Raw genomic sequence first — 113,320 nt, 5'->3', positions numbered from 1 at the left:
GCGGGCGTCCAAGTGGCGAACTGCACATGCAGCGCGGCGAACCACGCCGTCATCGCACCCTGCACCAGATCGAGTAGCTGCAATCCCAGCATCGCCCAGGCGATCACGCGGATCCGCGTGGCGTTTGCGGCGGTGAACGGATCGCCGCGCCGCACCGTGTCGAGGATCGCCAGTAATTGGGTCAGGATGCGGTGCAGCACCAGCCCTGCGACAACGCCCCACACCATTACCATCCGCAGCGCGAGCATCGCGCCCTGAACGTTCAGCGTCGGCCCATATTTGCGCACCAGCCGCGCGACGATCCAGCCATCCACCGGAAACGACAACAGGATCGCCGCGACAAAACCGACGAGGCACACCAGATTGATCAAAAGGAACAGCCGCACCGCGAAGCGCGACGCCTTCAAAACTCGATCGTGCCCACCCATCGCGGTCTCCTTTACGATTATCGATATGGTATTTATCGATAATCGTAAAGTGGTCAGCGCGTCTCCGCGATCAGATAGGGCAAGGCCGCGACGCTATCGTACATGCGCGGCGGCGCATCGAGGCGGAATGGCTGCAGCTTGGCCTCGGCCCCGCGATCGATCCCGATGACATAGGAGCGCGCGGTCTGGCCGCTGCCACCGACCCAACCATAGGTGAGATTGACCGTCAGCACCGGCACGAACAGCACCTTGCCCGAAACGTCCAGCGGCTCGAGCGTCTGCTTGGGATGCATCGCCATGCCGCCCAGTTCGATCGTCGCGCCCGGCGGCAAATCGAACGGCGCGGTGATGGGCTGCGCGATCGACGCGGCAAACACCGCCGCAATCTGCGCATCCTGCTGCGTGCCCGCGCTCAGCAGGCGCACGTCGAGGCGGATGCCGGTCGCCGCGCTGCCCCCTGCGTTGTGCACGACGATCGTGTAGTCGACGGCGGCGCTCAGCACATTGGTGCCAGCCCGCTTGGGAACCAAAGTGACTTCGATCAGGGCCCGCGCGTCTGGCGCAGCTTCGGGCGGGATTGGTGCGGGCGGCGCTTGCGGCGGCGGCGCGACCGACTCTGTGACCGCAGGCGGCAGCACGCCGTCTCCGCCCGCCGGATGCAACAGGAAGATCTCGTGGTCGCGGTCACGACGCCCATCGCCGCGATCAGCCTCGCGGCGACGCCACCACCACCAACCGAGCGCTCCCAGCGCCAACACCAGCGCCACGCCGCCAAGCCCCAGTCCGATCGCGGGCATGGCCGATTCCGGCGGCGGCACGCTTGCCGCACTGCCAGGTGTCGGCAGCGCTGCGGGCAAGGCGGTTGGTGAGGAAGGGGACTCCACCGGTGCCGGTTCGGCGGTCACTGTGGGGAGCGTCGTTGACTGAGAAGTCGGAATTGCCGTCGTCGTCGCCAACGGTGTCCGGCTCGGAGTCGGGGTAGGCGCAGCGCGCGGTGCCACAGCCGGGCGAACGGCCGGGGTCGCGCGCGCGGTCGGCACCACTGGCGGCGGCTGCACGCGCTCGGCAGCGGGCCGGTCGGACGACGCGTCGCGGCGCGGCAGCGCGCTGATCGTCGGTTCGGGCGTCGGCACCACCGGCCGGGGGCGCGACGACGGCAGATTGAAGTCGTCCAGCCCCGGCAAGGGTTTGACGTCCGTGGTGTTCTGCGCCTGCGCTGCGGTGGCGATCGCTAGCAACATCGCCGTCACGGCAAGGAAAGGGATCGGTTTCACCCTGACGGGCATAACGACAAATCCCGCCCCGCCAAGCCGTCTCTCCTGCCATTGGGCCAGGCTGCACCAGGCGTGCGGGCGGCGCATCGCGAAATGCCTCTGCCTTGGCACCCCCGCCCGTCCCGCTTCTGTCGCGCCCTTCCCTCCATTTCGGAGAGATCGCGGGCTGCGGAACGAAGGATGGGTCCAGTGTGGCCCCAATACCCCTGCCCCGTGCTATTTTGCACAGTGGCACCGCGCTCGACGAGATCACTGTCCCATCTCCGGCACCCCTGCCGGAACCCGATGGAGGATGTCATGGCTACCACGCAGATCCACGTCACCAAATGCGACAATGAATTGATCCTGCTCGCATCCCAGCCGCAAGGCAGCAGCGAGCTGATCCATGTCAAGGCCGGCTACAATGCGCCGGTCGATGCGACGATCGTCCCGCAATATATTCTGAACGGCGGCCAATATACGCTGACCATGATCGGCATCAATTGGGGCAACCCGTCGGCGTTCGAGGTGCGCGTCACCACCGACGGCAAGGAAACGCTCTATCCCAACAAGCCGCTCCCGAGCGACGTCGGCGTTGTGTGGACGCAGTCGATCCCGATGACGGTATAATACTGCCGAAGTCCGCGCGGGCCGTGCGACCTCGCCCAGCGAGCGCGCACGGCCCCGCCCGCGCGCACGGCGTTTGACACCACGCCCCGCCCTGCCTATATGGCGCGTTCCACTGCAATTTTCGGGAAATGATGTGCCGTCGCGCAGCACATCGATCGTATTGGAGATTGTAGTATCTAGAGACGCTTACAAGCTGCTGTCATCCGATGAGGAGGACATGCGGCTTTTTGCGTCTTTGGAGCGTGCCCGCCCGGTGGATTCCGGGCCAGATTATACAGCTTGAGGGCAGACATCTCCATGGCGACCAAAGCAATCGACGGCAGCACCCCTACGCGGCGCGCCGAAAGCGGCACGGCCAAGCGCCGCATCCGCAAGGTTTTCGGCAACATCCACGAAGTCGTGCAGATGCCGAACCTGATCGAGGTTCAGCGCGAATCCTACGAACAGTTCCTGCGCTCCGATCCGTCGATCGGCTATGTCTCCGGTCTCGAAAAGACGCTGCGCTCGGTCTTCCCGATCCGCGATTTCGCCGGCACCGCCGAGCTCGACTTCGTGAATTACGAGCTTGAGCCGCCCAAGTTCGACACCGACGAATGCCGCCAGCGCGGCATCACCTATGCGGCACCGATGCGCGTCACGCTGCGCCTGATCGTGTTCGAGGTGGATGCCGACACCGATTCGCGCTCGGTCCTCGATATCAAGGAGCAGGACGTCTACATGGGCGACATGCCCCTGATGACGGGCAACGGCACCTTCATTATCAACGGCACCGAACGCGTCATCGTGTCGCAGATGCACCGCTCGCCGGGCGTCCTGTTCGACCATGACCGCGGCAAGACCCACGCCTCGGGCAAGTATCTCTTTGCAGCCCGCGTCATCCCGTATCGCGGTTCGTGGCTCGATTTCGAATTCGACGCCAAGGACATCGTCAACGTCCGCATCGATCGCAAGCGCAAGCTGCCCGTCACGGCGCTGCTCTATGCGCTCGGCATGACCGGCGAGGAGATCCTCAACCACTTCTACAACCGCGTGACCTTCGTCCGTGGCCAGGGTGGCTGGATCATCCCGTTCCAGGCCGAGAACTGGCGTGGCCAGAAGCCGATGTACGACATCATCGACGCCAAGACCGGCGAGATCGTGTTCGCCAACGGCCAGAAGATCAGCCCCCGCGCCGCCAACAAGGCAGCCAAGGATGGCCTCACCGACCTGCTGATCCCGACCGAGGAAATCTTCGGCCGCTATTCGGCTTATGATCTCATCAACGACAATACCGGCCAGATCTATATCGAGGCGGGCGACGAAGTGTCGGCCGAGAACCTCGAACTGCTCGACCAGGCCGGCATCGATCGCATCGAACTGCTCGACATCGATCACGTCGCCACCGGCGCGTGGATCCGCAACACGCTCAAGGTCGACAAGGCCGAAGAGCGCGAGCAGGCGCTGTCCGACATCTACCGCGTCATGCGTCCTGGCGAGCCGCCCACGCTCGAAACCGCAGAGTCGCTGTTCTCGGGCCTGTTCTTCGATCCCGACCGCTACGATCTGTCGGCCGTGGGTCGCGTCAAGCTCAACATGCGCCTCGACCTCGATGTCGAGGACACGGTCACCACGCTGCGCACCGAGGACATCCTCGCCGTCATCAAGACGCTGGTCGATCTGAAGGACGGCAAGGGCGACATCGACGATATCGACAACCTCGGTAACCGTCGTGTCCGCTCGGTCGGCGAGTTGCTCGAGAACCAGTACCGCGTCGGGCTGCTCCGCATGGAGCGCGCCGTGAAGGAGCGCATGTCGTCGGTCGACGTGTCGACGGTGATGCCGAACGACCTGATCAACGCCAAGCCTGCGGTTGCCGCGGTTCGCGAATTCTTCGGCTCGTCGCAGCTGTCGCAGTTCATGGATCAGACCAACCCGCTGTCGGAAGTCACCCACAAGCGCCGCGTTTCGGCGCTTGGACCGGGTGGTCTGACGCGTGAGCGCGCCGGCTTCGAAGTCCGCGACGTTCACCCGACCCATTATGGCCGTATCTGCCCGATCGAAACGCCGGAAGGCCCGAACATCGGTCTGATCAACTCGCTCGCCAGCTTCAGCCGCGTGAACAAGTATGGCTTCATCGAAACGCCGTACCGCAAGGTCATCGATCACAAGGTGACCGACGACGTCGTGTATCTCTCCGCGATGGAAGAGGCCAAGCACACGATCGCGCAGGCCAACGCCGAACTGAACGCCGATAAGGGCTTCGTCGAAGAACTCGTCTCGTCGCGTCAGGCGGGCGAATTCCTGATGGCGATCCCCAACAACATCACGTTGATGGACGTCAGCCCCAAGCAGCTCGTCTCGGTCGCAGCATCGCTCATTCCGTTCCTGGAAAACGATGACGCCAACCGCGCACTGATGGGCTCGAACATGCAGCGTCAGGCTGTGCCGCTGGTCCAAGCCGAGGCACCGTTCGTCGGCACCGGCATGGAAGAGACCGTTGCGCGCGATTCGGGCGCTGCGATCTCGGCCAAGCGCGCCGGCATCGTCGACCAGGTCGATGCGTCGCGTATCGTCATCCGCGCAACCGGTGATGTCGAAGCCGGCCAGTCGGGCGTCGACATCTACACGCTGATGAAGTTCCAGCGCTCGAACCAGAACACCTGCATCAACCAGCGTCCGCTGGTGAAGGTGGGCGACGTGATCACCGCTGGCGACGTCATCGCCGATGGTCCCTCGACCGAGTTCGGCGAGCTGGCGCTGGGCCGCAACGCGCTCGTCGCGTTCATGCCCTGGAACGGCTACAATTATGAGGACTCGATCCTCATTTCCGAGCGTATCGTGAAGGACGACGTCTTCACCTCGATCCATATCGAGGAATTCGAAGTCATGGCGCGCGACACCAAGCTCGGGCCGGAAGACATTACGCGCGATATCCCGAACGTCGGCGAGGAGGCGCTCCGCAACCTCGACGAAGCGGGCATCGTGTACATCGGTGCCGAAGTCGAGCCGGGCGACATTCTTGCCGGCAAGATCACCCCCAAGGGTGAATCGCCGATGACGCCGGAAGAAAAGCTGCTCCGCGCCATCTTCGGTGAAAAGGCGTCGGACGTGCGCGACACCTCGCTGCGCCTGCCGCCGGGCGTTGCCGGTACGGTCGTTGAAGTGCGCGTGTTCAACCGCCACGGCATCGACAAGGACGAGCGCGCGATGGCGATCGAGCGCGAGGAAATCGAGCGCCTGAAGAAGGACTCGGACGACGAGCGCACCATCCTCAACCGTGCGACCTGGTCGCGCCTGAAGGAAATGCTGATCGGCCAGACCGCGACCGCCGTTCCCAAGAACGGCCCCAAGAAGGGCGTGGTCATCGACGAGGACGTGCTCGACAGCGTCGATCGTCATGAGTGGTGGAAGTTCGCCGTTGCCGACGACAAGGTCCAGAGCGATCTGGAAGCGGTCAAGGCGCAGTATGACGATGCCGCCAAGCTGATCCTCGACAAGTTCCACGATCGTCGCGACAAGCTCGAGCGTGGTGACGAGTTGCCGCCAGGCGTGCTCAAGATGGTCAAGGTGTTCGTCGCGGTGAAGCGCAAGCTGCAGCCGGGCGACAAGATGGCCGGCCGTCACGGCAATAAGGGTGTCATCTCGCGCATCCTGCCGGCCGAGGACATGCCGTTCCTCGCCGACGGGACGCCGGTTGATCTCGTGCTTAACCCGCTGGGCGTGCCGTCGCGCATGAACGTCGGGCAGATCTTCGAAACGCATCTCGGCTGGGCCGCCCGCAATCTCGGGCAGCAAGTCCATCGTGCGCTGGAAGATTGGCGCGAAGCCAACCCCGAACCCGCACCGGGCGCGATGCCCGACGCGGTCAAGGCGCGGCTGCTCGAAGTGTATGGCGAGCATTATGCGGCCGACATCGAGGCCCGCGATGCCGACCAGATCATCGAGCTGGCGGAAAACCTGAAGACCGGCATCCCGATGGGAACGCCCGTGTTCGACGGTGCGCGCGAAGCGGACGTTTCGGCGATGCTGGAACTGGCCGGTCTCGACACCTCGGGTCAGTCGGAACTGTTCGACGGTCGTACCGGCGACAAGTTCGACCGCAAGGTCACCGTGGGCATCATCTACATGCTCAAGCTGCACCATCTGGTCGACGACAAGATCCACGCCCGGTCGATCGGGCCGTACTCGCTCGTCACGCAGCAGCCGCTGGGTGGTAAGGCGCAGTTCGGTGGTCAGCGCTTCGGTGAAATGGAGGTCTGGGCGCTTCAGGCATATGGTGCTGCGTACACCTTGCAGGAAATGCTCACGGTCAAGTCCGATGACGTCGTCGGGCGCACCAAGGTCTATGAGGCGATCGTCAAGGGTGACGACACGTTCGAGGCCGGTATTCCGGAGAGCTTCAACGTGCTCGTCAAGGAAATGCGCTCGCTGGGTCTGAACATCGAACTGACCACGACCGAGCATTTCGACAGCGACGGCGTCGCGATCGCGGCGGAGTAAAATCTTCTCCCTCTCCCCGCTCGCGGGGAGAGGGTCGGGGAGAGGGGCACCTCTCCTCAAACCATTTCCAAGCCGGGAGAGACTGCCCCTCTCCCCTGCCCTCTCCCCGCCAGCGGGGAGAGGGAGAGAAGGAAGCAAAATGAACGAACTCACAAACTTCGCGAACCCGGTCATCAAGGCCGAGACCTTCGACCAGATCCAGATCGGCATCGCCTCCCCGGACAAGATCCGCTCGTGGTCGTTCGGTGAGATCAAGAAGCCGGAAACCATCAACTATCGCACGTTCAAGCCCGAGCGTGACGGCCTGTTCTGCGCGCGCATCTTCGGTCCGATCAAGGATTACGAATGCCTGTGCGGCAAGTACAAGCGCATGAAGTATAAGGGCATCGTCTGCGAAAAGTGCGGCGTTGAAGTCACCGTCTCGAAGGTCCGCCGTGAGCGCATGGGCCATATCGAGCTGGCCGCCCCCGTCGCGCACATCTGGTTCCTCAAGTCGCTGCCGTCGCGCATCGGCCTGCTGCTCGACATGCAGCTCAAGCAGCTCGAGCGCGTGCTGTATTTCGAGGCGTATATCGTGATCGAGCCGGGCATCACCCCGCTCGAAAAGTACCAGCTGATGACTGAGGACGAACTCCTCGACGCGCAGGACGAATATGGCGAAGACGCCTTCTCGGCCGGCATCGGTGCAGAAGCCGTGCGCATCATGCTGCAGGACCTCGATCTCGAAGGTGAGCGCAAGGAACTGCTCGAAGAGCTGGCGGTCACCAAGTCCGAACTGAAGCCCAAGAAGATCATCAAGCGCTTGAAGGTCGTCGAGAGCTTCATCGAATCCGGCAACCGCCCGGAATGGATGATCCTCGAAGTCGTTCCGGTCATTCCGCCCGAACTGCGCCCGCTGGTGCCGCTCGACGGTGGCCGCTTCGCGACCTCGGATCTGAACGATCTGTATCGCCGCGTGATCAACCGTAACAACCGCCTCAAGCGCCTGATGGAGCTGCGTGCGCCGGACATCATCGTCCGCAACGAAAAGCGCATGCTGCAGGAAGCCGTCGACGCGCTGTTCGATAACGGCCGCCGCGGCCGCACGATCACGGGCGCCAACAAGCGTCCGCTCAAGTCGCTGTCCGACATGCTCAAGGGCAAGCAGGGCCGCTTCCGCCAGAACCTGCTCGGTAAGCGCGTCGACTATTCGGGCCGTTCGGTCATCGTGACCGGTCCGGAACTCAAGTTGCACCAGTGCGGCCTGCCGAAGAAGATGGCGCTCGAGCTGTTCAAGCCGTTCATCTACGCGCGCCTCGACGCCAAGGGTCTCTCCATGACCCTGAAGCAGGCGAAGAAGTGGGTCGAGAAGGAGCGCAAGGAAGTCTGGGACATCCTGGACGAGGTGATCCGCGAGCATCCCGTTATGCTCAACCGCGCCCCTACCCTTCACCGTCTCGGCATCCAGGCGTTCGAACCCGTGCTGATCGAGGGCAAGGCGATCCAGCTTCACCCGCTGGTCTGCTCGGCCTTCAACGCCGACTTTGACGGTGACCAGATGGCGGTCCACGTGCCGCTCTCGCTGGAAGCCCAGCTCGAAGCGCGCGTGCTGATGATGTCGACCAACAACATCCTGTCGCCAGCGAACGGCAAGCCGATCATCGTGCCGTCGCAGGACATGGTGCTGGGTCTGTATTATCTGTCGATGCTCAAGGAAGGCGAGCCCGGCGAAGGCATGATGATCTCCGACATGCAGGAGGTGCATCACGCACTCGAGGCTGGCGCGGTCACGCTCCACACCAAGATCATCAGCCGCGTTCCGCAGACCGATGAGCAGGGCAACCAGTATCTCAAGCGCTATGAGACCACCCCTGGTCGCATGCTGCTGGGTGAGTGCCTGCCGCAATCGTCCAAGGTGCCGTTCGACACCGTCAACCGCCTGCTGACCAAGAAGGACGTCGGCGACGTGATCGACGAGGTCTATCGTCACACCGGCCAGAAGGAGACCGTGCTGTTCGCCGACGCGATCATGTCGCTCGGTTTCCGCCACGCGTTCAAGGCCGGCATCTCGTTCGGCAAGGACGACATGATCATCCCGGACGCCAAGGTCGCTCTCGTCGACGAGACGCGCGGCCTGGTGAAGGACTTCGAGCAGCAATATCAGGACGGTCTGATCACGCAGCAGGAGAAGTACAACAAGGTGATCGACGCCTGGAGCCGTTGCGGTGACCAGGTGGCAAACGCCATGATGGAAGAGATCAAGGCGGTTAAGCGCTACGAGGACGGCCCCAATAAGGGTCGCGAGAAGCCGATCAACTCGATCTACATGATGGCCCACTCGGGTGCCCGCGGTTCGCAGGCACAGATCAAGCAGCTCGCCGGTATGCGCGGCCTTATGGCCAAGCCGTCGGGCGAGATCATCGAAACGCCGATCATCTCGAACTTCAAGGAAGGCCTGACCGTCCTTGAGTACTTCAACTCCACCCACGGCGCTCGTAAGGGCCTCGCGGATACGGCGTTGAAGACGGCGAACTCGGGCTACCTGACGCGTCGTCTGGTCGATGTTTCGCAGGACTGCGTGATCATGGAGCTCGATTGCGGCACGACCCGCGCGCTGGAAATGCGCGCGATCGTGCAGGGCGGCTCGACGATCGCGTCGCTCGGCGAGCGCATCCTCGGTCGCACGACCGCGGAAGACATCATCGACAGCAAGACCGGCGAGATCGTTATCCCGTCGGGCACGCTGCTCGACGAGCCGATGGTCGCGCAGATCGAGGCGATCGGCACGCAGAGCTGCAAGATCCGTTCGCCGCTGGTGTGCGAGACCAAGATCGGTGTCTGCGGCAAGTGCTACGGGCGCGATCTCGCCCGCGGTACGCCGGTCAACATCGGTGAAGCCGTCGGCGTCATCGCGGCGCAGTCGATCGGTGAGCCGGGCACGCAGCTGACCATGCGTACCTTCCACATCGGTGGTGCGGCACAGCTGAACGAGCAGTCCAACCTGGAGGCAGTGGCCGACGGCACGATGGAATATCGTGATCTTCGCACCATCACCGACCAGCGCGGCCGCCGCGTTGTGCTCAGCCGCTCGGGTGAAATCGCGATCGTCGACATGGACGGCCGCGAGCGTGCAGTGCACCGCATTCCTTATGGTGCGTATGTGCTGTTCGACGACAAGCACATCGTGTCGAAGGGCGATCGTCTGGCCGAGTGGGATCCGTTCACCATGCCGGTCATCACCGAGAACCCCGGCGTCGTGAAGTATCAGGATCTTATCGAGGGCAAGACGCTCACCGAGCAGGCCGACGAAGCCACCGGCATCTCGCAGCGGGTCGTGATCGAGTATCGCGCCAGCGGCAAGACCAAGGAGGATCTCCGTCCGCGCCTGACCCTCACCGGCGAAAGCGCCGAGGAGGCCGGTCGCTACATGCTCGTCCCGGGCGCAACGCTCTCGGTCGAGGATGGTGCGACGGTTCAGGGCGGTGACGTTCTGGCCCGTGTCAGCCGCGAAAGCGCCAAGACGCGTGACATCACCGGTGGTCTGCCGCGCGTTGCCGAGCTGTTCGAAGCGCGCAAGCCCAAGGAAAATGCGATCATCGCCAAGGTCTCTGGCCGCGTGGTGTTCGGCAAGGACTATAAGGCGAAGCGCAAGATCGGCATCCAGCCCGAGGACGGCGGTGATGTCGTGGAGTATCTGGTGCCCAAGTCGAAGGTCATCGACGTGCAGGAAGGCGATTACGTCAAGCGCGGCGACAACCTCATCGGCGGCAGCCCCGATCCGCACGACATTCTCGAAGTGCTCGGCATCGAGCCCTTGGCCGAATATCTCGTGTCGGAAATTCAGGAGGTCTATCGTCTCCAGGGCGTGAAGATCAACGACAAGCACATCGAAACGATCGTTCGTCAGATGCTGCAGAAGGTCGAGATCACCGACGGCGGCGACACCACGCTGCTGGCCGGCGAACAGGTCGATCGCGACGAGATGGACGAGATCAACTCGAAGATCGGCAAGAAGGATCGTCCGGCCCAGGGCAAGCCCGTCCTGCTCGGCATCACCAAGGCGTCGCTGCAGACCCGCAGCTTCATCTCGGCGGCGTCGTTCCAGGAAACCACGCGCGTGCTCACCGAAGCCTCGGTGCAGGGCAAGAAGGACACGCTCACTGGTCTCAAGGAGAACGTGATCGTGGGCCGTCTGATCCCGGCTGGCACCGGTGCGGGCATGAACCGCCTGCGCGTCACCGCTTCGTCGCGCGATGCGGCGCTGCGGGTGCAGCAGCGGCGCATGGCCGAGGTGTCGATCATCGCACCGAACTCGGCCAAGGAAGAGCATGACGCAGAGCTGGCGCGGTCGACGCGCGATGCGGCTGGCACAGGCGACGATGCGCTGGCGGCGGTGACGCCGTCGGGCCACGGCACCGACGCCGATGCTGGCGAGTATCTGAACCAGGAGTGATCCTCCAGGTTCAGGCTTTGCGCCTGATCTGACGAAATTGGCCGCCGTCCGGGCAACCGGGCGGCGGCTTTTTCGTGGGAAAGGCGCCCCGCCTAACCCGTCGCTTCGGAAACTGTCCCGACCGGGCGCGCCGCACGCAGAGCACGTTTCGCGAATCGCGCAAAATTGGTCTGGTTAAGGCCAATTATTGGTCACAGGTTCTCTTCAGGTTCTATCTACCGCCGGACCACAAAATTTGACGATGTCCGCGCGCCATGCGGTAACTAACCGAAACATAACGACTTGTTTCTGCGGTTCCGGCTTGGCCTCCTGTCATTGAAATGCAACTTTGGCATAGCTTTTGCCAAATGCATTGGTTATAAATTTCCATACCGTAGCGGTGCAAAAAGACACCAATGTGATACCACATGATGCGGTAAAGTGGGTGGCTCCGGGCAGGACCGGGGCTTCGGATCGGGGGTCAGCCTGGGCTGCCTGGCCGATGTATTGGGGAGGGTTCTGATTTATGCGACTTCATACCGTTTTGTTGACCTCGAGCATCCTTGCCGGTCTCGCCAGCGCACCGGCGATGGCACAAACCGCAACGCCGGATGCAGCGGCGGCCGCACAGGCCCCCGCGCCGCAGGCCGATACTGCGTCGAATGACGATATCGTCGTCACCGGTATCCGCGAGAGCCTGCGCAGCGCCATCTCGGTAAAGCGCAACGCCAATGCCGTCGTCGACGTGATCACATCCGAGGCGATCGGCAAGTTCCCGGATCGCAACGTCGCGGAATCGCTGTCGCACATCCCCGGCGTCAGCATCGATCGCCGCTTTGGCGAAGGCGAGAAGGTCGCCATTCTCGGCACCGATCCCGCGCTCAACCGCATGCTGCTCGACGGCCATGCGCTGGCCTCCGCCGATTGGGGCGGCAATGACAACGATCCGTCCAGCCGCACCTTCAACTATTCGCTGCTTGCCCCCGAACTGGTCGAGCGCCTCGAAGTGTACAAGTCGCCGGAGCCGCGCATCGAAGAGGGCAGCCTTGGCGGCACCGTCATCGTACGCACGCGCCGTCCGCTCGACACACCGGCAAATTCGATCTTCGCCTCGGGCGGCTACAGCTACAATGATCGCTCGGGCAAAGGCAATTTCCGCGGTTCGGGCCTGTACAGCTGGAAGAACAAGGACGACACCTTCGGCGTCCTGATCGCGGGCGGCTATGACAAGCAGACCATCACGCGCGCGGGCGTGGAATTCTTCGGCTATCAGAGCGGCGCGGACTTCTTCCAGAAGAACGCGGACGGCACCGTGAAGCGCGACGCGGCGGGCCAGGGCATCCTGCAGAACCCCAATGCGACGATCACCGGTGGTACCAAGGAAGACCTGATCAAGGCGGTCGCGCCGTTCGGCATCAACTACGCCTATTTCCAGCAGACGCGCGAGCGCAAGACCGTGTCGGGCACCGTGCAATATCGCCCGGCACCGAACCTGACGCTGACCCTAAACGGGCTGCACATTGACGGCAATTACAACAATTACAGCCAGTCGATGTACACCATCCCCGTCGCCTGGACCGGTAACGTGCTGCAATCGGCCAACGTCTCGAATGGCGTCGTCAATGCCGCCTCGTTCGGCGCGGCGACCAGCCAGAGCGCCGAGCTCGATACCAACGTCCGCCACACCAGCCTGAAGACCAATAACGTCAATTTCTTCGCCGATTGGGAAGGCAGCGGCGGCACCAAGGTCAACTTCGCGGGCGGATGGAGCCGCGCGGTCGGCGGCCGCAATCCTGAGTATCTGTTCAACACCCAAACCAAGCTGCCGTTCAGCTATGCCTTTGGCCCCAACAGCGCGACCGTCAACTTCGTCGGCGACCTGACCAACCCCGTCAATTACTTCACCAATCCGAACAACAACCCGGCGCAAATCGAAGGCAAGCCGGTTATCGTCAACGGCACGCAGCTGATCGGCGCGCAGATCGGCGGCCTCGATTACAGCGTCACCACCGACCGCGACGTGTTCGGCGGTTATGACGCTACGATCCCGGTCAGTTTCGGTCCGTTCACGCAGATCCTGCTCGGCAGCAAGATCACCGACCACGTCAACCGGCTCGATGCGCGCGGCGTCAACACCTATATGACGAGTTCGAAGACGCTGGCGCAACTCGGCGTGGCCACGACCACGACGCCCGACGGCACGTTCGACGGCAGCGGCGGCTCGGGCAATGCGACCAAATATATCAACCTGTCGCAACAGGCGGTGATCGACCTCCTCGCCAACGCGATCAACAGCCCGCTGGTCGCCAAGGTCGGTGCCTCCACCAAGGTGCAGGAAACCGTCGCAGCGTCCTACGTCCAGGCGAATTTCGACCAGGGCGGCGTGCGCGGCAATATCGGGGGTCGTCTGGTCTATACCCGCGACATCTCGACCTATGCGACGACGCTGAGCAACACCGTCGCGCCGGTGCCCGTCCCGACGCGCACCACCAGCGATTATCTGAAGTTCCTGCCAAGCCTCAATATCGCATATTCGGTCACCCCACAGGTGATCGTGCGCGGTGCCGTTGCTCGCGTGATTTCGCGGCCGCGTTATGAGGATCTGGCAGCAGCGACCTCGCTCAACGACATCACGCTCGACGGTGGCGGCGGCAACCCTAACCTGAAGCCGTATGAGTCGACCAATTACGAACTGACGGCGGAATGGTATCCGCGCGCTGGCACGTTGGTCTCGCTCGAACTGTTCCGTCGCGATATCTCGAACTACATCATCAACACCCGCACCGACACGGTGTTCTACAACTCGCTGCAGGGCAAGTTGACCAGCTACAGCGTCAACCAGCCGATCAACGGCGGCAAGGCCAAGGTCAACGGCGTGCTGGTGGCGGGCCAGGCGGAAATCTGGGGCGGTTTCGGCCTGCAGGCGAACTATTCGTATCAGGATAGCTCGACCTCGTCGGTCGACACCACCGGTGCCTCGCTCAACCTGCCCTATCTGTCGCATCACACCGTCAACGTGATCCCCTATTTCGAAAAGGGGCCGCTGCAGGCGCGGCTGAGCTACAACTATCGTTCGTCCTACTTCCGCACGATCGGCCGTCTGGGCTCGCGCGAAATGGTGGCACCGTATAGCCAGCTCGATTTCTCGCTGGGTGTGAAGGTCATTCCGGCAGTGACCTTGTCGTTCAACGCGCAGAACCTGCTCGATTCGACCTATCTGCAGTATAATGCGACGCCCGATCGTCCGACCGCTTTCTACAAGAACGGTCGCACTTTCGTCGGCTCGATCTCCTTCCGCATGTAACCCCCCTCCCCCTACATGCGGCAGCGCCGCCGCCCGGACCCCCGGGCGGCGGCTTTTTTTTGGGGTGGGGGCACGACCGGTATGCCCTCCGTACCAGGCCTTCGCTCACCCCATCCGCACCACGCGCGTACCCAGCCGTTCGGCCTCCTCCGGGTCGTGCGTCACCATCAGGATCGGCAGGCGCAGCACGTCGCGAATATGTTCGATCGCCTGCATCACCTCCTCGCGCCGGGGCCGGTCAAGCGACGACAGCGGCTCGTCAAGCAGCAGGAAGCGCGGATTGCTCAGCAGCACCCGCCCGATCGCGACCCGCCGTGCCTCACCGCCTGACAGCGTATGCGGCCAGCGGTCGAGCAGATCGGCTATCCCCAGGAAATTCAGGCGATCGCCGATCTCCGCACTGCGCCCGGCCCCGTACAGCAAATTGCCGCGCACGCGCAGATGCGGGAACAGCCGCGGCTCCTGGAAGACATAGCCTGCGCGGCGGTGCTCGGGCGGGACGTCCACACCGTCCCCGAACAGTGCGTCGCCACCAACGCGCACGTGCCCGCTATCGGGGCGCAGCAGCCCCGCCACCATGTTGAGCACGCTGGTCTTCCCCACACCCGACCGGCCGAACAGGATCGTCGCGCCCGATCCCGCGCTGGGCCCCGGTTCCAGCGTCAGCGCTATCTCGGTCGTGCCGATCTGCTTGGTCAGCGCGAGATCAAAGGACATGGCGCCCCGCCCCCATCCGCCGCGCCAGCACTTCCGACGCGACCAAAGCCGCCAGTGACAGCGCGACCGATATCCACGATAGCCGCCACGCCATCGCCTCACCGCCCGGCTGCTGCAGCGCGCTGTAGATCGCCAGCGGCAAAGTCCGCGTCTGCCCGGGCACGTTGGAGACAAAGGTGATCGTCGCGCCAAACTCGCCGATCGAGCGTGCAAAGCCCAGCACTGCGCCCGCAAGGATGCCGGGCACACTCAGCGGCAGCGTGATCGTCCAGAATACACGCGCCCTCCCGGCCCCCAGCGTGCGCGCGGCGCTCTCCAGGCGCTGATCGACCGCCTCGATCGACAGCCGCATCGCGCGCACCGTCAGCGGCAGCGCCATCACCGCCGCTGCAATCGCCGCCCCGGTCCAGCGGAACAGCACCGACACCCCGAACAGCGCCTCGAGCGGTGCACCGATCACCCCGCGCGGGGCAAAGGCCAGCAACAGCACCCAGCCCGTCACCACCGGCGGCACCACCAGCGGCAAATGCACCGCTGCATCAAGCAGCACCTTGCCCGGAAAGCGCACCCGCGCCAGTATCCAGGCCAGCGCAAAGGCCACCGGCAGCGTCGCCGCCATCGCCACCGCGCCGACCTGCAACGACAGCAGGACGATGCCCCATTCCTCTTGGGTGAGCATTACCGCGCGCTGAAACCGAAACGCGCGAAGATCGCCCGGCCGCTGCGCGACAGCAGAAAGCGGCGGAACCCCTCCGCCTCGCGGTTGGTCGAGCTTTTCAGGCGCGCCAGCGGATAGGTGATCGGCGGATAACTGCGCGGCGGGAACACGCCTGCGATCCGGACGGCGGACGAGGCACGCGCATCGGTCGCATAAACGATGCCGAGTGGTGCCGCCCCGCGCTCGACCAGCGCCAGCGCGGCGCGTACGCTGTCCCCGGAGACGACATGCGGTTGCACCTGCGCCCACACGCCAAGCGCGGTGAGCGCCGCCTTGCCGTAGCGCCCGGCCGGCACGCTGTCGGGGTCCGCCATCGCCAGCGGCCCCGCCGCCAGCAGCCGCACCAGTGCGGCCGAGGCCAACGGCACCTTCACCGGGTTGCCCACGGCCGCGACGATCACCAGCCTATTGCCGAGAAAAGGCGCGCGGGTGCCCTGCACCAGCAGCCCCTTGGCTGCGACATCATCCATCCATGCCTGGTCCGCCGAAACGAATAGGTCGGCAGGTGCGCCAGCCGTGATCTGGCGCGCGAGCGCCGAGGAGGCGGCGAAGGACAGCACGGGTTCGGCATGGCCCTGCGCCGCCCAGGCGTGCCCCGCTGCAGTCATTGCCTCCTGCAGGCTGGCTGCGGCCAGCACCAGCGGTCCTTGCGACTGAGGTCTCGCCACCGCGGGGGCAATCCCGGTCAGAAATAGCAACAGGAGCAGGAGGCGTTTCATGGCCCGTCCATACGATAGCTATATCGACGCGCATATAGCAAAACCCTCCCGCCCGCGCGCTACCCCGCCTGCACGCGCCCGGTGCGCACCAATTTGCCCCAGCCGACGCGCGGGCCGCGCAAGGCCTGCGCAATGGCCTTGATCACGACGTAATACATGATCTGGCGATAGCCGATGCGCTGCGGGATCAGCAGCCACAGCAACCGCCAATTCTCCCGCCGCTCCAGCGCGAACGCCACGGTCGCCGCGAGCAGATCGATCGCAGTGAACACCAGCCAGTAGATCAGCATCTTCTCGACATCGTGCTGGGTCTGCGCCCAGCCATGCGCCTGCACCGCCAAATACGTCGTCACGAAGCTGACGATCAGCGCGAGATCGATGATCGGGGAGATCGCAGCAAATACGATCTGGAACAGGATCGCTTGCGGCAAACCCACCCGGGCAAGCCCGCGCGGCTTGCCCGTCGCGATGATAATGCCGTGCTTCCACAAGCATTGCAGCGTGCCGAATGCCCAGCGGAAGCGTTGCTTGGCCAGCCCCTTCACCGTCTCGGGCGATTCGGTCCAGGCGATGGCATATTGGTCATAGGTCACCTTCCAGCCCGCCCGCTGGATCGCGATGGTGAGATCCTGATCCTCAGCCAGCGTGTCATCGGGATAGCCGCCGACCTGCTGGATCGCGGCAAGCCGCCATGCACCGACCGCGCCTGGCACCACCGTCATCGCATCAAGCCGCGCCAGCGCCCGACGCTCGAGATTCTGCGCAGTGATATATTCGACCGCCTGGAATTTGGTCAGCAGGTTCACGCGGTTGCCAACCTTGGCATTGCCCGCCACCGCGCCGATCTTTGGGTCGGCGAACCAGCGCGCGAGCCGGGCGATCGTGGTTGGCTCGAACTGGGTATCGGCGTCGAGCGCGATTACGATCTCGCCCGTTGCCAGCGCGAGGGCGTGGTTGAGCGCCCGCGCCTTCCCGCCATTTTCGAGCGTGAGCAGTTTCACGCGCGGGTCCTGTGCAAAGGCGGAAGCGACGACCTCGCTGGTCTCGTCGCTCGATCCATCATCGATCACGATGACTTCGACGCGCACATCGGTCGAGGCGAGCACACCGCGCACCGCGCGCTCGATCACCAATTCCTCGTTGAACGCAGGGATCATCACGGTAACGAAACGCGTCGGGTCGATCTCGGGGAAGATCGTCCGGCTCTCGCGTCGGGCCTGAATCAGCGCCAGCGCCGAGAGGATCACCGCGCGCGCGATACCGATCGTAATGGCAAGAAAGAAGATCCACCCTAGCCCGATGACGATCGCGCCGAGCGCGCTGAAGATGAACAGATCGGTCGCCGCGGCTGCTTGATCACTCGCGGACAGCTTCGGCATCACCACATCGCGCGGGATGCCGGCCAACGTCGACACGGGCACGAAGGTGTACCCCCTGGCGCGCAACTGATCGATGATCTGCGGCAACGCCTCGACCGTCTGAGAACGATCTCCACCGGCGTCGTGGAGCAGCACGATGTTGCGGCTGCACTGCGGCTCGGGATTGGTGGGGTCGCACTTGGCCGTGGGGTCGGTTACCTGCGCCACCGTCGAATCGATGATATTCTGGACGCCCGGGCGCTTCCAATCACCCGGATCGACGTGCAGCCCGACCGAGATATACCCCCGATCCTGCGCCTGCAGCGCCGGATCGATTTCGTCGGCGGTGGTTGGCTCGGCGTCGCCAAAATACGGTGCGCGGAACAGGCGGAGCGAATGCCCGGTAAACGCCTGGAACAGGCGCTGCGTGGTGTTGAGCTGAAAGGTCGTCTCGGCAAGCGAGGCGCCCGCCAGATTGGGATGCGTATAGGTGTGGCTGCCGATTTCATGGCCTTCGCGGACCATGCGTTCGAGCAACGGCCGCTGGGTTAGCGCGTTTTCGCCGACGATGAAGAAGGTTCCGGGTACCTTCTTTTCTTTCAGGATGTCGAGCACCTTGGGGGTCCAGGTCGGGTCGGGCCCGTCGTCGAAGGTCAGCGCGACAAGCCCCGGCTTATACCCGGTGCGCGCGACGATGTAGGGCGAGGGTAAGGTTTCGAACACGACATTCGTGATCGCGCCGTCCTTGTTGGTCTGGACGCGCCGCACGCCCTGCACGGGCACGCCTGCGATCTTCAGGATCTCACCGCTGCCATCAATGTCGACGTCGGTCCCGGCGGGGATTTTCTCGATGACGGACGCAGGCGGCAAGGTTCGGTGCGAGCGGCCGAAGATCGACCAGAGCCCGGGATCCTCCGATCCCAAGCGCCAGACCGCGACCCCGTCCAGCCCCGATCGCGCCAGAAAGCGCAACTGGTTGTAGGCCGAGGCCGCATCCAGCATCCACACCTCGTGACGACTGCCGTTTTCCTGATAGGCAAAGCCGGTATTGCCGCTGGCCCTGTCGAACACGGGCATTGCGCTCGATTCCCGCGCGGTTTCCCACGCTTCGTCGATCGCGAGCGGCTCCCCGGTATGATCGTGCCAGTTATAGGCATAGCTGCCGATCGCGACGACGACCTTGCTGCGCGGCAGGCCATGCGCCGCTCTTGCGACAGACTGTTCAAACCACGCTTGCGACGCAATTGGCCCCGCTGCGCCGCCGACTTCATGCTCGTCATAGGCCATCAGGAAGATACGATCGACCACGGGGGCGAATGCCTGCATATTCCAGCCATTCTGCCCATCGGCTTCGCCGATCGGCACAGCGATCGCGATCACCCAGCTGTGCTTGATAAAACGCGCCCGCGCCTCGGCCAGGAACGTGCGAAAGTCGGCCTGCCCCCTGGGCGTAAGCTCTTCGAAATCGAAAAACGCGCCGCCTGCATGGTTGGCCGCCAGCCAGGGTTCGAGCTTGTCCAGCAACGCCTTGCGTTGCGCCGGTGCCCGCAACAACGCCTCCATGCCGCGCGGATCCCAATTGCCGTTCACCGCATTCTGGATCATCGGCAAGATCAGGGGGCGATGCGGCGACCGGTTGATGATCTCCCGCCCCGCAACATCCCGAAACACAGTGACCTTATGATCCGCGCCAGTGACCGAAACCCAGCCCGGAATCAGCCAGTCAAGCTCAGCGATATTGCGACGGAGGGATGCCGCCGAGGACTCGTCCCAAGGCGCATGAAACGCGATCGCCAATGGCTGATCGACCCCAACCCCGCGCGGACGCGCGCCGAGCAGCCGGGCATAGTCGTTCAAATCATGCCGCGCGCGCTTCAGCAGCGGCTCATGCGGCGGCGGCAGCTTGGTCAACGCGGCGTGCTCGGCCTCGACCGGCAACAAGGGCGCGCGCGGCACAGCCCCGATAGAAACCCCGAGCGCGGCAATCGCCACCACGATCAACAGCACAAACGCCGTCACCGCCACCGCGAAACGCCGCCGACGGCGCCCCGAGGCATCGTAGAAAACGGGGGCACTGCTCATGGAATTCCTGTCCTCGGGTAAAATCGTCATGATCGCATCGGCCCCTTCGCATGGCCTAAACGCGACGCCAACATGACATTCATGTCATTCGTAACTCTATCGTTATCTTCGGTCCAAAGGCTAGAGTGCCGGCGCACCTTGCCGTCAGCGAACCCCACGCTAGGATATCCCCCATAGGAGAGCCCCAATGCGCCACATTGCGATCATCGGCTCAGGCCCAGCGGGTTATTATAGCGCGGAAGGCTGTCAAAAGACGTTCGGCGATGCTGCACGCGTCGATATCATCGATCGTTTGCCGGTACCCTATGGTTTGATCCGCAGCGGCGTTGCCCCCGACCATCAATCGATCAAAGGCGTGGCCCGACGCTATGAAACGGTCGCGTTGAGCGACACGGTGCGGTTTGTCGGCAACGTCACGGTGGGAAGCGACGTCTCCATTGGCGAATTGCTCGATCGTTACGATGCCGTCATCCTCGCCACCGGGGCACCGGCGGATAAGCCGCTCGGCGTACCGGGCGACGGCCTGCCCGGCGTCATCGGATCGGCCGCCTTTGTCGGCTGGTACAACGGCCATCCCGACTTTGCCGACCTCGATCCGCCGCTCACCCGCGGCGATGCGGTGGTCATCGGGGCCGGCAATGTCGCGCTCGACGTTGCTCGCATTCTCGCAAAAGCCGAGGACGAGTTTGCCGGATCGGACATCGCCGCCCACGCGCTTGGACGATTGCGCGAGACAGAATTGGCCACGATCACCGTGCTCTCGAGGCGCGGACCGCAGCAGATCGCGATGACCCCGAAGGAGCTCGGCGAGCTTGCCCATCTTTCGCGGGCGCTCCCTGTTGTGGATCCCTCCGACCTTCCCTCGCCCGAAAGCGACGCGGCGCTGGACCCGGGCCTGCGGAAATCGATCGCTCACCTGAGGGCTTTTGCCGAGCGGAAGGACGACAAGCCGGTCCACATCGTCTTCGATTTTTTTGCCCGTCCACTTCGTATCGAGGGCACCGGTGTCGCAGAAAGGGTTATCATCGCCCGCACCATGATCGATGATCTTGGGAACGTGCGCGACACCGGCGACACCTATGCGGTCCCCGCTGGCCTGGTCGTCAGCTGTATCGGCTATCGCACGCCGCCGATCGCCGGGGTGCCATATGACGAGAAGCTCGGGCGCTTCGCCAATGTCGAGGGACGGATCGCGCCGGGGCTTTACGCGGTCGGATGGGCCCGTCGCGGTCCAACTGGCACGATCGGCACCAACCGCCCCGACGGTTTCGCCATCGCAGAGCTCATCGCGGCGGACATTCCGGCCGACAGTGGCAAGCGCGGGCGCATCGATCTTGATGAATTGCTCGCACAGCGCGGTGTCGAGATCGTGACCTTCCGCGATTGGCAAAAGATCGAGGCGGCGGAGGTCGCGCGCGCGCGTCAGGGTGCCCCCCGTGAGAAATTCGCGACGATCGACGAGATGCTCGCCGTGCTCCTTTGAGCCGCGGCAGACGCGCGATCCGCCTGCGTGGCATTTTTTTGACTTGCTACCGCCGCGCCCTGCGGCTACGCGCTGCGCCCTGCAATGTGTCGGGGCGTGGCGCAGTCTGGTAGCGCACTGGTCTCGGGGTCCAGGGGTCGTAGGTTCGAATCCTATCGCCCCGACCATTGCTGGAACGAAGCGGGCACTTGCCGTTGAAGGCTGCCCCGGCGTCCCCCCATATTCCCCGATGTCATGATGATCCGCCGCCGGCTGAAAATTGCCGTCCAGGCAGGTACAATCGATCGTGGCGTGCCCCATAAACTCGATCAATGTTGCATTAGCGCAACACGCTGTAATTATCTTGAAATATTACAAAATGCGCCCGTTACGGGCCTTCCACGCCTTGAGCTTTTGATAACGGGTATTTAGCCTCCCTCCCAATACGGCGCGGCAGGGGCAGCGCCAAACGGGGGAGTCTATCATGGTCGAGCTTGGTAAACGTGCGCCTGCTGCGCGAGCAGTCCTTCTCGCGTCCGCCGCAACTTGGTCGCTTGTCGCCGCTGGCGCGACGCAGGCCGCTACGCTCAACGACACACCGGTGGGTGTCGGCCCTGCGAGCTACGTTCTTGAACCGCAGACCAATATCGCGGTGCCGCCCGTTTCGGATCCCAGCATTGTCATCGCGCCGCCCGGCACATCGGTGACCGACCGCGACCCGACCAACGTCACCGGCATCGGGCAGATGATCATCGATCAGAAGAACGGCTTTATCGGCCTGTGCACCGGCACGCTGATCAACCCGCGCACCGTCATTTTCGCGGCGCACTGCGTCAATGAGAGCCCGACGGGCACGGCTATGAACCCCTGGGGTTACGGCACCGGTACTGGCCAGTTGCCGATCGCGTTCGGCTTTCAGACGAACAACAATCTCGCGGGCAATTCGGCTTTCGGGCACTGGCTCAATGGCACCGCGGGCGGTGCCAAGTATCTGACCTCGATCACGGACTATCTCTATAACGTCAATCAGGTGCAATATAACGCGCACTCGCTTGATCTGGGGCTGGCAAACAACTTCCTGCAGGCAGACGTCGCCGTCGCTTCGCTCGATACGCCCGCAGCGAATGTGCCGACCTGGGCGCTGCTATTCTCTGCACTGCCCGCCCCCACCTCGATCAGCGACACGACCGGCACCGGCTATCACGTGGCCATCGCCGGCTATGGCAATACCGGGACCGCGACCAGCGGCGCTTCGGTCGGCGTCGACTATCGGCGGCGCTTGGCAGAGAATTATTTGGGCTTGCTCGGGTCGCTCGACGATATCGATATCGGCCTGTTCGGCATCGCGCCACGGGGTCGCCCCCAGAATCTCTATCAGATCGACTTCGACAGCAGCGGAGCACCGAACAGCCGCACCAACGGTTTCGACTTCAATATCTTCAAGGATAACGCCCTGCCTGGAGAAGGAATCACCGGCCCGGGCGATTCGGGTGGTCCGCTGATCCTCGACCGCACCTATGCCAAACAACTGGTGATCGCCGTGCTGTCGGGCGGGTCGCGCTATTCCAATGCGCAGCCCTCGGGCAGCTACGGCACCAGCGCCTTCTACCAGCCGCTTTATCTGTATTGGGACTATATCGCCGCAGCGAACCCATATCGCTATGTCAGCACGCTTGCGGGCGACGGCAATTGGACGGACCCAACGCATTGGGTGACCAACCTCGATCCCGCCTATAACGTCATCGTCAACGGCGCGCTGGTCAACGGCGTGCCCACCACGGCAGGTCAGGGCACCACCGGTACATCGGGCAAATTCGGCCAGATCTGCGATCAGGAACCCAATTTCGCCTATGACGTCTGCTATGACGTGAAAACCGGCGTCTATTACGACCACGGCGTCGCGGTCACCAACCCCGTTCCCGGCACCACCGCCAGCTCGACCGCCCTCCCCGCCGCGACGCTCGCCAATGGCTTGCCCGGGGCAACCAACTTCGTGCCGAACAATATCAATCCCGACTCGGTGAATCAGATCAACGCACGCTATTTCGACGTGACGTTGGCCGCGGCCGGCACCACCACGCTCGGATCGGCCGTGACGATCGACCGCCTAACGCTCAATGGCACTGCCGCCAAACTGACCGTCAACAGCGGCGCTTCGTTGACCAGCCTGATCAACATCAATCAATTGCAAGGTCTCGTCACCAATAACGGCACGGTCACCTCGGTTGGCGACTATCTGTTGCTGACCGGCGGTATCACCGGTGCGGGGCGCTTCAACGCGCCGTTCTTCACCAGCGTGAGCGGCATGATCATGCCCGGCACGGCCGGTACCATTGGCACCATCACCTTCGGCGGCAATTTGATCCTGTCCTCGGGAACGGTGCAGTTCATCGACCTTGGACCGGCAAATACCTCCGATAAACTCGCGGTCACAGGTGCTGCGAGCGTTGGCGGCATCGTTGGCTTCGCGCCCGTCGCGGGCCACACGATTCGCTATGGCGATGTCTATACGATCCTGACCGCGCAAGGCGGCGTGACCGGCACCTATGCGGCCCCGACCGCGCTCAGCGCGATCCTCACCCCGCGCTTCATCTATTCCGCCAATGCGGTGCAGGTGGCGATCGACGCTGGATTGTATGCAAACGTCGTTGGCAGTTCGCCGGTGCAGCGCGCTTATGCGCAATTGCTCGATCAGAACCGCAGCATCTACAACACCTATGCCGGCGTTTATGGCCCGCTCGATCTGCAGAACGCGGCCACGATCCAAGGTACGCTCGACAGCCTTGCCCCGCGCGAGCAGACGCTGAAGCGCGCGCTCGGCACGCTCGCGGTGGACAATATGCAGCGGTTCACCGCCACCCGCCTGGCCAATCTCGATCATGGCGACCTTGACGGGACGCTCGCGATCATCGGCAATCCGCTCGTCTTCGCGGCGAGCCGCGCGTCGGGAGATGTCGTCGCCAGTGGCGCTGCCCTCGCTGCAAACGATACAGCGCTGCGCCCGGGCAAGCTGCCCGAAACCGTCAACGGGTACATCGCGGCAGGCTATCTCAACGGCAACAGCCGCCCAATGCCCACCGCCGTTCCGCTCGGCGCGCGCGACACCTTTGACGGGTTCTACGTCGTCGGCGGCATCGAAGGCGAACTCGACAGCCGTACCGCCGTCGGCATGTCCTTCTCCTACACCAACGCGAGCGGCTCCACGACCGGCGGCCAATATGCCCGGGCGGACCTGTTCCAGACCAGCGCCTATGGCAAAATCGCGCTTGCAGGGCCGCTCACGTTCGATGTTCAGGCGAGCCTGGGCTTCCTCGATACGGCAACGCGCCGCAGCGTTTCCCTGGTCGGAACGCCCTTCACGCTGCGTGGGCACGAAAGCTCGCTGACCTATTCGACGCAGCTCGGGCTGGGATATGACATAAGCGTCGGGGGCGGCCTGAAGATCACGCCGCGCGCCGCACTGCGCGCAGGGCAGATCGACTGGGCGGGTACGAATGAGACCGGCGGGGGCACCGCGCTGCGGATCGCGCCGCTACCCTCGAACAGCGTTCAGGCATTGGGCGGTGTCAACCTGAGCGGCGGCAAGATCCTCAAGCCCTATCTGTCCGCTTATTATGTGCATGCGTTCCGCGACCAGCCGAGCGCCTTCGGTGCGAATTTCGTCGGCGGCGTTGGCCCCAACGCATCCTTCGCACTGGCTGCGCAAGACAAAGACTGGGGCGAGATCGGCGGCGGCCTGTCCTACGCGACCAAGGACGTCACGCTGTCCATCGGGGCGGATACGACCGCCGGTCGGACCGACATCTCCAACCAAAGCTACCGCGCGACGGTCAAGATCGCCTTCTGAGCGGGATATCGCGTTAAGCCAGCGGGCCGTTCGGGTGACCGGGCGGCCCTTTGCGCATCCATGCTCGACGCGTGGCATCTCCCACTGCTACCGCTCCGCGCCATGACCGCTCTCGAAATTGTCGCGTTCCTGCTCGGACTGGCCAATGTCACGCTGGTCGTTTTGCGCAGCATCTGGAACTATGTCTTCGGCCTCGCGATGGTCACTCTCTACGCGGTCATCTTTCTCCATACACGACTCTACAGCGATGCTTTGCTGCAGGTGTTTTTCTTCGTCGTGCAAATCTATGGCTGGTGGAACTGGTCCCGCGCCCGCGCGGCTGCGGGTGAAGTGACGGTCGGGCTTTTGACGAACCGCGCTCGATTGACCTGGACGATCGGGTGTCTGGCCGCAGCGGCGCTGTGGGGATATGCAATGCACCGCTTCACCGACGCCTCCTTCCCCTGGGCCGATGCGACGCTTGCTGCGATGAGCGTCGCCGCGCAGATTTTGCAATCGCGCCGTGTGGTCGAAAGCTGGTGGCTGTGGATCGCAGTCGATATCGGCTCGGTCGGCCTCTATGCCGCCAAGGGATTGTGGCTGACGATGCTGCTCTACGCGATCTTCCTGGCACTGGCGATCTGGGGTCTGTTCGACTGGCAGCGGGTCGCGCGACGGACCGCCACCGCATGACCGTGATTTGCCTGCACGGGCCCGAAAGCACGGGCAAATCGACGCTGATCGAACAGCTTGCCGCGCATTATGCGACGGTGTTCGTCCCCGAATATGGCCGCACCTTCGCCGAACAGCACGGCACCGATTTCACCATGGCCGATCTGGTCGAGATTGCCCAAACGCACGATGCGATGACACAGGCCGCGCGCGCTACCGGTGCTGACCCTTTATTCCTCGATACAGATCCGCTGATGACGGCGGTGTGGGCCGACATGCTGTTCGGCACCCGCGACCCGTGGTTCGACGCGTGGCACAACACCGCCGACCTGTACCTGCTGCTCGACATCGACTTACCGTGGATCGACGATGGTACGCGCCTGTTCGGCAGCACGGCGGAGCGGCAGCGCTTCTTCGACCTGTCACGTGCCGAGCTGGAGCGGCGCGGCCTGGCCTATGTGCTTGTGGGCGGGCGCGGCCCCGACCGTCTCGCGGCGGCGCTCGCTGCGCTCGCCTCGGTCGGGGTGCGCCCCGCCACTCCCAATCCCGCCTCGCTCAGCCCTTCTTCGCTTTGAGCGCCTTCACTGCCGCCAAGGTCCCGGTGATGTGCCCCTCGGGCTTCATCTCGGACAGCACGTAAGCGATCTTGCCGTTGGTGCCGATCACATAGGAGGTGCGGTTGGTCCAGCCGGCCTTTTGCGGCAGCGCGACGTCATAGCCCGAGATCGTTGCAGGCGTGGCGAGCCCGACCGGGAATTTATCGCGGCATTCGACCGATGAGAATTCCTTGATTCGCTCGGCATTACCCGCCGTCAGGCCGATCAGCGTGGCACCCTGCTTCTCGAAATCGGCCGCCGCCTCGGCAAAGGCATGTGCCTCAGCGGTGCAGCCCGAGGTGAAGGCGGCGGGGAAGAAATACAGCACCACCGGCCCCTTCTTGAGCGCGGTCGCCAGCGTAAAGCTATGCGTCTTGCCGCCAAGCGCGGCTTCGGTGGTGAAATTCGGTGCGGTATCGCCAACCTTCAGCGCGGCAGCGGCGGGCGTGGCTGCAGCAAAAGCGAGGCTGGCGGCGACAAGCGGGATGGCGAACTTCATGGCGGCGTCTCCTAAAACGGTCCGTCACCCTAGCCTGCCGCCCCCGCCGCCGCCAGCCCGTCCGTTAGCGCGACGGCGCGAGCTTGGTGTTGAGCACCCAGCCAACATTGTCATTTTCGTCGGCGACTTCCCACCACAGGCCATTCTTGTTGCCGGTCGGGTAGACGATCGCACCGGAGGGCAAGGTGCGCAGCACGCGGCCGGTGGCGCTGGCGGTCGAGCGCAAGGCAAGCGGGCCTTGCGCGGTGAAGGTCTTGGCCGGAGCGGCTTCAGCCGTGCCGGTGTCACCCGGCGTCACGTAGCCGAGATCGTTGACCAGCTTCGAATAGGCCTGGATGAACGCCAGCGTTACGATCCGGCCGATATCGGTATTGTCATAGCCGCCGCCGATCACCCCGCCGCCTGCGACGCCGCCGAATACGCCGCCACCGCCGCCGAAGCTGAGGCTGTTCTTGGCGGCATAGCCGTCCTCGGTCGCGAGCGTTTCAGTGGTGCGCACATTGGTGATCGACAGCACGACATTGGCTTCCATCTTGCGGCTGCGCACGCCGCCGACGATTCCGCCGATCGGTCCGCCGATCAGACCGCCGAGCCCGGCTGCGACACCACTGCCGCTAGCGTTGCTATTGGCACCCTGCACTTCGGCCTGGAGGACATAGTCGGCGGCCTTGATCTGGCCCTGGCCGACATTGGAACCGCGCTGCAGCCCGAGATCGCCGCCGATATCGCGCTCGCGCTGTGCTGCCTGCAAGCCGCTGCCGCGATCGACGATGTTGAAGCAGCCCGAACGCTGCACCAGCACCTTGAGCAGCTTCTGCGGCGGCGCGAGGTTGTATTGCGTCCAGCCGCGCGAATCGTCGCCGTCGACGATCGAGATCGTGCCATGCTTGCGCGCGCAACGCGGCACGTCGTTCATCGTCGCTTCTTGCAGCTTCTGGGTGCCCGAGGGCTTGGCCAGTCGCTGCGCGGCGACCTGCATCGGCATGCTCCCGACGATCGCTGCCATCGCCATTCCGGTCACGATTTTCGACATGCTCTGCCCCCGCTTAGAGTCGTTACGCTGGCTCGATATCCGATTTGCGATGGGCGGCATAGAGATCACCGCGACGATGACGGGCTTTGTGCCCGCGCGCTGGCGATGCTATGGGCCGCGTTTCCTTTCCGCAGCATTCAGCCGGGCGAATTCGTGACCCCTCTTCAGACCATCCGCAATTTCAGCATCATCGCCCATATCGATCATGGCAAGTCGACGCTTGCCGATCGCCTGATCCAAGCGACCGGCGGCCTCAGCGACCGCGAAATGTCCGAGCAAGTTCTTGATAATATGGACATTGAGAAAGAACGCGGGATCACCATCAAGGCCCAGACGGTGCGGCTCAGCTACACCGCCAAGGACGGGATCGACTATACCCTCAACCTGATGGACACGCCGGGCCATGTCGACTTCGCCTATGAAGTCAGCCGCAGCCTCGCCGCGTGCGAAGGCGCGCTGCTGGTGGTCGATGCTGCGCAAGGCGTGGAAGCGCAGACGCTCGCCAACGTCTATCAGTCGATCGAGCATGACCATGAGATCGTGCCCGTCATCAACAAGATCGACCTTCCCGCCGCCGACGTCGAAAAGGTCAAGGCCGAGATCGAGGAAGTGATCGGCCTCGACGCCAGCCAGGCGGTGCTGACCAGCGCCAAGGCCGGGATCGGCATCGCCGAAGTCCTCGAAGCGATCGTCACCCGCATCCCGCCGCCCAAGGGCGATGCCGATGCGCCGCTCAAAGCCATGCTGGTCGATAGCTGGTACGACCCCTATCTCGGCGTCGTCATCCTGGTGCGCGTGATGGCGGGCGTGCTGAAAAAAGGCCAGCAGATCAAGTTCATGCAGGCCGGTACGCTGCATCTGGTCGATCGCGTCGGCTGCTTCCGCCCCAAGATCGAGCAATTGACCGATCTCGGCCCCGGCGAAATCGGCTTCATTACGGCGCAGATCAAGGAAGTCGCGCAGACCCGCGTCGGCGACACCATCACCGACGCCAAGCGCCCCGCCGCCGAGGCACTGCCGGGCTTCAAGGAAGTCCAGCCGGTGGTGTTCTGCGGCCTGTTCCCGGTCGACGCCAACGACTTCGAGAAGCTGCGCGAAAGCATCAGCAAGCTGCGCCTCAACGACGCAAGCTTCTCCTTCGAGATGGAAACCAGCGCCGCATTGGGCTTCGGCTTCCGCTGCGGGTTCTTGGGGCTGCTCCACCTCGAAATCATCCAGGAGCGCCTGACGCGCGAGTACGATCTCGACCTCATCACCACCGCCCCGTCGGTGGTGTACGAGCTCGAGCTGACGCATGGCGGCGGCACGATCGAGCTGCACAACCCCGCCGACATGCCCGATCCCAACAAGATCGAAAGCATTTCCGAGCCGTGGATCCAGGCGGTGATCTATGTCCCCGACGAATATCTCGGCAGCGTGCTGAAGCTCTGCCAGGACCGTCGCGGCATCCAGAAGGACCTGACCTATGTCGGCGGCCGCGCACAGGCGACCTATGAGCTGCCGCTCAACGAAGTCGTGTTCGATTTCTATGATCGGCTGAAGTCGCTCTCCAAGGGCTATGCCAGCTTCGATTACACCCAGATCGGCAAGCGCGAGGGCGATCTCGTCAAGATGAGCATCCTCGTCAACGAAGAGCCGGTCGATGCGCTGTCGATGATCGTCCACCGCGGCACCGCCGAAGTGCGCGGGCGCGGCATGGTCGAGCGCTTGAAGGAACTGATCCCGCGCCATCTGTTCAAGATCCCGATCCAGGCGGCGATCGGCGGCAAGGTCATCGCGCGCGAAACGATCAGCGCGATGCGCAAGGACGTGACCGCGAAATGCTATGGCGGCGACGCCAGCCGCAAGCGCAAGCTGCTCGACAAGCAGAAGAAGGGCAAATTGAAGATGCGCGAGTACGGCAGCGTGAGCATTCCGCAGGAGGCGTTTATTGCGGCGCTGCGGATGGGGGATGAGGGGTAGCGCGCTGGGGGGGGACGCCGGTTAGAATTTGTTTGGTCGCTACGCGACCAAGTGTCGCCGTTCAGCGCATCTATCCGTGTCCTCTAAAAGCCGCCGTTCATGCGCGCTCGCCGTAGCGCGCCTATGAAGGTCCGGAGCTGGGACGAAGCCGTCTTTCGCGGCCCTCCCGCGAACGTCGCCTCCTTAACCAACACCGGAAATTTGTGCGGGGGAGAAGCAAGGGCGCTGTAAGCGAATGACCGGCGGATTTCAGGCCGTCCGGTTCAAATCACCTTAATTCGATAGCTTGAGCTGGTGTGACTAGCGCGGTCGCGAGTCATCAATGTGACGAGACATTTAGCCTTCAATTCTGCGTTTGCGGGTTTGAACCTTCGGCTTTAAGGAAGATGGCTTGGAAGGCAGGCTGCCATTGCAAGCGATACGGAGCGCAACAAGTTCACGTCTTCGAGAAACTGTTCCGCACTCGCGGAATTTCCAGGATTCAGGCTATGCGCAATGCCATTTCTTTTTTCCATGAAATCGTTGAGTGCAGTCAAAAATTTTGAATGCGCGCGCGCGCCATCATCTTCAGCTAAATGATGCTTTAGAAATTCCGTCTCCGAAATCTTACTGCAAATATTGTTTAGGTCGCATATTTTAAATATCGTATTGATTTGGTCGGGACGCATATTATTGTCGTTGTGAGCAATGTGCTTGTAAATATTCTGAGATCTGTCCCCTTCCAGAAATTTACATATCGCATCGAATTCAGACCTTGCATCCGTAGCGATGTGTAGGAGAGGCGTGGATGTGCCGCCCGTATCGATTTTGGCACGAGCCATGTCCTCTAATCCTCGCCTCCAAGCTGTAGCGATCAACTTACGAGGCAAATCCGCTACATTTTCCGTTCGCGAAACGATCTCACGTGCAAACTGCCGACCCATTTCTCGGATGAGCTCCTCAAATGTGGCTGCAAGCAAAAGGGTTGCAGAATTTATTGAAGCAACCCTGGATTTCGACGATCCACCTCCGTTTGCTACCAAGCCGATAAGGTCAGATATTGCGTCGAGATCAGATAAGAAATCATCCGAAATTACGTCAAATACGGTTTCCATATAGACCTCATACCGGAAGCAAGATTTTTTGCATAAGGTCTATTCTTTCTCGAACCGATTCTGCCGTATTGCCCCTTCCGACTAGTATTTCATATTTGTCTTCATCTGCGTTAGCGGAGGACATCCTTTTGAGGACATTGTCTCTGTCCGAGATAATATCATCCCAACGATCCAAGAGCCGATCGGCTGCCACCATTGCAGCATCGTAAACAGCGGCAGAAACACGATCTTTGCCATCTGTTGATGATTTAAGAACAAAAGGATTAGAATTAAACAAATTATATAAAAATGCAAATCTTGACTTATACTTCTCCTCCGCCTCCTTCGCCTCTTCAGGAGACATCTTGATTTCCATGGCTCGATCTAGCATCGCTTTCATAGATCCGCGAATGTTTCCTACATCTTTGAGAGCAAAGTAACGAAGAACAAGTTCGCAATCTTTCATGCTACTATAAAGACTATTTTTTTGCCTTTCAGGATTTACATAATAGTCCTCTGGATTGGCTTCAGTATATGCTGGTATCCCAAAAACTTCTGTGAAAAGAGCGTATCTGCTGAGGGATACGATCGTCTCATTGAACGGGCCAGGATTTTGAGCATTTCTCAGTTCTTGAGGATTTAGCTTCATGCCTCCAGTGTTTAATCGATCAAACACCAAACGGCGAATATCTGTGAGTGATAGCTTTCCCTGTGCTGGTCGCTCGGACTCGCTCTCCATGAGTAACACGATTGCCGAAAGATTTGCGCGTTCAAGCGTCCGCTTTACACGAGGCGATGCGCGAGGATAGCGAACGCCATTCAATGGCGTCAGAACCTTCAGGCCGCTGAGAGGGAATGCTCCAGAAAAAAAATCGTTGATCGTGTTTAATCGCTGTTGTCCATCCATAACTTCGTAACGAGCAGCTTCGCTTTCATAGAAGAAGACGGGAGGGACGGGAATGTTCAGCAGAAGCGATTCTATCAACCGCGATTTCTGGGTTGGATTCCAGCGAAGACGCCTCTGATACTCTGGGTGAAGATTGATCGCTTCGCGTCGCTCAATCATGTCCCGGATTTGCGGCAGCAAAAAGTTATTCGTCTGATATACAATTCGAAATGCATTCTGAGCGAGAAATTCGTCAGGGTCACGTTTGTCTTCGGGCAATAGAACATCGTCGATCTCATAAGGGTCGCCCAAATCAACTTCGACGTTCATAATCCTAAACTCCGCTGACCCGAATGCACTCCCAATTGCTCTTAGTATGGTTTCCACCAATTCGGAAGGCACGCGGAATTCCGGGCGAGCGGCCAGTTTCAGGAATTTTGAAACGTCGGCCTGAACGGCACAAAATGGCGCATTGCGGCACCGCAGCTTTATGGCATTGGAATGACCGATCTTAGGAGGCGCCGCCGTTTTTGTTTCTGCTACAGAACGCCGTATGTTTGTCGAAAACTGCCATAACCGTTTTGGCTCGCTGAACGTCCGCTAAGCCAGCAGTCCCCCGGAACCCGCTAGTCCGCTCCCGGCCCAACTCAATCCATAACTCCTGCCCCCGATCCCTCCGCCCCCCCCTCCCCCGCACACCAAACCCGCCAGCCCTCCTCGGTCGCGGCGGCTTCCCATTGCGCTTGGGCGGCGGCCATTTGGGTGCAGGCTTCCTTTCGGGCTGCCCCACGCGCGTCGAGCGTTGCGCCGCCGGCAATGGCGCTCGACAGGCCGCGCCGCGTCATCGGCGCGGGACGCAGCATGGCGTCCTGCGCCCACACCGCCTCGCGCGCCTGTTTGAGCAAGGCGCGCCGCGCCTCGAAGGAATCCTCGGTGCCCGCCGCCGGGTCGGGATCGTCGAGATGCAGGAACATGTCGTTCCAGAACGCGACGATCGCTTCGGGCCGATCGATCACGCAGAAGATGAACTCGATTTCGGTCAACTGGCGCAGGGCGAAATCGGCCGCGACGATGTCGCCGCGCAAGCGCGCCTGGCGCTCGGCCTTAACCTTATTGGTGTAGTGCCGCATGAAATCGTCGTGGCGCTCGGCACCGGCGCGCGCGCGGTCCGCATCGGACATGTATGCGGGATTGCGCGCCTTGCACACCGGGCAATTCTCGGCGGCCTCGCGCTCGATCGTCGCGCGGTTGCGCGTGCCAGGGGCGAGGCCGGGCCCGCCATAGCGATCGGTCAGATGGTGGCGCAGGATGAACATCGTCAGCCGGTCATTATACCAACGGCGTTCGCCGACCTGCTCGCCCTTGTGGAAGACCGGGACGGGCACGCCCTCGATCGCGCGTTCGATCGCGACATCGACCAGGCGCTGCACCCCGTGATCCAGCGCGGCGAGCCAGGCGGCGCGGAAGCCGTCTGCCCCCGGTTGTCGGCGGAGGTAATAGGCCCCCTCCGCGCTCATGTTGATGCGCCGGGCGGCGGCGGTGACTGACCCGGTTTCGGCGAGCGCGGCAATGAAGCCGCGCTGCCGCTCGGGCGTCCAGCCGTCATAGCGATATTTGCGGGGAACGGGCTCGAACGCGAGCACCGGGCGAGCGGTGGGGACGAGGTTCTGCATGTCCGCGTATTTAACCGATATGGTTATTGTAGGACAGCGTGCGGTCGTTGCGCGGGTGCGCGGTTCAGCCGACCGCCGCCCAGCGCACTTCGCCCTTGCTCCAGGCGAGAAAGGCGGCTTCGTTCATCGGTTGGGCGATGGCATAGCCCTGGATCACGTCGCAGCCGATGATACGCAGGATATCGGCCTGCGCCTGCGTCTCGACCCCCTCGCCGACCGCCTGGCAGCCAAGGCCGTGGATCAGCCCGATCACCGCCTGTGCGATGATGCGTGCATCGGCGTCCGCGGCGATATGTTCGATCAGGCTGCGGTCGAGCTTGATCCGGTCGAGCGGGAGCGCGCGCAGGCGCGGCAGGCTGGAATAGCCGGTGCCGAAATCGTCGATCGCGATGGTCGCACCGTCGGCGCGCAGCAGCGCGATCGCCTCGAGCACTTCGTCGCTGCAGTGCATCGCGAGTGTCTCGGTGATTTCGAGTTCGAGCAGCCGCGCGGGTGCATCGACGCGGTGCATCGCGGCACGCAGGCGGCGGAAGAAGCTGGCATGGTCGAGCTGACGCGGCGACACGTTGACGGCGAGGCGGTGTTCGATCCCCATCCGGCTCCAGCGCGCGATCGTCTCGGCGACGCTGTGCACGACCCAGTCGCCGATCTCGACGATCAGCCCGGTTTCCTCGGCGCGCGGCAGGAAAGTGCCGGGCAGGCGCAGGCCGTCCTGCGGGTGCCGCCAGCGCAACAGCGCTTCGGCGGCGACGATCTGCCCCGATCCGATGCGGAGTTGCGGCTGAAAGACGAGCGCGAATTCATCGCGGTCGATCGCGTCGCGCAGCGCGCTTTCGAGCCCCGCGCGCTCGGTGATCTGCGCGGCCAGCTCGGCCGAGAAGTGCTCGGCGCGGCCGCGGCCGCTGCTTTTTGCGTGATACATCGCGGCATCGGCGGCGCGCATCAGGTCGGTCAGCGTTTCGCCATGGTCGGGGCGCAGCGCAATGCCGATCGACGCGCCGATCGCGATATCGGTGCCCGCCAGATCGAACGGCTCGGCCAGCGCGAACAGGACCGCACGCCCGATCCGGGCCGCGTCCGCCGAATCGACCTGCGCGAAGAACATCGTGAACTCGTCGCCCGCCAGCCGACCGATCAGCGGGGCCGACCCGGCCTCGGGCAGCGCGACGCTGTCGGCGACCGCGCGCAGGCGGTTGGCAACCATCCCCAGCAGCATGTCGCCACAGGCATGGCCCATCGTATCGTTGACCGCCTTGAAGCGGTCCAGATCGATGAAGAACAGCGCGCCGCCCGCGCCCGTCGGCATCGTCGATAACAGCCGCTCGCACGTCCGGCGAAAGTTGGTGCGATTGGCAAGCCCGGTCACGGGATCGAACATCGCCAGCCGCTGGACGCTATCGAGATTGGCGTTCAACTGCGCGAACAAGCCATGCATCGCGGTAGCGAGCTGGGGCACGTTCGTCGCGATTTCGGGGGGGATCTGGTCGCTGAGATCGCCCTGCGCCGCCTGCGCCAGACGCGCGATGGCAGCGTCGATCGCCGACGCCGTCCCGGCAATGCTGCGCTCGGTCGACGCCCAGCACATTACCGCACACACGATCGCCGGGATCAGCGCACGCGAGATGTTGCTGATTTCGACGCCGCCCGACGATGTCGCGGCGAGCGCAAGGATAAAAGCGACCGCCCCGGAGCACATCGCGAACACGATTGCGCGGCTTTTGAGCGTAACGCCTTCCATCGCGATATCGTTGGCTCCTGGCAGCGTGGTGCGAAACGCACTGGCTTGTCCAAGACGATGACAGCCAAAGGTTAAGACTTTCGCGAACTCCGCGCGCGTTTCAGCACGATGTAGAGCGCACCGTTCCCACCGTGGCGCGGATGTGCCGCGCGGACCGCCGCAATCGCGTCGGCGTGGCGCGACCCGGCCAGCCAGTCGCCGGTCGCCGCGCGAATCGCCCCGCGCGCGTGCGGACGCTCACTGGTCGGGCGCGGCGGCTTTCCGGTGACCAGCAGGATCGTGCGGTCCCCGGCCCGGATCGCCGCGTCGAGCGCGCCGTCCAGTTCATTATAGGCGGATTGCAGCGTATGCCCGTGCAAATCGATTGTGCGATCGGGGGAAACGAGGCCTCGGGCGATTTGCTTGTCCCAGGTGCCGTCCAGCGTGTTGGCGCTGTTGGCGGCAGCGCGTGCGGGCTTGGGAACCGGCGGCGGTGGGATGCGGCCGACGACGCGCTTGGCAGGCGGTGCCGTGACCGGCGGGGCCACGGGCACCGGTGCCGCTGCCCGCGCGGTTTTGGAGCCCGTCGCTGGCACCGTCGGCGCGGCTTTGGCCAAAGGGCGTACCCCGGCCATCACCCGCGCCCACAACGCCGCTTCGTCAGAACTGAGGTGACGCGTTCCCATCGGGCCTCTCACCAGACACGCGCGCGCCAGCCAGTCGCTGAAGAGTGCCCGTCGGCAACAAGAGAAAGGCGGTGCCGCGCGCGGTCATGCCCCCGGCGATGGCCTCGGCATCGGGGCCTGCCCCCCAAAAGGTATCGACGCGATTGGCCCCCTTGATCGCGCCGCCGGTATCCTGGGCGATCCACAGGCGGCTGGCGTCGGCGCGATCCATCGAGAGCAAGACCGGGGCCCCCAGCGGGATGAAATGCGGATCGGCCGCGACACTCACCCCGCCGGTGACCGCAACGCCCAACGCGCCCATCGGCGAGCCGGATTGTTCGTGAAAGAACACATAGCTCTTGTTTTCGCGCATGATGTCGCGGCCCTGATCGGGATGGTCATGCAACCATTGCGACATGCCCTGCAGCGAGGTTTGCCCCGGCCCGAGCAAGCCGCGCTTTTTCATCAGCGTGCCGATGCCGGTGTAATCGCGGCCATTCTGATTGTCATAGCCGATCCGCATTACCGAACCGTCGGGCAAGCGCAGCCGCCCCGATCCCTGGATCTGCAGGAAGAACAACTCGACCGGATCGGCCGCCCAGGCAAGGATCGGCGCGCGCCCGGCGAGCGAGCCGGTCTCGATCGCGGTACGATCGTCATAGGGGATGAAGCTGCGCCCATCGACGCGGCCGCGGATCTTCTTGCCCTTCAACGTATCGCTGAACTGGCCGAGATCGACATCGACCAGGTCGGTCGGTCGCGCGTAAATCGGCACGTCATAGCCGCGCCGCCGTTCGCGCGCGGCGCGGATTTCGGGCTCGTAATAGCCCGTGGCAAAGGCTTTGCCGTCGCCGACCTGCGCCGTCTCGAAATATTCGGCGAAAAACGCCCGTGCCTCGCCCCGGCGGACGCCTGGCGCGGCCCCGCACGCCGCAGCCCAGTCACTGCTGCGGGTCAGGCCGGAAACATCGGTACGGCGCAACAGCGACGGACAGGAGGCCTGAAAAGCCACCAGAGCGCGCGCCGCAGCGGCTTCGTCGATGGGGAGCGTGTAGACAGGCGGACCTGCGATCACGCCCGCGCTGGCGGCGGTCGCCGTGCCGGCGGCCACCGGCGCAACGGGCTGCGGCGCGATCGGGGTGGCGGCGACGGGTTTGCGCACCGGTGCAGGACGGTTGGCGACCGGACGGGGGCGTTCGACGTGACCGCCGCACCCGGCGAGCAAGACGGCAAACGCAATCGGCAGCCCGGTAAATGCCCCCCGCATTGGCGTTATGCCTCGTCGGTGTCGGCGAGCTTCCAATTCGGGTCGCTGCTCTTGAGCGTGCGCACGAAGGTCCAAACATCATGCGTCTCAACCGCATCGGTCATCGAGCCCGCGATCACGTTACCCTCGGCATCGCGCGTCACCGCAGCGATGTCGGCATCGAAGCGGACCGTGATCCGCGCAACCTTGCCGTCGAGCGACGCGTCGGCAATGACCGCACGCTCGATCGACACGAGCCGGTTGTCCAGCACATGGCCCGCAGTGTCACGCGCCAGGATCGCGCTGGTGAAGGCATCGCGCACCGAATCCTCGGCAAGCCAGGCGAGTTGTTCCTCGTCGCCCTTCCAGAACGCCTCCAAAATCATGCGATAGGCACCCTGCGCGCCACCGAGAAAACGCGAGACGTCGAAGGTGGAGTCGGCAGCGATGATCGCGCGGATACCCGCTTCGGCCTTGGGCTCGACATTGCGGCTGATCGGTTCACGCGCTTCGCCGATCGCCTCGACCGGGCGCTGCACCACCGTCAGCGGAGCACGTTCCTCGGTCGGCTTGGGCAAGGGCTGTTCGTGACCCGTGCGTTTGCCCAGCACCCGATACAGGTTCAGCGCCAGAAACGCAGTCAGCATTACGAGAATGACGGTCAGGAACACGCGGCCTCCGGGGCTTTCAACAGATGCAGTACATAGGCCTAACGCGCCAAGGATTCAAATCATGCAATAAGACGAGCGTCTCCGGCGAGTTGAACTCGCTGCCCCCCCCTGCTAGGCGCGCGCTTTCGACCACGCCACGGAAGTGTGGCGCTTATACGATCAGGGTAAGGACGAGTTCCATGAGCGAGCAGGACGACGGCTTCATCACCACCACGGTTCCGACGACCGACCCCTATGGCAATGGCCTGGACACCGCGCCTGCGGCCGGCCTCATCTCGCAATATGTGAAGGACTTGTCGTTCGAGAATCCGAACGCACCGGCCATTTTCCAGAACCCGACCGCGCCCGCCATCGACGTGCAGTTCAACATCGCTTCGGCCCAGGTCGGCGACGATGTCTATGAAATCGTGCTGCGTATCGAAGTGAAGGCCGAAGCAGAGGGCACCGTAGCCTTCCTCGTCGACCTTTCCTATGCCGGGCTGTTCGGCCTGCGCAATTTCCCGGCAGAGCATCTCCAGCCGTTCCTGCTGGCCGAAGCGCCGCGCCTGATCTTCCCGTTCGCGCGCCGCGTGCTGGCCGACGCCATCCGTGACGGCGGCTTCCCGCCGCTGCTGCTCGAGCCGATCGATTTCGCCAGCGTCTTCCTGCAGCAGCAGGAAGCGGCCGAAGGCGGCATTGGCGAGACGCTCGGCACCGCCTAAGGGCCCTTTCAGCCCCCGATCTCCCAGTCCGGATGCGGGGGCTGTTTTTGTGAAGACAGCGCCATGAACCTCGTCAAATCACTCGGCTCGATCGGCGGCCTCACGCTGGCCAGCCGGGTGCTGGCGTTGGTGCGCGATTCGCTCGCCGCCCGTTACGTCGGGGCGGGGTTTGCATCGGACGCGTTCAATGGCGTCGCCTTCCGTCTGCCCAACATGTTCCGCGCTTTGTTCGCGGAGGGCGCGTTTTCCGCCGCCTTCATCCCGATGTTCAACAAGAAAGCCGCCGGGCCGGACGGCATTGCCGGCGGCTATCGCTTCGCCGAGCGCGCGCTGGCGGTGTTGCTGCCGATCCTGATCCTGTTCACCGGCGCGCTGATCCTGGCGGCCTGGCCGATCACCTGGCTGCTTTCGGGCGGTTTCGCCCGCCAGCATCCGACCCACGAGCAATTCGCCTTTGCGGTGATGCTGTCGCGGATCACGTTGCCCTATCTCGCGCTGATATCGCTGGCGTCGCTGCTGGGGGGCATCCTCAATTCGCTCGACAAATTCTGGGTCAATGCGGCCGCCCCGATCCTGCTCAATCTCGCCATGATCGCGGGGCTGTGGTTCTTCCACGGCACCGACGTCTATCAGACCGCGCGCGTGCAGGCGATTTCGGTGACGGTCGGCGGCGTGCTGCAACTGCTGTGGCTGCTATGGGCGTGCCACCGCGCCGGGGTCGATATGCGGCTGCGGCTGCCGCGCTTGGACGCCGATGTGCGCGAGATGCTGCGGCTGATCGTCCCCGCTGCGGCGGGCGCGGGCGCGTCGCAGATCAATCTGTTGATCTCGACCTCGCTCGCGGGCAGCCTGCTCGCCTCGGGCTCGATCACGTACATTTATTATGCGGACCGGCTGAACCAATTGCCGCTCGGGCTGATCGGCATCGGGCTTGGCACGATCCTGTTGCCGACAGTGTCGCGCCTGCTCTCGACCGGGCAGGATGCCGCCGCGATGGAGACGCAGAATCGCGGGATCGAGCTGGCGCTGTTCCTCACCCTCCCCGCCACCGTCGCCTTCATGGTCGCCGCCGAGCCGATCGTGCGCGGGCTGTTCCAATATGGGCATTTCACCGCGATCGACGCGCGCCGCTGCGGCTGGGCGCTCAGCGCCTTCTCGGTCGGCCTGCCCTCCTATGTGCTCGTGAAGGTGCTGACGCCCGGTTATTATGCGCGCGGCGATACCAGGACGCCGGTGCGCTATGCGATGCTCTCGATTGCGGTGAACATCGTCGGCAACCTCATTATGATCCCGCTGATCGGCCATGTCGGCCCGCCGCTCGCCACCGCGCTCGCCTCGACGGTCAATGTCGCCATGCTCTATCGCACGCTGGTCGAGCGCGGCCATTTCGCGGCGGACAGCGCTTTGCGCCGCAAGGTCCCGCGCCTGCTGCTCGCAGCATTACTGATGGGCGCGACGGTGTTTGCGTTCGAGCGGCTGCTCACCCCCTATCTCGGTGGCGCGCTGATCGTGCGTTATGCCGCGCTTGGCGTACTGGTCGGCGCAGGCAGCGCGGTCTATGGCGTGGCCTGTTTCGTCACCGGTGCTTATCGCATCGCGGACCTGAAGGCGCTGATGCGGCGGCGCGGCACCTCCACCCCCAAGCCCGCCCAGGAATAAGCATATGCGTGTCGTCTCCGGCATCCAGCCAACCGGCAACCTCCACCTCGGCAACTATCTCGGCGCGATCAAGCAATGGGTGGCGATGCAAGACGCGATGCCGGAAGGCGACGACTGCCTGTTCTTCCTGGCCGATCTCCACGCATTGTCGCAGCCGGTCATCCCGGCCGAGCTCAACGCCCACACCACCGAAATGGCCGCCACCTTGCTCGCCTGCGGCATCGACCCCAAGCGCGCGATCCTGTTCAACCAGGCGCGCGTGCCTGCGCACAGCGCGCTCCACTGGATCCTCGGCGGCACCGCGCGGATGGGCTGGCTCGGCCGCATGACGCAGTGGAAGGACAAGGCGGGCAAGAAGGGCGAGAGCCAGAGCGTCGGGCTGTTCACTTACCCCGTGCTGCAAGCCGCCGACGTTTTGCTCTACCAGGCGACGCACGTGCCGGTCGGCGAGGATCAGAAACAGCATCTCGAACTGGCGCGCGACATCGCGGTGAAGTTCAACACCGATTATGGCGACACCTTCACGCTGCCCGAGCCGTTCATCTCCAAGGCCGCCCCGCGCATCATGAGCTTGCGCGATGCCAGCGCCAAAATGTCCAAGTCCGATCCGTCCGACGCCAGCCGGATCAACCTGGTCGATGACGACGACACCATCGCGGGCAAGATTCGCAAGGCCAAGAGCGATGCCGATGGCTTGCCGGGCGAAGTCGCCGGCCTCACCGAACGGCCTGAGGCGCGCAACCTGGTGACGATCTATGCAGCGCTTGCGGGCGTGACGCTCGATGCGGTGCTGGCGCAGTTCGCAGGGCAAGGCTTCGGCGCGTTCAAGCCTGCCCTCGCCGATCTGGCGGTGGCGACGCTCTCGCCGATTCGCCAGCGGCTGACCGCGTTGCTCGACGATCGTGCGGCGGTGAGCGCGGTGCTCGCCGAGGGCGCGGCGCGCGCGAGTGTGCTGGCGGCACCGACGTTGGCGGCGGCGCAGGCGGCGGTTGGGTTGCAGGTGTAACCTTCGCCGCAGGCCGACCGTCGCCACAAAATCCCTCTCCCAGCGGGAGAGGGAGGGAGCGGCGAAGCCGCGGAAGGGTGAGGGTGAGCCGGGTGCAGCTCCCGCAAAGTCGCCCTCACCCTTACCACCGCTAAAGCGGCGGGCCCCTTCCCTCTCCCGTTGGGAGAGGGAGGTTAAGCGATCAGCCCTCCAGCTCGCGCAGCAAATAGCGCACGGCGGTATCGATTTCGCGATCGGTGTCGCGCAGTTCCTCGATGCGGCGCACCGCGTGGATCACCGTCGAATGGTCGCGCCCGCCGAACTTACGGCCGATCTCGGGCAGCGAGCGCGTCGTCAGGCGCTTGGCGAGGTACATGGCGATCTGGCGCGGCCGTGCCACCACCACCGCGCGCCGGGCCGAGACCAGATCGACCGGCTTCAGCTCGAAATGCGCCGACACCGCCTTCTGGATCTCATCGATCGTTACGCGGCGTTCCGCCCCGCGCAGCACGTCGCCCAGCGTCGCCACGGCGAAGTCGAGGTCGATCTCGACCCCGGTCAGCTGCGCATAAGCGACGACGCGGTTGAGCGCGCCTTCGAGATCGCGAATGTTGGCGGTGATGCGCGATGCCAGCAGATCGAGCACGTCGGCGGGCACCTTCGCCCCCGGCATGTCGACCAGCTTGCGCGCCAGCACCGCACGGCGCAGCGCCAGATCGGGTGCCTTGATGTCGGCCACCAGCCCGCACGACAGCCGCGAAGTGATCCGCGCCTCGACCCCGTCGAGCCCCTGCGGGCAGCGATCGGCCGAGATCACAAGCCGCTTGCCCGCGCCCATCACTTCGTTGATCGTGTGGAAGAACTCTTCCTGCGTCGAATCCTTGCCCGCGATGAATTGCAGATCGTCGACCAGCAGCAGATCGGCCGAGCGCAGCCGCGTCTTGAAGCTGTGCGTGTCGCGGTTGCGCAGCGCCTGGACGAAATCGAACATGAAGCGCTCGGCCGACATCAGCAGCACGCGAGCGCCGGGCACCGCCGCAAGATAGGCAGCACCAATTGCGTGCATCAAATGCGTCTTGCCCTGCCCGGTGCCGCTGTGGAGGAACAGCGGGCTGAAGCGCGGCACGCCGGGCTCGGCCAGCGCGCGCGCCGCGTTGAACGCGACCATGTTGGACGAATCGACGACGAAGCGGTCGAAGGTGAAGCGCGGGTCGAGCGGCGGGCGATCGGCGACCACCACGGGCGCTTCCACCGCAGCCGGCAGCGAATCGACCGTAAGCACGGCGGGGGCCGGTGCTGCGGTGGCAGAACCCGTCTCGATCGTGACGCGTCGCACCGTCGGCAGAACCGCGCGGAACTCCTGCAGCAAGCGATCGGCATAATGGTTGCGGACCCAATTGGTCATGAACGCCGACGGCAGCGCGAGGCGCACCGACTCAGCATCCACGCCGGGCAGCAGCGTCATCGGCTTGAGCCACTGATCGAACAACCGCGCGCCCGCCGATTCCCGCAAATGCGCCCGCACAGTGGCCCAGGCGCGGGCCACCGAACCGTCCGGCTGCACGCCATCCATGCTGGTGCCGTCTGCGCTCGCCCCCCTGTTCAACGTTACGACCACACCAAAAACCTTTGTTTGACAGCGCGGTGAAAGACCGCGCCGCCGGAACTGCACAGACAAAGCCCCCCACAGCCGGAATCACCGCCTGCATGACGTTGCCATTCGAATTGAGTCGCGAGACGCTCGGTCTGCGCGTTGGAGGGCCAGTTATGAAGATCGCAGCGAGTCGATCAAGGCCTGCCCCTGTCAGATTTTTGAAATAATCTGGATTGACTCGTATCTAGCCACGGATTCGCGTCAAATTTCTTATAAGTATCTGATTCACAACAGATATTGTCGTTACACTTTCGTGTCGTTTTTGCGAATCGCGGTGAATCCGTGGGTTCCGGTAAATTGGGGTTCGCGGGGTCCCGAAACGTTCCGTGCACAACGCGCGGCGATGGGATGGAAGCGATGCGGTTCCGCAGCCGACGACAAAAAGCCCGCCGGATTTGCATCCAGCGGGCGTTTTTACCGCAAAATCAGCGGGAATCAGGCCAGCGCGGAGAGGCGCTTGGTCAGACGCGAGAACTTCCGGCTGGCGGTGTTCTTGTGCAGCACGCCCTTGGCGACGCCGCGCATCAGCTCGGGCTGGACCAGCGCCATCGCGGCGGTCGCTGCGGCCTTGTCGCCTGCTTCCAGTGCATTCTCGACCTTCTTGACGAAAGTCCGGATGCGACCGGTGCGGTTGCCGTTTACCAGTGTCCGCGCGGCGTTACGACGGATACGCTTTTTCGCCTGTGGCGTGTTCGCCATGAAGCCCTCTGATTCTGCAAATAAGAAAGGGCGGGAGAAAGCTCCCGGCCCCGGAAGCCGTGCGCCTTAGCGAGAACGTGCGCGCTGGTCAATCACCGCTGGCACTTTGGGCACCAAAATGTCGAGCGCCCGCCCTCGGCATAGCGCGCTACGGTGCCCCCGCACGCGCAGGGCTCCCCCTCGCGGCCATAGACCAGGAATTGCTTGGAGAAATAGCCGAGTTCCCCATCGGGCCGCGCATAATCGCGCAGGGTCGATCCGCCTGCCTCGATCGCGGAGAGCAGCACCGACCGAATCGCCGCGACGAGTCGCTCGAGCTTGGCGCGCGACAGCTCGCCCCCGCCGCGCTTGGGCGAAATGCCCGCAAGGTGGAGCGCCTCGCAGACATAGATGTTGCCGAGCCCGGCGACGATTCGCTGATCGAGCAACAGCAGCTTGATCGACGCGATCCGCCCGGCAAGCGCCGCGTGCAGGTACGCGGCGGTCAGCTCGGGGCCGAGCGGCTCCGGCCCCAAGGCCTTGAAGGCGGGAAAGTCGGCGAGCGCGGTCGTCGCCAGCAGATCGACCGAGCCGAAGCGCCGCGCATCGTTGAGCGCCAACCGCTGCGTCGCGGTTTCGAGAATCAAATGATCGTGCGGCAGCACCTCGCTGGGGTCGACGCGCCAACGCCCCGACATGCCGAGATGGAACACCATGGTGTCGCCGCGATCGGTTTCGATCAGCCCGTATTTGGCGCGTCGGCTAAGCCCGGTGACCGTCGCCCCGGTCAGACGCTGGCCGAGATCGGCCGGAAAGGGGTGCCGCAAGTCCGGGCGGCGGAGCTGGACCAGCGCGATGCGCTGCCCCTCCAGCACGGGCCGCAGACCGCGCACGGTGGTTTCGACTTCGGGGAGCTCAGGCATTCCCCGCTTTCGCCCGAACGGTGCCAGGGGTCAACGACAGCCCGCGCTCTGGCTGATGACACGTCCTTCCTTCGCGCCTTCGCGGGCAATGCGCCTTCTTTCTCACGCGAAGACGCGAAGGCGCGAACAGGAATCGCCGCCACGTGACAATTTGACCCATCCGCCATGCAGTGGTTTGCGCCGCCGCTTCGCTCGGCTAGAGCGGGCGGCATGACCGACACCCAATCCGGCTCCGATACCGCCCCCGGCACCGTCTCCTTTGGCTATGAAGACATCCCCGCCACCGAAAAGACCGCGCGCGTCGGCGGCGTGTTTTCGAGCGTGGCGCGCAGCTACGACATCATGAACGACGCGATGTCGGGCGGGATGCACCGTTTGTGGAAGGATCGCTTCGTCCGCCGCGTGAAGCCGCGCGCGGGCGAGCAGATCCTCGATATGGCGGGCGGCACCGGCGACATCGCCTTCCGCCTGGCCGAATCGGGCGCGAGCGTGACCGTCGCCGACATCAACCCGCAAATGCTGGAAGTCGGCATGGAACGCGCCGCCAAGCGCGGCATTGATGGCCTGGTATGGACCGAGGCCAATGCCGAGACGCTGGTCTTCCCCGACCGCTTTTTCGACGCCTATACGATCGCCTTCGGTATCCGCAACGTGACCGACATCCCCAAGGCGCTCCGCGAGGCGCACCGCGTGCTGCGCCGCGGCGGGCGCTTCTATTGCCTGGAGTTCTCGACCACGCTGTGGCCCGGCTTCGCCGATGTCTATGACGTCTATTCCCACAAGGTGGTGCCGCAGCTCGGCAAGTTGCTGGCGCAGGATGCCGACAGCTATCGCTATTTGATCGAATCGATTCGCCGTTTCCCCGACATGCCGACTTTCGAAGGCATGATCCGCGACGCGGGCTTCGTGCAGACCGGGGTCGAGCCGATGCTGGGCGGGCTGGTCGCGATCCACCACGGGTGGAAGATTTGATGCAGTGCGCTGAAACCCCTCTCCCAACGGGAGAGGGAGGGGCCCGCTCGACGCAGTCGAGTGGGAGGGTGAGGGCGACCAACGCCTGCCCAATCACCCTCACCCTTCCGTCGCTTCGCTCCTCCCTCCCTCTCCCGTGGGGAGAGGGAACAATATGACCGCCCCCGCTATCCACCTGTGGCGCCTGCTCAAATGGGGCCGCATCCTCGCGCGCCACGGCGCGCTCTCGGGCATCGAGCGCGACCCCAATACGCCGACGCCGGTGCGTCGCCTCGCGCGGATCGCACGGATCGGTGCGCGCGTGCCCGCCGTGCCGCGCTATGCCGATGCGTTTCAGGCGATCGGCCCCGCTGCGATCAAGCTCGGCCAGACGCTGGCGACGCGGCCCGACATTGTCGGCGAGGCGGCGTCGAACGATCTGATGCGGCTGCAGGACGCGCTGCCGCCCGTGCCCTATGACACGATCCACGCCGCGATGACGCGCGCGTTCCAGCGCGATCCGGCGGAATTGTTCGCCTCGATCGATCCCGTCCCGGTCGGTGCAGCCTCGATCGCGCAAGTCCATCGCGGGGTCACCACCGACGGCCGCACCGTCGCGATCAAGGTGCTACGCCCCGGCGTCGAGGAAGATTTCACCCGCGCGATCGACACCTATGAATGGGCGGCGGCGCAAGTCGAGGCGATGGGCGGCGAACTGTCACGGCTGCGCCCACGGCTGGTGATCGAGACGTTCAAGCGCTGGACCGCGCGCGAGCTCGATTTGCGGCGCGAAGCCGCCTCCGCCTCCGAACTCGCCGATGCGATGACCGCCGAGCCCGATTTCCTGGTGCCCAAGATCGATTGGCAGCGCACCACCGGCCGTGTGCTGACGCTCGAATGGATCGACGGGATCAAGCTGTCCAACCGCGCGGCGCTGGTCGAAGCGGGCTATGACATGCAGGCGCTGGCCAACACCCTCGTCCACGCTTTCCTGCGCCAGGCGATCGCCGAAGGCTTCTTCCATGCCGACATGCACCAGGGCAATCTGTTCGCGCTGCCGGGCGGCAAGATCGCCGCGATCGACTTTGGCATCATGGGGCGGATCGACCGGCGCGCGCGCGTGTGGCTGGCCGAGATCCTCTACGGGCTGATCACCGGCAACTATAAGCGCGTGGCCGAAATCCATTTCGAGGCGGGCTATGTGCCGCCGCACCACAATGTCGCCGAGTTCGCGACGGCGCTGCGCGCGGTGGGCGAGCCGATGCGCGGCATGGCGGTGAAGGACATGTCGATCGGCATGATGCTCGACGGCCTGTTCAATATCACTCGCGATTTCGACATGCAGACGCAGCCGCATTTGTTGCTGCTGCAAAAGACGATGGTGATGGTCGAGGGCGTCGCGACCAGCCTCGACCCCGACATCAATTTGTGGGACGCCGCCGCCCCGTTCGTGCGCGAATGGATCCGCACAGAACTCGGCCCCGAAGCGGCGGTCGCCGACCGACTGGTCGAGGGCTTCCGGACCCTGTCGCGCTTGCCCGATCTGGTGCGCAACATCGAACGGCGTTTCCCCAATCCGCCCGGAGCCCCGCCCGAGCCGCCGCTCAAACACATCGAAGTGCTGCGCGTCGGCGGCGGCTGGCGGTATGCGCTCGTTGCGCTGGTGAGCGCGGGGGCAAGCCTGGGCCTTGGGTGGGTGCTCTGGGGGTGAAGGACGCCACGCCCCTGTGGCTCGCCAAGCCTTCCAGATTTGCCGGGGTATCGCTCCAGAGGGCCCGTATCGGCCTGGCGCTGCTCGCGCTGCTGTTACTCGCGACCTTGCTGGCTTTGGCGAGCCCCGGGGCACCGTCGATCGACCATGACCCGGCCAATCGCGGCGAAGATCAAGCCGATGTCGTGCGCTATGAGACGATTGTCCAAGGGATGCGCGGCGGTGGCGGTTATTATCCGGTGACTGCGCAAGCGCTCCGCGCGGGCGATGATCCGATGCGCCCCTTCCTCGCCTTCCGCCTGCCGACGCTCGCGGTGGTACAGGCCGCGCTGCCGCCCCCCGTCACCATGCTGCTGCTCTATGCGCTGGTCGCGGGAGTGGTGTTCGCCTGGTATCGACAATTGCGGTCGGCTTTTGCCCGTCCGGCAGCGGTGTGGGTCGCGATGGCGTTGCTGGCGGGGGGGCTGATCGCCTTCGTGCAAGCCGACCTCGCCTGTTTTCACGAGATTTGGGCGGGATTGCTGATCGCACTGTCGCTCGCCGTGCGGCGCGAGAGCAAGTGGATCGAGGCGGTCGCGATCGGGCTGATCGCAATGCTGATCCGGGAAAGCGCTGCGCTCTACGTCGGTATCATGGCAGTGTTCGCCTTTGCCGAGGGCCACCGCAAGGAAGCGATCGGCTGGACATCGACGCTGGGGGTGCTGGCGATCGTACTCGCGCTCCACGCTCACGCCGTGTCGCTGGTGGTACGGGAGACCGATCCGGCTCTGTCGGGCTGGCCCGGCCCGCTGGGTTTCGGCTTCTTCATCACGACGATGCGGCTTTGGACGGTGTTGAGCTTGGCTCCCTTGTGGTTCGCCGCGCCGGTCGTCGGGCTGGCACTGTTCGGCTGGGCTGCGTGGAAGAGCGAACTGGCGTTGCGCGCGCTGGCCGTGTTCGCCGGTTATGCCGCGCTGCTGGCTCTGTTCGGGCGCGCCGACACCTTCTATTGGGGGCTGATGGTCGCGCCCACGCTCCTGATCGGCCTTGCCTTTGCGCCCGATGGCGTGCGCGACCTGATCGCCCGCGCGCAGGATCCGCGCCGCAAGATTACCGTGACGCGGGTGGTGCGATGAAGATTCTGCTGATCGTCGGCGGTGGCATTGCCGCCTATAAGGCATGCGAGCTGATCCGGCTGTGCCGCAAAAGCGGCATCGCGGTGAAGTGCGTGCTGACCGATGGCGGCGCGCATTTCGTGACCCCGATGACGCTCGCCGCTTTGTCCGAAAACCAGGTCCATACCAGCCTGTGGGACCTGAAGGACGAAGTCGAGATGGGCCATATCCAGCTCAGCCGCGAGGCCGATTTGGTCGTGATCGCGCCCGCCACCGCCGATCTGATGGCGAAAATGGCGGCGGGCATCGCCGACGACCTGGCCACCACATTGCTGCTCGCGACCGACAAGCCTGTGCTTGCAGCACCCGCAATGAACGTGCGGATGTGGCAGCACCCGGCGACACGTCGCAACGTCGCCACGCTGCGCGGCGATGGCGTGACCGTGCTGGAGCCCGACGAAGGCGCGATGGCGTGCGGCGAATATGGCCCCGGTCGCCTGCCCGAGCCCTCCGCGATTTTCGCGGCGATTCGGGCGGCTTTGGCTGCGTGACCGTTCATCACCCTCACCCTTCCGTCGCTTCGCTCCTCCTTCCCTCTCCCACCGGGAGAGGGAAGGGGCCCGCCGCTGCAGGCGGTGGGAAGGGTGAGGGTCACACCCAATGCCGATGTCGGTAACCCTTCCCCACATCCTCGTCACGGCCGGCCCCACGCATGAGCCGATCGACCCGGTGCGCTATCTGGCGAATCGCTCGTCGGGCAAGCAGGGCTTTGCGATCGCCGCAGCGCTGGCTGCGCGCGGCGCGCGGGTGACGCTGGTCGCCGGGCCGGTTACGCTTCCCACGCCGCCGGGGGTGACGCGCATCGATGTCGAGACCGCGCTGGAGATGGCAGCGGCGGCCGAAGCGGCGCTGCCGGTCGATGCGGCCGTGATGGTGGCCGCCGTCGCCGACTGGCGCGTCGACCGCACCGCGCAGAAGATCAAGAAAGGCCCGGACGGGCCGCCGACGCTGCGCCTGGTCGAGAATCCCGACATCCTTGCCACGCTCGCCGCCAGCCCGCTGCGCCCGCGCCTGCTGATCGGCTTTGCGGCCGAGACCGAGCGGGTGACCGAGCACGCCACCGCCAAGCTGACGCGCAAACGCGCCGACTGGATCGTCGCCAACGACGTGTCGGGCGACGTGATGGGGGGTGCCGCCAATACCGTCCACATCGTTACTGCAGGCGGGATCGAAAGCTGGGAGCGGCTGCCGAAGGACGAGGTCGCGGCGCGGCTGGCCGATCGCATTTTGGCAACGCTTGCGCCGAACGGCTCGGCGACCTTCGACACGCCCGATACGCACTGCTATGATCCGGCGATGAGTGGCTCCATTACCATTGCGCTGAAACGCCTCCCCCATGGCGAAGGCCTACCACTGCCCGTTTATGCAACCGAGGGTGCGGCGGGCATGGACGTCGTCGCCGCCGAGGAAACCGTGCTCGTGCCCGGCGCGCGCGCGGCGATTGCAACCGGCTTCGCCATCGCGATTCCGCCGGGATATGAGGTGCAGGTTCGCCCGCGCTCGGGCCTGGCGCTGAAGCACGGCATCACTTGCCTCAACACGCCGGGTACGATCGACAGCGACTATCGCGGCGAAGTGAAAGTCATTCTCGCCAATCTCGGGCAGGAGCCGTTCGCAATCGCGCGTGGCGACCGGATCGCGCAGCTTGTCCCCGCCCCCGTGCAGCGCGCGGTGCTGAATGTGGTGGACGCGCTTGACGATACCGCGCGCGGCGTCGGCGGCTTCGGGTCGACCGGGCGATGATCGCCCTGCTGCTTCTGCTCCAGGCGGCGGAGCTGCCCGCCATGCCGACCGACTGGTCGGCGTTGGCACCGATCCCCTATCTCGCGCCGCCCAAGGTGACGCCCGAGCTGTCCGGGTTCGTGGCGACCGAAATCACCGCCGGGCGCTGCGCCGTGCCCAAGCCGGCCGATGGCCATTATGTCGTGCGTGTCGACGTCGCGACCCTGATCGGCCCGGATGGAACCGTGCGCCGCGCGGTGCCGCACGCCATCGCCTGCCCGACGGTCGAGCAATATGCGGCGGGCCTCGTCACCGGTTTTGCGCGGGGCAATCTGCCGATGCGGCCGGGCGCGACCGACGCCTGGTATCGCGCGACGATCGTGTTCGAGTGGAACGCCTAGTGCCGTCCTCGGAGAGGCCGGATCATCCCCATCCCGTTCGGGCTGAGCCTGTCGAAGCCCGGTTCCGCCCCGGAGGTATCCCGTGCTGAGCAAGGCCCTTCGACAGGCTCAGGGCGAACGGAAAACGGAGCGAAACACCAAAACTGTGCCTCTGGCAGGCTGCCTGTGACGCTGTCCGACGAAGAACTGAATCGCTATGCCCGCCATATCGTGCTGCGCGAGGTTGGTGGCTCAGGGCAAATGCGGCTGAAGGCCGCGCCGGTCGCGATTGTCGGCGCAGGCGGTATTGGCAGCCCGGCCATTCAATATCTGGCAGCAGCCGGGGTCGGGCGGCTGATCGTCATCGATGACGACACCGTCGATCTTTCCAACCTCCAACGCCAAACCCTGTTCGGCGATGCCGATGTCGGCGCGGGCAAGGTCGCGGCGGCGGCGCTCGCGGCTCACCGAATCAACCCGCATGTCGTCATCGACCAGCGCCCCGAGCGGCTGACCCCCGACAATGCCGCCCGCCTGCTGGGCGGAGCGGACGTGGTGATCGACGGTACCGACAGTTTCACGACGCGTCTCGCCGTTGCCGACGCCGCGCACGCGCTGCGGATCCCGCTCGTCTCCTCGGCGGTCGGGCAGTTCGAAGGCCAGCTCGGCGTTTTTCGCGGCTGGGAGGCGGACAAGCCGTGCTATCGCTGCTTCGTCGGCAATGTGGCCGATCAGGCGGGCGACAGTTGCGCCGAACAGGGCGTGCTCGGCGCGATGACCGGGGTGATGGGCAGCCTCGCCGCGCTGGAGGCGATGCGCAGCGTGGTCGGCTTCGGCGAGGATAGCGCGGGCAAGCTGCTGCTGATCGACGCGCTCGCCTTCCGCTTCCGCACGATCGTGCTGCCCAAGGATCCCGGATGCGGGGGATGCAGTTAGCGGGGTTTTAAGGGAGCGCACGCTATGCGCCTGCCATGACCTCTCCGCGCATCCTCGTCATCTTCGGCACCCGGCCCGAAGCGATCAAACTCTTTCCCGTGGTTGCTGCGCTCAAGACGCAGGGCGGCCTCGACGTGCGCACCTGCGTGACCGCACAACATCGCGGGCTGCTCGACCAGGTGCTCAGCATCGCCGGTCTGCGCCCCGATATCGATCTCGACCTGATGGAACCGGGCCAGACGCTCGACCGCCTGACCGCGCGGCTGCTGACCGGGCTTGGCGACGTGATGGATGCCGAAAAGCCCGACCGGGTGATCGTACAAGGCGACACCGCCACCGCGATGGTCGGCGCGCTAGCGGCCTATTATCGCAAGGTGCCGGTCAGCCATGTCGAGGCGGGCTTGCGCTCGGGCGACATCTACCAGCCTTGGCCGGAGGAAGTGAACCGCCGCATCGTCGCGCCGATCGCCGATCAGCATTTCGCGCCGACCGAGACCGCCGCCGACGCGCTGCGCCGCGAAAATATCGCCCCCGCGACGATCCACGTTACCGGCAACACCGTGATCGACGCGCTGTATGCGACGCGCGCCAAGCTGGTCGCGGACCCGACGCTCGCGAGCGGGCTCGACGCGATTGCCGAGCGTTTCGCGGGCAAGCGCATCATCCTGGTCACCACGCACCGGCGCGAGAATTTCGGCGGGGGCATGGACAATATCGCGCACGCGCTCGCCCGCATCGCCGCGCGCGATGACGTGGCAATCCTGTTTCCGATGCACCCCAACCCCAATGTGGTGGAGGCGATGAACCGCGTGCTCGGCGACCGGCCCAACATCGCGCGGATCGATCCGCTCGATTACCCGCATTTCATCCGCGCGCTGGAGCTGTGCGACATCGCGCTGACCGATTCGGGCGGCGTGCAGGAAGAAGCGCCCGCACTCGCGAAGCCCGTGCTGGTGATGCGCGAGACGACCGAACGCCCCGAAGGCGTGGCGGCGGGCACGGCCAAGCTGATTGGGACCGATCCCGAACGGATCGTTTCCGAAATATCAACCCTCCTCGACGACAAGGGCGCGTACCAGTCCATGGCACGCGCCCACAATCCGTTCGGCGACGGCCATGCGTCCGGCAGGATCGCAAAGGTAATCGCCGATGGTTTCGGATGCTGAACTGAAGGTTGTCGTCGTCGGGCTGGGTTATATCGGCCTGCCAACCGCCGCCGTAATCGCGCGCACGGGTGCCAAGGTGCTGGGTATCGACGTGTCCGAACATGTCGTCGAGACGGTCAATTCGGGCAAGATCCATATCGAGGAAGTCGATCTCGACGGCCTCGTCTCGGGCGTGGTCGCGCGCGGCACCTTGCGCGCGGCGACGCAGATCGAACCCGCCGACGTGTTCGTTATCGCGGTGCCGACGCCCTTTGCCGACGATCACGCGCCCAATATCGGCTATGTCCTGCGCGCCGCCACCACCATTGCTGCGGTGTTGAAGGCGGGCGATGTCATCATCCTCGAATCGACCTCGCCCGTGGGCACGACCGAGAAGGTGCGCGACCTGCTCGCGCAGTTGCGCCCCGACCTGAAGGTGCCCGGCAAGACCGGCGAGAGCGCCGACATCGCCATCGCCTATTGCCCCGAGCGCGTTCTCCCTGGGCGCATCCTCGTCGAGCTGATCGACAATGACCGCGTGATTGGCGGCATCACGCCGCGATGTGCGCGCAAAGCGCTGCAATTCTATCGCCGCTTCGTGCGCGGCGCGTGCGTCACCACCACCGCGCGCGCGGCGGAGATGACCAAGCTGACCGAAAACGCGTTCCGCGACGTCAACATCGCCTTCGCCAACGAACTGAGCCGCGTCGCCGATACGATGGAAGTCGATGTGTGGGAGGTGATTCGCCTCGCCAACCGCCATCCGCGCGTCAACATCCTGTCGCCCGGCCCCGGCGTCGGCGGGCATTGCATCGCGGTCGACCCGTGGTTCCTGGTCCATGCCGATCGCGACAACACCCCGCTGATCCGCACCGCGCGCGAAGTAAACGACGCCAAGATCGACTATGTCGTGGAACGCGCCGAGGCGATGGTGGCGGCGCATCCCGGCGTGCGGGTCGCCTGCCTGGGCCTCGCCTTCAAGGCCAATATCGACGATTTCCGCGAAAGCCCCGCGCTGAAAGTCGCGACGGCACTCGCGCAGCGCTTCGGCGATCGGCTCGATGTGGTCGAACCTTATACCCGCGCCCTGCCCGCTGCTTTCGACGGCACTGGCGCGACGCTGACCGACATCGACACCGCGATCGAGACGTGCGGCATCATGATCGTGCTGGTCGACCATGACGTGTTCAAATCGGTGCCGGTCGATGAACGCGCCGACAAGATCGTCTATGACACGCGCGGTATCTGGCCCGATCAGCCCCGCGCGCCCGTCCGCACGGAAGCGTTGCGCCTCGCCAGCTAAGGCCTGATAGGGAACGCCATGTCGACCGACCCCATCCTCGTCACCGGTGTCGCCGGGTTCATTGGCATGCACGTCGCGCGCGCGCTGCTGGCGCGCGGCGAGCACGTCATCGGCATCGATAATTTCAACGATTATTATCCCGTCAGCCTGAAGGAAGCGCGCGTCGCGGCGATCGCGGCGGAGGCCGAGGGGCGCTTCACGCTACACCGCGTCGATTTCGCCGATCATGCCGCGCTCGATGCAGCGCTCGGGTCCGCACGATTCACCCGCATTGTCCATCTCGGCGCGCAGGCCGGGGTGCGCTATTCGATCGACAATCCGCGCGTCTATATCCATTCGAACATCGCCGGGCACCTCAACCTGCTCGAACTCGGGCGGCAGCGCGGCGTGGCGCATCTCGTTTATGCGTCGTCCTCGTCCATCTATGGCGGCGATGCGAGCGTACCCTTCAAGGTCGACGACCGCGCCGACCGCCCCTTGTCGCTCTACGCCGCGACCAAGCGCGCCGACGAGTTGATGAGCGAAACCTACGCGCATCTCTATCGCCTGCCGCAAACGGGGTTACGCTTCTTCACCGTCTATGGGCCGTGGGGGCGGCCCGACATGGCGATGTGGCTGTTCACCAGCGCGATCCTCGAAGGTCGCCCGATCCAGGTGTTCAATCACGGCGATATGCGGCGCGATTTCACCTATATCGACGATATCGTTGCCGGGATCGTCGCCTGCCTCGACCATCCGCCTGCCGATGACGGCAGCATCAAGGCCGGCGGCAGCCCGGCCCCGCACCGGCTCTACAATATCGGCAACCACCGCTCGGAACGGCTCGACCGGCTGATCGACCTGATCGAGGCGGCGTGCGGCAAGCCCGCCATCCGCATCAACGCGCCGATGCAGCCGGGCGACATGCCCGATACCTTCGCCGACATCAGCGCGATCCAGCACGACCTCGGCTTCGCACCGACCACCTCGATCGATGTCGGCGTGCCCCGTTTCGTGGATTGGTATCGCGGCTATATCGAGCGCTGCTGAGCGCCCGATCAGCCCCGACCGCTCGAGCCTTATTTCAGCAGGTCGACCGCAAAAGCACGGACGGCTTCGCCAATATCCGCGCGCCCGACGGCCACCGCCAGATTGGCGGTTACGTACCCAGCCTTATCGCCGCAATCATAGCGTTTGCCGTCGAAGGTGAGCCCATGGAAGGGTTGATTGCCAATCATCCGCGCCATTGCATCGGTCAGCTGGATTTCGCCACCCGCGCCCTTGCCCTGGGTTTCGAGCACCCGCATCACCTCGGGCTGGAGGATGTAGCGGCCGATCACCGACAGGTTGGAGGGTGCGGTGCCCTTGGCGGGCTTTTCGACCAGCCCTTTGACTTCGGTCAGGGCACCGTCGCGCACGCCTGGCGTGATCACGCCATACATATGCGTCTGATCCTCCGGCACTTCCTGCGCGCAGATAATGTTGCCGCCGACCTGCATATAGGCGTCGACCATTTGCTTCAGGCAACCGGGCTTGCCCACCATGAAATCGTCGGCGAGCAAAACCGCAAAGGGTTCATCCCCCACGATATCGCGCGCGCACCAGACCGCGTGGCCGAGACCCATTGGTTCCTGCTGGCGAACATAGGCGACCGCGCCCGGCGTCAACCGCGTCTGCGACAGCAGTTCCATGGATTTACCCCGCGCCGCCATGGTCGCTTCGAGCTCATAGGCGATGTCGAAATGGTCCTCGATCGCCGATTTTCCGCGCCCGGTGACGAAGATCATCTGCTCGATACCGGCTTCCAGAGCCTCGTCGACCGCATATTGGATCAACGGGCGATCGACGACCGGCAGCATCTCCTTGGGCATCGCCTTCGTCGCAGGCAAGAAGCGAGTACCAAGGCCGCCGACAGGAAAAACGGCTTTGCGCAACAGGCGAACGGTCATTTTTTCTCCGAGAGGAAACATGTTAGCGAAACATGAGTTCGTTACGCTTAAATAGCGAGCGGGTCGATCAGTCCATCCGTCGAATGCGACGGACTGCCAACCAATCTCACTGGCCCGACGGAGCGGCCTTAGGATCGGCAGGCTGTTGCTGGCGCAACTGGTCAAAAGCGGCCTGCGAAATAAAATCGATCAAATCGATGTCGAACACCAGCACCGACTTTGGCGGGATCGGCCCGGAACCGGCCTCGCCATAGCCCAGACTTGGCTTGATCCACACCCGATACTGCGCGCCGCGCGGCATCGCCTTCAACGCTTCGGCGAAACCCGGCACGAGCCCCGCGACGGGCAAGGGCGTGGGTTGGGCGCTTTTGTCGAAGGTCGTGCCATTCGTCAATTTGCCGACATAGTTGACCAGCGCGACGTCTCCGTCGCCCGGCTTTTCCGTCCCGGTTCCGGGTTTCACCACCCGATATTGCAAGCCTGACGGAGTCTGGATGACCCCGCGCACGCGCGCGTTCGCAGCGAGGAAAGCATCGGCCGTAACCGGGACTGCGGCGACTGGCTGGGCGCGACGCGGGAGCGGCTTTTTGACCCGCGCTTGCGCAATCCCACTGGTCAGGAGCAGCGCCGCCAGCCCGGCGGCAAATGCGATCGCGCGCATATCAGCGGCCCGTCGGCGGTCCACCGGCACCCGGGGGCATCATGCCCTGCTGCTGCTGCATCATCTGCTGCTGCATTTGCTTGTACTTCAGGATCGGCATCGAATCGAGCAACTCGACATCGAACACCAGCGCAGCGTTGGGCGGGATCGGGCCGCCCGGCGGCACATGCTCGCCATAGCCAAGGCTCGGCTTGAGCCACAGGCGATATTTGCCGCCCTTGTTCATCAGCTTCAGCGCTTCGCTGAACCCGGGCACGACCCCACCAACCTCGAGCGGGGTCGGCTGCTGCGACTTGTCGAAGACGGTGCCATCCAGCAGGCGTCCCTCATAGGTGATGAGGACTTCGTCCGCGTCGGTCGGGTTTGGCCCGGTGCCCGGCGTCAGCACCTGATATTGCAGGCCCGACGGTGTCGTCACCACGCCCTTCGTCCGCGCGTTGTGCGCGAGGAAGGCCGTAGCGGGATTGACCTGAGTCTGGAACGCCAGTGCAACCGCCGCGACCAGCGCGACGGCGATGCCAAGCCACAGATACACCAAAATGCTCCGCTTCACGGGCTTTAGCGGGACAGCGGTGATCGACATGGTGGCTCCCGGGCAGGGGGTCGAGAAAGATAGGCAGGCGAAATCAGGTCGTGGCGGGCATCAGCGCCCGCCCGATCACGATCTTACCGTGCGCCGTCGCGTTCCATACGCTTGCGCTCGAGCTTGCGCGCGCGGCGTACGGCAGCGGCGCGCTCACGGGCGCGCTTCTCGCTCGGCTTCTCGTAGTGACGGCGCAGCTTCATCTCGCGATAGACGCCCTCACGCTGCAGCTTCTTCTTGAGCGCGCGCAGCGCCTGGTCGACATTGTTGTCGCGTACGATGATTTGCATAAACCCGAACAGCTCCGAATCGATAGAAAAGCGCCGCCGCGAACATGAGGTCCGCGTCGCAAGGCGTGCGCCCTACACGGCGATGCCCGAAGTTTCAAGGCATACCGCACCTTTTACGTGACTTTGGGCCGGAGCGGTCTGTAAGCGGGCGCAATGAGCAGCACGCCCCTCACCTTCTACAACAGCCTCACGCGCTCGCTGGAGCCGTTCGTCCCGATCGATCCGCGCCTGGTGCGAATCTACACCTGCGGGCCGACGGTGTATAACTATCAGCATATCGGCAACATGCGCGCCTTCCTGTTTGCCGATACGCTGGGGCGCGTGCTGCGCTGGAAGGGTTTCCAGACCAAGCATGTCATCAACATCACCGATGTCGGGCATTTGACCTCCGACGCCGATGCCGGTGACGACAAGATGGAAAAGGCCGCCGCCGCGCAGGCCAAGTCGATCTGGGAAATCGCCGCGCATTATACTGCGGCGTTCAAGGAAGATGTCGCGCGGCTCAATATCGATCCGCCCGCCGAATGGACCGTCGCCACCGACCACATCCCGCAAATGATCGAGTTCGCCAGGCGAATCGAGCAGGACTGCTATCTCATCGACGGCGGGCTCTATTTCGACACCACGCGCGTGCCCGATTATGGCAGCCTGGCGCGCGCGGTGTCCGATGCGGGGGAAAGCCGGATCGATCCGGTCTCGGGCAAGCGCCATCCGCAGGATTTTGCGATCTGGCGGCGGTCGCCCCCCGGCGAGCAGCGCCAGATGGAATGGGATTCGCCGTGGGGCAAGGGCGCGCCCGGCTGGCATCTGGAATGCTCGGTGATGAGCCTGCAGCATCTTGGCCACCCGTTCGACATCCACACCGGCGGGATCGACCACCGCGAGATCCATCATCCCAATGAGATCGCGCAGAACCAGGCGTTCTGCGCGTGCGACGACACCGGCGCGCGAGTGTGGATGCACAACAACTTCCTGGTGGACCGCGGCGGCAAGATGTCCAAGTCTACGGGTCAGTTCCTGCGCTTGCAGACGCTGGTCGATGCGGGCTTCCATCCGCTCGCCTACCGCATGATGTGCCTGCAGGCGCACTATCGCAGCGAGTTGGAATTTACGTGGGAGAACCTTGCCGCCGCCTTCACGCGGCTGAAGCGACTGGTGATCGCACGCGATGCCTTGCGCGCGCGCGATGACGGCACGCTGAAGGGCGATTCCGAACCCTATCTGGCGCGGCTGGAGGAAGCGGTCGGCGATGATCTGGGTACCCCGCGCGCGCTGCCGGTGCTGGACGAGTTGCTGGCGGACAAGCGCCTGTCGCCCGCGACACGGTTGCAGGCGCTCGACGATTTCGACGCGGTGCTCGGCCTTAACCTCGCCACGCTGACCCGCACCGAATTGCGCGTGCGCCCGATGACCGCGATCGTGACCGAGGCGGACATCGATGCCCAACTCGCCGCTCGAAAAGAAGCGCGTGCGGCAAAGAACTTCGCCCGATCAGATGAGATTCGCGATACACTGGCGGCGGTCGGTGTCGAGGTGATGGATGGTGATGCGCTCGCGTGGGACTGGAAATTGGCGCTCTGAACACCCCCCCTTTTCTTCCGTCCAGCCCGCGTTAAACTTTCCCCTGCATCAACCGGGGGGGATAGATCATGCAGGGGCGCGTATTGGGTTTCGACACCCATTTGGGCGAGGGGATGATTTCGTCGGAGGATGGCCAGCGCTATCCCTTCCGGGCCGAGGAGTGGCGTCAACGCGTACCGCCGCACCCCGGGCAACGCGTCGATTTCGAAGCGGCGCAGGATCATGCCAAGGCCATCTACGTCATCGGCGGCGGCAGCACGATGGTGGCCGACAAGAACCGCATCGTCGCCGCGCTGCTCGCCTTTTTCCTTGGCAGCCTCGGCATTCACAAATTCTATCTGGGCAAGACCACCGCGGGCGTCATCATGCTGCTGTGCGGCACGATCGGCTGGTTCCTGATTTTGCCCGGCGTCATTAACGCGCTGGTCGCCTTTGTCGAATTCATCATTTACCTCATCACCCCGGATGAAGCGTTCCAGCACAAATATGTCGAGGGCGACGCATCCTGGTTCTGAGTGCACCTGAGAGGAAAATTTCATGAAGGCCGTTCTCCCCGCCCTAGCGCGCGCGTTGCTGGAGCCGCGTCTACCAGCGGGGCTGGACGTTACCTGGGTGACGACGCGCGAGGAAGCGACGAGCGCGATGGCCGACGCCGATATCGGCTGGGTCGACCTCTATCCGCACGGGCTGACCCCGGAAGCGGTGGCGGCGGGGACATCACTCAAATGGCTGTTCACCGCGATCGCCGGGGTCGAGTCGCTCGATTTGCCGACACTCGCCGCGCGCGGGACGGTGGTGACCAATGGCGCGGGCATCAATGCCATCGCGGTTGCCGAATATGCCGTGCTCGGCATCCTTGCCGCCGCCAAGCGCTTCGACAGGGTAGTGCGCAGCGCCGACCGCCACGAATGGCCCGATTATGCGCCGGGCCGCCTCGAACTGTTCGACACAGCCGCGCTGATCGTCGGCTATGGCGCGATCGGGCGCTTGATCGGCGAACGGCTGGCCGCCTTCGGGGTCGCGGTGACGGGGGTAACCCGCTCGGGCCAGGGCGACACGCTGACGCCCGATGCGTGGAAAGCGCGGCTCGGCGATTTCGACTGGGTGGTGCTCGCCGCCCCCTCGACCGACGCGACCAAGACGCTGATCGGCGCGGACGAGCTCGCCGCGATGAAGCCCGACGCCTGGCTCATCAACATGGCGCGCGGCGACATGGTCGATCAGGACGCATTGCTCGAAGCGCTTACCAAAAAGACGATCGCCGGGGCCTTCCTCGATACCGTCACGCCCGAGCCGCTGCCCGCCGACCATCCCTTATGGTCCGCGCCCAACACGCTCCACAGCATGCACCTGTCGGGCCGCAGCCAGACCAAAATGTTCCAGCGCGCCGCCGCCTTGTTCCTGCGCAACCTCGATGCATTTCTGGCGGGCAAGCCGATGGAGAATGTGGTGGATTTGGGGGCGGGGTATTAGGGCGAGGGCTATCCTTCGCGGCAGGCAGAAATCGCCCACAAGTAAACATTGATTGACCTGTGTGGAACGAAGCGACAGCCTGCCTATCGGACTTGCGGCCGGAGGAGTTAGGTGTTGAGGTTGACAGTTTCTGCGATTGTGGCGGGCTTCACATGTGCATCACCAGCGATGTGTCAAAGCACAGCCCATCCTCCTACGCCGCGCGATATGGGCTCGTGGATCAAAGGAGACCATTATCCGACGGCCGCTTTTGTTGCGCGCGCCGAGGGGCGGACAGCTATCGTCCTAACTGTGCAGCCAAACGGCCGACCTTCGGATTGCAAAATAGCTGAATCAAGCGGAAACGCCGACCTCGATAAGGCGACCTGTAACTTGTTCAGGAAAGGTCGGTTTAATCCTGCTATCGATGATACAGGGACAAAGGTTGTCGGCGAATGGAAGAGCTCAATGCGTTGGAAACTTCCAGGCTAAACGTTCGCGACCTGCTATGTCCTGACAAAGCGGCCTGCCCGTTGCCGCCCAATAGCCGACGTCCGATGACCCCGCTATGATGCCGACGTGCTGCTCCCGCTGATCTTTCTGGCAATGCTCGGTTATGTCGCTTGGATCACGGTCCAAGGGTTTCGCACCGGCACGATGGAGGCAATCTCCAAAGGTCTGTCGCTCAGCGCTGAGCGACAGACGCAGCCAATTGGGTTTTGGTCCGCAGCTATTTGGAACCTTGCTTTGGTCGGCCTTTGTTTATGGGGCGCTATCGGCTCTGCCATGCATCCGTAACGGCAGCTAACCACCAGCCCCAATCGTCCCACTTCACCTCAAAACCCAGTTTACCCCATCGGGGAAAATTCCCACTTGCTGCACTTACCCCAATTGGGTAATGCGCCGCCCATGACGACGATGGCCGGCCTCAAGATCAAGCAATTCCGCGAGGAGCGCGCGCTCAGCCGGGCGGCGTTCGGCGCTTGGTATGGCGCGCCCGGCTCCACCGTCCAGGGCTGGGAAGAAGATGGCAAGCGCGCCAGCGGCCCGGTCGTCAATCAGATCGCGGCCAATGGCATCGCCACCCATGCCGATTGGTACATTTCGATTCGCACGGAGAATGACATGAGCAGTTGGGCCCCCGATAGCTGGACGCGCGCCGACGCGCGCCAGATGCCCACCTATCCCGATGCGGCGGCGCTCGATGCGGCAACCGACACGCTCGCCAGCTTCCCGCCCTTGGTGTTCGCGGGCGAAGCGCGCAACCTCACCGCCGATCTCGCGCGCGTCGCCGAGGGCAAGGCGTTCCTGCTGCAAGGCGGCGATTGCGCCGAGAGCTTTGCCGAACACAGCGCCAACACCATCCGCGACACCTTCCGCGTCATCCTGCAAATGGCGGTGGTGCTGACCTTCGCGTCCAAGCTGCCGACGGTGAAGCTCGGCCGCATGGCCGGGCAATTCGCCAAGCCGCGCTCGTCCGATGTCGAAGTGCAGAATGGCGTGGAATTGCCCGCTTATCGTGGCGACATCGTCAACGATATCGACTTCACGCCAGAAGGCCGCCTGCCCGACCCGCAACGCATGGTCCGCGCCTATAGCCAGTCGGCGGCGACGCTCAATCTGCTGCGCGCCTTTGCTGGTGGCGGCTATGCCAATCTCGCGCAAGTGCATCGCTGGACGCTCGATTATATGGGCCGCAGCCCCTGGGCCAAGAAATATGCCGAGACCGCCGATCGCATCGGCGAAGCGCTCGACTTCATGGCGGCGTGCGGCATCAGCCCGGAGACGGTGCCGCAACTGGCGCAAACGCGCTTCTACACCAGCCATGAGGCGCTGCTGCTGCGCTACGAACAGGCGCTGACGCGGCAGGATTCGCTGACGGGCGACTGGTATGACACTAGCGCGCATTTCCTGTGGATCGGCGATCGCACGCGCTTCGAAGGCAGCGCGCATGTCGAATATCTGCGCGGCATCGGCAATCCGATCGGCATGAAGTGCGGCCCGAGCCTGGAGCCCGACGCGCTGCTGCGCTTGCTCGACACGCTCAACCCCAACCGTGTGCCCGGCCGCATGACTCTGATCACGCGCTATGGCCATGACAAGATCGAGGCGGGCTTGCCCAAATTGGTGCGCGCGGTGCTGCGCGAAGGGCATCCGGTGGTGTGGAGCTGTGATCCGATGCACGGCAATACGGTGAAGGCAGCGACGGGCTATAAGACGCGCCCGTTCGACCGCATCCTGGCCGAAGTGCGCGGCTTCTTTGCGGTTCACCGCGCGGAAGGCTCAATCGCGGGCGGTATTCATGCCGAGATGACCGGGCAGAATGTCACCGAATGCACCGGCGGCGCGGTCGATGTGACCGAGCAATCGCTCGCCGATCGCTATCACACGCATTGCGATCCGCGGCTCAATGCGGGGCAGTCGATCGAGCTCGCTTTCCTGCTTGCGGAAATGCTGAATGTGGAAATGGCGGAACGGCGGCGCGCGGCGGCCTGAGCCGCCCCGCGCCGCGCGGATCCGTTAGAGCGCGCTGCGGCCCTGCAGCAGGCGGACGACCACCACGATCAAGGCGATCACCAACAACAAATGGATCAACCCGCCGCCAATATGAACGGCAAAACCCAGCGCCCACAGCACCAGCAAAACGACGACGATGGTCCACAGCATCGGAAATCCTCCCATTACGCCATCCCGCAGATGCGGGCGGTATCGGCTAAGGAAACGCCCACGCGCCGGGCAGGTTCCGAGCGCGCCGCACTTCGCTTGACGCAGCGAGACGGGATCGGTAAGGCCCCACCTCCGCCTTACGGCCCCTTCGTCTAGCGGTTAGGACGTCGCCCTCTCACGGCGAAAGCACGAGTTCGATTCTCGTAGGGGTCACCAGCGCAGCTCAGCTCCTCCGAAGACCGCCGCACATGATACCGACACGTCGGTCATCCCGGCGTGCGCGCCAGTTGCACCACCTCGAAAGCGTAATCGATCCACCCCCGCTGGGTGGCGGCGTCGCGGGCAGCGGTGTGCTTCTTGCGGGCTTCCGCCAGCGATTTGGCGTGCCCCCAAAATACCTCGGTCTTGCCATTGCCAAGCTGGGCAACGATCCGCCAATAATGGGTGAACGCCAGCGACGTCGGACCGATCGTCTTCACATAGCCGTCGGACAGCGTAGCCGTCAGATAGTATTTCTTGGCCATGGCCGGTGCCTCGGGAACGCGATCACGCCGCCACTTGGGCGGGGTTTATCGACAGGCCCATGACATGCGATCGACGTCCCCTCAAGCCAAGGCCGAGGGCGCGTCAGGAAAGGATGCAGAATGCGGAAGATTGAGTGCGAGGGCATCTGCCGATACAGGGTGAGGCACACCGCACGTGCTCGATCCGCGATCGGGCGTGCGGCATGAGCGGGCGCTTTTTCGACGCCTGGACGGTCGGCGACCGGATCGAGCACGCGCTTCACCGCACGGTGACCGAGACCGACAATCTGCTGATCACCACGCTCACCCACAATCCGCAGCCGCTGCATCTCGATGCGGACTATGCCGGCGCGACCGAATTCGGCCGCATCGTCGTCAACGGCATCTTCACCTTCGGGCTGATGGTCGGCCTGTCGGTTGGCGATACCACGCTCGGCACGCTGGTCGCCAATCTCGGCTATGACAAGGTGGTGATGCCCAAACCCGTGTTCGTCGGCGACACGCTGCGCGCCGAGACCGAAGTGGTCGAACTGCGCGCGAGCAAATCACGCCCCGATGCCGGGCTGGTGGTGTTCAAGCACCGCATGTTCAACCAGCGGAGCGAATTGGTGTGCGAATGCCTGCGGACGGCGTTGTTGCAGCGGACGCCCGGTTAAACGGTAAAGCTCTCGCCGCAGCCGCACGCGCCCTTGGCATTGGGGTTGTTGAACACGAAGCCTGCGGTGAAATCATCCTCGACCCAGTTCATCGTCGATCCGATCAGATAGAGGATCGATCCGCCATCGACGAACAAGGTGCCGCCGGGGGTATCGATACGTTCGTCGAACGGCTTGGCCTCGGTCACATAATCGACCGAATAGGCCAGGCCCGAACAGCCGCGCTTGGGCGTCGACAGCTTGACGCCGATCGCGCTCTCCGGCGCCTTAGCCATCAGCGCGGCGATGCGATCCTCGGCGGACGGCGTCAGGATCAGGGCGGCGGGGCGTACCCGGGTGGTGGTGGTCATCGGCTTCGTCCTTCTTCTCCCCTCCCGCCTGCGGGAGGGGAATTTTACAGCATTCCCAATTCGAGCTTGGCGTCGTCGGACATCTTGGCCGGATCCCAGGCCGGGTCCCACACCAGATTGACCTCCGACGAGCCGATGCCGGGCACCGCGCCGACGCGCATTTCGACTTCCATCGGCATCGATTCAGCAACGGGACAATGCGGCGTGGTCAGCGTCATGGTGACGACGGCATGGCCCGCCTCGGTCACATCGACGCCGTAGATGAGGCCGAGATCGTAGATGTTGACCGGGATTTCCGGGTCATAGATTTCCTTGAGGGCGGCGACCACCGCCTCGTACAGCGCGCCGCCAGGCTCGCCCGCCGCATCGCCCGCTGGCTTTTGCGCGAGAAAGCCTTCGAGATAGTCGCGCTTGCGCTCGAGCGTCTGGCCCGGCGTTTCCTCCGCCGCCTCGACCCGCGCGCGCGGCGGCTGCTCGACCGCGCTCACTTCCTCGATTTCGATCCGGTCGCTCATCCGAAAATCCTCGTTACCCGTTCAATCCCGCGCACCAGCGCGGCAACATCGTCTGCAGTGTTGTAAACGCCAAAGCTGGCGCGCGCCGTCGCATCGACGCCGAGCGTCTCCATCAGCGGTTGCGCGCAGTGATGCCCGGCGCGCACCGCGACGCCCGCTTCGTCCAAGATGGTGCCGATGTCGTGCGGATGCACCCCCTGGATGCTGAAACTGACGATTCCGGCGGAATCCTCGGGCCCGAACAGCGCCACCGAATTGATCTGCGACAGCGCCTCGCGCGTCAGCGTGACCAACGCGGTTTCATGCGCGTGGATACGGTCGAGCCCGATGCTCTCGACATAGTCGATCGCGGCATGGAGCCCGAGCACGCCGACGATATGCGGCGTGCCCGCCTCGAACCGGCCCGGCGGGGGGGCATAGGTCGTCTTGGCGAAGCTGACCTTGTCGATCATCGACCCGCCACCCTGATAAGGCGGCATCGCTTCGAGCAGATCGGGCCGCGCCCACAGCACGCCGATGCCGGTCGGGCCGTAGAGCTTGTGGCCGGAGAAGACATAGAAATCGCAATCGAGCGCGGCGACGTCGACCGCCATGCGCGGCACCGCCTGGCAACCGTCGAGCAGGAGTTTCGCCCCGACCGAATGCGCGATATCGGCGGCATGACGGGCATCGAGCACCGAGCCGAGCACGTTGGAGACATGCGCCAGCGCGACCAGCTTGTGGGCGGGCGTGATCATCGCCGCCATCGCGTCGAGGTCGATCTTGTGGTCGGGCGTCAGCGGGATGACGTCGATCGCCACGCCCAGCCGCTCGGCCACCATTTGCCACGGCACGATGTTGGAATGGTGCTCAAGCTGGCTCAGCAGGATGCGGTCGCCCGCCTGCAACTGGGTGCCCGCCCAGCATTGCGCCACGAGGTTGATCCCCTCGGTCGCGCCGCGCACGAACACGATTTCGTTTTCGGAAGCCGCGTTGAGGAAGCCGGCAACGCGCCGCCGTGCCGCCTCGAAGGCGAGCGTCATGTCGGCCGAGCGCTGGTACACGCCGCGATGCACCGTGGCATAGCTCGTGTCATAGCCGCGCGTGATCGCGTCGATCACCGCCTGCGGCTTCTGCGCGGTGGCGGCGGTGTCGAGATAGGCCCAGCCTGCGGGGATGGCGGGGAAGTCGGCGCGGTGGTCGAGGGCGGCCAAAATCCCTCTCCCATCGGGAGAGGGAGGGAGGAGCGAAGCGACGGAAGGGTGAGGGTCAAGCGCGGTTTTCATAAGCCACCCTCACCCTTCCCATCGCTGCGCGATGGGCCCCTTCCCTCTCCCAACGGGAGAGGGAGATTGAGCATCCGCTCCAACGCGGCTTGCGCCGCCGCCTCGACGCGGTCGCGTTCGGCGGCGTCCTCGATCCCCTCGAATACCGATCCGATGAACGCACGCAGCAGCATCGCCTTGGCCTCTGCCGGGGCGATGCCGCGCGAGGCGAGATAGAACAACGCATTGGCATCGAGTTCGCCGACCGTCGCGCCATGCGCGCACTTCACGTCATCGGCGAAGATTTCGAGCTCGGGCTTGGCATTGGCGGTGGCGGTGCGCGTCAGCAGCATCGCCTTGACCGACTGCGATGCATCGGTCTTTTGCGCATGACGCGCGACCGCGACCTTGCCGAGATACGACCCCGTCGCCCGCCCGCCGAGCACCGAGCGCACGACCTGGTTGGAAGTGGCATTGGGCTCGATATGGTTGAGCGTGGTGACGAGTTCGAGCGTCTGTTCGCCCCCGCCGAGCATCGCGCCGCCGAGTTCGAAATGCGAACCCTGATGGCACGTCACGTCGATCGTCACGCGACCGAGCTTGCCGCCGGTGTTGAGCACATGGAAGGTTGCGGACGCCCCTTCGCGCAGGATCACACGGTAATCGCGGATCGCCACGGTATCGGTCGCGGCGTCCTGCACGATGACGCGCGCGATCGACTCGCCAGCGGGAACGTCGATCACGTCGGCGGCGGGGACCGGCCAGACCGAGGCGACGGCTTCGAGATCGCTATACCGCCAGGATTCATCGCGACGCGTGGGGAGAGCGAGCGTCATGGCCGCGCCCCTGCCGCCAAGGTCCGCCGCACGCCTTCAAGCAAGGCGGGTTTACGGCGATCGATACAGGCCGCCGCCGCGACCTGATCGATCGCACCGGTCTTGACGCATTTCGCCGCAGTCCGGCACAATTGCTCATCGAGCCGAGCATTCCCGGTCGACTGGCTGAGGCCGCAGGTAAAGCGCCCCTGCGGATCGCGCCCCACCCGTACCGACAGCGCGGCAAGCCGACGACCGATCACAACGATGTCAGGCTCCTCGGCGGGCAGCGGCGTACCCTGCACCGCGAGCGCCAGGGCGAGCGCGATCACGCCACCACCCCGGCATAGCCTTCGCGCTCCAGCTCCGCCGCGAGTTCCGGCCCGCCCGAACGGATGATCCGGCCGGCCGAGAGGACATGCACGAAATCGGGCGCGACATAGCTCAGCAGGCGCTCGTAGTGCGTGATGAGGATCACCGCTTTCTCGGGCTTGCGCATGATGCGGTTGATACCCTCGCCGACGATGCGCAGCGCGTCGATGTCGAGCCCGCTGTCGGTCTCGTCGAGGATTGCGAGCTTGGGGTCGATCAGCCCCATCTGCACCATCTCATTGCGCTTCTTCTCGCCGCCCGAAAAACCGACATTGACCGGGCGCTTGAGCATGTCCTGGTCCATGCTCAGCGCATCGGCCTGCGCGCGCGCGAACTTGAGGAACTCGGCACCCGAGAGCGGCTTTTCGTCGCGGCCCTTGCGCTGGGCGTTCAATGCCTCGCGCAGGAACTGCACGTTGGACACGCCGGGGATTTCGACCGGATATTGGAAGCCGAGGAACAGGCCAGCGGCGGCGCGTTCGTGCGGGGCGAGCGCGAGCAAATCCTTGCCGTCGAATTCGACCGAGCCCGCCGTCACCTCATAACCGGGCCGCCCGCCGAGCACATAGCCCAGCGTCGACTTGCCAGCACCATTCGGCCCCATGATCGCATGGACCTCGCCCGCATTGACGGTGAGCGAGAGGCCCTTGAGGATTTCCTTGCCGTCGATTTCGGCGTGGAGGTTAGTGATTTTAAGCATCGTTAGTCTTCAGTTTCCATGATTGGCTGCTTGTTGAGCCGACGTCGCGCGACGTGAACGACAACAGCGCTAAAGTAGATGATCGCGTAGGTTCCGCCGGCCATTACCATTGCGGCAAAAACTAGTGTCGCCAGATAGTTGGTGGCTTCGACTCCAAAGAACCGGATCACGCCCTCGGCGAGTAACAGAAATAGGAACGCCATAATGATGCCGCTCCCAATGAAGTAGGCACGAAGCCGCCACCGCGCGCGTTTGAGGCGAGCGGCCTCCATCACCCCACCGCCCCCTCAAGCGAGATCCCCAACAACTTCTGCGCCTCGACCGCGTCTAGCCCCTCCCCTTCAGGGGAGGGGTTGGGGTGGGGCCTCTCCCAGCGATCCGACGCCTGTGCCAGCGCGATCACGACCGCATCGAAGACCCCTTCGAGTTTCGCCATCACATCGTGGTTCGATACCCGCAGCACGCGGAAGCCCAACCCCGCCAGCACATCGTCGCGCAGCCGGTCCTTGGCTTCATCATGCGTATCGCCATCGACTTCGACGATCAGCGCCTTTTGCGGGCAGACGAAGTCGGCAATGTAGCGGCCGATGACGGCTTGACGACGGAATTTGTGGCCGTTCGTCTGGCCGTTGGACAGCGCGCGCCAGAGACGTTTCTCGGGTTCGGTCGGGTTACGGCGCATTTCTCCGGCGCGCTTTTGCAACGCCGCTAGGTACTCGGCGGAGAGGCCCCACCCCCGGCCCCTCCCCTGAAGGGGAGGGGAGTCGGTGCGCCGATCATAGTCTTGCGGCGACAAACTCATCCGACCGACCCCTCAAGGCTGATCCCCAGCAATTTCTGCGCTTCGACCGCAAACTCCATCGGCAGTTGCTGCAGCACTTCCTTGGCAAAGCCGTTGACGATCAGCGCCACCGCCGCTTCCTGGTCGAGCCCGCGCTGCATCGCGTAGAACAGCTGGTCGTCGGAAATCTTCGAGGTGGTCGCCTCATGTTCGATCTGCGCCGAGGGGTTGCGCACCTCGATATAGGGCACGGTATGCGCGCCGCACTGATCGCCCAAAAGCAGCGAATCGCACTGGGTGAAGTTGCGCACGCCCTCCGCGCCCGGCGCGACGCGCACCAGCCCGCGATAGGTGTTGTCCGAGCGGCCCGCCGAAATGCCCTTCGACACGATTGTCGAGCGGCTGCCCTTGCCGTTGTGGATCATCTTTGTGCCGGTATCGGCCTGCTGGCGGTTGTTGGTCACCGCGACCGAATAGAATTCGCCGACCGAATTCTCGCCATTGAGCACGCAGGACGGATATTTCCAGGTGATCGCGCTGCCGGTCTCGACCTGGGTCCACGACACCTTGGAATTGCGGCCCTGGCAGAGCGCACGCTTGGTGACGAAATTGTAGATCCCGCCCTTGCCGTTCTCGTCGCCGGGATACCAATTCTGCACGGTCGAATATTTGATTTCGGCATCGTCCAAGGCGACCAGTTCGACCACGGCGGCGTGGAGCTGGTTCTCGTCGCGCATCGGCGCGGTGCAGCCTTCGAGATAGGAGACATAGGCCCCCTTGTCGGCGACGATCAGCGTGCGTTCGAACTGCCCGGTATTCTCGGCATTGATGCGGAAATAGGTAGACAGCTCCATCGGGCAGCGCACGCCCTCGGGGATGTAGACGAAGGTCCCGTCGCTGAAGACCGCGCAATTGAGCGCCGCAAAATAATTGTCATGCTGAGGCACGACCTTGCCGAGCCATTTGCGGACGAGATCGGGATATTCCTTGATCGCCTCGCTGATCGAGCGGAAGATGACGCCCGCGCTTTCCAGCTCCTTGCGGAAGGTGGTGGCGACGGAGACGCTGTCGAACACAGCGTCCACCGCGACGCGGCGCTTGGGCTGGCCGTCAGCGCCCAGCTCCTCGACCCCGGCGAGCATCTTCTGCTCCTCGATCGGGATGCCGAGCTTTTCATAGACGCGCAGGATTTCGGGATCGACTTCGTCGAGCGAGCCGAGCTTGGGCTTGGCCTTTGGCTCGGCGTAATAATAGGCATCCTGATAATCGATCGGGTCGATCTGCAGCTTGGCCCAATCGGGCGTGTCGAGCGTCAGCCACAGGCGATACGCCTGCAGCCGCCATTCGAGCATCCATTCGGGCTCGCCCTTCTTGGCCGAGATGAAGCGAACGGTATCCTCGCTCAGGCCCTTGGGCGCGAAGTCCTGCTCGATGTCCGAATGGAAGCCCCATTCGTACGACTTGTTCGCGGCTTCATAGGCTTCGGCGTTCTTGGTGGCCATCATGCAGTCCTTGCCGCGCAGCGGCTGTCAAACGTGGCCGCAAAGCGGCTCTTAAAACTCTTCGTGTCTTCGCGTCTTCGCGTGAAAGACCTTTGCTCACGCGGAGGCGCGAAGACACGAAGGAGATAGGGAGATTGCGCTGCGCGCGGCTGGGCGATCATGCCGGCATCCTCGACAGGCTTGCCAGCGAGACGCCATCGAGCGCGCCGCGGACGGCACCGTTGACGGCGTTCCAGTGCGGCTTGACGCGGCAATCGCCTTCGAGCGCGCAATCATGGCGGCCTTCCTCGACACAGGCGGTCAGCGCGATCGGACCTTCGACGGCCTCGATGATCTCAGCGAGCGAAATCGCCGCCGCCGGGCGCGACAGACGAAAACCGCCGCCGGTGCCGCGCGTGCTCTCGATCAGGCCACCCGCCGACAAGCGGCTGACCAATTTCTGCACCGTCGGCAGCGGCAGGCCAGTCTCGTCGGCCAGCGTCGTCGCATTCAGCTTGGCCGCACTGCCGCAATGTCGCGCGGCGGCGGACATCATTACGACGGCATAGTCGGCAAGGCTGGAAAGACGCATCGGGTCCAATCGGATTAATTCTGTCCGATTGCAAATGGGCGCAGTAGCGGCGCGGGTCAACCCCTGGTTGCACGGCCGCCCAAGGCGGCGCGCGCATGGCGCTATGTTTCGCTGATCAACGGACTGACCACCCCGCCCAGCGCGCTCCGGTGCAAAATGGTCAATTGGGAGAGCAGACCGGGATCGGCCCGGATCTGGCGTGGGGTGAGGCCGGTAAAATGCTTCACCTCGCGAATCATGTGCGACTGGTCATAGAAGCCGCGGTCGATCGCATCGGCGACCCCTTCTTCGCCCCCACGCATCGCCACCGCCGCGCGCAGCGCGCGATATTTGCGGGCGAGCACCTTTGGCGGCGCGCCGTACAGGATGTTGCACTTCCGCTCGATCTGGCGACGCGACAAGCCTGTCGCCGCAATCAGACATTCCATTTCCGGCGACGAACTGCCCGCCAGCCACGCATCAACGTGGCGGATGAAATTGGCATAGCGCGGATCCACATTATGCAACAGGCCCCGCACCAGTGCCTCGCAAATCCCCACCCGTGGGCCGACACCGGGCGATTCGCGCAAAGCGTCGGCAACCCCCTGCAACCGCGCCGCACCAAACAGCGGCGCTGCATCGATCACACGGTTGAGCATCGTCGATGCGTCGGCCCCGATCATTGCCGACCATCCCGCAGCCGTCAGCCCCATCCCGAACACCGCCACCGGCCCAGCCACGCGCACGCTGCGCGGGCCGCTGGTCGGCCCAAGGACATGCGCGTCCGGTGCTTCCTGCGCGCTCCCGTCCGGAAAGGCATAGACAGCTTGGCCAGGCGACAGATGGAATCGCAATTGCGCATAATCGGCGCGCTCGACATCTTCCAGCATCGGCACGTCCGCTGAAAAATCGTAAAACAGCGTGATATACTCGGCTAGGTCGGCCGACGGCACGGCATAGTCCAGTTCAATCGATCCCACGCTGCGACGCCCCTGCCCTGTTGCGAGCAAGTGTAATCCTTCTGTCAAACAAAGAAAAGCGGCCCGGATGGTATACCATCCGGGCCGGAGGAAAGATGCTCCGGTCCGGAGCTTCTTGGGTCGCACTGCGTTAATGGCGTTTTTCGAAGGTCGTGTATTGGACAAATTCGTCGCTTTTCATGCTAAATGCATAATTAAGGCACCTTTGCCGGCTTTGACGCCAGCGCTCCCGGATGCCATCAGGCGCACGATGCTGTTCCCACTGATCCGCCCCGCTTTGTTCGCGCTCGAACCCGAACGCGCGCACACCCTTACCCTCAAGCTGCTGGCGCTCGGGGCCAGGGGGGCGGCTCCGGCCTTTGGTGGACGGTCACCCGCCAGCCTGCGCACCTCCGTCGCCGGTCTGGACTTTGCCAATCCGGTGGGCCTGGCGGCCGGGGTGGACAAGGATGGTCGCGCGATCGACGGGTTTTTCGGGCTTGGCTTTGGCAGCGTCGAAATCGGTACGCTCACCCCGCTGCCCCAGGCGGGCAACCCGCAGCCGCGCTTGTTCCGACTGGTCGAGGACCGCGCGGTGATCAACCGCATGGGGTTCAACAATGGTGGTATTGCCGCAGCGCTGCCGCGCGCCACGGCGGCAAGGCGGCGCGGGATCCTCGGTATCAATGTCGGGGCGAACAAGGACGCGCCCGACCGGATCGCCGATTATGCACATGGCGTGGCCGCTGCGGCGCAGGTGGCCGATTATGTCACGGTCAATATCAGCTCCCCCAACACGCCGGGCCTGCGCGATCTCCAGCATGGCTCCGAACTGACCGAGTTGCTCGCGGCGGCGGACGAAGCGCGGCGCGCGCCGATCGCGCGGCCGCGCCTGTTCCTGAAGGTAGCCCCCGATCTCGACGCGGCCGCGATCGATGCGATCGCGCGTGCCGCCGCTGCGCATCATGTCGATGCGCTGATCGTCAGCAACACCACCATTTCGCGCCCGCCGCTGCTCTCCACGCACGCGGGCGAGACTGGCGGGCTGTCGGGTGCACCGCTTGCGGCACTTGCACGCCAGCGGCTGGCCGATTTCCGGGCGGCGACAGGCGGTGCGATTCCCTTGATTTCCGCAGGCGGCATCGACAGCGCCGACGAAGCCTATGCCCGCATCCGCGCTGGGGCGAGCCTGGTCCAGCTCTATACCGCCTTGGTCTATCAGGGCCCCGGCCTCGCCCGCCGCATCGTCCGCGGCCTCGCCAACACCCTGAAGCGCGACGGGTTCGCGACCGTCGCCGAGGCGGTTGGCACCAGCGAACGACACCGCGCAGCGTAAATCCTTGCCGACGTCTTTGAGAGGACGGCGAGGCTGCCGCTGCGCAGGCGGCGGCTTGCCTGTGCGGTGAAGCGCGTTAGGGTCGCCCCATGAACAGATCGCTCGCCGCCCTCGCCCTGCTGTTGCTCGCACCCGCCACCGCAGAAGCGCGCCGCCCCGCCCCCAAGCCCCCCACCAGTCTCGGCATGGTCAGCGCTGCCGATCCCCGCGCGGCAGCGGCCGGCGCGGAGATCCTGCGCAAGGGCGGCAGCGCAACCGATGCCGCCATCGCGACGATGCTGGCGCTGAACGTGGTCGAGCCGCAAAATAGCGGCATCGGCGGCGGCAGCTTCATGGTGCATCACGATGCCGCGACCGACCGCACCACCGGGCTCGACGGGCGCGAGGCCGCACCTGCTGCCGCCGACCCAAAGTGGTTTTACGGGGCCGATGGGAAGCCGCTGCCCATCTTTACCGCCATCCCCGGCGGCCGCAGCGTGGGCGTGCCCGGCAATTTGCGGATGATGGCGCTGGCGCATCAGCGGTATGGCAAACTGCCCTGGGCGACCTTGTTCGGCCCCGCTATCCGCTTGGCGCGCGATGGCTTTGCGATCACCCCGCGCCTCCACAACGGGCTCAACAATTTCGGCCGTCACCTCGATCCGTGGGCGCGCGCGCATTTCCTGGGCGATGACGGCAAGGCGCTCCCCGTCGGCACCATTCTGAAAAACCCGGAACAGGCCGCGCTGTTCAGCGCCATTGCCGCAAAAGGCCCAGACGCCTTTTATACCGGAGCGGTGGCGCAGAAGATCGTCGCGGCGGTCAACGGTGCCGCGCAGAATCCGTCCAAGATGACGCTGGCCGATCTTGCCAGCTACCGCGCCAAGGAGCGCGCGCCGATTTGCGGCACATACCGTGTCTACAAAGTCTGCGGCATGGGACCGCCCTCGGCTGGCGGGATCGCGGTGCTGATGATCCTCAAGCAGCTCGAGCGCTTCGACATGGCGGCGCTGGGCAAGGACAGCCCGGTCGCGTGGCACCTCTTCGCCGAATCCGAACGGCTCGCTTATGCCGATCGCGATCTGTATCTCGGCGATCCCGATTATGTGCGCGTGCCGGTCAAAGGCTTGCTCGATCCCGGCTATATCGCCGCACGTTCGGCGTTGATCTCGCCCGAGCGCAGCATGGCGAGCGTCGCCCCCGGCACGCCGCCGGGCGCACCGCCGCGCACGCCCGCCCCCAATGCCGATATCCCCGGCACCAGCGATCTGGTCGCGGTCGATCGGCGCGGCAATGTCGCGGAGGTGACCACCACGATCGAGAGCTATTTTGGCTCTGGCCTGTCGGTCGGGGGCGTGATGCTCAACAATGAGCTGACCGACTTCGATTTCGTCCCCGCCAAGGACGGCTATCTCGTCGCCAACCGCGTCGAAGGCGGCAAGCGCCCGCGCAGCTCGATGTCGCCGACCATCGTCTATGGCCCCGATGGCAAGGTACGGATCGCGATCGGCGCGGCGGGCGGCTCCACCATCATCGCCCAAGTCGCCAAGGCGCTGGTCGCGGTGCTCGACTGGAAGATGCCGGCGCAGGATGCGATCGGCCTTGGCTTGCTCTATGCCCCCAAACTTGACGCGGTGGCCGAGAAGGGCACGCAACTCGATGCGATGGTGCCCGCGCTTCAGGCGCTGGGCGAGCATGTCCAGATCGCCCCGCTCGGCCTCAAGGCCAATGCGATCGAGCGCGTGAACGGTCAGTGGGTCGGTGCCGCCGATCCGCGCAGCGAAGGTGTGGCCGTGCGCGAAGACGGCCAGACCACCCAGATCGTCCGCGCCGGTGCCGCGCCGCGACCGCCCGAATAACCCCCCTACGCGCAGCCGAATGCGGCGCGCTTACTCCCCGGGAGAGAACAATGCGTACCCTCGAACACTTCCCCAATCTCGTCGCGATGTTCCTCGCGCGCGCTGCCGAAAAGGGGGATGCCCCCTTTCTGTGGCATAAAACCGGCGGACAATGGGTCTCGCGGAGTTGGGCTGAGACTGCGCGTCAGGTGGCGAGCCTTGCGGCCGGCTTGAAAGCAATCGGGCTGGCACCCGGCGACCGGGTGATGCTGGTGTCGGAAAACCGCCCGGAATGGTGCATCGCCGATCTCGCGATCATGGCGGCGGGGTGCATCACCGTGCCGACCTACACGACCAATACCGAGCGCGACCACGCCCACATCATCGAGAATTCGGGTGCGAAAGCGGTCATCGTCTCGACCGCGAAACTGGCCAGGACGCTGCTCCCCGCCGCGATCCGCGCGAGCGCCGCGAAGATCGTGATCTGCATCGAGGATCTGCGGGCGAGCCAGGCCGGAGCACTCGAATTCCATCCGTGGAACCGCTTGCTCGCCGATCACGACACCGACCCGGCCAGCATCGCCGCGACCGCGACGCGCGACGACACCGCCTGCATCATCTACACCAGCGGCACCGGCGGCTCGCCACGCGGGGTGATGCAGCATCACGGCGCGATCCTGCACAATGTCCACGGCTGCTGCACGATCATCGAGGAGGATTTCGGCTGGGAGGACGAGGTATTTCTGTCGTTCCTGCCGCTATCCCACGCCTATGAGCATACCGGCGGGCAATATTTCCCGATCGGGCTCGGCGCGCAAATCTACTATAGCGAGGGCCTCGACAAGCTCGCCGCCAATATCGAGGAAGTCCGCCCGACCTTGATGGTGGTGGTGCCGCGCCTGTTCGAGGTGTTGCGCACGCGCATTTCCAAGGCGGTAGAAAAGCAGGGCAAGCTCTCCAGTTTCCTGCTCGGCCGCGCGCAAGCGCTCGGCACGAAGAAGGCGGCGGGCAAAGCGGGCTTGCTCGACAAACCGATGGACCTGTTCCTGGGCGCAACGCTCCGTCCCAAGATCCAGCAACGCTTCGGCGGGCGGATCAAGGCTTTGGTGTCGGGCGGGGCACCGCTCACGCCCGAGGTCGGCACCTTCTTCGAGGCGATCGGTATCACCATGCTGCAAGGCTATGGCCAGACCGAATCCGCCCCGGTCATCTCGTGCAACCGCCCCAAGGTCGGGCTCAAGATGGATACGGTCGGCCCGCCCTTGGTCGAGACCGAAGTGCGCATCGCCGAGGATGGCGAGATCCTGGTGCGCGGCGAACTGGTCATGAAGGGCTATTGGCGCAACGAGGCCGAAACCGCGCGAGTCCTCAAGGACGGCTGGCTGCACACCGGCGATATCGGGCTGATCGACACCAAGGGCCGCATCCAGATCACCGATCGCAAGAAGGACATTATCGTCAACGACAAAGGCGAGAATGTCGCGCCGCAAAAGGTTGAAGGAATGCTGACGCTGCAACCCGAAATCGCGCAAGCGATGATCTTCGGTGACCGGCGGCCCTATATGGTCGCAGTGATCGTGCCCGATGCCGAATGGACGCAGGAATGGTGCGCGCGCGAGGGCGATGTCTGTGACTTCAAGCGCCTCGCCGAGAACAGCCAATATCGCACCGCGCTCGGCCTCGCTGTGGAACGCGTGAATGCCGATCTTTCGGTGACCGAACGCATCCGCCGCTTCGTCCTCGCCGACGAGCCCTTCGCGATCGAGAACGAACAGCTCACGCCCTCGCTCAAGATCCGACGGCACGTGCTGAAGGCGGTGTACGGTGCCCGACTGGAGGCACTGTACAAGGCGTAGGTCACTTCGCCTTCGGCACCACCTGCATCGTCCAGTCGCGATCCGGGCGAAGGTACTTGGCCGCCGTCGCCTGCAGGTCCGCCGCCGTCATCGTGGAAATGTCCGAATAGAGGTGCGTCAGCGCCGCGATGCGCGCGGGCTCATAGGTCGCGCCGTCGAGCTGGTTCATCCAGAACTGGTTGCCGGTCGATTGCCGCATGATCGATTGCTGCATCGGCCCGATCGTGCGCTTCAGCTCGTCCTCATCGACAGGCTTGGCCACCAGTTCGGCGGCAATCTCGCGCGAGAGCTTGAAAAACAGCGGGATGTTGTCGGGCGCGACCTGGCCGATCGCCATGATGCGCCCCCCGCTCGGCGTGCCTGTCGGCCACGAACTGGAGACGTTCGGGCTGTAGCTTGCGCCGGCTTGCGAGCGCAGGCGATCGAACAGGCGATCGCTGAAAATCGCCGCCAGCACGTCGAGACGGCGCGATTCGGTCGCGCCCGCGACGCCGCCACCGGTCGGCCAGGCGATCACCGCCGCTGCCTGATTGTCCGGTCCGTCATGCGTGCGCACCACGGGCGACAGATTGTGCGCGGGGAAACGCACCGGCGGCACCACCAGCCCTGCAGGCACGGCGCGCGGCGGCAAGGCTCCCAGCGTCTTTTGCACCGCCGCGATCGCGGCATCGGCCTTGATGTCGCCGAACACCATCACCTCGATTGGCCCGGTCTTGAGCAGTGGCTCCCACAGCGCGCGGAACGATTGCGGCGTGGTGGCGGTGATCGCCCCCAGGCTGGGGTTGCCCCAGCGCGGATCGCCATCGTGCAGCAAGCGTTCGAGATCGCGCGACAACACCCCTTCGGGCGACGCGTTTGAGCTCGGATATCCCGAAATCGCCACCGCCCGCGCGCGCAGCACCGGTGCCGGATCCCAGGCTGGGGCGGACAGCGCCGCTGCCATCAAGCGTAATTGATCGCCCAGATCGGTCGGCGAGGTCATCGCGTTATAGGTGAAGGCGTCCTCATCGATGCCGAAGTCGAGCCCGATCCGCCGACCCGAGGTCAGTTCGTCGAGATCGCCCTGGTTCAACTTGCCGATACCGCCTGCGGTCAGCGCAAGGCCGGCCGCCCATGCCGCCGTCTCGCGGTCGGTCGGCAAGGCATTGTACCCGCCACCGAAGCGCACGCGAACATAGACGCGGCTGTCCTCCGACGTTGTCGGATAGATCAGCACGCGCACGCCGTTCGACAGCGTATATTCCTGCATGTCGAATTCTTTGATCGGCGTGTGCGAGACGATCGTCGCGGGGGCACCGAGTTTGGGCAAGGCATCGAACGTCACTTTGCCCTGCTTGACGCGCTTGCCCGCAAGGCCTTTGACATCGACCTTGAGCGCGCCAGCGAGTTTCGTCTCGACGCCAGGTTCGGCGACCGGAGTCGAGATCAAGGCGCGGGTCGCGCTGCCCTGAAACAGCCGCCGGGTCGAGGCGAGGATTTTGTCCGGCGCGAAGAAGCCCTTTTTCTCGGCGTCTTCGAAAACCTTCTGGATCGTCGATGGCGCGGTCGTGGTCTCGCGAATGTCGAGTGCCTGCACCATGTCGTCGGCTTCCTTGCTGCCCGCCTCCGCGCGATAGGTGTCGACCAGCGTCTTGAAGGCGATGCGCTCCTCGGCGAGTTCGCGTTCGATCTCGGCCCTGGTCGGCGGCGAAGCCTGTGCGTCGGCGATGACCGCGCGCACGTCCTTCAAGGCCGGCTCCCACGCCGAGCCAACCGGCAGGATCGTGACAAAGGTGCCGTTGGCCGAACGCGACGGATCATCGAGCCGGACGGCGGCCGCGATAAAGCTGCCGCCCGAGCGCGCCCGCGTTTCCAGCCGACGGTTGATCACGGCGAGCGCGGTCGAGTCGGCCAGGCGCTTCTGGTTGAACAGGACAGTATCGTCGTTGTAGCGCCAGGGCCGGAGGATCGCCATTTCGATCCGCGTCGGGATACCGGGCTCGACCACCGCCTTGGTGGTGATCTGCTTGGGATCGGGCACGCCGAAATCGGGGTCGGCGGGATTTGGGCCGGAGCCCTTCCAATCGGCGAAATTCTTGGCGACCATCAGTTCGAGCTTGGCCGGGTCGAAATCCCCCGCAATCACCACAAGGGCACGCTCGGGGCGATACCAGCGATCGTGGAACGCTTTCACGGTCTCTGCGGTCGCCGCTTCGAGTTCGGCGACATGCCCGATCGGCGAACGATCGGCGAGCGGCTGCCCGGCGAAGAAGGTCGCGTTCAGCGCATCGATCACGCGCACCTGCGGCCCGGGTGCCTCGCGCTGCTCGGCGAGCACGGCCGGGCGCTCGGCATTGAGCGCTTGCGGCGTAATGTTGGGTTTGGACACCATGCCCGCCAGAATGTGCAGGCTCTCGTCGATCCCGGCATCGGTCGCGCTCGGCAGATCGAGCTTGTAGACGGTCTGGGTCGGGGTCGTCTGAGCATTGGTGTCCGAACCGAAGGTCGTCCCCATCCGCTGCCAGATCCGCTTGGCCTCGCCATCGGGCACATATTCCGAACCGCGGAACGAAAGATGCTCGATCAGATGGGCAAAGCCGCGTTCGCCCTCATTTTCATACAGCGACCCTGCATCGATCCGCACCCGCACCGAAATCTGGCCGGGCGGCACGCCATTCTTGCGCACCGCATAGCGCAGGCCGTTCTTCAGCACGCCGAAATGCCATGCCGGATCGGGCGTGATGTCGCTGCCTTTGTAAAGCCATGCCGCCCGGCTGGCGATGGCCGCGCCGGGGCGTCCATCGGTGGCGTCGGCGCTCGACGACGGCGTGGCCTGCTGCGCCTCGGCGCGACTTTCGGGGGCACGTACCGAATGCTGGGGGGCGGCGCCAATGGTCAGAAAGGCGAGAAGGGCGAGGCGCGAGGCGCGCGAATACACGATCATGCCGGGCACGATAGCGCGGTGAACCCACCTCCGCCAGCGACACCCGTTCGACACCTGGCCGAGGATTGCTTTTCGGCGACGATGCGTTTCCTATTCGAGTCCTATTCGCAACACATCCGCTCTTGCGCGCACGCCCCCCGCGCGCCACATGCCAGCCATGCTGATCGAGACCGAAACAACGCCCAACCCGGCGACGCTCAAATTCCTTCCCAACCGGACGGTAATGGAAGCGGGCACGCGCGATTTCGTCACGCCCGAGGAAGCCGAAGCTTCGCCGCTGGCAGAAGCCCTGTTTGGCTTGGGCGATGTGACGGGCGTGTTCTTCGGGCGCGACTTCGTTTCCGTCACCGCCGCCCCCGGCACCGACTGGAGCAACCTAAAGCCCGACGTGCTCGGTCTGTTGCTCGACCATTTCAGCGCCGACATGCCACTGTTCCGCCCCGGCACTGCGGGCGCGATCAGCGTCCCGGCTGAAGACTCCTTCACCGACGACCCCGAAGATGCCGACATCGTCGCGCAGATCAAGGACCTGATCGAAACGCGGATCCGCCCTGCGGTCGCCAACGATGGCGGCGACATCGTCTATCGTGGCTTCGACAAGGGCAAAGTCTATCTGGCGATGCAGGGCGCATGCGCCGGATGCCCATCCTCGAGTGCGACGCTGAAGAATGGCATCGAGCAACTGTTGCGATATTACGTCCCCGAAGTCACCGAAGTGCGAGCTGTATGATGACCGTTTTGAACGACGCGACCCTGGACCAGATCTTCCGCACCGCGCGGACCTATAACGGCTATACCGATGCGCCGGTCAGCGAGAGCGACCTGCACGCCATCTGGGAGCTGATGAAATGGGGCCCGACGTCGGCGAACCAGCTTCCCGGTCGCTTTATCTGGTGCACCAGCGATGCCGCCAAGGCCAAGCTGGCGGAATGCTGCTCGGCGCAGAACGCGCCAAAGGTGCTCAAGGCCCCGGTGACGGTGATCATCGGCATGGATCGCGATTTCCACAATTATCTGCCCGAGCTGTTCCCGCACGTCGACGCCAAAGCGTGGTTCGAGGGCAATGCCGAGCTCCGCGCCGCCTCTGCCTTCCGCAATTCGACGCTGCAGGGCGCGTACTTCATTATCGCGGCGCGTGCGCTGGGGTTCGATACCGGGCCGATGTCGGGCTTCGATGCGGGCAAGGTCGATGCCGCCTTCTTCGCCGATACGCCCTCGGTCACCACCAACTTCATCTCGACGCTTGGCCATGGTGACCCCGCGACGATCTTCGATCGCCTGCCGCGCCCGGCGTTCGAGAAGTTCAACAGCATCGCCTGATCGCGGTTTGCGCACCCTCGTCATCGAAACCGCGACGGCGGCTTGCTCGGTCGCGTTGATCGAAGGCACCCGAATCGTCGCCCACGCCCATGAAATCGTAGGGCGCGGTCATGCCGAGCGGCTGGTGCCGATGATCGCGGCGTTGCCCGAGGGCGGCCGCGCAGCCCACATTCTGGTCGATTGCGGTCCCGGCAGCTTTACCGGCATCCGCGTCGGCATCGCCGCTGCACGCGGCCTCGCGCTCGGCTGGGGAGCCAGTCTCAGCGGCTATTCTTCGCTGCCGCTACTGGCGGCCGCCTCCTTTTCGCGCGGCATGACGGGCGAAATTGCCGTCGTGCTGGAAGGCGGCCACGGCGAAGTGTTCATGCAGGGGTTCAGCGCCCCACTTGCCGAGACCGGTCCGTTCGCCTCGCTGCGTCCCGAAGTGGCACTGGCCACTTTGAACGGTCGACCGGCCGTCGGTAACGGCGTGCGCTTCCTCACCGCGTTGGACCCGACAGTGGCAGCCGAAGCCTGGCTGCCCGACGCCATGGATGCAGTGCTGCTGACGCCTGGCCTGGCCGGGTTGGAGCCGAAACCCATTTATGGGCGCGCGCCAGACGCAAAACCGCAGGCCACTGCGGAAGCTGCCGCATGAGCACGATGCTCGGGATCGATTTGCGCAGCGGTGCCGTTGCCGATCTCGCGATCGTCGATCGAATCATGCAGGCAGCGTTTGATGCCCGTTTCGGAGAAGCGTGGACTCACAATCAAGTCCTGGGTCTGCTGGCCATGCCCGGTGTGTGGCTGACGATTGCCGAAGTCGGCGGAGAGCCGGCCGGTTTTGCGCTCTGCCGCCGAGTCCTGGAAGAAGCGGAGTTGCTGCTGCTTGCGACCGCGCCGCATTTGCGGCGGCGCGGCGTTGCCGCTGCTTTGCTCCGCGCGGTCGCGTCGGACGCGTCGGCGCAAGGTGCGCGGACGCTCCACCTGGAAGTGCGCGACGGCAACGAAGCGATCAAGCTCTATAGCAACGAAGGCTTTGCAAAAGTCGGCGAACGTCGAGATTACTATCGGGGACCTAACGGTCGCCTGTTCGATGCTCTGACATTTCAGCGGGACCTAGCCTAACAATTTTACCTAACAATACTGTCATGCGGCACAATACCTACTTGCGCGAACCGTTCTCAAGCGCGATAGGCGTGTCCCTGACGATGCGTAACAATCGTCCAGTTCGGTTGAAAGGATTATTAATGGACACCATGAACGAGCTTCAGGAGACTTTGATCACGCTGACCGCAGATATTGTTGCGGCCCATGTCAGCAACAATAGCGTCGCGGTTTCGGATCTTCCGGTGCTGATCGCTCACGTTCACGGTGCATTAAGCAACCTCGGCGGCCCCGCACCCATCGAAGTCGTGAAGCAGGAACCCGCCGTGTCGGTCCGCTCCTCGATCAAGCCCGACTTCATCGTGTGCCTGGAAGACGGCAAGAAGTTGAAGATGCTGAAGCGTCACCTGATGACACACTATCAGATGACCCCGGAGCAATACCGCGCGAAGTGGAATCTTCCTGCGGATTATCCGATGGTTGCACCGAATTACGCGGAACAGCGCCGCACGCTGGCCAAGAAGATTGGCCTCGGCACCAAGCGCCGCAAGGTCGTTCGCTGACCCCTTGGCCCCTCCCCGGCGTGGGAGGGGCTGACCCCTGTCCTATTGCGAATCACTATCCCCTTTCGCAACAATCGCGAAGCGCCTAAACGCGTCTCATGGCGCGTCACATCGATCTCGAAGCTCTCTGTGCAGAAAAAGGCCTGCGCATCACCGATCAGCGGCGCGTAATCGCGCGCGTGCTGTCCGACGCCGATGACCATCCCGACGTCGAGAAGGTGTATGAACGCGCGTCCGCCATCGATCCCGGCATTTCGATTGCGACGGTGTACCGCACCGTCCGCCTGTTCGAAGAAGCGGGTATTCTCGACCGCCATGATTTCGGCGATGGCCGCTCGCGTTACGAGCCCGCCCCCGAGGCGCATCACGATCATTTGATCGACGTCGAAACCGGCAAGGTCATCGAATTCGTCGATCCCGAACTCGAACAGCTGCAAAAGGCGATTGCGGAACGATTGGGCTTCCGCCTGGTCGATCACCGCATGGAACTCTACGGCGTAGCGCTCGACCGCAAGGCCTGAGGCGATGCCGATTCGCCCGGAAGCCCGCGCGGCGGCGGCGGCGGGCAACCCGCCCCCGCTTGGCTGGCTCGGCTGGTGGCGGCTGTGCATCCGCTCCGTTCTGTTGGCGCTTGCCCTGCTGATCGCGATTCCGCCGCATTATCTGTGGCGAATCCTGCATATTTCCTCGCCGTGGCCGCGCTTCTTTCTGGCCGCCGCCGCCCGGATTTGCGGTGCGCGGGTGAAGGTGAAGGGCGCGGCGCTGAAGCGCGACGTCTTTTACATCTCCAACCATGTCAGCTGGATCGACATCCTCGCGATCGCCGGGGCGAGCGGCACTGCCTTCGTCGCCAAGGCCGAGATTCGCGATGCCCCGATCGTCGGCTGGCTCGCCACGCTGAACCGCACCGTGTTCGTCGAGCGCGAGGATCGCCTGGGCGTTGCCGAACAGATCAACCGCCTGCGCGATGCGCTGGCTGAAACCTGGTCGGTCACCGTGTTCCCCGAAGGCACCACCACCGACGGACGCTCCCTCTTCCCGTTCAAGACACCGATGCTGAAGGTGCTGGAGCCGCCCCCGCCCGGCATTCTCGTGCAGCCGGTGTTGCTCGATTATGGCGCGGCGAGCGAGGAAATCTCCTGGATCGGCGTTGAAACGGGTAAGGACAATGCGGTTCGGCTGCTCGCCCGGCGCGGCACGTTTCGCATGACCGTCACGTTTCTGGAACCCTTCCATCCGCGCGACTTTCCGGGGCGCAAGGCGATTGCCGCCGAAAGCCGCCGTCGCATCGAAGAGGCGCTGGTCCGCACGATCGGCCACCCGCTGCGGCCGTTTACCGGACACGCGCAACCGTAATTTGTCACGCTCGCGCGGCGCGCCTATAGCCCGCGCATCATGAAACCCGCCCCCAAAACCTATGCCGTAAAGTCGTTCGGCTGCCAGATGAACGTCTATGACGGCGATCGCATGGCCGAATTGATGGCCGCGCAGGGCCTGACCCAGGCCGATCCGACCGAGGCCGATCTGGTCGTGCTCAACACCTGCCACATTCGCGAACGCGCGACCGAGAAAGTCTATTCGGACATCGGACGGCTGCGCAAGGAAGCGCTCCGGGACATCGGCCGCGCGCCAATGATCGCCGTCGCTGGTTGCGTGGCCCAGGCCGAAGGTGCCGAGATCGTGCGCCGCGCCAAGGTCGATGTGGTGGTGGGGCCGCAAGCCTATCACAATCTGCCCGAGCTGGTGGCGCGGGCGGCGCGCGGCGAATCCGCGCTCGATACCGATATGCCGGTCGACATGAAGTTCGGCCATTTGCCCGCGCGCCGCCGCGTGCCGCCGAGCGCGTTCCTGACGGTGCAGGAAGGCTGCGACAAATTCTGCACCTATTGCGTGGTGCCCTATACGCGCGGCGCGGAGGTTTCACGCGGCTGGGACCAGATCGTCGACGAAGCCAAAGCCCTGGTCGATGCGGGCGCGCGCGAGATCACGCTGCTCGGGCAGAACGTTAACGCCTGGAGCGACGATACGCGCGGCCTGCACGACTTGATCGCGGCGCTGGCCGAAATTCCGGCGCTGGCGCGGATCCGCTATACCACGAGCCACCCCAATGACATGACGCAGGGGCTGATCGACGCGCATCGCACCGTCGAAAAGCTGATGCCGTTCCTGCACTTGCCGGTGCAATCGGGCAGCGACCGCGTGCTGCAGGCGATGAACCGCAGCCACAGCCGCGATTCCTATCTGCGCATCCTTGAGCGCGTCCGCGCGCGCCGCGCCGACATTGCGCTGTCGGGCGATTTCATCGTCGGCTTTCCCGGCGAGACCGATGCCGATTTCGAGGATACGCTGAGCTTGGTCGACGCGGTCGGCTATGCCCAGGCGTACAGCTTCAAATACAGCCCGCGCCCCGGCACCCCGGCGGCAACGATGGCCGAACAGATCCCTGAAACGGTGATGGACGAACGGCTCCAGCGGCTACAGGCCGCGCTCAACCGCGATCAGGCGTCGTTCAATGCCGCCACCGTCGGCCGCACGTGCCAGCTGTTGCTCGAGCGGCCCGGCAAGTTGCCGGGCCAGTTGATCGGCAAGAGCCCGTGGCTGCAATCGGTCCATTTGGTCAGCGATGCCGCGATCGGCGATCTGGTCGAGGTCACGCTGGCAGAAGCTGGGGCCAATTCCATGCTGGGGACGCGCACCGCCTAAATTCTCCCCTCCCTGAAAGGGAGGGGTCGGGGGTGGGTCGGCGCGTTGTCGCACCCGGACGCCCGCCTCAAACCAACCCACCCCCAGCCCCTCCCTTTCAGGGAGGGGAGCCGCACACACCCCTCGACACCGCCTAACAAAAAGCCCAAATAGGGGCCATGTCGAAGCCCGCGCCAACCGATCTCGTTCCGCCGCAATGGAAGCGCAATCCGGTGGCGCTGTGGGTCTATATCGCGGCGGGCGTCGGCATGATCCTGCTGTCGGGCGGGCGCATCGTGCTCGAGCGTATCGGGCTGCGACGCTGATATCTGGCCGCCCCCGATCAAGCACGCGATCCGCGGCCGCGCATTGTCTTCCTAAAGTGTTGCCCACCCAACCGAGCAAAGGAACCGCATGAGCCGCAAGCCTGTACCCGCGCAATCCGGTGATCGTAGTCGCGCTGAACTGGTGTTCGACCGACCGCAATTGATGGCCCAATTGTTTGGCGAGTTTGACCAGAATCTGCTCGCGCTGGAGAACAAGCTCGGCGTCTATATCACCGCGCGGGGCAACAAGGTGGGGCTGGAGGGCAGCGCCGAAGCGGTGGCGCAGGCGCGTGATGTGCTGCACGGGCTCTATAACCGCATCGTGCGTGGCGAAGTGGTCGATCCCGGCCTGATCGACGCGGTCATCGCCATGTCGAGCGAGCCGACGCTCGCCGGGATCATCCAGGCCGATGCCGGTGGCGGCGCGGTGCCGCAGATCATGATCCGCACGCGCAAGAAGACGATCGTGCCGCGCACCATCGCGCAGGCGCATTACATGCGGCAATTGCTGGGCAACGACATCATCTTCGCGCTTGGGCCAGCCGGCACCGGCAAGACCTATATCGCGGTCGCGCAAGCCGTCGCGCAGCTCATCACCGGCAGCGTGCAGCGGCTGATCCTGTCGCGTCCGGCGGTGGAGGCGGGCGAAAAGCTCGGCTTCCTGCCTGGCGACATGAAGGAGAAGGTCGATCCCTATCTGCGCCCGCTTTACGACGCGCTCAACGACTGCCTCCCTGCCGAGCAAGTCGAACGGCGCATCGCCAGCGGCGAAATCGAGATCGCGCCGATTGCCTTCATGCGCGGGCGCACGCTGGCCGACGCCTTCATCATCCTCGACGAAGCGCAGAACACCACGCCTGCGCAGATGAAGATGTTCCTCACCCGCTTCGGCGAGAACAGCCGCATGGTGATCTGCGGCGACCCCAAGCAGACCGATCTTCCCGGCGGCATGAACGCGTCGGGGCTGAACGACGCGGTCGGGCGGCTGGAGGGCGTCGAAGGCCTGTCGATCTGCCGCTTCGGCAGCGGCGACGTGGTGCGCCACCCGATCGTGGGGCGCATCGTCGAGGCGTATGAGGGCGTCGATGCTTGAGGTTGCCCTGTCGCGCGAAGACGTCTGGCCGGAACAGGACTGGGAGGCGCTGGCCGCCCGTGCCGCGACGGCGGCGATCGAGCGCACACCGCATGGGCCGTTGCTCTCCGTCACCGCCACGGTCGAAATCTCGATCCGGCTGACCGACGACGCCGAGGTGCAGACGCTCAACGCCCAATATCGCCAGAAGGACAAGCCGACCAACGTGCTGTCCTTCCCGATGGTGCAGGCCGATCTGCTCGACACGATCGACCAGAATAGCGACGCCCATGATATTTGGGGGGGCGAGGTGCTGCTCGGCGACATCGTGCTCGCTTATGAGACGTGCGTGCGCGAGGCCGCCGAAAAAGGCGTGAGCGTCGATGATCATGCGTCGCATTTGATCGTGCATGGCACGCTGCATTTGCTAGGGTACGATCATCTCGACGATCGGGAGGGCGATGCGATGGAGGCGATCGAAATCGACGCGCTCACCGCCCTTGGGATCGCCAACCCTTATTGTCTCGAAGAGGACTAAACGACCGCCATGCCCGACGGCCAAAGTACGACCGGCACCGCCAGCCATCTCGGCGGTGCCCCGCATAACGAAACCAGCATCTGGCGGAGTTTCCGCAGCTGGATTTCGGGTCATTCGGGCGACGAGTCGCTCCGCGCCACGCTCGAAGAAGCGATCGACGCGCATGAGGACGACCCGGCACCCGACGCCAAGGGCGACCTCTCCCCGCTCGAACGCACGATGGTGCGCAACCTGCTCCATTTCGGCGAGCGCGATGCGGGCGATGTCGGCGTGCCGCGCGCCGACATCGTCGCGGTCGAGGAGCAGACCAGCTTCGCCGATCTTGTGCGGCTGTTCGCCGAGGCCGGGCATAGCCGCCTGCCGGTCTATCGCGAAAAGCTCGATACGATCATCGGCATGGTGCATATCAAGGACGTGTTCGCGATCCTCGCCACCGGGGCCGAGCATCCGGCGAGCATCGCCGCGCTGATCCGCGAGCCGCTCTATGTGCCGATGTCGCGTGGTGCGCTCGATCTGCTGGCCGATATGCGCCAGAAGCGCGTGCATCTTGCGATCGTGCTCGACGAGTATTTCGGGACCGAGGGGCTGGTTACGATCGAGGATCTGATCGAGGAGATCGTCGGCGACATTGAGGACGAGCATGACGATGCGCCGCATTCGCTGCTCGTGCCGCTGGATGGGGGCGCATGGGAGGCCGATGCCCGCGCCGAGTTGGAGGATGTCGGCGAGACGATCGACCCGCGCCTGGCCGAGGTGGATGGCGACATCGACACGATCGGCGGTCTCGCCGCGGTGCTCGCCGGGCACATGCCGCATGTCGGCGAATGCCTGGTGCATGACAGCGGCTGGACGCTGGAAATCACCGCCGCCGACACGCGCCGCGTGCTGGGCGTACGGCTGCACCCGCCCAAGGCCGAGCCTGAGCACGCGTAGCCAAGCCCCCCTGCCCCGCCCCGGGCCCCAAGCCGGAAAGTTAGGGGAAAGTTAGGCGAACGCACGCGCGTTTCCACTTCGGGCGACGACCGGGTGGCCAACCGCTTGTTGCAGCGACGCGCCGCACATCCGGCGAAAGGAGCGGGTATTTGCCATCCCGGCGAAGATACCATGGCGGGCGCGATGTAGGACAGCCGCGCTTCCCGGCAGACAGCCGTGATGCGCTATGCGCTGCCTGCCCAGGACAGGATCGATTTGGTCAGTGCCTCCGCCACGGGCTCGCCACGCCCCGGACCGACGATCACGAATTCCATCTCGGGCAAGATGGGCAGCGCGGCATCGGCGGTAATCCTGGCCAAGCCCGCTGGCAGCAAGCGCAGCGAATGCGGCATCATGCCGAGGCCGGCGCGCGCGGCGGCGGTCAAGCCGCTGAGGCTGGCGCTGGTGAAGGCGACGCGCCACGGTCGCCGCGCCTGATCGAGCGTCGCGATCGCCATGGCGCGGGTGACGCTGGGGGGCGGATAGAGCAAGAGTGCTAGCGCACCCTCCGCATCCGGCTGATAGCCGGGGCGCGATACCCATTCCACCGCTTCGCGCCACGCCGTCACGCCGCGCGGATCGCCCGAGCGACGTTTGACGAAGATGATATCGAGCGTGCCGGCGTCGAACGCATCGTAGAGATTCTGGCTGAGCCCTGCGGTCACCACCAAATCCACCTCCGGGTGGCGCCGCGCGAAACTGGCCAGCACATCAGGCAGCGCCGACAGCACGAAATCCTCGGACGCGCCAAAGCGCAGGCGCCCGCGCAACGGGGTGCCGGATACCTGCCGCTCCAGCGCGCCATAGGCATCGAGAATGCGTCGGGCAGGATCGATCAAGGTCTCGCCATCGACCGTCAGCGCCACCCTGTGGGTATCCCGCGCGAACAGGCTGCGCCCCAGGGTCGCCTCCAACCGTTTGATTTGCTGGCTGACGGTCGACTGTCGCGTGCCGAGCACGCGCGCCGCCGCAGTGAAGCTGCCCGTCTCGGTGACGGTCACGAAGGCGACCAGCAAATCGGGATGCACCGGCTCCATGGTCATCATGATAGATGATAACTGTTATTGCTGCCATCACAATTGTGCGTAAGCAGTTAGCCGCCTAAGTCGGCGGGGCCTCCTTCAGGATGTTTCTGCCATGCCGACTGTCCGCTCGCTGATCGCGCGTTCCCCGATCGACCCGTATTTGCTGCTGTTGATCGGCACGGTCGGGCTCGCCATCCTTCTGCCCGCGCGCGGCTCCGCCCAGCCGCTGGCCGAAAGCGCGGTGACGATCGCGGTCGGACTGCTGTTCTTCCTCTATGGCGCGCGCCTGTCGCCCGCAGCGGTCTGGGCGGGGATTTCGCATTGGCGACTGCAATCGCTGGTGTTCGCCAGCACCTTCGTGATCTTTCCGATCATCGGGCTGGGGGCCTCCTGGGCGGTGCGGGGCTTGCTGCCGCCCGACATTGGCGTGGGCCTGCTCTATCTGTGCCTGTTGCCCTCGACCGTGCAATCCTCGATCGCCTTTACCGCGATCGCGCGCGGCAATGTGCCCGCCGCATTGTGCAGTGCCTCGCTCTCCAATCTGCTTGGCGTGGTGCTGACCCCAGTGCTGGTGGCGGTGCTGCTGTCCACGGCCGGGGGCGGCTTTTCGATCACGGCGATCGAGGGCATCGCCTTGCAGATCCTGCTGCCGTTCGTCGCCGGGCAAGCGGTGCGGCCGTGGATCGGGGCGTGGCTGTTGCGCCACCGCACACTGACCGCAGTGGTCGATCGCGGATCTATCCTGCTGGTGGTCTATGCCGCGTTCAGCGCCGGCGTCGTCGCGGGCGTGTGGACCAGCCTGTCGGTGTCCGACCTGGTGATCGTGCTGGCGGTCGACCTGATAATCCTGGCGATCATCATCGCCGTGACCACCCTGCTCAGCCGCCGTCTGGGATTTTCAACCGAGGACGAGATCGCAATCGTATTTTGCGGATCGAAGAAGAGCATGGCGGGCGGCATTCCGATGGCGACGATCCTGTTCGCCGGGCATGCGGTCAGCTTGATCGTGTTGCCGCTGATGCTGTTCCACCAGGCGCAATTGTTCGTCTGCGCGACGCTGGCGCGTCGTTATGCCAAGCGGCCGATCGAAGACGCGCCGCCGGCCGCCGCGCAGCCGAGCCCGGTTCGCATCTTGACCAGTGCATGATGCCACCGCGCCCGCGTTTATATTAGCCGCCCGATCACTCTACGCGGATTAATCCATTTCTCCGATCAAGCGCGCCATGCCATCCTCTGCGAAAGCCAACCAGAAGCCGCATTGGAGACTGCCATGAATGCCGAAACGAAATGCCCGATGGGTGGGGGCAAGGTGGATGGCAATGCCGTCCTGTTCGAAATGACCAACCGCCTGTGGTGGCCGAACCAGCTTGACCTGACCGTGCTCCACCAGAACCCGCCAGCCGGCGACCCGATGGACCCCGATTTCGATTATGCCGAGGCGTTCAAGGCCCTCGATCTGGCGGCGGTGAAGGCCGACATCTTCGCACTGATGACCGAATCGCAGGACTGGTGGCCGGCCGATTTCGGCCATTATGGGCCGCTGTTCATCCGCATGGCGTGGCATAGCGCGGGCACGTACCGCATTGGCGACGGGCGCGGTGGCGCGGGCAGCGGGCAGCAGCGCTTCGCCCCGCTCAACAGCTGGCCGGACAATGCCAATCTCGACAAGGCGCGCATCCTGTTGTGGCCGATCAAGCAGAAATACGGGCGGGCTTTGTCCTGGGCCGATTTGCTGATCCTGACCGGCAATTGCGCCTTGGAATCCATGGGTTTCAAGACCGCCGGTTTCGCCGGTGGCCGCGTCGATGTGTGGGAACCCGCCACCGACGTGAACTGGGGGGCCGAGCGCGAGTGGCTGCAGACCAGCGACAAGCCCGGCGGCCGCTATTCGGGCGAACGCGAACTCGCCGATCCGCTGGCGGCGGTGCAGATGGGGCTGATCTACGTCAATCCCGAAGGCCCCGACGGCAACCCCGACCCCGTGCTCGCGGCGCACGACATTCGCGAGACCTTCGCGCGGATGGCGATGAATGACGAGGAAACCGTCGCGTTGATCGCGGGCGGCCACACCTTCGGCAAGACGCACGGTGCCGCCGTGCCCGACCAATATGTCGGCCCCGAGCCCGAAGGTGCCGGGATCGAGCAGCAGGGCCTGGGCTGGGCCAACAGCTATGGCACCGGCAATGGCGCGGACACCATCACCAGCGGCCTGGAAGTGACCTGGACGCAGCAGCCGACCAAATGGACCAACCTGTTTTTCGACAACCTGTTCGGCCATGAGTGGGAACTGACCAAAAGCCCGGCAGGCGCGCATCAATGGGTCGCCAAGGATGCGGCGGAAGACGTGCCCGACGCGCATATCGCGGGCAAGAAGCATCGCCCGACGATGCTGACGACCGACCTCTCACTGCGTTTCGACCCCATTTACGGGCCAATTTCGAAGCGCTTCCACGAAAACCCCGACCAGTTCGCGACCGCTTTTGCCGAGGCGTGGTACAAGCTGACCCACCGCGACATGGGGCCGCACGTGCGCATGCTGGGGGCGGAAGTCCCCGCCGAACCGCGTATCTGGCAGGACCCGGTGCCCGCGCCCACGCATCCGCTGATCGACGAAGCCGATGCGGCGGCATTGAAGGCACAGATCCTGGACTCGGGCCTGTCGATCTCGCGGCTGGTGAAGACGGCGTGGGCCTCGGCCTCGACCTTCCGCGGCACCGACAAGCGCGGCGGGGCGAATGGCGCACGTATCCGGCTCGCTCCGCAAAAGGATTGGGCGGTCAACGAGCCGGTCGAGCTGGCCGAGACGCTGGCCAGGCTGGAGGCGATCCAGGCGGGGTTCAATGCGGGCGGCAAGACCGTCTCGCTGGCCGATTTGATCGTGCTGGGCGGCAATGCTGCAGTGGAGGCGGCGGCGAAAAAGGCCGGACATGACGTGACCGTACCCTTCACGCCGGGCCGCACCGATGCGTCGCAGGAACAGACCGACGCGCATTCCTTCGCGCCGCTGGAGCCCAAGGTCGATGGCTTCCGCAACTATGTCGGCGGGCCTTCGCAATATTCGGCGGAGGAATTGCTGGTCAACCGCGCGCAATTGCTGACGCTGTCCGCGCCGGAAATGACGGTGCTGGTCGGTGGCCTGCGCGTGCTGGGAGCGAACTTCGGTGGATCCAGCCACGGCGTGTTCACCGATCGACCGGAGACGCTGACCAACGACTTCTTCGTCAATTTGCTCAAGACCAGCACGGCGATGAAGTGGACCGCAAGCGAGGACGGTGTGTTCGTCGCGCGCGACCGCAAAACCGGAGCCGAGCAATGGGCGGGCACGCGGGTGGACCTGATCTTCGGCTCCAACTCGCAACTGCGCGCGCTGGCCGAGGCCTATGCCACCGACGATGCTGGGGCGGCGTTCGTCCGCGCCTTCGTGGCGGCGTGGACCAAGGTGATGAACCTCGACCGGTTCGACGTGGCGTGATCCGGTCGATCCGCTGAACCGAGAAAGGCCGTCGACCACACGTCGGCGGCCCTTTCCCGTTCAAGCGGGCAGAATCGCCTTCCCCTCCCCCGCTCCACCCCCTAGTTTGGGGCCATGCGCAAACACATCCTCATCATCCTCGCGATCGTCATCGTCCTCGCGGGAGCCGTCATCTGGTGGGCGGTGCAGCCCGACGTGGCGACGCTGCCGATCGCCAAGGTCGAGGGCGAACGCCCGACCATCTCCGCCCCGCGCGACCAGACCATCCCGACCGTTGCCGTTGCCGATGCGGTCGGGTGGAAGGACGGTGCCACGCCGGTGGCAGCGCCGGGGCTTAAGGTGGTGCCCTTCGCCAATGGGCTCGACCATCCGCGCTGGCTTTATCGGCTGCCCAATGGCGACATTCTGGTTGCGGAAACCAACTCGCCGCCGCGCAAGGTCGCTGGCATCGCCGACGTAGTGATGGGGTATTTGTTGAAAAAGGGCGGTGCCGGTGTCGCCTCACCCAACCGCATCCGCTTGCTGCGCGATACCGATGGCGATGGCGTGGCCGAGCTGCAGACGGTGCTGATCGGCGGGCTCAACTCCCCCACCGGCATGGCGCTGATGGGCGGCTATCTCTACATTGCCGATACCGATGCGCTGCTGCGCGTGCCGTTCACGCCGGGCGAGACCAAGATCACCGCCAAGCCCGAACAGGTCATTCCGCTGAGCGGCGGCGGCAACCATTGGGCGCGCACCTTGCTGGCCGATCCGGCGGGCAAATATCTCTATGTCGGGGTCGGTTCCTCGACCAACATCGCCGAAAATGGGCTCGACGCCGAAAAATACCGCGCCAACATCCTGCAGGTCGATCCGGTCGCCAAGAGCTTCCGCGTGTTCGGGGCTGGCTTGCGCAACCCGCAGGGGATGGCGTTCGAGCCCAAATCGGGGGCACTGTGGGTCGCGGTCAACGAACGCGACATGCTGGGCTCGGACATCGTGCCCGATTACATCACCCGCGTTGGCCTGGGCGACAATTTCGGCTGGCCCTGGTATTATTGGGGCGGCTATCCCGATGCGCGGGTGAAGCCCGAAAACCCGGCGCTGCAGGAATATTCCAAACGCCCCGATTTCGCGATGGGCCCGCACGTAGCGGCGCTGGGCCTGACCTTCGCGAATGACGCGAAGCTGGGCCCGAACTTCGCCAATGGCGCGTTCGTCGGCGAGCATGGATCGTGGAACCGCGTGCCGGTGTCGGGGTATAAGGTCGCCTATGTGCCGTTCGGCGATCTCGGCTTCCCCAAAAAGGGTGCCAAGCCGGTCGACGTGCTGACGGGCTTCCTCAACGCCAAGGGCCAGGCGCAGGGGCGTCCGGTTGGGGTTATCACCGATGCGACGGGCGCACTGTTGGTGGCGGATGATGTGGGCAACACGATCTGGCGGGTCAGCGCGAAGTAACCCCTCACCCCGGTCACCCCGGCCTCGTGCCGGGGCCCACCGAGCGCCAAGACGATCCCCCGCAGGAGATGCGTCGCGGTGGATGCCGGGACGAGCCCGAAGTGACGGATCATTCCAACAGCTTGGGCGCTTCCTTGGCGAGTTTCGCGCGGATCTTGTCGGCGAAGAGCGCGAGGAAGGGCGGCAAGTCGATTTCGGCGCGGACCTTGTCAGCGGCCACGGTCAGGCGGCTGGCGACGCGCTGCCCGAGCGCCGCGACGGTGAAGTGGAGCGTGTCGCCCTCCCAGCGGTGATCGACCGCCGCGCCGCCGGGAAACATCGCGGCCAATTTGCCGATGCCGCCATCCACGCGCGCGCGCGCCGCCTCAAGCCCGAGGTGGTGGGGAAATTCGACGATGATCGGTTCGCTCATGTCCGGTCCTTTACGTCGCGAACAGCATCGCGTCATCGACAAACGCCTTGAACTCGAGCGCGTTGCCGCTGGGATCATAAAAGAACATCGTCGCTTGCTCGCCCGGCTGCCCGACGAAGCGGATATGCGGCGCAATGCCGAAGCGTGTCCCCGCTGCCGTCAGCCGATCGGCGAGCGCCTGCCAGTCGGCCATGGTCAGCACCACGCCGAAATGCGGCACCGGTACGTCATGGCCATCGACCGGGTTGGAGACGGTGACGGGTTTCGCGGCGGGATCGAGATGCGCGACGATCTGGTGGCCATGGAGATCGAAATCGATCCAGGCGTCGGAGCTGCGCCCCTCGGCGCAGCCGAGAATGCCGCCGTAAAAGGCGCGCGCGGCGGCGAGATCGTGGACGGGGAAAGCGAGGTGGAAGGGGCGAGTCATGGAGGGACCGTACCAAATCCTCCCCGGCACGGGGAGGGGGACCCTGAGCATGTAGCGAAGGGTAGAGGGGGGCCTCCGCACGCGCTGTGCCCGTGGCACGCCCCCTCCACCACTCGGCTGAAGGAGCCGAGCGGTCCCCCTCCCCGTTTCCAGGGAGGATTGGTTGCGTCGCTCTCGCGATCACGCGATAGCGCAGGCATGACCGAACGCCCCGCGCTTTTCTCCTTCCTGCTCGGCGGGATCGCCGCAGTCGGCTTCGCGCCGCTGGATCTATGGCCGGTAACGCTTGGCTGCCTGGCGCTGTGGATGGGGATCGTCCACGCGGCTCGCGGCATCCGCGCGGCGCTGTGGCGCGGGTGGCTGTTCGGCTTTGGGCATTTCCTGATCGGCAATAACTGGATCGCCAAAGCCTTTACCTATCAGGACGCGATGCCGCACGCGCTCGGCTGGATCGCGCCGGGGCTGATGGCGCTGTATCTCGGCATCTTTCCGATGGCGGCGGCGGGGGTGGCGTGGCGCTTTCGCGGGGCTCGCCCGGATGCGCCCTATGTGCTGAGCTTCGCCGCTGCCTGGATCGCCACCGAATATCTGCGGGGGACGCTTTTTACCGGCTATCCGTGGAATCCGCTGTCGGAGATGTGGTTGCCGACCCCGATCGCGGCGAGCGCGCGTTATCTCGGCACCTACGCCCTGTCGGGGGTCGCTGTCCTCGCGGCGGGTGCCGTTTTGCTCGCCGTCACGCGGCAGTGGCGGACGAGCACCGCCATGCTCGCGCTGCCGATACTCCTCGGCATGGCCGCGCTGGAGCAACCCGCCCCGACCCGCATGACCGCCACCGCCCCGCGCGTGCGCGTCGTCCAGCCCGATCTCGACCAGGAACAGCGCCCGCGCGACGATTATGCCGAGGCCAATTTGCGCCAGCTCGCGCGGCTGAGCGGTAAGCCCGGTCCCGCCCCGCGCTTGATCGTGTGGCCCGAGGGCGCGCTGCGCTTCCTGCCCGAGGATGGCTATCCCCGCCAATATTATTGGGAAGCAACGCCGTATGAGACGCGCCACCGTATCGCGGCGCTGCTCGGCCCGAAGGACGTGGTGCTGACGGGTGGCAACGCGCTGATGTTCGACTCGGCGGGGACGCTGTCCAGCGCGACCAACGCGATCTTCGCGCTCGACGCGCACGCGCGCATCCTCGGGCGGTACGACAAGGGGCATCTGGTGCCGTTCGGCGAATACTTGCCCGCGCGCCCGCTGCTTTCGGCGATCGGACTGGCGCGCCTCGTGCCGGGCGATTTCGATTTTTCGGCGGGCAGGGGCGTTGGCGGGCTTGATCTGCCCGCCTTCGGGCGGGTGGGGTTCCAGATCTGCTACGAGATCATTTTTTCGGGCGCGGTGGTCGAGCCCGGCCACCGCCCGGCCTTTTTGTTCCAGCCGTCCAACGACAGCTGGTTCGGCTATTGGGGCCAGGCCGAGCATCTGGCGCAAGCGCGGATGCGCGCAATCGAGGAGGGGCTGCCCGTCATCCGCGCCACGCCGACCGGCGTTTCGGCGATCATCGATGCGCAGGGCCGCGTGCTCGCGTCGATCCCCGCAGACAAACCGGGCGCGATCGAACGGCCGATCCCGCCTGCGGCTCCCCCCACCCTGTTCGCGCGGTTGGGCAACCTGATAGCACTAATTGTTGGTGCCGCATTCCTCCTGTCGGCAATTGCATTGCGACGTTTCGCACGATAGGGCGTCATATAAGGAAAGCTTTATATCAGGCATGGCAACGGCCAAAGCTCTCCTCAACCATTGAGGATCTCAACACATGCGTTCCAGTTTTCTCTTCACCTCCGAGTCGGTCTCGGAAGGCCATCCTGACAAGGTCGCCGACCAGATCAGCGACACCGTCGTCGATCTGTTCCTGAGCAAGGACCCCTATGCGCGCATCGCGTGCGAGACGCTGACCACCACCAATCTCGTCGTGCTGGCCGGCGAAATCCGCTGCAAGGGCGTGTACGAGAATGGCGAATGGGCCGAGGGCGCGCTCGCCGAGATCGAAGCTGCCGTGCGCAACACAGTCAAGGAAATCGGCTACGAACAGTCGGGCTTCCACTGGGAAACCTTCGCCTTCCACAACAATCTGCACGGCCAGTCGGCGGAAATCGCGATGGGCGTGGACGAAGGTGCCAACAAGGACGAAGGCGCTGGCGACCAGGGCATCATGTTCGGCTACGCCACCGACGAGACGCCGGGCCTGATGCCCGCGACTCTCTATTACAGCCACAAGATCCTCGAGCGCATGGCGGCCGACCGCCATTCGGGCGCGGCCCCGTTCCTGGAGCCCGACGCCAAGAGCCAGGTCACGCTGGAATATGAGAATGAAGTGCCGGTGCGCGCGACCGCTCTGGTCGTCTCGACCCAGCACAAGGCCGGCTATTGCCTGCAGGGCGACAATGCCAACCCGGCGCTGTACGATGAACTGCATGCGTACGTTTCGCGCGTGCTGACCGAGACGCTGCCCGAGGGCTTCGTCACCGACGCGACCAAGATCTACATCAACCCGACCGGCGCGTTTGAAATCGGCGGGCCGGACGGCGATGCGGGCGTCACCGGCCGCAAGATCATCGTCGACACCTACGGCGGCGCAGCGCCGCATGGCGGCGGCGCATTCTCGGGCAAGGATCCGACCAAGGTCGATCGCTCGGCAGCATACGTCTCGCGCTACATGGCGAAGAACGTCGTGGCCGCTGGCCTTGCGCGCCGCTGCACGATCCAGTTGAGCTATGCGATCGGCATTGCCGAGCCGCTGTCGCTCTATGTTGACCTGCATGGCACCGGTGCCGAGGGCATTACCGAAGCCAAGATCGAGGAAGTGCTGCCGCAGCTCGTCCGCCTGACACCGAAGGGCATTCGCGAGCATCTGAAGCTCAACGCCCCGATCTACAAGCGCACCGCGGCGTACGGCCATTTCGGTCGCGAGCCCGACGCCGATGGCTTCACCTGGGAAAAGACCGATCTGGTCGACGCCCTGAAGGCCGCTGTCGCGTAACAGCTTGCGGTAAATCGCTGAGACTTTAGGCTCCCCCGGTATCGCTTGGCGATTCCGGGGGAGTTTTTCATGCGCCTTTTACTGGCTGCAATCGCGCTGTGCGTCGCTTCGCCCACAATCGCCCAACAGCCCCCGCAATTGACGCTCGGCGCGACCGAGCCCTATCGTCACAAACCCTCCGGCCTGTCGGTTCCAACCACGCTCGATGGCTTGCAGCGCACGTCTGCGGTCGCTTACGTCCCCGATCTCGACGAGGCGCTGAGCTTCGACAATCCCAGCAATAGCGATACGCTGACGGTCTATGTGTTCCGCAATGTCAGCGGATCGGTGCCGCTGTGGTTCGACCGGATCGACTGGGTCGCAAGCCACCGCGACATCTATGGCGGGCTGGTGCCGCTGCACACCCCGACCGCGTTCACGCCGCCCGGCCAGGGCACTGCCAGCGGCTTGATCGACAGTTACAGCGTCAGCAAGGGCCCGTATCGCAGCACGGCAATCGCCTTCATGCCATTGGGGGCCGACTGGTACGTGTCGGTGCGCTATTCGTCGAAGACCTTGGACGGCGCGACATTGGAAACGCATATCCGCGCGGTCGTCGCGGCGCTCGGCTGGCCGCAGAAGATCGCGCCACAGCCCGCCGCCGTGCCGGTCGCAGATTGTACGTCCGCGCTCGCGCTGTCGGGCGACGCGAAACCGATCAACCGTAGCAAGGCGATGGGCAGTGCGCTGCTGTTCGGTGCCTTGCTGTCGAGCGCATCGACCGACGAGAAGCAGAAGATGGCGAAGGATGAACCTCCGCCACCGCCCGTGACCTGGTGCCGCGACCTCGCCGCCTCGATCGGCATGGGCAGCAGCGGGGTGTATCGCCCGGTTGGCACCACCGATCGCTATCTCATCGCCTATCAGGATGCCGGTCGCGGCCTGATGGTCGAGCCCGACACGCTCTCGGCGCTGCTCGACACCAAAGCGAAGGCATCCTGGTCGGTGACCGAATATGAAGTTGCCGCGGCGGGCAGCTACATCCCGCGCGATCGCTTGCCGCCCCCCGACCAAGCCCTCAAAATCGTCGGCAAGGAACATTTCGCAAGCAAGGCCACGACCTGGGGCGAAAAGCGCGACATTCAGATCGATAGCGGGGTGATGAAATAGCCCCGGTTAAGCCCCTACGGTCGGTTTGACGAAAAAACCGACGGATCAAACCGCGCGGGCGGCGCTCGGCGCGCCTGTTGCTCGCTATCCGGCATGGCCGCCACCGCTTGTGTCGAGGCTGCCTGCACATTGAAACGCAGATCGTCCGCGAGGTACGCTGTCACCACCGTATCGGCGGGCATCCTGCCGCTGGTGCCGTGAATGAACAGCATCGGCCAGGAAATGAACAGCGCACCGCCAATCGCCAGCACGCCCTGCCCGTTTCCCTGTCGCGCGGTGCGCCCCGACAGGCGGATCGGCCCGTTCGGCGTCTGCACATAATCGAGCCGAATATCGAGCTGGCCACGCTTGCCGAAATGGCCGTTGCGTTCGGCGCGCATCACTTCGCCCACCGCGATCGACCCGACCGGCACCACCACCTGACCGCGATAAACGAGCGGTTCCGCCACTTCGAGATAGAAGCGATCGCCAGCGTGGTTGTCCTTGGTGTTGAGTTCGGTGCGCGTGGTCAATTGCAGCGGCGTTCCCATCGGGAAATAGGCCGTGGCGGACGTTACCGCAGCCGGAGCCGCCCACTGTACCGTATATTGCGCCTCGGCAACCGCGGGTGCGCATGACGCGAACACGATTCCCGCCCAATGGGAAAATTTCATCGATAAGCCCCCGTTGCCAATACCGACGGGCTTATACTTACTTATTCTACCAATACTTAGCGTTCACGATGAAGATTGCCTTAATATCGTCGGCCTGTGCTCGGCCGACGTCTTTGGGCACCGCGATCGCCGAAAATATCCGCCGATCGTCGCCTATGGCAAACTTACCCCGAAAATAACCACCGCACGAGCCGACCGTTACGGCGTCGTAGCGTCTATCAATAGACAAGGGTCACCAGAGGAAACGTCTCTTGTCCGGTCAACACGCACGTCCAAATGCAGAGCAGGAGCATGACTTTCACCTCGTCATGGCGTTCCAGCCGATCATGGATGTCGTGGCGAACCGTACCTGTGCCTATGAGGCGCTGGTGCGCGGTCCCAACGGCGAAGGCGCCCCGGAAATGCTGGCGCGGGTGACGCCCGAGACCCGCTATGCCTTCGACCAGCAATGCCGCGTGGCTGCGATCCGCCAGGCCGTGGCAGCCGGGATCATGTCCACCGGCGCATTGTTATCGATCAACTTCCTGCCCGAGGCGATCGAGGATCCGGTCGCCGACAGCGAGCGCACATTGCGGACAGCGCGCGAGACGGGATTCCCGCCGGAACGGCTGACCTTCGAATTCAGCGAGTGCAAGCGGCTCGACGACGCGCATCTGGAGCGTGTCGCGCGCGCCTATCGCAAGATGGGAATGACCACCATCATCGACGATTTTGGATCGGGCGATTGGGGGCTGACGCTGATGAGCCGCTTCCTGCCCGATGCCGTCAAGCTCCAGCCCGATCTGATCCGCGGTTTGTGCGGCAGTTGGGCGCGGCGGCTGGTGGTGGAGGAAACCTTCCATCTGGTTTCGCGACTGGGCGTGAAGGTGATTGCCGAGGGGGTCGAGACGCGGGCCGAATATGACAAATTGCGCGGCATCGGTGTGCGCTACATGCAGGGTTATTATTTCGCGCGACCGCAGATCGGGCGCCTCGTTCGCCCCGAGCTCGCGCACGCAGCCTGACCGCGACCGCGCCCGCGAAGGAAACGGCGCTTTCCAGCCGCCTGCGCGCTCGCTAGAGCCTGCGCCGATGACCGATCCGATGACGACCCGCCGCCTCTATGGCCGCCGCCAGGGCCATAAACTGCGCCTGGGCCAGGCCGACCTGGTGGAAACCCTGCTACCGCAAATCAGCGTGCCGACCGACGGGCCGCTCGACGCGACACGGCTGTTCGGCAGCGATCGCCCGCTCGAAGTCGAAATCGGCTTTGGCGCGGGCGAGCATCTCGCCGGGCAAGCGACCGCGCGGCGCGACACGGGCTTTATCGGTTGCGAACCCTTCCTCAACGGCGTGGTCGGCGCGCTGGGGCACGTCCGCGACGCGGATCTCGACAATGTCCGCCTGCACATGGGCGACGCGCTCGACGTGCTCGAGCGCCTGCCCGATGCCTCGCTGTCGCGCGTGTACCTGTTGCACCCCGACCCGTGGCGCAAAGCCCGCCACGCCAAGCGACGCATGGTCAATCACGGCCCGCTCGATCTGATCGCGGCCAAGCTGAAGCCGGGCATGGAGTTCCGCCTCGGCACCGACGACCCGACCTATTGCCGCTGGGCGATGATGGTGATGGGGCAACGCCGCGATTTCGTGTGGACCGCGCGGGAGCCCGCCGACTTCCTCAACCGCCCTGAGGACTGGCCCGAGACCCGCTACGAACGCAAGGCGCGCCGCCAGGGGCGCGAGGTGTGGTATTTCACCTTTCGACGTAAATAAGGCTGCAATATCGCAGGATTTTGGCAATTATATCATAGCCATACGACAAGTTCCCGCCTTGCTGACGCGCCACCACCGCGAAATCGCCGGGTGTAAGGTTGCCAAGATCCGCCAAGCTTGCCGGAGCCCGCAGGTCGAGGTCGAGAATGCGGCGACCACCGCGCGAGCCGCAGTCGGCCCGGCAGTGGCACCGGCAACACCGGCGCGGCGACTCCCCAAAGCGGCGGGAACGGGACCGCCCATCCCGGTGACGGTGCCGACGGCGGGGCAAATCGTCCCGAGGGCCGCTTGCTCGCGCTAAGCCACGCTGCGCAACCGCCCCGGTGCCACTCCGTGCGCGGCCCGAACCTGACGCGCGAAATGCGAGCGTGACGCATAGCCCGCAGCCTGGGCGGCCTGGGTCACCGAATAGCCCGGCGCGCTGAGGAGCGATCCCGCCGTCGCCATGCGCGCGGACAGGCAGACCTGGCGAAACGACGTGCCTGCCTGTTTCAGGTGACGGCGCAACGTAGAGGCCCCCATGCCAAGCATACCGGCGACCTCTTCGACCCGCCAGGCATAGGAAGGGTCCGCATATACGATGGCTTCGAGCTGTTCGGCGCGATCGACAGCGACGAGCATCCGCCCGACATGCGTGCCGCTGAGCAACAACAGAATTTCCACGATACGATGGCGCGCCACGGCTTCGGCCGTGGCCGCCTCTGGGGCCGCCAGCGCGCTCGCAGCATGTCCATAGGCCTCCACCAGATCGGCGGACAGCGCAATGCCAAAGCTGCCCGGGATGCTGGGGCCATCGGGCAAGCCGTTCAGACTGGCGCGCAGCGACTGGCGCAGCGGCGCATCGACCGTGATGCAAATCGATTCGTACCGCCCGCTCTGCGGATCGGGAATGTTGACCAGATCGATTTCCAGACCTGCGGGGATCGCGAAGGGCACACCGCGCGGAAAACGCTGTGCGACATCGCCGCGCTGTGCCTCCTGGGTGGGGTCGTAATTCGTCATGGGCTGACCATCGGCGTCCGCCGCGACACGAACAAGGGCCGACAGAGCGTTTCGGGCGCATTACCGAGCGGTTCGGGTCCACGCCCCTGAGCACGCGCCGTCATTCCGGACATCTATCAATCGAGGATCACGTCATGAAATTCACGTTGTGGCATGTGCTGGCCAGTTGCGTCTCGCTCCTGCCGAGCGCCCCCGTTCAAGCCGCTCCGACCGCTCCCGAGGTCGAGCTGTGGCGACTGGATTGCGGCGAGATCGAAATGAACGACGCTTCGCCGTTATCCGATGCCGGCAGCTATGCCGGGAAATCACGCCGACTGACCGACGGTTGCTACCTGATCCGCCACGGCAAAGAGCTGTTGTTGTGGGACGCAGGGTTGCCCGTCACCGTACGCGGCGCGCCGATTGACGCGCAACCGATCAGCCCGACGCTCGCGGTCGATTTGCCGACCCAGCTTGCGCGGATCGGCATTCGCCCGGACGATATTGGACGGCTGGCGATCAGCCACTATCATTTCGACCATGTCGGACAGGCAGCGAGCTTTCCAAAAGCAACGCTGCTGATCGGCGCGCGGGATTGGGCGGCGCTGCATAGGGGCACGATCCCGTTCGCCGACCCGCACCTGCTCGCTCCCTGGTTTACCGGTGGGGGCAAGGTCGACCTGATCGAAGGCGATCGGGATATTTTTGGGGACGGCTCGGTCGTGATGCTTGCCACGCCGGGGCACACCCCCGGCGAATCCTCGCTGCTGGTGCGTCTCCCCAGGACCGGTGCCGTGATCCTCACCGGCGATGTCGTGCACCTGGAAGCCCAATGGCCGCTTTCGGCAGTGCCGATCTGGAACACCGAGCGCGCCGATAGCCTGGCGTCGATGGATCGCTTGCAAAGGCTCGCAGCAAATACCGGCGCGACCATCATTGTGCAGCACGACCCGGCAGACGTTGGGAAGCTTGCGCGCTTTCCGGAGCCGACACGCTGATGTGAGGGACTGTTGAAGCAGGCGGTTGCCATGATGTTGGTTCCGATGACAACCGCCGAACGCCGCGCACCTGCTGACGGAAAAGCAAGGGATGCCGTCCTCTGGTCCCCTGCCTCACCATGCCATGCTGGAACGTCTATAGCGGCGGCTGGCGCGCCCGACTCGATGCGATCCGGTTCAGCGCGGGATCAGGATTGGAAAGCAGGATGAGCAGTTCGACAAAGGCATGGGATAGCGAACTCGTTCGCAAGTGGTTGGAAAGCCGCCTCAAGGCTGCGACGCTCGAGCAAGCGGCTGCGGATAAGCGAGGATATGAGGCCCAAGACGACTATGACAAAGCCGCCGCCGAGGAATGGGCCTGCCGCCGCCTGAATGCCCCTGGGGGCACCGATGACCAGGCGGCATTCGCTGCGCGCATCAAGACACTGCTCGCCCAGGACGAGTATCCGATCACGGGCATCTATGACGACCGCCGCTTTGATCGCAACGTCCGAGCCAACCTTCGAAAAATCGCGAAGATGACAAAGGCGAATGATGGGTTTTCGAACACGTTGCGCTATCAAGCCTGACGCACTGCTGCTTGGGGCAGCGCGATTTCAGACAGACACGATAGACGCATGGCACGTAAACATTCCAAGCATGATCCATATCTGGATTCGGATCGAGACGATGACTCCCCACCGGCCATAGTGCCCTGCTGGCTCTGCGGTCGGCCCACCGGCAAGACCATAGTCTGGCACCATCCCGTACCCAAGAGCCGGGGCGGGCGCGATGTTGTCCCCATGCACCCCATCTGCCAGCAAACGCTGATCGCCAACTTCAGCAACTCCGAGCTCCAGCGCCATGGAACCGATGTGGAGGCCTTGCTGGCCAACCCCAATGTGCGCAAGTTCGTCGATTGGGTAGCAAACAAGGCCCCCGATTTCACGGCGACTACGGCCAAGAAGCAACGCTGATCGGGCTGCGCCCCCGACGCGGCTGGAACCTGCCGTTCGTTCGGCTCCCGCTTATGGCTGGTTTGGGAGTCCCAATGGCGCGCCGCGAACAGCGCCAAGCGGTGGAGAGCGGAGAACAGGCCTTGCCGGTTCTTAGCTTGCCCCATTGCGGGGAACTCTTGGGCTAAGCTGGTAGACGAACGCTGGCGGATCGGCCGTACTGGTCACGCCGCGCCACCTGTCAGATCCAACCCACTGAAATGCGCCCGCGCTGCATCGATGAAGGCGCGTACGTTGACCGAAGCGCGTCGGTTGGCCTGATAGACCAGGTGAACCGGTGCGGGCGGCGGCGCGGCCCCGTCGAGCACCGTGACCAACCGCCCCGACGCGATGGCCGCAAGCGCCTGATAGGACAGAACGCGCGCGATCCCCACGCCATCGGTCGCCGCCGCAATGGCCGCATCGGCGGTGTTGACCGTCAACCTTGGCTCGATCCGGATGGCGGTCTTGCCAGTCGTTCCGAAGCGCCACTCGTGCGCGCGGTCGATCTCGGTAAAAGAGATCAAGGCGTGTCCATGTAGCGCCGGCACGTTCCCGGGCGCTCCATGCGCCGCCAGATAGCCAGGACTGGCGACAAGAACCCGCCGTACCTCCGCCACCTTGAGGGCATGGAGCGAACTGTCCGACAAATCGCCGATCCGCACGGCGACATCGATCCCTTCATCGACCAGGCGCACGACGCGATCGATCAAGGTGAGTTCCACATCCAGACGCGGATGATCGCGCAGCAGGCCGGTGGCGATCGGCAGGATATGGAGACGCCCAAAGGTAACCGGCGCGGTGACGACAAGACTGCCCCCCGGCAGTGCGCCCGCACCTTGCAAAGCCAGCGCTGCATCGTCGAGTTCGATCAGCGCGGCACGGCAGCGCTCGAGATAGGCGGCACCCTCGTCTGTCAGCCGCACCGATCGCGTCGTCCGCCGCAACAAGGGGGTTCCGAGCGACAGTTCCAGCGCCGCCACCGCTCGACTGGCCGCCGTGGGCGAGACGCGCAGGCGGCGCGCGGCCTCGGCAAAACTCGCATGATCGGCCACCGCAACGAAGGTGCGCAACATTTCCAGCCGATCCATGATTATCCCGATTTTCGCATGAGTGAAGTGTCGATTGAACCGATTATCACAGACGGCTCGAAAGGGCATTTTAATTGGGCAGGCCGCACCCAGCCGCCTACCCAGGAGAAAAGACGTGTCCCGCATCGCTATCCCCACGCGCGAAGATTCCCCCGCAAAGTCGCAGCCGCTGCTCGATGCCGTCCAGAAACAGCTCGGCACGATCCCCAACCTCTTCCGTCTCGTCGGCACCAGCCCCGCAGCGCTCGAGGGTTATCTCGGCCTCAACGGCGCATTGGGCCGCACGCTCGACGCCAAGACCCGCGAACGCATCGCGCTCGCAATCGCGCAGGCAAATGGCTGCGATTACTGCCTGTCGGCGCACACCTATCTCGGCCTCAACCTCGCCAAGATCGACAACGCCGAGGTCGCGCTGAACCGTACCGGTCATTCGGGCGACGCCAAGGCCGACGCCGCCCTTGTCTTCGCGCGAAAGGTGCTCGACGCGCGCGGCCGCGTCAGCGACGCCGACCTCGCCGCAGTGCGTCTGGCCGGCTTTAGCGACGCCCAGGTGATCGAGATCGTGGCGTCGGTCGCGCTCAACGTGCTGACCAACTACATCAACAATGTCGCCGAAACCGACATTGACTTCCCGGTCGTCCTGGCCGCCCAGGCCGCGTGACGCCCTCGTTGGCGGGCCGCGCACCGTGCGCCCGCCAACGATGTCCCCTTTTCCAGCCCTCCGGGAGTCGGATCATGGCCAATGCCTTCCTCACCCTCGCAACGACGCCGAGCGTGCTAGCGGCACAGCTGGCAAACGGCAGTGCCGGGCTTTACGACGCAGTCGGCGGGCACCGCCCGTCGGACCGCTTCGGACCAGCCGAAGTCGAATTTATCGCCAGCCGCGACAGCTTCTACTTGGGAAGCGTATCGGAAAGCGGCTGGCCCTATGTCCAGCATCGCGGCGGCCCCCGGGGCTTCCTCAAGGTTCTGGACGAGACCACGCTCGCTTTCGCCGATTTTCGGGGCAATCGCCAATATATCAGTCTCGGCAATATCGCGGCAAACGACCGTGTCGCGATCTTCCTGATGGACTATCCGCGCCGTCGCCGGTTGAAGCTCTATGCCCGGATCGAGGTGCGCGATCTCTCCGCCGATGCCGCACTGGCGACGAAGCTCGAGCTCGCAAACTATCGCGGCCTGCCCGAACGCTTCTTCCTGCTGCACCTTGAGGCATTCGATTGGAATTGCCCGCAACACATCACCCCGCGTTTTACTGAGGCCGAGATCGTTGCAGCCTCGGCTCCTCTCCACGCCAGACTCGCCGCGCTCGAGGCCGAAAACGCCGCGCTGCGCACAGCGCTCGCCGAAAAGGACATCCCCGCATGAACCCGCTCGAAATCCCTCGGCCGCCGATGCCGCCCTTCACTCGCGAGACCGCTTTGATCAAGGTGCGCGCCGCGGAAGATGCCTGGAACAGCCGCGACCCCGAGCGTGTGGCCCTGGCCTATACGATCGATAGCGAATGGCGGAACCGAGACTGCTTCGTCACAAGTCGGCCTGCCATTGTCGCGTTGCTGAGGGCCAAATGGGCGCGCGAAGAGGAGTATCGCCTCGTCAAGGACCTGTGGGCGTTTACCGACAACCGGATCGCGGTGCGGTTTCAGTACGAATGCCGCATCGCCGGTGGGTGGTATCGCTGTTACGGCAATGAGCAGTGGGAGTTCGCCGAAAACGGGCTGATGCGCCGCCGCGAGGCGTCGGTGAACGATCTGGCGATCACGGAGCAGGAGCGCCGCTTCCGTTGGAATGCCCCCGCGCCGCGCCCGCAGGACTATCCCGGCCTGACCGGCGTAGATGGGTGACCATCGTTCTCCGGAAAGATCAGGGTCGCGCCCCTCCCTGCCGATAACAGAGAGCACATTCGACATCCCCGATTTTGTCAGCGCCCGCAGCAAGTGCCCAGACGGTCGACGCTGTCGCTGATCGGCATTCAGATCGGCACGTCTTGCCGAGCGACGCTGGAAAAGCCGTATGTTCGATAGCAACTCGTCACGGTGCGGCCGGAGACGGCGATCTCGGTATAGCCCTCCGGTGTGCCGAGGAATGATCCGCGCCAATCCGCGCCTGCGACGGCACCCGTGGTGATGAAGGACATGCCGTTCAGCTCGATCCGCTCATAGACGTGGCTGTGTGCCTGTAGCACCGCGAGAACATCGTGGTCGCGCAGGACCCGCAGCACGTCGCGGCCATTGACCACGAACGTCCAGTTGTGCGGCGTGTCGAGCCAGGATTCCGGCTCATAGCATTGCATCGCGGTAACCAGCGGAATGTGCGTCACGGCGACAATGCGAGCACCTTTGGGCTGCGCCGCGAGATCGCCGCGCAGCCAGGCCAGTTGCTCATCATCGACGCGCCCCTCGTAATTTCGGTCGGCCGTCAGGCCGATCGAATCGAGCACGACGAAATGCACGCCCTTATGGTCGAAGGCGTAATATCGCGGTCCGAAGCGATCGATGTAGAAGTGCTTGCCATAATCGGGCGCGGAAGGATCGATCCCGCTCTTCGGGAAGACGCCGAGGCAATCGTGATTTCCGATGACGTGATGCACCGGTTTGCGCAGATGCGCGCGCTCGGTCCGTTGATAGAGATCCATCAGCATCGTCGCGCGATCCCTTCCGGTTTCCAGCGCGTCCTCGATGTGGTCGCCACCCTGAAACACGAAATCGCAGTCGGACGCGGAGACCTGCTCGAAGCACATCGCGCAAGCGCGGGCGGCGTCCAGTTCAGGCCGGATATGGCAATCGCCCATAAAGACGAAAGAGAATGCGTCGTCCGTCTGCGGCGGCGCGGCCGACGCCGCCCGCGCCGCCAGCGGCAGAAGCGGCGCGCCCATCGAGAGCTTCAGAAGCGTGCGACGGTCCATAAGGCCCCCATCGAAAAGACGGTCGAGGGGCGCTCCCGATACGATACGAGGGAGCGCCCCTTTCCGGAGAAACGGATCAGAAGTGCGCGCGCACCGTCGCGAACACCTGTCGCGGGGCGGCGGCCTGCAGCGTGGTGTAGGTGCCGTTGGGATCAGAGGTTACGAAACCGGCGGTGCCGGTCGAAGCGATATAATGCGCGTCGAACAGGTTCATCACGTTGACCTGAACGTCGAGCAGGCGGCTGAAGCGATAGCCGGCCGAAAGGCTGAAATTGACCGCGCCCGGCAGCACAGCATCGTTCAGATAGCTGTAGTAGCGCGCGCTGCGATAATGCGCAGTCACCCCACCCCATAATGTGCCATCGTCATAATTCAGCTCGGCATTGCCGACGTTCTTCGGCGACGCGACCACCTGCTTGCCCTTGGTGGCGACAACGGCCCCGCCCAGCGGCTGGACATTGTCGTCATAGGTCGCATCGTTATAAGCCCAGCTGCCGTACAGCGACCAATGCGGCGCGAACCGCCAGTTCGCCGCCGTCTCGACGCCGCGCGAAGAGACGCTGCCGACATTTTGCAACACGTTCTGGTTGCCGACGACGGTCGCGCTGATCGATGAAGCAAGCAGGCGGTTGTTGAACTTCACGTAATAGCCGGTCAGCGAAAGCTGCAGATCGCGATCATGGAAGCGGTAACCGGCCTCGAACGTGTTGGTCATCTCCGGTTTCAGGTCGCTGCGGATATAGTTGAAACCGGCTTGCGAGCTGCTGGAAAAGGGGCCGCTCGATGTGGACGCGACGAACGCGGCCATATTGCGGGTGTAATCCGCGAAAAGTTCGTTGTGGCCGTCCAGCGTGTAGAGAAGGCCGGCGGTCGGCAGGAACCAGTTCTCCGCCTTGATCGAACCGTCGATCGGCTTGGTGCTGACGATGCTGTGCGCGTGATTGGTGGAAACGACACCCTTCACGCCCGCGTTCAGGCGAAGATGGTCCGTCGCCTGCCAGGTGTCACTGATGTCGAGTTGCACGGTGTCGGTGGTATATTGGTTCGAATAAGTCGTGCGGAATGGGTTGGTGTAGAACTTTTGAAACTCCTGCGGCGCGACGCCCGCCTGAAGTCCGTAGAGATAGTTCGCCTGGTTGAACGCGTTGCGCTCATACCACACGCCGCCCTCGATTTTGTGGTCACCGGTCTTGAACGTCAGGCGCGAGAGGATGCCCTTGCGATCGATGTCGTAACGGTTTGCCGAAACCGAAATCGGCGAGCCGCCATAGGCTGCGGGCGTGGGATCATAGGGATCGGCCCAGGTGCCGATGCCCTTGTCGAGGTGAATATAGCCGGTGGTGAAGCCCGACAGCCGCGGCGAAAGCTGATAGCCTAACTTTTCGTACGCGAGCAGATCGCGCCGAACGCCGCCACCCTGATACACGCTGTCGTCCGCGTTCACATAAGGCGCGGGCGGTGTGCCGCCATTCTGGGTGATCGTGGCGAGTTGTTCGGCGAGCGCGAAAGTCGGGATATTGTCGAAATCCCAGCCATAGGTCTTCAACCGCGCCAGCGAGGTGTCGTTATAATCGTCTTCGCGCCGGTCGATCAGGTCGAGAAAGGTGGTCGAGGTCACGCCGTCGCCCAGCGGCTGGACGTATTTGGCGTTGATCTGGTCCTGAACCTGCTTGCCCCAGCCCTTCCATTTGCCTTGCCGGTCATGCGCATAAGAGAGCGCCAGTCGTCCGCCCCACGGCAGGTCGCCGCTGTTGAGGCGAACGAAGGTGCGCCATGAATTGGCGCTGCCATAGCTCGCCTCGAGATCGACACCGAAGCGTGCGGTCGGGTCGATCGAGGTGAAGTCCACCGTGCCGCCGATGTTGCTGGTGGAGGCCGTCCCCAGCGCGCCGCTGCCCTGGGAGAGCGTGGCGGCACCGTTATTCTCGGTCAGCAGTGCGCGGTTGATCGAAAGACCGTTATTGTTGCGATACTGCATGTTGCCGAGCGGGACGCCGTCGAGCGTATACCCCATCTGGTCGGTCAGGAAGCCGCGGATCGAAAGCTGGGTGGCCGCCTCATAGGTTCCGCGCGCGTCGGACGAGTCGAAATTGACGCCCGGCAGTCGACTGAGCGAGCGCAGCGGCGACGAGCCCGCCGTCGTCTTTTCCATCGCCTTGGTGGAGACGGTCTGCACCTGGCGAGACTGGCCCTGCCCCAGCACGACGATGTCCGCTCCGGTCGTGCTTGCGGTTTCCTTTGGGGGTTCGACCGGCGCGACCTTCAGCGAGATCATCGAGGCGGTTTGCTCCGCAATCACCAGTCCCTGCCCCGCAATCAAGCGACGCAGCGCCTCGTCGCGGGTGAAGCTGCCGTGCAGCGCGGCAACACGGCGACCGACAACCGCGTCGTACGGAAAGACAAGGTGCACACCGGCCTGCCGCGCAAAGCCGTTCAGCGCGGTGGCCGTATCGGTCGACCTGATATCGAAGCGGATGCGCGCCGGCTCGGCCTGCGCGGATGCAGCACTGGTCATCGCGACCGCCACGATGGCGGTCGTCGTCAAATATCGTATCATGGAAGTCCCCACACTCTATGCGATTGTCGGGGCAAGGATGGATCAGCGCGGACGAACCGCCATTCGCCGTGTAAAAAAAGTTCAGATCCGGGTGAGAACGATGCCGCCGTTCGCACCCGTGGTCGCCCGTACACCGAACGACGTGCGCAGCGCCTGCAGGAATTCGGCGGGGTCGGTGGTGGCGAACGTGCCGCCGAGGCGCAGGCGCGACAGATCGGGATCCCCGATCACGATTTTCTCGGGCAGGTAGCGGTTCATCTCCGACACCGCGTAATCGAGGCTTTGCCCGTTCAACACGAGCGTGTCGTGCTGCCATGCGCTGATCGGACCGAGATCGGGCGCATCTCGCAGCGCCAACTGGCCTGCGTTCGCCAGCGCGACCGTGCCCAAGCCGATGCGCCGCCCAGTACCCTCGAACGTACCGCCGCCGGCGAGGATCGCCAGTTCGCAGCCAGCACCGCGCACCCGAGCATTGTACGCGCCCGGTTCGAGCAGAAACCGGCCGCCGGGCGTCAACAACTCCAGCCGGTGCGACGCAGCCAGGCGCACTGCGATCTCGCCCCGTTCCAGCCAGGCCCGCGCAGGCATGCCGTCTTTCCAGGAGACACTCGTGTCGGTGTTGAGATCGAGCGACAGGCCGGGTGCAGCGGCGACGGTCTTGCGCTGGCCGACGGCAGTCGTTGCCGAAGCGCGGGCAGCGGCGCGGTATGCGAAGCCGCCGCCGACGACCACTACAACCGCAACCGACGCAGCAGCGCGCAGGAGGTGGCGTCGGCTCGGTCGCTCCGCGGCGATCGGTTCGGCGACGTTGCCGCGTTGCATGTCCCCGTTTGCCAGGCGCAAAGCGTCCATGTCGCGCCACGTGCCGGCCACCTCGACGAAGGCAACGGCATGGCGGATATCCGCGTCACGCCAGGCCTCAAATGCCGCTATGTCCGCCGATCCCGCGTCCAGCGCGGCCAGCCAAGCGGCCGCCGCGTCGGTCAGGTCAGCGTGCCGCTGCGGGATTTCGGAAAGGCCGGACAAACTTCCTCCACCTGGGTTTCGCTGTCGCGACGGGCCTTTGTTACGAGGGCAAGCCCCTTAGCGATATGCTTTTCCACCGTCGAGACAGATATTGAAAGCGCCTCGGCGATTGCAATCGGGGGCATGCCCTGAATTTTGCGCATGTGCAGGACGCGCGCGCATTGCGGCGGCAAGTCATCGATCAGCTGGAGCAGGCGTCGCAAGTCGGAACGCCCGGCTGCAACCGCAAAGGCGTCGGGTGCGGGATCCGCCACGTCAAGCATGTCCAGCGATGCCAACAGTTCGATCCGCACCACGTTCGCCCGCCGCAGCCGCTCCAGCGCGAGATTATGCACGATCGTGAGGACGAACCCGCGCGCGCTGACGATCGCCCGAAAGTCCGGCGTCTTCAGGACGCGCGCATAGGCTTCCTGCACCAGATCATCGGCATCGTCACGACCGCAAAAATGCGCCGCCTTGGCCCGGTAAGCGGCTGCGTGCGGCAGCACCTCGGCCATGAACCAGCGATCGATGTCACGCAGCCAGCTCAACCTATGCTCCAAACGGCTCGGAGCGCGCTTAGGACGGCATTCTTACAACAACGCGACATTCACGCGAAAACAGGACGGTCCTTCCGCAATCTGCGGCTCTAGGCGGCCCGGTCGTCGCGTTGCCCGTATGGCTCGGACGCGATCTCGCCTTTCCCGAGATGCGCCCAGCCCTCTTCCAAGAGCAGGACAAGGCTGAAGGTCGCGCCACCCTGCGGATTGTTTTCCGCCCACAATTTGCCGCCATGCGCCTCGACGATAGTTCGGCAAATCGGTAGGCCCAGTCCCAGGCCGGCACCG

Annotated in this window: 103 protein-coding genes, 2 tRNA genes and 1 pseudogene (2 of these 106 only partly in view); 59 read left to right on the top strand and 47 right to left on the bottom strand. The window is 64.4% G+C overall.

Annotation, left to right across the window (positions count from 1 at the left end; genetic code table 11):
- Both ACP7BL_RS09670 and ACP7BL_RS09665 read right to left on the bottom strand, forming a co-directional pair.
- Positions 1–428: the 5' portion of a DUF2975 domain-containing protein gene (locus tag ACP7BL_RS09670; RefSeq protein WP_426258209.1), read on the bottom strand. The gene continues 97 nt to the left of window position 1, outside the view; the window shows 428 of its 525 coding nt (coding positions 1–428); it begins with the start codon at positions 426–428; the stop codon falls past the left edge of the window.
- Between the two features lie 53 nt (positions 429–481).
- A complete protein-coding gene (locus ACP7BL_RS09665) occupies positions 482–1,702 on the bottom strand; it encodes a hypothetical protein (RefSeq protein ID WP_426258208.1) in 1,221 nt (406 codons plus the stop codon).
- A 297-nt stretch (positions 1,703–1,999) separates the two neighbouring features.
- On the opposite strand from ACP7BL_RS09665, the gene ACP7BL_RS09660 reads away from it, so the two are divergent.
- The 4 genes from ACP7BL_RS09660 (at position 2,000) to ACP7BL_RS09645 (ending at position 14,505) form a co-directional block, all read left to right on the top strand.
- Positions 2,000–2,311: a hypothetical protein gene (locus ACP7BL_RS09660; protein ID WP_126847522.1), complete on the top strand. Its 312-nt coding sequence runs from the start codon at positions 2,000–2,002 to the stop codon at positions 2,309–2,311.
- Positions 2,312–2,608: 297 nt separating this feature from the next.
- On the top strand, positions 2,609–6,790 hold the full coding sequence (gene rpoB / locus ACP7BL_RS09655; protein ID WP_426258207.1) for a DNA-directed RNA polymerase subunit beta: 4,182 nt from the start codon (positions 2,609–2,611) through the stop codon (positions 6,788–6,790).
- 139 nt (positions 6,791–6,929) lie between these two features.
- Positions 6,930–11,222: a DNA-directed RNA polymerase subunit beta' gene (gene rpoC / locus ACP7BL_RS09650; RefSeq protein ID WP_426258206.1), complete on the top strand. Its 4,293-nt coding sequence runs from the start codon at positions 6,930–6,932 to the stop codon at positions 11,220–11,222.
- Positions 11,223–11,727: 505 nt separating this feature from the next.
- Positions 11,728–14,505, top strand: coding sequence for a TonB-dependent receptor (locus ACP7BL_RS09645; RefSeq protein WP_426258205.1), 2,778 nt, complete (start codon positions 11,728–11,730; stop codon positions 14,503–14,505).
- Between the two features lie 105 nt (positions 14,506–14,610).
- On the opposite strand, the gene ACP7BL_RS09640 is transcribed toward ACP7BL_RS09645, so the two are convergent.
- The 4 genes from ACP7BL_RS09640 to ACP7BL_RS09625 are packed head-to-tail and all read right to left on the bottom strand — an operon-like array spanning position 14,611 to position 20,099.
- Positions 14,611–15,222, bottom strand: a complete 612-nt coding sequence (locus ACP7BL_RS09640) for an ATP-binding cassette domain-containing protein (RefSeq protein WP_426258204.1) — start codon at positions 15,220–15,222, stop codon at positions 14,611–14,613.
- Entirely contained in the window at positions 15,212–15,901 is a 690-nt protein-coding gene (modB, locus tag ACP7BL_RS09635) for a molybdate ABC transporter permease subunit (RefSeq protein ID WP_426258203.1), read from the bottom strand. The genes ACP7BL_RS09640 and modB overlap by 11 nt, the downstream gene beginning before the upstream one ends.
- Positions 15,901–16,659, bottom strand: coding sequence for a molybdate ABC transporter substrate-binding protein (modA, locus tag ACP7BL_RS09630; RefSeq protein WP_426258202.1), 759 nt, complete (start codon positions 16,657–16,659; stop codon positions 15,901–15,903). Before modA ends, modB begins: the two co-directional genes overlap by 1 nt.
- Before the next feature lie 59 nt (positions 16,660–16,718).
- On the bottom strand, positions 16,719–20,099 hold the full coding sequence (locus ACP7BL_RS09625) for a glycosyltransferase (RefSeq protein WP_137902518.1): 3,381 nt from the start codon (positions 20,097–20,099) through the stop codon (positions 16,719–16,721).
- Positions 20,100–20,286: 187 nt separating this feature from the next.
- Here ACP7BL_RS09625 and ACP7BL_RS09620 point away from each other — a divergent pair, with 187 nt between their 5' ends.
- The 5 genes from ACP7BL_RS09620 (at position 20,287) to ACP7BL_RS09600 (ending at position 26,634) form a co-directional block, all read left to right on the top strand.
- Positions 20,287–21,582 carry an FAD-dependent oxidoreductase gene (locus tag ACP7BL_RS09620; protein ID WP_426258201.1) on the top strand — a complete coding sequence of 432 codons (1,296 nt, stop codon included), beginning with the start codon at positions 20,287–20,289 and terminating at the stop codon, positions 21,580–21,582.
- Between the two features lie 90 nt (positions 21,583–21,672).
- A tRNA-Pro gene (locus ACP7BL_RS09615) sits at positions 21,673–21,749 on the top strand.
- A gap of 296 nt (positions 21,750–22,045) precedes the next feature.
- Complete coding sequence (locus ACP7BL_RS09610) at positions 22,046–25,408, top strand: autotransporter domain-containing protein (RefSeq protein WP_426258200.1); 3,363 nt, start codon at positions 22,046–22,048, stop codon at positions 25,406–25,408.
- Between the two features lie 102 nt (positions 25,409–25,510).
- Positions 25,511–26,080: a nicotinamide riboside transporter PnuC gene (pnuC, locus tag ACP7BL_RS09605; protein ID WP_126847536.1), complete on the top strand. Its 570-nt coding sequence runs from the start codon at positions 25,511–25,513 to the stop codon at positions 26,078–26,080.
- Positions 26,077–26,634 carry an AAA family ATPase gene (locus ACP7BL_RS09600; protein ID WP_126847538.1) on the top strand — a complete coding sequence of 186 codons (558 nt, stop codon included), beginning with the start codon at positions 26,077–26,079 and terminating at the stop codon, positions 26,632–26,634. The genes pnuC and ACP7BL_RS09600 overlap by 4 nt, the downstream gene beginning before the upstream one ends.
- Here the strand turns inward: ACP7BL_RS09600 and ACP7BL_RS09595 are convergent.
- Positions 26,615–27,154, bottom strand: a complete 540-nt coding sequence (locus ACP7BL_RS09595) for a redoxin domain-containing protein (RefSeq protein ID WP_299112689.1) — start codon at positions 27,152–27,154, stop codon at positions 26,615–26,617. The genes ACP7BL_RS09600 and ACP7BL_RS09595 overlap by 20 nt on opposite strands.
- A 64-nt stretch (positions 27,155–27,218) precedes the next feature.
- The gene (locus ACP7BL_RS09590) at positions 27,219–28,187 is read right to left on the bottom strand and encodes a CsgG/HfaB family protein (protein ID WP_426258199.1); all 969 of its coding nucleotides are present in this window, start codon (positions 28,185–28,187) and stop codon (positions 27,219–27,221) included.
- Between the two features lie 153 nt (positions 28,188–28,340).
- Between ACP7BL_RS09590 and lepA the strand changes: the two genes are divergently transcribed.
- Positions 28,341–30,149, top strand: a complete 1,809-nt coding sequence (gene lepA, locus ACP7BL_RS09585; RefSeq protein WP_299112685.1) for a translation elongation factor 4 — start codon at positions 28,341–28,343, stop codon at positions 30,147–30,149.
- A gap of 377 nt (positions 30,150–30,526) precedes the next feature.
- Here the strand turns inward: lepA and ACP7BL_RS09580 are convergent, their stop codons facing one another.
- From ACP7BL_RS09580 to ACP7BL_RS09550, 7 genes are all read right to left on the bottom strand, one after another.
- Entirely contained in the window at positions 30,527–31,243 is a 717-nt protein-coding gene (locus tag ACP7BL_RS09580; RefSeq protein WP_299112683.1) for a HEPN domain-containing protein, read from the bottom strand.
- Positions 31,244–31,250: 7 nt separating this feature from the next.
- Positions 31,251–32,438, bottom strand: a complete 1,188-nt coding sequence (locus ACP7BL_RS09575; RefSeq protein WP_426258198.1) for a DUF262 domain-containing protein — start codon at positions 32,436–32,438, stop codon at positions 31,251–31,253.
- Between the two features lie 317 nt (positions 32,439–32,755).
- Positions 32,756–33,781 (bottom strand): hypothetical protein, encoded by a 1,026-nt coding sequence (locus ACP7BL_RS09570; RefSeq protein ID WP_426258197.1) that lies wholly within the window; start codon positions 33,779–33,781, stop codon positions 32,756–32,758.
- Positions 33,782–33,845: 64 nt separating this feature from the next.
- Positions 33,846–35,519 carry a putative bifunctional diguanylate cyclase/phosphodiesterase gene (locus ACP7BL_RS09565; RefSeq protein ID WP_426258196.1) on the bottom strand — a complete coding sequence of 558 codons (1,674 nt, stop codon included), beginning with the start codon at positions 35,517–35,519 and terminating at the stop codon, positions 33,846–33,848.
- A 71-nt stretch (positions 35,520–35,590) separates the two neighbouring features.
- Positions 35,591–36,184 carry a Smr/MutS family protein gene (locus ACP7BL_RS09560; protein ID WP_426258195.1) on the bottom strand — a complete coding sequence of 198 codons (594 nt, stop codon included), beginning with the start codon at positions 36,182–36,184 and terminating at the stop codon, positions 35,591–35,593.
- Positions 36,159–37,430, bottom strand: coding sequence for a murein transglycosylase A (gene mltA / locus ACP7BL_RS09555; RefSeq protein WP_426258194.1), 1,272 nt, complete (start codon positions 37,428–37,430; stop codon positions 36,159–36,161). The genes ACP7BL_RS09560 and mltA overlap by 26 nt, the downstream gene beginning before the upstream one ends.
- A 5-nt stretch (positions 37,431–37,435) precedes the next feature.
- Complete coding sequence (locus ACP7BL_RS09550) at positions 37,436–38,080, bottom strand: Tim44/TimA family putative adaptor protein (RefSeq protein ID WP_033966848.1); 645 nt, start codon at positions 38,078–38,080, stop codon at positions 37,436–37,438.
- Between the two features lie 179 nt (positions 38,081–38,259).
- Here ACP7BL_RS09550 and secB point away from each other — a divergent pair, with 179 nt between their 5' ends.
- From secB to trpS, 3 genes are all read left to right on the top strand, one after another.
- Positions 38,260–38,781, top strand: coding sequence for a protein-export chaperone SecB (gene secB / locus ACP7BL_RS09545; RefSeq protein ID WP_126847559.1), 522 nt, complete (start codon positions 38,260–38,262; stop codon positions 38,779–38,781).
- Positions 38,782–38,844: 63 nt separating this feature from the next.
- Positions 38,845–40,440, top strand: coding sequence for a murein biosynthesis integral membrane protein MurJ (murJ, locus tag ACP7BL_RS09540; protein WP_426258193.1), 1,596 nt, complete (start codon positions 38,845–38,847; stop codon positions 40,438–40,440).
- A gap of 4 nt (positions 40,441–40,444) precedes the next feature.
- Positions 40,445–41,446 (top strand): tryptophan--tRNA ligase, encoded by a 1,002-nt coding sequence (trpS, locus tag ACP7BL_RS09535; RefSeq protein ID WP_426258192.1) that lies wholly within the window; start codon positions 40,445–40,447, stop codon positions 41,444–41,446.
- A 181-nt stretch (positions 41,447–41,627) separates the two neighbouring features.
- Here trpS and dnaA read toward each other — a convergent pair whose 3' ends face one another.
- The 3 genes from dnaA to mutM form a co-directional block, all read right to left on the bottom strand.
- Positions 41,628–42,998: a chromosomal replication initiator protein DnaA gene (gene dnaA, locus ACP7BL_RS09530; RefSeq protein WP_426258246.1), complete on the bottom strand. Its 1,371-nt coding sequence runs from the start codon at positions 42,996–42,998 to the stop codon at positions 41,628–41,630.
- Positions 42,999–43,514: 516 nt separating this feature from the next.
- Positions 43,515–43,778: a 30S ribosomal protein S20 gene (gene rpsT / locus ACP7BL_RS09525; RefSeq protein WP_033966658.1), complete on the bottom strand. Its 264-nt coding sequence runs from the start codon at positions 43,776–43,778 to the stop codon at positions 43,515–43,517.
- 92 nt (positions 43,779–43,870) lie between these two features.
- Positions 43,871–44,680 carry a bifunctional DNA-formamidopyrimidine glycosylase/DNA-(apurinic or apyrimidinic site) lyase gene (gene mutM, locus ACP7BL_RS09520; RefSeq protein ID WP_426258191.1) on the bottom strand — a complete coding sequence of 270 codons (810 nt, stop codon included), beginning with the start codon at positions 44,678–44,680 and terminating at the stop codon, positions 43,871–43,873.
- Between the two features lie 210 nt (positions 44,681–44,890).
- On the opposite strand from mutM, the gene ACP7BL_RS09515 reads away from it, so the two are divergent.
- The 10 genes and pseudogenes from ACP7BL_RS09515 (at position 44,891) to ACP7BL_RS09470 (ending at position 55,011) form a co-directional block, all read left to right on the top strand.
- A complete protein-coding gene (locus tag ACP7BL_RS09515; RefSeq protein WP_126847567.1) occupies positions 44,891–45,652 on the top strand; it encodes a class I SAM-dependent methyltransferase in 762 nt (253 codons plus the stop codon).
- Positions 45,653–45,806: 154 nt separating this feature from the next.
- On the top strand, positions 45,807–47,342 hold the full coding sequence (gene ubiB, locus ACP7BL_RS09510; RefSeq protein WP_033966856.1) for a 2-polyprenylphenol 6-hydroxylase: 1,536 nt from the start codon (positions 45,807–45,809) through the stop codon (positions 47,340–47,342).
- On the top strand, positions 47,339–48,457 hold the full coding sequence (locus ACP7BL_RS09505; protein WP_426258190.1) for a hypothetical protein: 1,119 nt from the start codon (positions 47,339–47,341) through the stop codon (positions 48,455–48,457). The genes ubiB and ACP7BL_RS09505 overlap by 4 nt, the downstream gene beginning before the upstream one ends.
- A pseudogene (locus ACP7BL_RS09500) lies at positions 48,454–49,735 on the top strand (bifunctional phosphopantothenoylcysteine decarboxylase/phosphopantothenate synthase); the annotation flags it as partial. The gene ACP7BL_RS09505 and the pseudogene ACP7BL_RS09500, both read left to right, overlap by 4 nt.
- A gap of 57 nt (positions 49,736–49,792) precedes the next feature.
- Complete coding sequence (gene dut / locus ACP7BL_RS09495) at positions 49,793–50,239, top strand: dUTP diphosphatase (RefSeq protein ID WP_426258245.1); 447 nt, start codon at positions 49,793–49,795, stop codon at positions 50,237–50,239.
- Positions 50,236–50,619 carry a hypothetical protein gene (locus ACP7BL_RS09490; RefSeq protein WP_426258189.1) on the top strand — a complete coding sequence of 128 codons (384 nt, stop codon included), beginning with the start codon at positions 50,236–50,238 and terminating at the stop codon, positions 50,617–50,619. Before dut ends, ACP7BL_RS09490 begins: the two co-directional genes overlap by 4 nt.
- Before the next feature lie 165 nt (positions 50,620–50,784).
- Entirely contained in the window at positions 50,785–51,534 is a 750-nt protein-coding gene (locus tag ACP7BL_RS09485) for a HesA/MoeB/ThiF family protein (RefSeq protein WP_426258188.1), read from the top strand.
- A gap of 35 nt (positions 51,535–51,569) precedes the next feature.
- A complete protein-coding gene (wecB, locus tag ACP7BL_RS09480; protein ID WP_426258187.1) occupies positions 51,570–52,700 on the top strand; it encodes a non-hydrolyzing UDP-N-acetylglucosamine 2-epimerase in 1,131 nt (376 codons plus the stop codon).
- Entirely contained in the window at positions 52,684–53,982 is a 1,299-nt protein-coding gene (gene wecC / locus ACP7BL_RS09475) for a UDP-N-acetyl-D-mannosamine dehydrogenase (protein WP_426258186.1), read from the top strand. The genes wecB and wecC overlap by 17 nt, the downstream gene beginning before the upstream one ends.
- An 18-nt stretch (positions 53,983–54,000) precedes the next feature.
- Positions 54,001–55,011, top strand: a complete 1,011-nt coding sequence (locus ACP7BL_RS09470) for an NAD-dependent epimerase/dehydratase family protein (protein WP_137902507.1) — start codon at positions 54,001–54,003, stop codon at positions 55,009–55,011.
- Positions 55,012–55,040: 29 nt separating this feature from the next.
- Here the strand turns inward: ACP7BL_RS09470 and galU are convergent, their stop codons facing one another.
- The 4 genes from galU to rpsU form a co-directional block, all read right to left on the bottom strand.
- Complete coding sequence (gene galU / locus ACP7BL_RS09465) at positions 55,041–55,910, bottom strand: UTP--glucose-1-phosphate uridylyltransferase GalU (protein ID WP_126847574.1); 870 nt, start codon at positions 55,908–55,910, stop codon at positions 55,041–55,043.
- Positions 55,911–56,016: 106 nt separating this feature from the next.
- Positions 56,017–56,571 (bottom strand): FKBP-type peptidyl-prolyl cis-trans isomerase, encoded by a 555-nt coding sequence (locus ACP7BL_RS09460; RefSeq protein ID WP_126847575.1) that lies wholly within the window; start codon positions 56,569–56,571, stop codon positions 56,017–56,019.
- A gap of 1 nt (position 56,572) precedes the next feature.
- Positions 56,573–57,154 carry an FKBP-type peptidyl-prolyl cis-trans isomerase gene (locus ACP7BL_RS09455; RefSeq protein ID WP_033964151.1) on the bottom strand — a complete coding sequence of 194 codons (582 nt, stop codon included), beginning with the start codon at positions 57,152–57,154 and terminating at the stop codon, positions 56,573–56,575.
- Positions 57,155–57,237: 83 nt separating this feature from the next.
- Positions 57,238–57,444 carry a 30S ribosomal protein S21 gene (gene rpsU / locus ACP7BL_RS09450; protein ID WP_010162663.1) on the bottom strand — a complete coding sequence of 69 codons (207 nt, stop codon included), beginning with the start codon at positions 57,442–57,444 and terminating at the stop codon, positions 57,238–57,240.
- Positions 57,445–57,597: 153 nt separating this feature from the next.
- Between rpsU and cysS the strand changes: the two genes are divergently transcribed.
- The 5 genes from cysS to ACP7BL_RS09425 all read left to right on the top strand — a co-directional run bounded on the left by cysS (position 57,598) and on the right by ACP7BL_RS09425 (position 62,973).
- Positions 57,598–59,025 (top strand): cysteine--tRNA ligase, encoded by a 1,428-nt coding sequence (gene cysS, locus ACP7BL_RS09445; protein WP_426258185.1) that lies wholly within the window; start codon positions 57,598–57,600, stop codon positions 59,023–59,025.
- Between the two features lie 68 nt (positions 59,026–59,093).
- A complete protein-coding gene (locus tag ACP7BL_RS09440; RefSeq protein WP_426258184.1) occupies positions 59,094–59,540 on the top strand; it encodes a TM2 domain-containing protein in 447 nt (148 codons plus the stop codon).
- A gap of 22 nt (positions 59,541–59,562) precedes the next feature.
- Positions 59,563–60,498: a D-2-hydroxyacid dehydrogenase gene (locus tag ACP7BL_RS09435; RefSeq protein WP_426258183.1), complete on the top strand. Its 936-nt coding sequence runs from the start codon at positions 59,563–59,565 to the stop codon at positions 60,496–60,498.
- Positions 60,499–60,666: 168 nt separating this feature from the next.
- Positions 60,667–60,969, top strand: a complete 303-nt coding sequence (locus ACP7BL_RS09430; protein WP_426258244.1) for an energy transducer TonB — start codon at positions 60,667–60,669, stop codon at positions 60,967–60,969.
- Between the two features lie 417 nt (positions 60,970–61,386).
- On the top strand, positions 61,387–62,973 hold the full coding sequence (locus tag ACP7BL_RS09425; RefSeq protein ID WP_426258182.1) for a class II 3-deoxy-7-phosphoheptulonate synthase: 1,587 nt from the start codon (positions 61,387–61,389) through the stop codon (positions 62,971–62,973).
- Positions 62,974–62,997: 24 nt separating this feature from the next.
- On the opposite strand, the gene ACP7BL_RS09420 is transcribed toward ACP7BL_RS09425, so the two are convergent.
- Positions 62,998–63,144 carry a lmo0937 family membrane protein gene (locus ACP7BL_RS09420; RefSeq protein WP_010407531.1) on the bottom strand — a complete coding sequence of 49 codons (147 nt, stop codon included), beginning with the start codon at positions 63,142–63,144 and terminating at the stop codon, positions 62,998–63,000.
- A 141-nt stretch (positions 63,145–63,285) separates the two neighbouring features.
- Between ACP7BL_RS09420 and ACP7BL_RS09415 the strand changes: the two genes are divergently transcribed.
- Positions 63,286–63,360, top strand: a tRNA-Glu gene (locus ACP7BL_RS09415).
- A gap of 50 nt (positions 63,361–63,410) precedes the next feature.
- Here ACP7BL_RS09415 and ACP7BL_RS09410 read toward each other — a convergent pair.
- Positions 63,411–63,668, bottom strand: a complete 258-nt coding sequence (locus tag ACP7BL_RS09410; RefSeq protein WP_341204359.1) for a hypothetical protein — start codon at positions 63,666–63,668, stop codon at positions 63,411–63,413.
- 203 nt (positions 63,669–63,871) lie between these two features.
- On the opposite strand from ACP7BL_RS09410, the gene ACP7BL_RS09405 reads away from it, so the two are divergent.
- Positions 63,872–64,324 carry a MaoC family dehydratase gene (locus ACP7BL_RS09405; RefSeq protein WP_426258181.1) on the top strand — a complete coding sequence of 151 codons (453 nt, stop codon included), beginning with the start codon at positions 63,872–63,874 and terminating at the stop codon, positions 64,322–64,324.
- Here the strand turns inward: ACP7BL_RS09405 and ACP7BL_RS09400 are convergent.
- From ACP7BL_RS09400 to ACP7BL_RS09350, 11 genes are all read right to left on the bottom strand, one after another.
- Positions 64,321–64,674, bottom strand: coding sequence for a HesB/IscA family protein (locus ACP7BL_RS09400; RefSeq protein ID WP_426258180.1), 354 nt, complete (start codon positions 64,672–64,674; stop codon positions 64,321–64,323). The genes ACP7BL_RS09405 and ACP7BL_RS09400 overlap by 4 nt on opposite strands.
- A gap of 44 nt (positions 64,675–64,718) precedes the next feature.
- On the bottom strand, positions 64,719–65,189 hold the full coding sequence (locus ACP7BL_RS09395; RefSeq protein WP_209609918.1) for an SUF system Fe-S cluster assembly protein: 471 nt from the start codon (positions 65,187–65,189) through the stop codon (positions 64,719–64,721).
- A complete protein-coding gene (locus ACP7BL_RS09390; RefSeq protein WP_033962997.1) occupies positions 65,186–66,382 on the bottom strand; it encodes a cysteine desulfurase in 1,197 nt (398 codons plus the stop codon). Before ACP7BL_RS09390 ends, ACP7BL_RS09395 begins: the two co-directional genes overlap by 4 nt.
- Before the next feature lie 68 nt (positions 66,383–66,450).
- Complete coding sequence (locus tag ACP7BL_RS09385) at positions 66,451–67,269, bottom strand: SufD family Fe-S cluster assembly protein (protein ID WP_426258179.1); 819 nt, start codon at positions 67,267–67,269, stop codon at positions 66,451–66,453.
- Positions 67,266–67,580, bottom strand: coding sequence for a hypothetical protein (locus tag ACP7BL_RS09380; protein WP_426258178.1), 315 nt, complete (start codon positions 67,578–67,580; stop codon positions 67,266–67,268). The genes ACP7BL_RS09385 and ACP7BL_RS09380 overlap by 4 nt, the downstream gene beginning before the upstream one ends.
- On the bottom strand, positions 67,577–68,320 hold the full coding sequence (gene sufC / locus ACP7BL_RS09375; RefSeq protein WP_033966866.1) for a Fe-S cluster assembly ATPase SufC: 744 nt from the start codon (positions 68,318–68,320) through the stop codon (positions 67,577–67,579). Before sufC ends, ACP7BL_RS09380 begins: the two co-directional genes overlap by 4 nt.
- Positions 68,321–68,322: 2 nt before the next feature.
- Positions 68,323–68,595, bottom strand: a complete 273-nt coding sequence (locus ACP7BL_RS09370; protein ID WP_126849271.1) for a hypothetical protein — start codon at positions 68,593–68,595, stop codon at positions 68,323–68,325.
- The gene (locus tag ACP7BL_RS09365; protein WP_426258177.1) at positions 68,592–69,122 is read right to left on the bottom strand and encodes a DUF559 domain-containing protein; all 531 of its coding nucleotides are present in this window, start codon (positions 69,120–69,122) and stop codon (positions 68,592–68,594) included. The genes ACP7BL_RS09370 and ACP7BL_RS09365 overlap by 4 nt, the downstream gene beginning before the upstream one ends.
- The gene (sufB, locus tag ACP7BL_RS09360; protein WP_426258176.1) at positions 69,119–70,603 is read right to left on the bottom strand and encodes a Fe-S cluster assembly protein SufB; all 1,485 of its coding nucleotides are present in this window, start codon (positions 70,601–70,603) and stop codon (positions 69,119–69,121) included. Before sufB ends, ACP7BL_RS09365 begins: the two co-directional genes overlap by 4 nt.
- A gap of 157 nt (positions 70,604–70,760) precedes the next feature.
- Positions 70,761–71,174 carry an SUF system Fe-S cluster assembly regulator gene (locus tag ACP7BL_RS09355; RefSeq protein WP_209609915.1) on the bottom strand — a complete coding sequence of 138 codons (414 nt, stop codon included), beginning with the start codon at positions 71,172–71,174 and terminating at the stop codon, positions 70,761–70,763.
- A 101-nt stretch (positions 71,175–71,275) separates the two neighbouring features.
- Entirely contained in the window at positions 71,276–72,133 is an 858-nt protein-coding gene (locus tag ACP7BL_RS09350; RefSeq protein WP_426258175.1) for a helix-turn-helix domain-containing protein, read from the bottom strand.
- A 250-nt stretch (positions 72,134–72,383) separates the two neighbouring features.
- Here ACP7BL_RS09350 and ACP7BL_RS09345 point away from each other — a divergent pair, with 250 nt between their 5' ends.
- The 3 genes from ACP7BL_RS09345 to ACP7BL_RS09335 all read left to right on the top strand — a co-directional run bounded on the left by ACP7BL_RS09345 (position 72,384) and on the right by ACP7BL_RS09335 (position 77,121).
- Positions 72,384–73,448, top strand: a complete 1,065-nt coding sequence (locus ACP7BL_RS09345) for a quinone-dependent dihydroorotate dehydrogenase (protein WP_426258174.1) — start codon at positions 72,384–72,386, stop codon at positions 73,446–73,448.
- 89 nt (positions 73,449–73,537) lie between these two features.
- Complete coding sequence (gene ggt / locus ACP7BL_RS09340) at positions 73,538–75,286, top strand: gamma-glutamyltransferase (RefSeq protein WP_426258173.1); 1,749 nt, start codon at positions 73,538–73,540, stop codon at positions 75,284–75,286.
- A 50-nt stretch (positions 75,287–75,336) separates the two neighbouring features.
- Positions 75,337–77,121 (top strand): AMP-dependent synthetase/ligase, encoded by a 1,785-nt coding sequence (locus ACP7BL_RS09335; protein WP_033966066.1) that lies wholly within the window; start codon positions 75,337–75,339, stop codon positions 77,119–77,121.
- Position 77,122: 1 nt separating this feature from the next.
- On the opposite strand, the gene ACP7BL_RS09330 is transcribed toward ACP7BL_RS09335, so the two are convergent.
- The gene (locus tag ACP7BL_RS09330) at positions 77,123–80,044 is read right to left on the bottom strand and encodes a M16 family metallopeptidase (protein WP_426258172.1); all 2,922 of its coding nucleotides are present in this window, start codon (positions 80,042–80,044) and stop codon (positions 77,123–77,125) included.
- A 157-nt stretch (positions 80,045–80,201) separates the two neighbouring features.
- Between ACP7BL_RS09330 and ACP7BL_RS09325 the strand changes: the two genes are divergently transcribed.
- From ACP7BL_RS09325 to ACP7BL_RS09270, 12 genes are all read left to right on the top strand, one after another.
- Entirely contained in the window at positions 80,202–80,774 is a 573-nt protein-coding gene (locus tag ACP7BL_RS09325; protein WP_033966069.1) for a NifU family protein, read from the top strand.
- Positions 80,771–81,364 carry a malonic semialdehyde reductase gene (locus tag ACP7BL_RS09320; protein WP_033966070.1) on the top strand — a complete coding sequence of 198 codons (594 nt, stop codon included), beginning with the start codon at positions 80,771–80,773 and terminating at the stop codon, positions 81,362–81,364. Before ACP7BL_RS09325 ends, ACP7BL_RS09320 begins: the two co-directional genes overlap by 4 nt.
- 7 nt (positions 81,365–81,371) lie before the next feature.
- A complete protein-coding gene (gene tsaB, locus ACP7BL_RS09315) occupies positions 81,372–82,001 on the top strand; it encodes a tRNA (adenosine(37)-N6)-threonylcarbamoyltransferase complex dimerization subunit type 1 TsaB (RefSeq protein WP_426258171.1) in 630 nt (209 codons plus the stop codon).
- Complete coding sequence (locus ACP7BL_RS09310; protein ID WP_033966072.1) at positions 81,998–82,471, top strand: GNAT family N-acetyltransferase; 474 nt, start codon at positions 81,998–82,000, stop codon at positions 82,469–82,471. The genes tsaB and ACP7BL_RS09310 overlap by 4 nt, the downstream gene beginning before the upstream one ends.
- A gap of 131 nt (positions 82,472–82,602) precedes the next feature.
- Positions 82,603–83,013 (top strand): MucR family transcriptional regulator, encoded by a 411-nt coding sequence (locus ACP7BL_RS09305; protein ID WP_426258243.1) that lies wholly within the window; start codon positions 82,603–82,605, stop codon positions 83,011–83,013.
- Between the two features lie 98 nt (positions 83,014–83,111).
- Positions 83,112–83,534, top strand: a complete 423-nt coding sequence (locus ACP7BL_RS09300; RefSeq protein ID WP_010407487.1) for a Fur family transcriptional regulator — start codon at positions 83,112–83,114, stop codon at positions 83,532–83,534.
- A 4-nt stretch (positions 83,535–83,538) separates the two neighbouring features.
- Positions 83,539–84,369: a lysophospholipid acyltransferase family protein gene (locus ACP7BL_RS09295; protein ID WP_033966075.1), complete on the top strand. Its 831-nt coding sequence runs from the start codon at positions 83,539–83,541 to the stop codon at positions 84,367–84,369.
- Positions 84,370–84,408: 39 nt separating this feature from the next.
- A complete protein-coding gene (gene miaB / locus ACP7BL_RS09290; protein ID WP_426258170.1) occupies positions 84,409–85,716 on the top strand; it encodes a tRNA (N6-isopentenyl adenosine(37)-C2)-methylthiotransferase MiaB in 1,308 nt (435 codons plus the stop codon).
- A 158-nt stretch (positions 85,717–85,874) separates the two neighbouring features.
- Entirely contained in the window at positions 85,875–86,021 is a 147-nt protein-coding gene (locus ACP7BL_RS09285; RefSeq protein WP_156143031.1) for a hypothetical protein, read from the top strand.
- Positions 86,022–86,109: 88 nt separating this feature from the next.
- Positions 86,110–87,114 carry a PhoH family protein gene (locus tag ACP7BL_RS09280; protein ID WP_426258169.1) on the top strand — a complete coding sequence of 335 codons (1,005 nt, stop codon included), beginning with the start codon at positions 86,110–86,112 and terminating at the stop codon, positions 87,112–87,114.
- A complete protein-coding gene (ybeY, locus tag ACP7BL_RS09275) occupies positions 87,107–87,631 on the top strand; it encodes an rRNA maturation RNase YbeY (RefSeq protein ID WP_426258168.1) in 525 nt (174 codons plus the stop codon). The genes ACP7BL_RS09280 and ybeY overlap by 8 nt, the downstream gene beginning before the upstream one ends.
- A 9-nt stretch (positions 87,632–87,640) precedes the next feature.
- Positions 87,641–88,564 carry a hemolysin family protein gene (locus ACP7BL_RS09270; RefSeq protein ID WP_033965516.1) on the top strand — a complete coding sequence of 308 codons (924 nt, stop codon included), beginning with the start codon at positions 87,641–87,643 and terminating at the stop codon, positions 88,562–88,564.
- A gap of 224 nt (positions 88,565–88,788) precedes the next feature.
- Here ACP7BL_RS09270 and ACP7BL_RS09265 read toward each other — a convergent pair whose 3' ends face one another.
- On the bottom strand, positions 88,789–89,649 hold the full coding sequence (locus ACP7BL_RS09265) for a LysR substrate-binding domain-containing protein (RefSeq protein WP_185867693.1): 861 nt from the start codon (positions 89,647–89,649) through the stop codon (positions 88,789–88,791).
- A 91-nt stretch (positions 89,650–89,740) separates the two neighbouring features.
- Between ACP7BL_RS09265 and ACP7BL_RS09260 the strand changes: the two genes are divergently transcribed.
- From ACP7BL_RS09260 to ACP7BL_RS09250, 3 genes are all read left to right on the top strand, one after another.
- Positions 89,741–90,775, top strand: a complete 1,035-nt coding sequence (locus ACP7BL_RS09260; protein ID WP_426258167.1) for a bile acid:sodium symporter family protein — start codon at positions 89,741–89,743, stop codon at positions 90,773–90,775.
- Between the two features lie 123 nt (positions 90,776–90,898).
- Positions 90,899–93,100, top strand: a complete 2,202-nt coding sequence (gene katG / locus ACP7BL_RS09255) for a catalase/peroxidase HPI (protein ID WP_426258166.1) — start codon at positions 90,899–90,901, stop codon at positions 93,098–93,100.
- 114 nt (positions 93,101–93,214) lie between these two features.
- Positions 93,215–94,540, top strand: coding sequence for a PQQ-dependent sugar dehydrogenase (locus tag ACP7BL_RS09250; protein WP_209516327.1), 1,326 nt, complete (start codon positions 93,215–93,217; stop codon positions 94,538–94,540).
- A 109-nt stretch (positions 94,541–94,649) separates the two neighbouring features.
- Here ACP7BL_RS09250 and ACP7BL_RS09245 read toward each other — a convergent pair whose 3' ends face one another.
- Both ACP7BL_RS09245 and ACP7BL_RS09240 read right to left on the bottom strand, forming a co-directional pair.
- On the bottom strand, positions 94,650–94,952 hold the full coding sequence (locus ACP7BL_RS09245; RefSeq protein WP_033965510.1) for a polyhydroxyalkanoic acid system family protein: 303 nt from the start codon (positions 94,950–94,952) through the stop codon (positions 94,650–94,652).
- A 10-nt stretch (positions 94,953–94,962) separates the two neighbouring features.
- A complete protein-coding gene (locus tag ACP7BL_RS09240) occupies positions 94,963–95,379 on the bottom strand; it encodes a VOC family protein (RefSeq protein ID WP_033965509.1) in 417 nt (138 codons plus the stop codon).
- A gap of 198 nt (positions 95,380–95,577) precedes the next feature.
- Here ACP7BL_RS09240 and lnt point away from each other — a divergent pair, with 198 nt between their 5' ends.
- The 3 genes from lnt to ACP7BL_RS09225 all read left to right on the top strand — a co-directional run bounded on the left by lnt (position 95,578) and on the right by ACP7BL_RS09225 (position 99,556).
- On the top strand, positions 95,578–97,107 hold the full coding sequence (gene lnt, locus ACP7BL_RS09235) for an apolipoprotein N-acyltransferase (RefSeq protein ID WP_426258165.1): 1,530 nt from the start codon (positions 95,578–95,580) through the stop codon (positions 97,105–97,107).
- Positions 97,108–97,183: 76 nt separating this feature from the next.
- Positions 97,184–98,407: a methionine adenosyltransferase gene (gene metK, locus ACP7BL_RS09230; protein WP_033965508.1), complete on the top strand. Its 1,224-nt coding sequence runs from the start codon at positions 97,184–97,186 to the stop codon at positions 98,405–98,407.
- A 69-nt stretch (positions 98,408–98,476) separates the two neighbouring features.
- Positions 98,477–99,556, top strand: coding sequence for a hypothetical protein (locus ACP7BL_RS09225; RefSeq protein ID WP_033965507.1), 1,080 nt, complete (start codon positions 98,477–98,479; stop codon positions 99,554–99,556).
- 14 nt (positions 99,557–99,570) lie between these two features.
- Here the strand turns inward: ACP7BL_RS09225 and ACP7BL_RS09220 are convergent, their stop codons facing one another.
- Positions 99,571–100,209, bottom strand: a complete 639-nt coding sequence (locus ACP7BL_RS09220) for a hypothetical protein (protein WP_426258164.1) — start codon at positions 100,207–100,209, stop codon at positions 99,571–99,573.
- 251 nt (positions 100,210–100,460) lie between these two features.
- Here ACP7BL_RS09220 and ACP7BL_RS09215 point away from each other — a divergent pair, with 251 nt between their 5' ends.
- Both ACP7BL_RS09215 and trmB read left to right on the top strand, forming a co-directional pair.
- Positions 100,461–101,213 (top strand): EAL domain-containing protein, encoded by a 753-nt coding sequence (locus ACP7BL_RS09215; protein ID WP_231565175.1) that lies wholly within the window; start codon positions 100,461–100,463, stop codon positions 101,211–101,213.
- Positions 101,214–101,280: 67 nt separating this feature from the next.
- A complete protein-coding gene (gene trmB / locus ACP7BL_RS09210) occupies positions 101,281–101,961 on the top strand; it encodes a tRNA (guanine(46)-N(7))-methyltransferase TrmB (RefSeq protein WP_033965504.1) in 681 nt (226 codons plus the stop codon).
- A 297-nt stretch (positions 101,962–102,258) separates the two neighbouring features.
- On the opposite strand, the gene ACP7BL_RS09205 is transcribed toward trmB, so the two are convergent.
- A complete protein-coding gene (locus ACP7BL_RS09205) occupies positions 102,259–102,963 on the bottom strand; it encodes a helix-turn-helix transcriptional regulator (RefSeq protein WP_126848834.1) in 705 nt (234 codons plus the stop codon).
- A 134-nt stretch (positions 102,964–103,097) separates the two neighbouring features.
- Between ACP7BL_RS09205 and ACP7BL_RS09200 the strand changes: the two genes are divergently transcribed.
- The 3 genes from ACP7BL_RS09200 (at position 103,098) to ACP7BL_RS09190 (ending at position 104,896) form a co-directional block, all read left to right on the top strand.
- The gene (locus ACP7BL_RS09200; protein WP_249340811.1) at positions 103,098–103,940 is read left to right on the top strand and encodes an N-acyl homoserine lactonase family protein; all 843 of its coding nucleotides are present in this window, start codon (positions 103,098–103,100) and stop codon (positions 103,938–103,940) included.
- A gap of 206 nt (positions 103,941–104,146) precedes the next feature.
- Entirely contained in the window at positions 104,147–104,509 is a 363-nt protein-coding gene (locus ACP7BL_RS09195; RefSeq protein ID WP_426258163.1) for a hypothetical protein, read from the top strand.
- Between the two features lie 48 nt (positions 104,510–104,557).
- Positions 104,558–104,896, top strand: a complete 339-nt coding sequence (locus tag ACP7BL_RS09190) for a hypothetical protein (protein ID WP_426258162.1) — start codon at positions 104,558–104,560, stop codon at positions 104,894–104,896.
- Positions 104,897–105,099: 203 nt separating this feature from the next.
- Here the strand turns inward: ACP7BL_RS09190 and ACP7BL_RS09185 are convergent, their stop codons facing one another.
- Positions 105,100–106,005, bottom strand: a complete 906-nt coding sequence (locus ACP7BL_RS09185; protein WP_033965500.1) for a LysR family transcriptional regulator — start codon at positions 106,003–106,005, stop codon at positions 105,100–105,102.
- Between the two features lie 115 nt (positions 106,006–106,120).
- On the opposite strand from ACP7BL_RS09185, the gene ACP7BL_RS09180 reads away from it, so the two are divergent.
- From ACP7BL_RS09180 to ACP7BL_RS09170, 3 genes are all read left to right on the top strand, one after another.
- A complete protein-coding gene (locus ACP7BL_RS09180) occupies positions 106,121–106,666 on the top strand; it encodes a carboxymuconolactone decarboxylase family protein (RefSeq protein WP_033965498.1) in 546 nt (181 codons plus the stop codon).
- A 74-nt stretch (positions 106,667–106,740) separates the two neighbouring features.
- Positions 106,741–107,373 (top strand): pyridoxamine 5'-phosphate oxidase family protein, encoded by a 633-nt coding sequence (locus ACP7BL_RS09175; protein ID WP_126848832.1) that lies wholly within the window; start codon positions 106,741–106,743, stop codon positions 107,371–107,373.
- Positions 107,370–107,849, top strand: coding sequence for a DUF1348 family protein (locus ACP7BL_RS09170; protein ID WP_426258161.1), 480 nt, complete (start codon positions 107,370–107,372; stop codon positions 107,847–107,849). Before ACP7BL_RS09175 ends, ACP7BL_RS09170 begins: the two co-directional genes overlap by 4 nt.
- Positions 107,850–107,977: 128 nt before the next feature.
- On the opposite strand, the gene ACP7BL_RS09165 is transcribed toward ACP7BL_RS09170, so the two are convergent.
- The 5 genes from ACP7BL_RS09165 to ACP7BL_RS09145 form a co-directional block, all read right to left on the bottom strand.
- Entirely contained in the window at positions 107,978–108,910 is a 933-nt protein-coding gene (locus ACP7BL_RS09165) for a metallophosphoesterase family protein (protein ID WP_426258160.1), read from the bottom strand.
- A 76-nt stretch (positions 108,911–108,986) separates the two neighbouring features.
- Positions 108,987–111,467: a TonB-dependent receptor domain-containing protein gene (locus ACP7BL_RS09160; RefSeq protein ID WP_426258159.1), complete on the bottom strand. Its 2,481-nt coding sequence runs from the start codon at positions 111,465–111,467 to the stop codon at positions 108,987–108,989.
- 81 nt (positions 111,468–111,548) lie between these two features.
- A complete protein-coding gene (locus tag ACP7BL_RS09155) occupies positions 111,549–112,493 on the bottom strand; it encodes a DUF4880 domain-containing protein (protein WP_426258158.1) in 945 nt (314 codons plus the stop codon).
- On the bottom strand, positions 112,451–113,023 hold the full coding sequence (locus tag ACP7BL_RS09150) for an RNA polymerase sigma factor (RefSeq protein ID WP_033965496.1): 573 nt from the start codon (positions 113,021–113,023) through the stop codon (positions 112,451–112,453). Before ACP7BL_RS09150 ends, ACP7BL_RS09155 begins: the two co-directional genes overlap by 43 nt.
- Before the next feature lie 98 nt (positions 113,024–113,121).
- Positions 113,122–113,320: the 3' end of an ATP-binding protein gene (locus ACP7BL_RS09145; protein ID WP_426258157.1), read on the bottom strand. It continues 2,225 nt past the right edge of the window; 199 of the gene's 2,424 nt are visible here — the last part of the coding sequence; the start codon falls outside the window, past its right edge — the gene reads right to left on this strand; it ends in the stop codon at positions 113,122–113,124.

The sequence above is a fragment of the Sphingomonas sp. DC1600-2 genome, from assembly GCF_049897605.1.
GTDB lineage: Bacteria > Pseudomonadota > Alphaproteobacteria > Sphingomonadales > Sphingomonadaceae > Sphingomonas.
The sequence above is the reverse complement of the archived record's forward strand: the minus strand, read 5'-3'. Positions and strand labels throughout refer to the sequence as shown.

Bases quoted from the DNA above. Each gene is read 5' to 3' on its own strand.
- ACP7BL_RS09660 (WP_126847522.1), top strand. From the start codon at position 2,000: ATGGCTACCACGCAGATCCACGTCACCAAATGCGACAATGAATTGATC.
- rpoB (WP_426258207.1), top strand. From the start codon at position 2,609: ATGGCGACCAAAGCAATCGACGGCAGCACCCCTACGCGGCGCGCCGAA.
- rpoC (WP_426258206.1), top strand. From the start codon at position 6,930: ATGAACGAACTCACAAACTTCGCGAACCCGGTCATCAAGGCCGAGACC.
- ACP7BL_RS09645 (WP_426258205.1), top strand. From the start codon at position 11,728: ATGCGACTTCATACCGTTTTGTTGACCTCGAGCATCCTTGCCGGTCTC.
- ACP7BL_RS09640 (WP_426258204.1), bottom strand. From the start codon at position 15,222: ATGTCCTTTGATCTCGCGCTGACCAAGCAGATCGGCACGACCGAGATA.
- modB (WP_426258203.1), bottom strand. From the start codon at position 15,901: ATGCTCACCCAAGAGGAATGGGGCATCGTCCTGCTGTCGTTGCAGGTC.
- modA (WP_426258202.1), bottom strand. From the start codon at position 16,659: ATGAAACGCCTCCTGCTCCTGTTGCTATTTCTGACCGGGATTGCCCCC.
- ACP7BL_RS09625 (WP_137902518.1), bottom strand. From the start codon at position 20,099: ATGAGCAGTGCCCCCGTTTTCTACGATGCCTCGGGGCGCCGTCGGCGG.
- ACP7BL_RS09620 (WP_426258201.1), top strand. From the start codon at position 20,287: ATGCGCCACATTGCGATCATCGGCTCAGGCCCAGCGGGTTATTATAGC.
- ACP7BL_RS09610 (WP_426258200.1), top strand. From the start codon at position 22,046: ATGGTCGAGCTTGGTAAACGTGCGCCTGCTGCGCGAGCAGTCCTTCTC.
- pnuC (WP_126847536.1), top strand. From the start codon at position 25,511: ATGACCGCTCTCGAAATTGTCGCGTTCCTGCTCGGACTGGCCAATGTC.
- ACP7BL_RS09600 (WP_126847538.1), top strand. From the start codon at position 26,077: ATGACCGTGATTTGCCTGCACGGGCCCGAAAGCACGGGCAAATCGACG.
- ACP7BL_RS09595 (WP_299112689.1), bottom strand. From the start codon at position 27,154: ATGAAGTTCGCCATCCCGCTTGTCGCCGCCAGCCTCGCTTTTGCTGCA.
- ACP7BL_RS09590 (WP_426258199.1), bottom strand. From the start codon at position 28,187: ATGTCGAAAATCGTGACCGGAATGGCGATGGCAGCGATCGTCGGGAGC.
- ACP7BL_RS09580 (WP_299112683.1), bottom strand. From the start codon at position 31,243: ATGGAAACCGTATTTGACGTAATTTCGGATGATTTCTTATCTGATCTC.
- ACP7BL_RS09575 (WP_426258198.1), bottom strand. From the start codon at position 32,438: ATGAACGTCGAAGTTGATTTGGGCGACCCTTATGAGATCGACGATGTT.
- ACP7BL_RS09570 (WP_426258197.1), bottom strand. From the start codon at position 33,781: ATGCAGAACCTCGTCCCCACCGCTCGCCCGGTGCTCGCGTTCGAGCCC.
- ACP7BL_RS09565 (WP_426258196.1), bottom strand. From the start codon at position 35,519: ATGGAAGGCGTTACGCTCAAAAGCCGCGCAATCGTGTTCGCGATGTGC.
- ACP7BL_RS09560 (WP_426258195.1), bottom strand. From the start codon at position 36,184: ATGGGAACGCGTCACCTCAGTTCTGACGAAGCGGCGTTGTGGGCGCGG.
- mltA (WP_426258194.1), bottom strand. From the start codon at position 37,430: ATGCGGGGGGCATTTACCGGGCTGCCGATTGCGTTTGCCGTCTTGCTC.
- secB (WP_126847559.1), top strand. From the start codon at position 38,260: ATGAGCGAGCAGGACGACGGCTTCATCACCACCACGGTTCCGACGACC.
- murJ (WP_426258193.1), top strand. From the start codon at position 38,845: ATGAACCTCGTCAAATCACTCGGCTCGATCGGCGGCCTCACGCTGGCC.
- trpS (WP_426258192.1), top strand. From the start codon at position 40,445: ATGCGTGTCGTCTCCGGCATCCAGCCAACCGGCAACCTCCACCTCGGC.
- dnaA (WP_426258246.1), bottom strand. From the start codon at position 42,998: ATGGATGGCGTGCAGCCGGACGGTTCGGTGGCCCGCGCCTGGGCCACT.
- rpsT (WP_033966658.1), bottom strand. From the start codon at position 43,778: ATGGCGAACACGCCACAGGCGAAAAAGCGTATCCGTCGTAACGCCGCG.
- mutM (WP_426258191.1), bottom strand. From the start codon at position 44,680: ATGCCTGAGCTCCCCGAAGTCGAAACCACCGTGCGCGGTCTGCGGCCC.
- ACP7BL_RS09515 (WP_126847567.1), top strand. From the start codon at position 44,891: ATGACCGACACCCAATCCGGCTCCGATACCGCCCCCGGCACCGTCTCC.
- ubiB (WP_033966856.1), top strand. From the start codon at position 45,807: ATGACCGCCCCCGCTATCCACCTGTGGCGCCTGCTCAAATGGGGCCGC.
- dut (WP_426258245.1), top strand. From the start codon at position 49,793: ATGAGTGGCTCCATTACCATTGCGCTGAAACGCCTCCCCCATGGCGAA.
- ACP7BL_RS09490 (WP_426258189.1), top strand. From the start codon at position 50,236: ATGATCGCCCTGCTGCTTCTGCTCCAGGCGGCGGAGCTGCCCGCCATG.
- wecB (WP_426258187.1), top strand. From the start codon at position 51,570: ATGACCTCTCCGCGCATCCTCGTCATCTTCGGCACCCGGCCCGAAGCG.
- wecC (WP_426258186.1), top strand. From the start codon at position 52,684: ATGGTTTCGGATGCTGAACTGAAGGTTGTCGTCGTCGGGCTGGGTTAT.
- ACP7BL_RS09470 (WP_137902507.1), top strand. From the start codon at position 54,001: ATGTCGACCGACCCCATCCTCGTCACCGGTGTCGCCGGGTTCATTGGC.
- galU (WP_126847574.1), bottom strand. From the start codon at position 55,910: ATGACCGTTCGCCTGTTGCGCAAAGCCGTTTTTCCTGTCGGCGGCCTT.
- ACP7BL_RS09460 (WP_126847575.1), bottom strand. From the start codon at position 56,571: ATGCGCGCGATCGCATTTGCCGCCGGGCTGGCGGCGCTGCTCCTGACC.
- ACP7BL_RS09455 (WP_033964151.1), bottom strand. From the start codon at position 57,154: ATGTCGATCACCGCTGTCCCGCTAAAGCCCGTGAAGCGGAGCATTTTG.
- rpsU (WP_010162663.1), bottom strand. From the start codon at position 57,444: ATGCAAATCATCGTACGCGACAACAATGTCGACCAGGCGCTGCGCGCG.
- cysS (WP_426258185.1), top strand. From the start codon at position 57,598: ATGAGCAGCACGCCCCTCACCTTCTACAACAGCCTCACGCGCTCGCTG.
- ACP7BL_RS09440 (WP_426258184.1), top strand. From the start codon at position 59,094: ATGCAGGGGCGCGTATTGGGTTTCGACACCCATTTGGGCGAGGGGATG.
- ACP7BL_RS09435 (WP_426258183.1), top strand. From the start codon at position 59,563: ATGAAGGCCGTTCTCCCCGCCCTAGCGCGCGCGTTGCTGGAGCCGCGT.
- ACP7BL_RS09430 (WP_426258244.1), top strand. From the start codon at position 60,667: ATGTGTCAAAGCACAGCCCATCCTCCTACGCCGCGCGATATGGGCTCG.
- ACP7BL_RS09425 (WP_426258182.1), top strand. From the start codon at position 61,387: ATGACGACGATGGCCGGCCTCAAGATCAAGCAATTCCGCGAGGAGCGC.
- ACP7BL_RS09420 (WP_010407531.1), bottom strand. From the start codon at position 63,144: ATGCTGTGGACCATCGTCGTCGTTTTGCTGGTGCTGTGGGCGCTGGGT.
- ACP7BL_RS09410 (WP_341204359.1), bottom strand. From the start codon at position 63,668: ATGGCCAAGAAATACTATCTGACGGCTACGCTGTCCGACGGCTATGTG.
- ACP7BL_RS09405 (WP_426258181.1), top strand. From the start codon at position 63,872: ATGAGCGGGCGCTTTTTCGACGCCTGGACGGTCGGCGACCGGATCGAG.
- ACP7BL_RS09400 (WP_426258180.1), bottom strand. From the start codon at position 64,674: ATGACCACCACCACCCGGGTACGCCCCGCCGCCCTGATCCTGACGCCG.
- ACP7BL_RS09395 (WP_209609918.1), bottom strand. From the start codon at position 65,189: ATGAGCGACCGGATCGAAATCGAGGAAGTGAGCGCGGTCGAGCAGCCG.
- ACP7BL_RS09385 (WP_426258179.1), bottom strand. From the start codon at position 67,269: ATGACGCTCGCTCTCCCCACGCGTCGCGATGAATCCTGGCGGTATAGC.
- sufC (WP_033966866.1), bottom strand. From the start codon at position 68,320: ATGCTTAAAATCACTAACCTCCACGCCGAAATCGACGGCAAGGAAATC.
- ACP7BL_RS09365 (WP_426258177.1), bottom strand. From the start codon at position 69,122: ATGAGTTTGTCGCCGCAAGACTATGATCGGCGCACCGACTCCCCTCCC.
- sufB (WP_426258176.1), bottom strand. From the start codon at position 70,603: ATGGCCACCAAGAACGCCGAAGCCTATGAAGCCGCGAACAAGTCGTAC.
- ACP7BL_RS09355 (WP_209609915.1), bottom strand. From the start codon at position 71,174: ATGCGTCTTTCCAGCCTTGCCGACTATGCCGTCGTAATGATGTCCGCC.
- ACP7BL_RS09345 (WP_426258174.1), top strand. From the start codon at position 72,384: ATGCTGTTCCCACTGATCCGCCCCGCTTTGTTCGCGCTCGAACCCGAA.
- ggt (WP_426258173.1), top strand. From the start codon at position 73,538: ATGAACAGATCGCTCGCCGCCCTCGCCCTGCTGTTGCTCGCACCCGCC.
- ACP7BL_RS09335 (WP_033966066.1), top strand. From the start codon at position 75,337: ATGCGTACCCTCGAACACTTCCCCAATCTCGTCGCGATGTTCCTCGCG.
- ACP7BL_RS09330 (WP_426258172.1), bottom strand. From the start codon at position 80,044: ATGATCGTGTATTCGCGCGCCTCGCGCCTCGCCCTTCTCGCCTTTCTG.
- ACP7BL_RS09325 (WP_033966069.1), top strand. From the start codon at position 80,202: ATGCTGATCGAGACCGAAACAACGCCCAACCCGGCGACGCTCAAATTC.
- ACP7BL_RS09320 (WP_033966070.1), top strand. From the start codon at position 80,771: ATGATGACCGTTTTGAACGACGCGACCCTGGACCAGATCTTCCGCACC.
- ACP7BL_RS09310 (WP_033966072.1), top strand. From the start codon at position 81,998: ATGAGCACGATGCTCGGGATCGATTTGCGCAGCGGTGCCGTTGCCGAT.
- ACP7BL_RS09305 (WP_426258243.1), top strand. From the start codon at position 82,603: ATGAACGAGCTTCAGGAGACTTTGATCACGCTGACCGCAGATATTGTT.
- ACP7BL_RS09300 (WP_010407487.1), top strand. From the start codon at position 83,112: ATGGCGCGTCACATCGATCTCGAAGCTCTCTGTGCAGAAAAAGGCCTG.
- ACP7BL_RS09295 (WP_033966075.1), top strand. From the start codon at position 83,539: ATGCCGATTCGCCCGGAAGCCCGCGCGGCGGCGGCGGCGGGCAACCCG.
- miaB (WP_426258170.1), top strand. From the start codon at position 84,409: ATGAAACCCGCCCCCAAAACCTATGCCGTAAAGTCGTTCGGCTGCCAG.
- ACP7BL_RS09285 (WP_156143031.1), top strand. From the start codon at position 85,875: ATGTCGAAGCCCGCGCCAACCGATCTCGTTCCGCCGCAATGGAAGCGC.
- ACP7BL_RS09280 (WP_426258169.1), top strand. From the start codon at position 86,110: ATGAGCCGCAAGCCTGTACCCGCGCAATCCGGTGATCGTAGTCGCGCT.
- ybeY (WP_426258168.1), top strand. From the start codon at position 87,107: ATGCTTGAGGTTGCCCTGTCGCGCGAAGACGTCTGGCCGGAACAGGAC.
- ACP7BL_RS09270 (WP_033965516.1), top strand. From the start codon at position 87,641: ATGCCCGACGGCCAAAGTACGACCGGCACCGCCAGCCATCTCGGCGGT.
- ACP7BL_RS09265 (WP_185867693.1), bottom strand. From the start codon at position 89,649: ATGATGACCATGGAGCCGGTGCATCCCGATTTGCTGGTCGCCTTCGTG.
- ACP7BL_RS09260 (WP_426258167.1), top strand. From the start codon at position 89,741: ATGCCGACTGTCCGCTCGCTGATCGCGCGTTCCCCGATCGACCCGTAT.
- katG (WP_426258166.1), top strand. From the start codon at position 90,899: ATGAATGCCGAAACGAAATGCCCGATGGGTGGGGGCAAGGTGGATGGC.
- ACP7BL_RS09250 (WP_209516327.1), top strand. From the start codon at position 93,215: ATGCGCAAACACATCCTCATCATCCTCGCGATCGTCATCGTCCTCGCG.
- ACP7BL_RS09245 (WP_033965510.1), bottom strand. From the start codon at position 94,952: ATGAGCGAACCGATCATCGTCGAATTTCCCCACCACCTCGGGCTTGAG.
- ACP7BL_RS09240 (WP_033965509.1), bottom strand. From the start codon at position 95,379: ATGACTCGCCCCTTCCACCTCGCTTTCCCCGTCCACGATCTCGCCGCC.
- lnt (WP_426258165.1), top strand. From the start codon at position 95,578: ATGACCGAACGCCCCGCGCTTTTCTCCTTCCTGCTCGGCGGGATCGCC.
- metK (WP_033965508.1), top strand. From the start codon at position 97,184: ATGCGTTCCAGTTTTCTCTTCACCTCCGAGTCGGTCTCGGAAGGCCAT.
- ACP7BL_RS09225 (WP_033965507.1), top strand. From the start codon at position 98,477: ATGCGCCTTTTACTGGCTGCAATCGCGCTGTGCGTCGCTTCGCCCACA.
- ACP7BL_RS09220 (WP_426258164.1), bottom strand. From the start codon at position 100,209: ATGAAATTTTCCCATTGGGCGGGAATCGTGTTCGCGTCATGCGCACCC.
- trmB (WP_033965504.1), top strand. From the start codon at position 101,281: ATGACCGATCCGATGACGACCCGCCGCCTCTATGGCCGCCGCCAGGGC.
- ACP7BL_RS09205 (WP_126848834.1), bottom strand. From the start codon at position 102,963: ATGACGAATTACGACCCCACCCAGGAGGCACAGCGCGGCGATGTCGCA.
- ACP7BL_RS09200 (WP_249340811.1), top strand. From the start codon at position 103,098: ATGAAATTCACGTTGTGGCATGTGCTGGCCAGTTGCGTCTCGCTCCTG.
- ACP7BL_RS09195 (WP_426258163.1), top strand. From the start codon at position 104,147: ATGAGCAGTTCGACAAAGGCATGGGATAGCGAACTCGTTCGCAAGTGG.
- ACP7BL_RS09190 (WP_426258162.1), top strand. From the start codon at position 104,558: ATGGCACGTAAACATTCCAAGCATGATCCATATCTGGATTCGGATCGA.
- ACP7BL_RS09185 (WP_033965500.1), bottom strand. From the start codon at position 106,005: ATGGATCGGCTGGAAATGTTGCGCACCTTCGTTGCGGTGGCCGATCAT.
- ACP7BL_RS09175 (WP_126848832.1), top strand. From the start codon at position 106,741: ATGGCCAATGCCTTCCTCACCCTCGCAACGACGCCGAGCGTGCTAGCG.
- ACP7BL_RS09170 (WP_426258161.1), top strand. From the start codon at position 107,370: ATGAACCCGCTCGAAATCCCTCGGCCGCCGATGCCGCCCTTCACTCGC.
- ACP7BL_RS09165 (WP_426258160.1), bottom strand. From the start codon at position 108,910: ATGGACCGTCGCACGCTTCTGAAGCTCTCGATGGGCGCGCCGCTTCTG.
- ACP7BL_RS09160 (WP_426258159.1), bottom strand. From the start codon at position 111,467: ATGATACGATATTTGACGACGACCGCCATCGTGGCGGTCGCGATGACC.